The organism is Haemophilus sp. SZY H53, from assembly GCF_054332375.1.
Genome location: NZ_JBTGNV010000009.1, coordinates 1 through 115,343, shown reverse-complemented (window position 1 = coordinate 115,343; position 115,343 = coordinate 1). Strand labels below are relative to the sequence as shown.

The 115,343-nt window shown below is 38.6% G+C and carries 101 protein-coding genes and 1 pseudogene (1 of these 102 running past the window's edge); 59 read left to right on the top strand and 43 right to left on the bottom strand.

Annotated features, from left to right (window positions below):
• On the bottom strand, positions 1-1,510 hold the 5' portion of the coding sequence (gene gyrB / locus ACXVWB_RS09260) for a DNA topoisomerase (ATP-hydrolyzing) subunit B (RefSeq protein ID WP_049375211.1). The gene continues 917 nt to the left of window position 1, outside the view; 1,510 of the gene's 2,427 nt are visible here — the first part of the coding sequence; its start codon is at positions 1,508-1,510; its stop codon lies beyond the left edge, outside the window.
• Between the two features lie 194 nt (positions 1,511-1,704).
• Between gyrB and ACXVWB_RS09255 the strand changes: the two genes are divergently transcribed.
• The 7 genes from ACXVWB_RS09255 to hybE all read left to right on the top strand — a co-directional run bounded on the left by ACXVWB_RS09255 (position 1,705) and on the right by hybE (position 9,625).
• Positions 1,705-3,057, top strand: coding sequence for an MFS transporter (locus ACXVWB_RS09255; RefSeq protein WP_289902389.1), 1,353 nt, complete (start codon positions 1,705-1,707; stop codon positions 3,055-3,057).
• A gap of 391 nt (positions 3,058-3,448) precedes the next feature.
• Positions 3,449-4,597 (top strand): hydrogenase 2 small subunit, encoded by a 1,149-nt coding sequence (hybO, locus tag ACXVWB_RS09250; protein WP_005697985.1) that lies wholly within the window; start codon positions 3,449-3,451, stop codon positions 4,595-4,597.
• A 1-nt stretch (position 4,598) separates the two neighbouring features.
• Positions 4,599-5,639 carry a hydrogenase 2 operon protein HybA gene (gene hybA / locus ACXVWB_RS09245; protein WP_128787941.1) on the top strand — a complete coding sequence of 347 codons (1,041 nt, stop codon included), beginning with the start codon at positions 4,599-4,601 and terminating at the stop codon, positions 5,637-5,639.
• Positions 5,632-6,858, top strand: a complete 1,227-nt coding sequence (hybB, locus tag ACXVWB_RS09240) for a Ni/Fe-hydrogenase cytochrome b subunit (protein WP_128787940.1) — start codon at positions 5,632-5,634, stop codon at positions 6,856-6,858. The genes hybA and hybB overlap by 8 nt, the downstream gene beginning before the upstream one ends.
• Positions 6,858-8,567 (top strand): hydrogenase 2 large subunit, encoded by a 1,710-nt coding sequence (hybC, locus tag ACXVWB_RS09235; RefSeq protein WP_289902388.1) that lies wholly within the window; start codon positions 6,858-6,860, stop codon positions 8,565-8,567. The genes hybB and hybC overlap by 1 nt, the downstream gene beginning before the upstream one ends.
• Complete coding sequence (locus ACXVWB_RS09230) at positions 8,567-9,046, top strand: HyaD/HybD family hydrogenase maturation endopeptidase (RefSeq protein WP_070775115.1); 480 nt, start codon at positions 8,567-8,569, stop codon at positions 9,044-9,046. The genes hybC and ACXVWB_RS09230 overlap by 1 nt, the downstream gene beginning before the upstream one ends.
• Positions 9,047-9,115: 69 nt before the next feature.
• A complete protein-coding gene (gene hybE, locus ACXVWB_RS09225; protein ID WP_289902387.1) occupies positions 9,116-9,625 on the top strand; it encodes a hydrogenase-2 assembly chaperone in 510 nt (169 codons plus the stop codon).
• A 110-nt stretch (positions 9,626-9,735) separates the two neighbouring features.
• Here hybE and serA read toward each other — a convergent pair whose 3' ends face one another.
• The 4 genes from serA to lon form a co-directional block, all read right to left on the bottom strand.
• Positions 9,736-10,968, bottom strand: a complete 1,233-nt coding sequence (serA, locus tag ACXVWB_RS09220) for a phosphoglycerate dehydrogenase (RefSeq protein ID WP_289902386.1) — start codon at positions 10,966-10,968, stop codon at positions 9,736-9,738.
• Positions 10,969-10,987: 19 nt separating this feature from the next.
• Positions 10,988-11,647 (bottom strand): ribose-5-phosphate isomerase RpiA, encoded by a 660-nt coding sequence (gene rpiA, locus ACXVWB_RS09215; RefSeq protein WP_126470083.1) that lies wholly within the window; start codon positions 11,645-11,647, stop codon positions 10,988-10,990.
• A gap of 109 nt (positions 11,648-11,756) precedes the next feature.
• Positions 11,757-12,905 carry a radical SAM family heme chaperone HemW gene (gene hemW, locus ACXVWB_RS09210; RefSeq protein ID WP_126470081.1) on the bottom strand — a complete coding sequence of 383 codons (1,149 nt, stop codon included), beginning with the start codon at positions 12,903-12,905 and terminating at the stop codon, positions 11,757-11,759.
• A gap of 48 nt (positions 12,906-12,953) precedes the next feature.
• Positions 12,954-15,371 (bottom strand): endopeptidase La, encoded by a 2,418-nt coding sequence (gene lon, locus ACXVWB_RS09205; RefSeq protein WP_289902385.1) that lies wholly within the window; start codon positions 15,369-15,371, stop codon positions 12,954-12,956.
• A gap of 234 nt (positions 15,372-15,605) precedes the next feature.
• Between lon and ACXVWB_RS09200 the strand changes: the two genes are divergently transcribed.
• Together ACXVWB_RS09200 and ACXVWB_RS09195 are read left to right on the top strand one after the other, a co-directional pair.
• Positions 15,606-16,484, top strand: a complete 879-nt coding sequence (locus ACXVWB_RS09200; protein WP_126470077.1) for a VirK/YbjX family protein — start codon at positions 15,606-15,608, stop codon at positions 16,482-16,484.
• A gap of 170 nt (positions 16,485-16,654) precedes the next feature.
• Positions 16,655-18,178, top strand: coding sequence for a YfcC family protein (locus ACXVWB_RS09195; RefSeq protein WP_126470075.1), 1,524 nt, complete (start codon positions 16,655-16,657; stop codon positions 18,176-18,178).
• Positions 18,179-18,232: 54 nt separating this feature from the next.
• Here the strand turns inward: ACXVWB_RS09195 and ACXVWB_RS09190 are convergent, their stop codons facing one another.
• The 3 genes from ACXVWB_RS09190 to ansB all read right to left on the bottom strand — a co-directional run bounded on the left by ACXVWB_RS09190 (position 18,233) and on the right by ansB (position 21,512).
• The gene (locus ACXVWB_RS09190; RefSeq protein WP_126470073.1) at positions 18,233-18,868 is read right to left on the bottom strand and encodes a hypothetical protein; all 636 of its coding nucleotides are present in this window, start codon (positions 18,866-18,868) and stop codon (positions 18,233-18,235) included.
• A gap of 116 nt (positions 18,869-18,984) precedes the next feature.
• Entirely contained in the window at positions 18,985-20,307 is a 1,323-nt protein-coding gene (locus tag ACXVWB_RS09185; protein ID WP_049355634.1) for an anaerobic C4-dicarboxylate transporter, read from the bottom strand.
• A 155-nt stretch (positions 20,308-20,462) separates the two neighbouring features.
• Positions 20,463-21,512, bottom strand: coding sequence for an L-asparaginase 2 (ansB, locus tag ACXVWB_RS09180; RefSeq protein ID WP_126470071.1), 1,050 nt, complete (start codon positions 21,510-21,512; stop codon positions 20,463-20,465).
• 248 nt (positions 21,513-21,760) lie between these two features.
• Between ansB and ACXVWB_RS09175 the strand changes: the two genes are divergently transcribed.
• From ACXVWB_RS09175 to ACXVWB_RS09155, 5 genes are read left to right on the top strand one after another with little or no spacing between them, the layout of a single operon-like run.
• Positions 21,761-22,207, top strand: a complete 447-nt coding sequence (locus tag ACXVWB_RS09175; protein ID WP_049355632.1) for a rhodanese-like domain-containing protein — start codon at positions 21,761-21,763, stop codon at positions 22,205-22,207.
• A 9-nt stretch (positions 22,208-22,216) separates the two neighbouring features.
• The gene (gene secB, locus ACXVWB_RS09170) at positions 22,217-22,726 is read left to right on the top strand and encodes a protein-export chaperone SecB (protein WP_049355631.1); all 510 of its coding nucleotides are present in this window, start codon (positions 22,217-22,219) and stop codon (positions 22,724-22,726) included.
• Positions 22,727-22,781: 55 nt separating this feature from the next.
• Positions 22,782-23,789, top strand: coding sequence for an NAD(P)H-dependent glycerol-3-phosphate dehydrogenase (gene gpsA / locus ACXVWB_RS09165; protein ID WP_289902384.1), 1,008 nt, complete (start codon positions 22,782-22,784; stop codon positions 23,787-23,789).
• 9 nt (positions 23,790-23,798) lie between these two features.
• Complete coding sequence (cysE, locus tag ACXVWB_RS09160) at positions 23,799-24,596, top strand: serine O-acetyltransferase (RefSeq protein ID WP_289902383.1); 798 nt, start codon at positions 23,799-23,801, stop codon at positions 24,594-24,596.
• A gap of 10 nt (positions 24,597-24,606) precedes the next feature.
• Positions 24,607-25,422, top strand: coding sequence for a shikimate 5-dehydrogenase (locus ACXVWB_RS09155; RefSeq protein WP_289902382.1), 816 nt, complete (start codon positions 24,607-24,609; stop codon positions 25,420-25,422).
• A 44-nt stretch (positions 25,423-25,466) separates the two neighbouring features.
• Here ACXVWB_RS09155 and ACXVWB_RS09150 read toward each other — a convergent pair whose 3' ends face one another.
• The 3 genes from ACXVWB_RS09150 to ACXVWB_RS09140 all read right to left on the bottom strand — a co-directional run bounded on the left by ACXVWB_RS09150 (position 25,467) and on the right by ACXVWB_RS09140 (position 29,328).
• Positions 25,467-26,822 carry an MFS transporter gene (locus ACXVWB_RS09150; RefSeq protein WP_289902381.1) on the bottom strand — a complete coding sequence of 452 codons (1,356 nt, stop codon included), beginning with the start codon at positions 26,820-26,822 and terminating at the stop codon, positions 25,467-25,469.
• 200 nt (positions 26,823-27,022) lie between these two features.
• Positions 27,023-27,781, bottom strand: coding sequence for a uridine phosphorylase (gene udp, locus ACXVWB_RS09145; protein WP_005759059.1), 759 nt, complete (start codon positions 27,779-27,781; stop codon positions 27,023-27,025).
• A 47-nt stretch (positions 27,782-27,828) separates the two neighbouring features.
• Complete coding sequence (locus ACXVWB_RS09140) at positions 27,829-29,328, bottom strand: helicase HerA-like C-terminal domain-containing protein (protein WP_128787925.1); 1,500 nt, start codon at positions 29,326-29,328, stop codon at positions 27,829-27,831.
• Positions 29,329-29,451: 123 nt separating this feature from the next.
• Here ACXVWB_RS09140 and ACXVWB_RS09135 point away from each other — a divergent pair, with 123 nt between their 5' ends.
• The 8 genes from ACXVWB_RS09135 to ppx all read left to right on the top strand — a co-directional run bounded on the left by ACXVWB_RS09135 (position 29,452) and on the right by ppx (position 40,217).
• The gene (locus ACXVWB_RS09135; RefSeq protein ID WP_289902380.1) at positions 29,452-30,129 is read left to right on the top strand and encodes an MOSC domain-containing protein; all 678 of its coding nucleotides are present in this window, start codon (positions 29,452-29,454) and stop codon (positions 30,127-30,129) included.
• Positions 30,119-30,592, top strand: a complete 474-nt coding sequence (locus tag ACXVWB_RS09130; protein WP_289902379.1) for a YchJ family protein — start codon at positions 30,119-30,121, stop codon at positions 30,590-30,592. The genes ACXVWB_RS09135 and ACXVWB_RS09130 overlap by 11 nt, the downstream gene beginning before the upstream one ends.
• Positions 30,592-31,416, top strand: a complete 825-nt coding sequence (locus tag ACXVWB_RS09125; protein WP_289902378.1) for a virulence factor BrkB family protein — start codon at positions 30,592-30,594, stop codon at positions 31,414-31,416. Before ACXVWB_RS09130 ends, ACXVWB_RS09125 begins: the two co-directional genes overlap by 1 nt.
• Positions 31,413-31,847: a D-aminoacyl-tRNA deacylase gene (dtd, locus tag ACXVWB_RS09120; RefSeq protein ID WP_289902377.1), complete on the top strand. Its 435-nt coding sequence runs from the start codon at positions 31,413-31,415 to the stop codon at positions 31,845-31,847. The genes ACXVWB_RS09125 and dtd overlap by 4 nt, the downstream gene beginning before the upstream one ends.
• Positions 31,844-32,899: a [citrate (pro-3S)-lyase] ligase gene (citC, locus tag ACXVWB_RS09115; RefSeq protein ID WP_297568684.1), complete on the top strand. Its 1,056-nt coding sequence runs from the start codon at positions 31,844-31,846 to the stop codon at positions 32,897-32,899. Before dtd ends, citC begins: the two co-directional genes overlap by 4 nt.
• Before the next feature lie 131 nt (positions 32,900-33,030).
• Entirely contained in the window at positions 33,031-34,767 is a 1,737-nt protein-coding gene (gene tamA, locus ACXVWB_RS09110) for an autotransporter assembly complex protein TamA (RefSeq protein WP_458485330.1), read from the top strand.
• Between the two features lie 3 nt (positions 34,768-34,770).
• A complete protein-coding gene (gene tamB / locus ACXVWB_RS09105; protein WP_458472815.1) occupies positions 34,771-38,664 on the top strand; it encodes an autotransporter assembly complex protein TamB in 3,894 nt (1,297 codons plus the stop codon).
• A gap of 8 nt (positions 38,665-38,672) precedes the next feature.
• Entirely contained in the window at positions 38,673-40,217 is a 1,545-nt protein-coding gene (ppx, locus tag ACXVWB_RS09100; protein ID WP_458472816.1) for an exopolyphosphatase, read from the top strand.
• A 22-nt stretch (positions 40,218-40,239) separates the two neighbouring features.
• Here the strand turns inward: ppx and ACXVWB_RS09095 are convergent, their stop codons facing one another.
• Positions 40,240-40,605: a hypothetical protein gene (locus tag ACXVWB_RS09095; RefSeq protein ID WP_049355616.1), complete on the bottom strand. Its 366-nt coding sequence runs from the start codon at positions 40,603-40,605 to the stop codon at positions 40,240-40,242.
• A gap of 110 nt (positions 40,606-40,715) precedes the next feature.
• On the opposite strand from ACXVWB_RS09095, the gene ACXVWB_RS09090 reads away from it, so the two are divergent.
• From ACXVWB_RS09090 to purT, 4 genes are all read left to right on the top strand, one after another.
• A complete protein-coding gene (locus tag ACXVWB_RS09090) occupies positions 40,716-41,315 on the top strand; it encodes a beta-phosphoglucomutase family hydrolase (protein WP_049355615.1) in 600 nt (199 codons plus the stop codon).
• A complete protein-coding gene (locus ACXVWB_RS09085; protein ID WP_128787916.1) occupies positions 41,315-41,794 on the top strand; it encodes a YqaA family protein in 480 nt (159 codons plus the stop codon). Before ACXVWB_RS09090 ends, ACXVWB_RS09085 begins: the two co-directional genes overlap by 1 nt.
• A gap of 234 nt (positions 41,795-42,028) precedes the next feature.
• Positions 42,029-42,532 (top strand): S-ribosylhomocysteine lyase, encoded by a 504-nt coding sequence (gene luxS / locus ACXVWB_RS09080; protein ID WP_049355613.1) that lies wholly within the window; start codon positions 42,029-42,031, stop codon positions 42,530-42,532.
• A 9-nt stretch (positions 42,533-42,541) separates the two neighbouring features.
• Positions 42,542-43,723 carry a formate-dependent phosphoribosylglycinamide formyltransferase gene (gene purT / locus ACXVWB_RS09075; protein WP_289902373.1) on the top strand — a complete coding sequence of 394 codons (1,182 nt, stop codon included), beginning with the start codon at positions 42,542-42,544 and terminating at the stop codon, positions 43,721-43,723.
• Between the two features lie 138 nt (positions 43,724-43,861).
• Here purT and ACXVWB_RS09070 read toward each other — a convergent pair whose 3' ends face one another.
• The 3 genes from ACXVWB_RS09070 to ACXVWB_RS09060 all read right to left on the bottom strand — a co-directional run bounded on the left by ACXVWB_RS09070 (position 43,862) and on the right by ACXVWB_RS09060 (position 48,760).
• Complete coding sequence (locus tag ACXVWB_RS09070) at positions 43,862-45,346, bottom strand: aldehyde dehydrogenase family protein (protein ID WP_458485329.1); 1,485 nt, start codon at positions 45,344-45,346, stop codon at positions 43,862-43,864.
• A 291-nt stretch (positions 45,347-45,637) separates the two neighbouring features.
• Positions 45,638-47,059 (bottom strand): porin family protein, encoded by a 1,422-nt coding sequence (locus tag ACXVWB_RS09065; protein ID WP_289902371.1) that lies wholly within the window; start codon positions 47,057-47,059, stop codon positions 45,638-45,640.
• A 66-nt stretch (positions 47,060-47,125) separates the two neighbouring features.
• On the bottom strand, positions 47,126-48,760 hold the full coding sequence (locus ACXVWB_RS09060) for a factor H binding protein domain-containing protein (protein WP_289902370.1): 1,635 nt from the start codon (positions 48,758-48,760) through the stop codon (positions 47,126-47,128).
• A gap of 132 nt (positions 48,761-48,892) precedes the next feature.
• Here ACXVWB_RS09060 and ACXVWB_RS09055 point away from each other — a divergent pair, with 132 nt between their 5' ends.
• On the top strand, positions 48,893-49,309 hold the full coding sequence (locus ACXVWB_RS09055; RefSeq protein ID WP_126470039.1) for a helix-turn-helix domain-containing protein: 417 nt from the start codon (positions 48,893-48,895) through the stop codon (positions 49,307-49,309).
• Positions 49,310-49,398: 89 nt separating this feature from the next.
• Here ACXVWB_RS09055 and torA read toward each other — a convergent pair whose 3' ends face one another.
• The 6 genes from torA to rimO form a co-directional block, all read right to left on the bottom strand.
• On the bottom strand, positions 49,399-51,876 hold the full coding sequence (gene torA, locus ACXVWB_RS09050) for a trimethylamine-N-oxide reductase TorA (RefSeq protein WP_289902369.1): 2,478 nt from the start codon (positions 51,874-51,876) through the stop codon (positions 49,399-49,401).
• Between the two features lie 27 nt (positions 51,877-51,903).
• On the bottom strand, positions 51,904-53,004 hold the full coding sequence (locus ACXVWB_RS09045) for a NapC/NirT family cytochrome c (protein ID WP_458485328.1): 1,101 nt from the start codon (positions 53,002-53,004) through the stop codon (positions 51,904-51,906).
• Positions 53,005-53,186: 182 nt separating this feature from the next.
• Positions 53,187-54,122 (bottom strand): alpha/beta fold hydrolase, encoded by a 936-nt coding sequence (locus ACXVWB_RS09040; RefSeq protein ID WP_289902367.1) that lies wholly within the window; start codon positions 54,120-54,122, stop codon positions 53,187-53,189.
• Between the two features lie 54 nt (positions 54,123-54,176).
• Positions 54,177-55,292 carry an aspartate-semialdehyde dehydrogenase gene (gene asd, locus ACXVWB_RS09035; protein WP_289902366.1) on the bottom strand — a complete coding sequence of 372 codons (1,116 nt, stop codon included), beginning with the start codon at positions 55,290-55,292 and terminating at the stop codon, positions 54,177-54,179.
• Between the two features lie 139 nt (positions 55,293-55,431).
• Complete coding sequence (locus ACXVWB_RS09030) at positions 55,432-57,450, bottom strand: UDP-glucose:protein N-beta-glucosyltransferase (protein ID WP_458485327.1); 2,019 nt, start codon at positions 57,448-57,450, stop codon at positions 55,432-55,434.
• A gap of 39 nt (positions 57,451-57,489) precedes the next feature.
• On the bottom strand, positions 57,490-58,827 hold the full coding sequence (gene rimO / locus ACXVWB_RS09025) for a 30S ribosomal protein S12 methylthiotransferase RimO (RefSeq protein WP_197563080.1): 1,338 nt from the start codon (positions 58,825-58,827) through the stop codon (positions 57,490-57,492).
• Positions 58,828-58,992: 165 nt separating this feature from the next.
• On the opposite strand from rimO, the gene ACXVWB_RS09020 reads away from it, so the two are divergent.
• The gene (locus ACXVWB_RS09020) at positions 58,993-59,709 is read left to right on the top strand and encodes an MgtC/SapB family protein (RefSeq protein ID WP_014064479.1); all 717 of its coding nucleotides are present in this window, start codon (positions 58,993-58,995) and stop codon (positions 59,707-59,709) included.
• A gap of 8 nt (positions 59,710-59,717) precedes the next feature.
• On the opposite strand, the gene ACXVWB_RS09015 is transcribed toward ACXVWB_RS09020, so the two are convergent.
• Genes ACXVWB_RS09015 through ACXVWB_RS08985 form a run of 7 tightly spaced genes read right to left on the bottom strand, consistent with a single transcriptional unit; the run spans position 59,718 to position 67,799 of the window.
• On the bottom strand, positions 59,718-60,593 hold the full coding sequence (locus ACXVWB_RS09015) for a DMT family transporter (protein WP_178162402.1): 876 nt from the start codon (positions 60,591-60,593) through the stop codon (positions 59,718-59,720).
• Between the two features lie 55 nt (positions 60,594-60,648).
• A complete protein-coding gene (locus tag ACXVWB_RS09010; protein WP_178162574.1) occupies positions 60,649-61,584 on the bottom strand; it encodes a hypothetical protein in 936 nt (311 codons plus the stop codon).
• A 27-nt stretch (positions 61,585-61,611) separates the two neighbouring features.
• Positions 61,612-62,796 carry a mannonate dehydratase gene (gene uxuA, locus ACXVWB_RS09005; RefSeq protein WP_178162404.1) on the bottom strand — a complete coding sequence of 395 codons (1,185 nt, stop codon included), beginning with the start codon at positions 62,794-62,796 and terminating at the stop codon, positions 61,612-61,614.
• Positions 62,797-62,815: 19 nt separating this feature from the next.
• Positions 62,816-63,571: an FCD domain-containing protein gene (locus ACXVWB_RS09000; RefSeq protein WP_178162406.1), complete on the bottom strand. Its 756-nt coding sequence runs from the start codon at positions 63,569-63,571 to the stop codon at positions 62,816-62,818.
• Between the two features lie 13 nt (positions 63,572-63,584).
• Positions 63,585-65,963: a glycoside hydrolase family 31 protein gene (locus ACXVWB_RS08995; protein ID WP_178162408.1), complete on the bottom strand. Its 2,379-nt coding sequence runs from the start codon at positions 65,961-65,963 to the stop codon at positions 63,585-63,587.
• A 17-nt stretch (positions 65,964-65,980) separates the two neighbouring features.
• Complete coding sequence (locus ACXVWB_RS08990; RefSeq protein ID WP_178162410.1) at positions 65,981-67,282, bottom strand: TRAP transporter large permease; 1,302 nt, start codon at positions 67,280-67,282, stop codon at positions 65,981-65,983.
• 1 nt (position 67,283) lies between these two features.
• Positions 67,284-67,799 carry a TRAP transporter small permease gene (locus tag ACXVWB_RS08985; RefSeq protein ID WP_178162412.1) on the bottom strand — a complete coding sequence of 172 codons (516 nt, stop codon included), beginning with the start codon at positions 67,797-67,799 and terminating at the stop codon, positions 67,284-67,286.
• Positions 67,800-68,028: 229 nt separating this feature from the next.
• Between ACXVWB_RS08985 and ACXVWB_RS08980 the strand changes: the two genes are divergently transcribed.
• The 6 genes from ACXVWB_RS08980 to mutS all read left to right on the top strand — a co-directional run bounded on the left by ACXVWB_RS08980 (position 68,029) and on the right by mutS (position 75,653).
• A complete protein-coding gene (locus tag ACXVWB_RS08980) occupies positions 68,029-69,021 on the top strand; it encodes a TRAP transporter substrate-binding protein (protein ID WP_458485326.1) in 993 nt (330 codons plus the stop codon).
• Positions 69,022-69,076: 55 nt separating this feature from the next.
• Positions 69,077-70,021, top strand: a complete 945-nt coding sequence (locus ACXVWB_RS08975) for a sugar kinase (RefSeq protein WP_178162415.1) — start codon at positions 69,077-69,079, stop codon at positions 70,019-70,021.
• 14 nt (positions 70,022-70,035) lie between these two features.
• On the top strand, positions 70,036-70,881 hold the full coding sequence (locus ACXVWB_RS08970; RefSeq protein ID WP_178162417.1) for an SDR family oxidoreductase: 846 nt from the start codon (positions 70,036-70,038) through the stop codon (positions 70,879-70,881).
• Between the two features lie 11 nt (positions 70,882-70,892).
• A complete protein-coding gene (uxaC, locus tag ACXVWB_RS08965) occupies positions 70,893-72,296 on the top strand; it encodes a glucuronate isomerase (protein ID WP_178162419.1) in 1,404 nt (467 codons plus the stop codon).
• A 9-nt stretch (positions 72,297-72,305) separates the two neighbouring features.
• A complete protein-coding gene (locus ACXVWB_RS08960; protein WP_289902363.1) occupies positions 72,306-72,944 on the top strand; it encodes a bifunctional 4-hydroxy-2-oxoglutarate aldolase/2-dehydro-3-deoxy-phosphogluconate aldolase in 639 nt (212 codons plus the stop codon).
• A 126-nt stretch (positions 72,945-73,070) separates the two neighbouring features.
• The gene (gene mutS, locus ACXVWB_RS08955; RefSeq protein WP_289902362.1) at positions 73,071-75,653 is read left to right on the top strand and encodes a DNA mismatch repair protein MutS; all 2,583 of its coding nucleotides are present in this window, start codon (positions 73,071-73,073) and stop codon (positions 75,651-75,653) included.
• Positions 75,654-75,712: 59 nt separating this feature from the next.
• Here the strand turns inward: mutS and glpX are convergent, their stop codons facing one another.
• A complete protein-coding gene (gene glpX / locus ACXVWB_RS08950) occupies positions 75,713-76,726 on the bottom strand; it encodes a class II fructose-bisphosphatase (RefSeq protein ID WP_289902361.1) in 1,014 nt (337 codons plus the stop codon).
• Between the two features lie 143 nt (positions 76,727-76,869).
• On the opposite strand from glpX, the gene ACXVWB_RS08945 reads away from it, so the two are divergent.
• From ACXVWB_RS08945 to ACXVWB_RS08885, 13 genes are all read left to right on the top strand, one after another.
• Positions 76,870-77,088, top strand: coding sequence for a cell division protein ZapB (locus ACXVWB_RS08945; RefSeq protein WP_014064476.1), 219 nt, complete (start codon positions 76,870-76,872; stop codon positions 77,086-77,088).
• 48 nt (positions 77,089-77,136) lie between these two features.
• Positions 77,137-77,574 carry an FMN-binding protein MioC gene (mioC, locus tag ACXVWB_RS08940; protein ID WP_049355606.1) on the top strand — a complete coding sequence of 146 codons (438 nt, stop codon included), beginning with the start codon at positions 77,137-77,139 and terminating at the stop codon, positions 77,572-77,574.
• Between the two features lie 429 nt (positions 77,575-78,003).
• Entirely contained in the window at positions 78,004-79,893 is a 1,890-nt protein-coding gene (gene mnmG / locus ACXVWB_RS08935) for a tRNA uridine-5-carboxymethylaminomethyl(34) synthesis enzyme MnmG (protein WP_458485325.1), read from the top strand.
• A 170-nt stretch (positions 79,894-80,063) separates the two neighbouring features.
• A complete protein-coding gene (gene rsmG, locus ACXVWB_RS08930; protein ID WP_297568727.1) occupies positions 80,064-80,675 on the top strand; it encodes a 16S rRNA (guanine(527)-N(7))-methyltransferase RsmG in 612 nt (203 codons plus the stop codon).
• A 140-nt stretch (positions 80,676-80,815) separates the two neighbouring features.
• The gene (locus ACXVWB_RS08925; protein ID WP_049355603.1) at positions 80,816-81,190 is read left to right on the top strand and encodes an ATP synthase subunit I; all 375 of its coding nucleotides are present in this window, start codon (positions 80,816-80,818) and stop codon (positions 81,188-81,190) included.
• A 22-nt stretch (positions 81,191-81,212) separates the two neighbouring features.
• Entirely contained in the window at positions 81,213-82,010 is a 798-nt protein-coding gene (gene atpB, locus ACXVWB_RS08920) for a F0F1 ATP synthase subunit A (RefSeq protein WP_049355602.1), read from the top strand.
• Positions 82,011-82,058: 48 nt separating this feature from the next.
• Complete coding sequence (gene atpE / locus ACXVWB_RS08915) at positions 82,059-82,313, top strand: F0F1 ATP synthase subunit C (protein ID WP_005632219.1); 255 nt, start codon at positions 82,059-82,061, stop codon at positions 82,311-82,313.
• Between the two features lie 38 nt (positions 82,314-82,351).
• Positions 82,352-82,822 (top strand): F0F1 ATP synthase subunit B, encoded by a 471-nt coding sequence (gene atpF / locus ACXVWB_RS08910; protein ID WP_049355601.1) that lies wholly within the window; start codon positions 82,352-82,354, stop codon positions 82,820-82,822.
• A 12-nt stretch (positions 82,823-82,834) separates the two neighbouring features.
• Positions 82,835-83,368, top strand: coding sequence for a F0F1 ATP synthase subunit delta (gene atpH, locus ACXVWB_RS08905; protein WP_049355600.1), 534 nt, complete (start codon positions 82,835-82,837; stop codon positions 83,366-83,368).
• 12 nt (positions 83,369-83,380) lie between these two features.
• Complete coding sequence (gene atpA / locus ACXVWB_RS08900) at positions 83,381-84,922, top strand: F0F1 ATP synthase subunit alpha (RefSeq protein ID WP_289902358.1); 1,542 nt, start codon at positions 83,381-83,383, stop codon at positions 84,920-84,922.
• 18 nt (positions 84,923-84,940) lie between these two features.
• Positions 84,941-85,810: a F0F1 ATP synthase subunit gamma gene (gene atpG, locus ACXVWB_RS08895; protein WP_289902357.1), complete on the top strand. Its 870-nt coding sequence runs from the start codon at positions 84,941-84,943 to the stop codon at positions 85,808-85,810.
• Between the two features lie 17 nt (positions 85,811-85,827).
• A complete protein-coding gene (gene atpD, locus ACXVWB_RS08890) occupies positions 85,828-87,201 on the top strand; it encodes a F0F1 ATP synthase subunit beta (RefSeq protein WP_049355597.1) in 1,374 nt (457 codons plus the stop codon).
• Between the two features lie 29 nt (positions 87,202-87,230).
• Entirely contained in the window at positions 87,231-87,659 is a 429-nt protein-coding gene (locus ACXVWB_RS08885) for a F0F1 ATP synthase subunit epsilon (RefSeq protein ID WP_289902356.1), read from the top strand.
• Between the two features lie 49 nt (positions 87,660-87,708).
• On the opposite strand, the gene ilvA is transcribed toward ACXVWB_RS08885, so the two are convergent.
• The 6 genes from ilvA to ACXVWB_RS08855 all read right to left on the bottom strand — a co-directional run bounded on the left by ilvA (position 87,709) and on the right by ACXVWB_RS08855 (position 94,785).
• Positions 87,709-89,250: a threonine ammonia-lyase, biosynthetic gene (gene ilvA / locus ACXVWB_RS08880; protein WP_289902355.1), complete on the bottom strand. Its 1,542-nt coding sequence runs from the start codon at positions 89,248-89,250 to the stop codon at positions 87,709-87,711.
• 86 nt (positions 89,251-89,336) lie between these two features.
• A complete protein-coding gene (gene ilvD, locus ACXVWB_RS08875) occupies positions 89,337-91,175 on the bottom strand; it encodes a dihydroxy-acid dehydratase (protein ID WP_289902354.1) in 1,839 nt (612 codons plus the stop codon).
• Positions 91,176-91,452: 277 nt separating this feature from the next.
• A complete protein-coding gene (locus tag ACXVWB_RS08870; protein ID WP_289902353.1) occupies positions 91,453-92,085 on the bottom strand; it encodes a hypothetical protein in 633 nt (210 codons plus the stop codon).
• Positions 92,085-92,303: an acetolactate synthase 2 small subunit gene (ilvM, locus tag ACXVWB_RS08865; protein ID WP_054420086.1), complete on the bottom strand. Its 219-nt coding sequence runs from the start codon at positions 92,301-92,303 to the stop codon at positions 92,085-92,087. Before ilvM ends, ACXVWB_RS08870 begins: the two co-directional genes overlap by 1 nt.
• A gap of 1 nt (position 92,304) precedes the next feature.
• On the bottom strand, positions 92,305-93,960 hold the full coding sequence (ilvG, locus tag ACXVWB_RS08860; protein WP_289902352.1) for an acetolactate synthase 2 catalytic subunit: 1,656 nt from the start codon (positions 93,958-93,960) through the stop codon (positions 92,305-92,307).
• 186 nt (positions 93,961-94,146) lie between these two features.
• On the bottom strand, positions 94,147-94,785 hold the full coding sequence (locus ACXVWB_RS08855; protein ID WP_289902351.1) for a tellurite resistance TerB family protein: 639 nt from the start codon (positions 94,783-94,785) through the stop codon (positions 94,147-94,149).
• 164 nt (positions 94,786-94,949) lie between these two features.
• Here ACXVWB_RS08855 and ACXVWB_RS08850 point away from each other — a divergent pair, with 164 nt between their 5' ends.
• Entirely contained in the window at positions 94,950-96,464 is a 1,515-nt protein-coding gene (locus ACXVWB_RS08850) for a sodium-dependent transporter (protein WP_289902350.1), read from the top strand.
• A gap of 2 nt (positions 96,465-96,466) precedes the next feature.
• Positions 96,467-96,565 (top strand): methionine/alanine import family NSS transporter small subunit, encoded by a 99-nt coding sequence (locus tag ACXVWB_RS08845; protein ID WP_049355588.1) that lies wholly within the window; start codon positions 96,467-96,469, stop codon positions 96,563-96,565.
• Between the two features lie 57 nt (positions 96,566-96,622).
• Here the strand turns inward: ACXVWB_RS08845 and cpdB are convergent, their stop codons facing one another.
• Positions 96,623-98,596, bottom strand: coding sequence for a 2',3'-cyclic-nucleotide 2'-phosphodiesterase (gene cpdB, locus ACXVWB_RS08840; protein ID WP_289902349.1), 1,974 nt, complete (start codon positions 98,594-98,596; stop codon positions 96,623-96,625).
• A 229-nt stretch (positions 98,597-98,825) separates the two neighbouring features.
• On the opposite strand from cpdB, the gene ACXVWB_RS08835 reads away from it, so the two are divergent.
• The 4 genes from ACXVWB_RS08835 (at position 98,826) to potE (ending at position 104,072) form a co-directional block, all read left to right on the top strand.
• Positions 98,826-99,830 carry an ornithine carbamoyltransferase gene (locus tag ACXVWB_RS08835; protein ID WP_289902348.1) on the top strand — a complete coding sequence of 335 codons (1,005 nt, stop codon included), beginning with the start codon at positions 98,826-98,828 and terminating at the stop codon, positions 99,828-99,830.
• Between the two features lie 210 nt (positions 99,831-100,040).
• Entirely contained in the window at positions 100,041-100,235 is a 195-nt protein-coding gene (speFL, locus tag ACXVWB_RS08830; protein WP_289902347.1) for a leader peptide SpeFL, read from the top strand.
• A 250-nt stretch (positions 100,236-100,485) separates the two neighbouring features.
• Entirely contained in the window at positions 100,486-102,648 is a 2,163-nt protein-coding gene (speF, locus tag ACXVWB_RS08825; RefSeq protein WP_126469984.1) for an ornithine decarboxylase SpeF, read from the top strand.
• A 104-nt stretch (positions 102,649-102,752) separates the two neighbouring features.
• The gene (gene potE / locus ACXVWB_RS08820) at positions 102,753-104,072 is read left to right on the top strand and encodes a putrescine-ornithine antiporter (protein WP_112122537.1); all 1,320 of its coding nucleotides are present in this window, start codon (positions 102,753-102,755) and stop codon (positions 104,070-104,072) included.
• 101 nt (positions 104,073-104,173) lie between these two features.
• Here potE and ACXVWB_RS08815 read toward each other — a convergent pair.
• Positions 104,174-104,320, bottom strand: a pseudogene (locus ACXVWB_RS08815) (SoxR reducing system RseC family protein); the annotation flags it as partial.
• Between the two features lie 176 nt (positions 104,321-104,496).
• On the opposite strand from ACXVWB_RS08815, the gene pepE reads away from it, so the two are divergent.
• The 3 genes from pepE to ACXVWB_RS08800 all read left to right on the top strand — a co-directional run bounded on the left by pepE (position 104,497) and on the right by ACXVWB_RS08800 (position 107,856).
• A complete protein-coding gene (gene pepE / locus ACXVWB_RS08810) occupies positions 104,497-105,201 on the top strand; it encodes a dipeptidase PepE (RefSeq protein WP_289902346.1) in 705 nt (234 codons plus the stop codon).
• 17 nt (positions 105,202-105,218) lie between these two features.
• Complete coding sequence (dcuC, locus tag ACXVWB_RS08805; protein ID WP_289902345.1) at positions 105,219-106,514, top strand: C4-dicarboxylate transporter DcuC; 1,296 nt, start codon at positions 105,219-105,221, stop codon at positions 106,512-106,514.
• Between the two features lie 70 nt (positions 106,515-106,584).
• A complete protein-coding gene (locus ACXVWB_RS08800) occupies positions 106,585-107,856 on the top strand; it encodes a M20 family metallo-hydrolase (RefSeq protein ID WP_289902344.1) in 1,272 nt (423 codons plus the stop codon).
• A gap of 99 nt (positions 107,857-107,955) precedes the next feature.
• Here ACXVWB_RS08800 and ACXVWB_RS08795 read toward each other — a convergent pair whose 3' ends face one another.
• From ACXVWB_RS08795 to ACXVWB_RS08770, 6 genes are all read right to left on the bottom strand, one after another.
• On the bottom strand, positions 107,956-108,396 hold the full coding sequence (locus ACXVWB_RS08795; RefSeq protein ID WP_289902343.1) for a SoxR reducing system RseC family protein: 441 nt from the start codon (positions 108,394-108,396) through the stop codon (positions 107,956-107,958).
• The gene (locus ACXVWB_RS08790; RefSeq protein ID WP_289902342.1) at positions 108,390-109,157 is read right to left on the bottom strand and encodes a class I SAM-dependent methyltransferase; all 768 of its coding nucleotides are present in this window, start codon (positions 109,155-109,157) and stop codon (positions 108,390-108,392) included. Before ACXVWB_RS08790 ends, ACXVWB_RS08795 begins: the two co-directional genes overlap by 7 nt.
• Positions 109,139-110,230 (bottom strand): tRNA (uridine(54)-C5)-methyltransferase TrmA, encoded by a 1,092-nt coding sequence (trmA, locus tag ACXVWB_RS08785; protein WP_289902341.1) that lies wholly within the window; start codon positions 110,228-110,230, stop codon positions 109,139-109,141. Before trmA ends, ACXVWB_RS08790 begins: the two co-directional genes overlap by 19 nt.
• 100 nt (positions 110,231-110,330) lie before the next feature.
• Entirely contained in the window at positions 110,331-110,666 is a 336-nt protein-coding gene (locus ACXVWB_RS08780) for a MaoP family protein (protein WP_289902340.1), read from the bottom strand.
• Between the two features lie 55 nt (positions 110,667-110,721).
• Positions 110,722-111,327, bottom strand: a complete 606-nt coding sequence (gene dsbA / locus ACXVWB_RS08775) for a thiol:disulfide interchange protein DsbA (protein ID WP_289902339.1) — start codon at positions 111,325-111,327, stop codon at positions 110,722-110,724.
• Positions 111,328-111,336: 9 nt separating this feature from the next.
• Positions 111,337-111,603, bottom strand: a complete 267-nt coding sequence (locus ACXVWB_RS08770; protein ID WP_289902338.1) for a YihD family protein — start codon at positions 111,601-111,603, stop codon at positions 111,337-111,339.
• A gap of 66 nt (positions 111,604-111,669) precedes the next feature.
• Between ACXVWB_RS08770 and mobA the strand changes: the two genes are divergently transcribed.
• The 3 genes from mobA to ACXVWB_RS08755 all read left to right on the top strand — a co-directional run.
• The gene (gene mobA, locus ACXVWB_RS08765; RefSeq protein ID WP_458485324.1) at positions 111,670-112,236 is read left to right on the top strand and encodes a molybdenum cofactor guanylyltransferase MobA; all 567 of its coding nucleotides are present in this window, start codon (positions 111,670-111,672) and stop codon (positions 112,234-112,236) included.
• A 78-nt stretch (positions 112,237-112,314) separates the two neighbouring features.
• A complete protein-coding gene (gene htpX, locus ACXVWB_RS08760; RefSeq protein WP_289902391.1) occupies positions 112,315-113,166 on the top strand; it encodes a protease HtpX in 852 nt (283 codons plus the stop codon).
• A gap of 252 nt (positions 113,167-113,418) precedes the next feature.
• The coding region (locus tag ACXVWB_RS08755) for an ESPR domain-containing protein (protein ID WP_458485323.1) at positions 113,419-115,343 on the top strand (1,925 nt) is incomplete at its 3' end.

Below are 115,343 nucleotides of genomic sequence, written 5' to 3'. Positions count from 1 at the left end.
CATCGGTCATGATAATGATGTGGTGGTAACGTAATTTATCCGGGTTATATTCATCGCGGCCAATACCACAGCCAAGCGCTGTAATTAATGTACCCACTTCTTGAGAAGAAAGCATTTTGTCAAAACGTGCTTTTTCAACGTTAAGAATCTTTCCTTTTAACGGTAAAATTGCTTGGGTTTTACGATCACGACCCGATTTTGCAGAACCGCCTGCAGAATCCCCCTCCACGAGGTAAAGTTCTGACAGTGCGGGATCTTTTTCTTGGCAGTCCGCTAATTTACCCGGAAGGCCTGCAATATCTAATGCACCTTTACGACGAGTCATTTCACGCGCTTTACGTGCTGCTTCACGTGCACGTGCAGCCGTAATGATTTGATTTACAATGATTTTCGCATCGGCTGGATTTTCTAATAAATATTCCTGCATACGCTCATTCATAGCAGATTCAACCGCACTTTTCACTTCAGAAGACACTAATTTGTCTTTTGTTTGTGAAGAGAATTTAGGATCGGGCACTTTCACCGAAATAATCGCCACCAAACCTTCACGCGCATCGTCACCTGAAGTGCTCACTTTCTCTTTTTTCAGTAACCCTTCGCTTTCCATATAGTTATTTAAGCTACGGGTTAATGCACCACGGAAACCGGCTAAGTGAGTACCACCATCACGTTGTGGAATGTTATTGGTAAAGCAATAAACGTTTTCGTTTACGCCATCATTCCATTGCAATGCAACTTCCACCCCAATGCCGTCTTTTTCAGCTGAAAAATAGAATGGTTTTGGGTGAATTGGGTTTTTATTTTTATTTAAATATTCAACGAACGCTTGAATACCACCTTCATAATGGAAGTGATCTTCCGTGCCATCCCGTTTATCAATTAAACGAATGGATACACCAGAATTTAAAAATGAAAGCTCACGTAAGCGTTTTGCTAAAATTTTGTAATCGAAAGTTGTAATTGCAAAGATTTCTGGACTTGGCCAGAAACGCACCGTTGTACCTGTTACTTGCGTTTCACCAATAACAGTTAAAGGCGCTTGAGGCTCGCCTAAGTGATAGAATTGCTCATACACGTGACCTTGACGACGAATGGTTAATTGCAATTTATCAGAAAGTGCATTTACCACCGAAACACCCACGCCGTGTAAACCACCTGATACTTTATAGGAGTTATCATCAAATTTACCGCCCGCGTGAAGTACTGTCATGATGACTTCTGCTGCAGAAACACCTTCTTCTGGATGGATATCTACCGGAATACCACGGCCGTCATCTTGTACGGAAACAGAATTATCATCATGAATGGTCACGATAATATCGGAACAATGACCCGCAAGGGCTTCATCGATCGCATTATCCACCACCTCAAACACCATATGGTGTAAACCTGTTCCATCATCAGTATCCCCAATATACATGCCCGGACGTTTCCGAACCGCATCAAGCCCTTTTAAGACTTTAATACTTGATGCACCATAAGCATTTTCCGTAACAGGTGTTTCTGACATAGTTTTTCTCTATTTTGTAATGAAAATTGTGCGGAATTATAGCAAAAAACTGACTATTTTGCGAAATAAAAGTGCGGTCAAAGTTTGTGTTATTTTTTTATTTGACATCTCGATTTTTCTCCTTATATTACGACGCTACCTCATTTTTTGTATAGAAATGAGTTTTGTTGTACTAAAAATTAAAGGATTATCACATGATTTCATTCCTAAAGTCTAATCCAGGTACACCTGTTCCTGATACTGAAATTAGAGAGCGTTATAATCGCTTAAGATGGCATGCATTATTTGGCATCTTTATCGGTTATGCAGCATTCTATATTTTACGTAATAACTTCCTTCTTTCTTCTCCTGAATTAATTAGCGATTTTGGTTTCACCAAAAAAGATATCGGTTTTATTTCCGGTACCATGTTAATTGTTTATGGTTTAAGTAAAGGTTTCATGTCTGCAATCGCAGATAAATCAAATCCGAAACACTTTATGATTTTCGGCTTAATGATGTCGGCAGCAGTAAACTTAATGATGGGCTTCAGTGCATCATTTTGGGCATTCTTATTCCTTTGTGTACTTAATGGTATCTTCCAAGGGATGGGTGCTGGTCCAGCGTACATCGTACTAGCAAGCTGGTTCCCACGTAAATCTCGTGGTGTAACAACCGCTATATTCAATATCTCTCACAACGTAGGTGGTGGTTTAGTCGCCCCAATTGCGGGTGCAAGTATCGCTTGGTTGGGTCAAGAGCATTGGCAAGCCGCACACTTTGTTGTACCTGTAGCAATTGCTACTATTGTTGCGATTATTTTCTACATCTTTGGTGCGGGTCGTACTTACAATGAAGGCTTACCACCAGTTGGAAAAATTCTTGAAAGTGAAAATGAAGAATTAGTTGTCACAAAAGAAGAAAACGTCAACTTAACCACATGGGAAATCTTCCGTGATTACATTATGAAAGACATTAATGTGTGGTTTGTTTCTTTTATCGACGTATTCACTTATATGATCCGTTTTGGTGTATTAACCTGGCTACCACTTTATTTGTTAGAAACTAAAGGTTTCACTAAAGCTCAAATGGGGACAGCATTTGCTATCTTTGAATGGGCAGCAATTCCTTCTACGCTATTAGCAGGTTGGTTAACTGATACTTATTTCAAAGGTCGCCGTATGCCACTTGCTATCATCACCTTATTCGGTGTGGGCGCAGCAATGTTTGTTTACTGGGGCGGTAGTGACTTATTAACCGTCACCATCGGGGCAGGTATTATTGGATGCTTAATTTATGTGCCAATGTTCTTATCTTCACTTCAAACTATCGAGCTAGTTCCTTCTTTTGCAGCAGGTTCTGCAACAGGCTTACGTGGTTTATTAAGTTATATCTTAGGTAGTTTCTCTGGTACTGCATTATTTGGTATTTTAGCTGATAAATTCGGTTGGGACGCTGGTTTCTATCTACTACTATTCGCTGTAGCTGGCTGTATTTTCTGCTGCTATATGACACATTTAGGTGTATTACGTTTAGAGCGTAAAAAAGCACAAATAGCTAATAACTAATCTATAAAAATGGGCAAAATCGAATAATCTTTGTTGCCCATTTTTCTCACTTCAACAAGATTAATTGTGGTCAATGTTTAAAAAGATTTTTTAATCCAAAGTTTGAATATAAACGATAAAGCATATCTTCACACCGGGTTATTTCTCTTTTAGGGTAACAAAAGCATTTCTTTTGATTGAAAAATATAACGTGCAATAACATATGCTTCAAGTGAAGAAAGCCACAACAAATAACAATCATTCTCAATAATTAAATAAAAACAATCACTTACCCTCTTATTTTGTAAGGAAAATAAGGGTGTTTTTGATTCTGATCAAATAAAGTTCCTCCATCAAGGCATATCATAGCTAGATTAACCATACAAGTAACGTGCCAATTTGGAGTGATCATATGCAACGAAGTGATGGATTATTTTCTGCTTTAGCAGAAGTTTCCCGTCGGGATTTTATGAAATTATGTACCGCACTTGCGGCGACCATGGGGTTAAGTTCAAAAGCGGGTGCAGAAATGACCGCTGCTTTAACCGAACCTAAACGTCCACCAGTATTATGGATCGGTGCGCAAGAATGTACGGGTTGTACTGAATCCTTGCTACGCGCGACCCACCCAACAGTCGAAAACTTGGTATTGGAAATGATTTCCTTAGAATACCACGAAACGCTTTCTGCAGCCTTTGGGGAACAAGCTGAAGATAACAAACACAATGCAATTAAACAGTATTATGGAAAATATGTTTTAGTCGTAGATGGATCTATTCCGGTGAAAGACGGCGGCGTCTATTGTATGGTAGCAGGTAAACCGATTGTAGAACACATCCAAGAAGCCGCTAAAGGGGCTGCCGCAATTATTGCGATCGGTTCTTGTGCAGCATGGGGTGGCGTACCTTCCAGCGGTGGTAACCCAACTGGCGCAAGCAGCTTATCTGAAGTATTACCAAAAGGCACTCCGGTGATTAATATTCCAGGTTGTCCACCAAATCCACACAACTTCCTTGCAACTGTCGCTTATATTCTTACTTATAAGAAACTACCCGCAATGGACAAATTAAATCGTCCATTATTCGCTTACGATCGCTTAATTCATGAAAACTGCTATCGTCGCCCGCACTTTGATGCCGGTCGCTTTGCTAAAGAATACGGCGATTATGGTCACCGCAACGGTTGGTGTCTGTATCATCTCGGTTGTAAAGGACCAGAAACTTACGGTAACTGTTCTACTTTAGAATTCTGTGATGTCGGCGGTAATAACTGGCCGGTTGGTATCGGGCACCCTTGCTATGGTTGTAACGAAAAAGGTGTGGGCTTTACCAAAGGTATTTTCCAATTAGCGGGCGTAGAAAACCCAACACCGCGTGTTGAAAAACCAGATGTGAATAATACCGAAGGTTCAGGTGCAACCATGACCGCCATTGGCTTATTAGGTGGTGCAGCTGCAATCCTAGCAGGCGTGAGTGTTGTGACCTTACGCGAATTAAGCGCTCAACATAAAGCCCGTTCCGAAGCTAAAGCCGCAGAGAAAGAACAACATACAGGTAAATAAGATGGATAGACGAAAATTTCTAAAAGCTGGTATGCTTGGCGGAATCGCTTCCTCCTTGCCTGTGTCGAGTGTGCAGGCAACGGAAACGGTTGAGCCCATTCCTGGCGCACTAGGAATGCTTTACGACTCTACCCTTTGCGTAGGTTGTCAAGCATGTGTAGCTGAATGTCAAAACGTAAACCACACACCTGTGAATCCAAAAGGTGATCAAACTTGGTCAAATAACGACAAACTCACTCCATTTACTCGTAACGTGATTCAAGTATGGAGTGATGGTGACGGCACAAATAAAGATAAAACAGAAAACGGCTATGCTTACGTGAAAAAACAATGTATGCATTGCGTTGATCCTAACTGTGTTGCGGTTTGCCCGGTTCAAGCCCTTACCAAAGATCCAAAAACCGGTATCGTAAAATATGATCCCGATATCTGTACTGGTTGCCGTTATTGCATGGTCGGCTGTCCTTTTGATGTGCCAAAATACGACTATGACAATCCATTCGGTGAAATCAGCAAATGTGAACTCTGTAACCAAAAAGGTGTTGAACGCTTAGATAAAGGCGAATTACCTGGTTGTTGTCATGTTTGCCCAACTGGTGCCATTATTTTTGGTACACGTGAAGAATTATTGGCTGAAGCTAAACGTCGTTTAAGCTTATTACGTGGTACTGAATATGATTACCCACGTCAACACGTCAATAGTACAGATAAATACCGTGCTACCGTACCGGCATATCAATATCACATCTACGGTGAAAAAGAAGGTGGTGGTACACAGGTGCTCGCCTTAAGTGGTGTACCTTTTGCTAATCTTGGTTTACCAGACTTAGATGAAGTTGCAACGGGTTCTCGTGCCGCGCATTTACAACACTTCTTGTATCGCGGTTTAGCCTTACCGTTAGTGGCACTTGCGGGTCTAACCTTTATGACTTACAAAAATATGCACGGCGATAAAATTGCTGAGCGTATTGCAGCACAAAAAGAAGCTATGCGTCAGGCACGCAAGGAAATGGAAGAAGCGGAGGATGAGCATCATGAGTAATCCACGTCCAGTGGGCGGTCGCCTTGTTTCTACCGCAATTCTCTTTTTTGCACCACTTGCCGTGCTTTGCGTTTTATTGATTTTAAAACGTTTAGTGTTTGGTATCGGTTCTGTAACCGCACTTAACGGCGGTTATCCTTGGGGTTTATGGATTGCCTTTGACTTACTTGTTGGTACAGGATTTGCCTGTGGCGGTTGGGCACTCGCTTGGACAGTGTATATTTTCAATAAAGGGAAATATCACGCTCTTGTTCGCCCAGCATTGCTTGCAAGTTTATTCGGCTATTCCCTTGGTGGTTTATCTATCACCATTGATATGGGACGTTATTGGCATTTGCCATATTTCTACATTCCAGGTCAGTTCAACACGAATTCCGTTCTATTTGAAACGGCATTTTGTATGACGGTGTATATTATCGTGGTGACCCTAGAATTTGCCCCTGTATGGCTTGGTTTCTTCGGCTTGAAAAAATGGTTTAATAAACTGAATAAAATCATGTTTTTCATTATTGCCTTGGGTGCCTTGTTACCAATGATGCACCAATCTTCAATGGGTTCCTTGATGATTGTGGCTGGTCATAAAGTACATCCAGTATGGCAAAGCTATGAAGTTTTACCGATACTCTCCTTACTGACTGCATTCATTATGGGCTTCTCTATCGTGATCTTTGAAGGCTCCTTAGTTAAAGCGGGTCTTGCAGGAAAAACGCCAGATGAACGTCATTTATTCACTCAACTTGCACGCGTTACCGCAGGATTAATTTTCTGTTTCTTAGCGGTGCGTTTTGGTGAGTTGATTTATCACGACAAACTGCAAATGGTTGTAGGTTTCGATAAATTAACTCAATTTGAAGCATGGATGTTCTGGATGGAAGTCTGGTTGATGGTATTACCATTACTAACCCTCTTCCTTGGGGAGAAAAAATCAGATTCCCGTTGGTTATTTATTTCGGCATTAAGCATGTTACTCGGTGCAGCATTATGGCGTATGAACTACTCGCTTATCATGTATAACCCGGGCAATGGTTATCAATATTTCCCATCAGCGGAAGAATTGCTTATTTCAATTGGCTTCGTTTCTATTGAAGTATGTGCCTATATTTTAATCATTCGTTTATTCCCTGTATTGCCGGTATTTAAAGAAAAACATACCGAAGACTCAGAAAAAATTATTGTCGAAAAAGCGGCATTCAGCAAAAAAGTTAGCGGAGCAGAATAATGTCAGAAAAAAAACGTATCTCAATTGACCCAATTACCCGTATTGAGGGTCATTTACGTATTGATTGCGAAATTGAAAATGGTGTCGTCACCAATGCTTGGTCCTCAGGAACCATGTGGCGTGGTATGGAAAATATCGTAAAAGGTGCCGACCCACGTGATGCATGGATGATTATGCAACGTATCTGTGGCGTATGTACCACAGTACACGCGATTATCAGCGTACGTGCCGTAGAAGATGCTATTGGTGCAAAAGTTCCCGTCAATGCACAGTACATTCGTAACATGATTCTTGCTGCACATAGTATCCATGACCATATCGTGCACTTCTATCAACTCTCTGCGATGGACTGGGTGGATATCACCGCTGCGCTACAAGCTGATCCTGAAAAAGCAGCAGATATGCTAAAAGGTGTCTCTACATGGTCATTAAACAGTGCTAACGAATTCCGCAATGTACAGAAAAAAATTCAAGCATTAGTGGATAGTGGACAACTTGGTATTTTCGCTAACGGTTACTTCGGTCACGCTGCAATGAAACTTCCACCAGAAGTCAACCTCATTGCCGTCGCGCACTATTTGCAAGCCCTTGAATGTCAACGTGATGCTAACCGTGTAGTCGCATTACTCGGTAGTAAAACACCACACATTCAAAACTTGGCGATTGGTGGTGTAGCAAACCCAATTAACTTAGATTCCCAAGCGGTACTAAACCAAGAACGTCTCATGTTCGTGAAAGCTTGTATCGATCGCTTAACTGACTTCATTAACCAAGTGTATAAAGTAGATGCAGCAGTATTTGCGGCTTACTATCCTGAATGGTTAAGCTTAGGCAAAACATCTGGCAACTACTTATCTGTACCAGAATACCCAATTGATGCAGATAACTCTAAATTCATGTTAAAAGGTGGTTATATCGAAAACGGCGATTTATCCACTTTCCGTCCTATCGACCAACAAAAAGATGAGTTCGTTGTAAAAGGAATCAAAGAGAGCGGTAAACACGCTTGGTACGAAGATGATGAACCATTAGAACCGTGGGCTGGTTTAACTCGTCCTAAATACACTGGATGGCAGGATGACGGTAAATATTCTTGGGTAAAAGCCCCAACCTTCTACGGAAAAATCGTTGAGGTAGGTCCTCTCGCCTATTTAATTTGCGGCTTGGCAGCGAATGACAAACCAACCGTTACCCATTTCAACGAATTAAAAGGCATTTATGAAAAATTAACCGGTAATACTCTAACCACCGATCAATTACATTCTACCCTTGGACGTATTATCGGCCGTACCGTGCATTGCTGTGCGATCAACGATATTTTAAGTGCTCAATGGCAAATGCTCATTGATAATATCGCTAAAGGTGATATGACGGCTTATATTAAAACGGATATTCCAGCAAACGGTGAATTCCGTGGTGTTGGTTTCGGTGAGGTACCGCGCGGTATGCTTTCTCACTGGGTGGTGATCAAAGACGGTCGCATTGAAAACTATCAAGCCGTTGTACCATCTACATGGAATGCAGGTCCACGTAACGAACAAGACCAAATGGGTCCTTATGAACTTTCCATTATTGGTACACCGGTGGCAGATCCAACTAAACCATTGGAAGTGGTCAGAACCATTCACTCTTTCGACCCTTGTATGTCTTGTGCCGTGCACGTAGTTAATACCGAAAATGGTGAAGTGACTGAAGTGAAGGTGTTGTAATGAAGCCGTTAATTCTAGGCGTCGGCAATATTTTGTTAAGTGATGAAGGTGTCGGTGTACGCGTTGTGCAGGAGCTTGAAAAACGTCCTGAAATTCAACCGCACTTTGACATCATCGATGGTGGTACTTGTGGCATGGAATTACTGGATGCGATGGCAAATCGCGAGCATTTGATTATTGTCGATGCCGTGCTTGCTAACAAACAACCAGGTGAAATTATCGTGTTACATGATGAGCAGGTGCCTACCTTTTTCTCTCGCAAAATTTCACCACATCAACTCGGCATTTGTGATGTACTTTCTGCAATGAAATTAACGGATGAATTCCCAAAACACCTTTGCCTCATCGGCATCCAACCAGAATCGCTAGAATCTGGAATTGGTTTGACGGAAACAATACAAAACGTGTTGCCAAAGGTTTTTGAAACGTTAAATCAAGTCATTAAGGAATACGGTTTGAATCTAGATTCCCCTCTTTAGAAAAGAGGGGGACTTTCTTTAAGATTTCACCTGCTATGCTTTAATCTTATTAATATTGAAAAATAAACCATGTATCGACACGAAAAAACACCTGAAAATTCTACCGCACTTTTAACCTCTGTCACCGGCTTTGAAGAAAACCCAACAGATATTTTCCTTACCGAAATGAAAAACATTGTGCCTGAAATGCAAGATCTCCCTTTCTATCACAAAGGCATTGAATGTTTTTGCCCTAAATTTGTTTTATTTGAAGACCAATGGATTGGTACAGTATTAACCCCGTGGCTGATGAGTGTGGTGATTCTGCCAGGTCCTCAACAACAATGGGAACCGCGTGAATTAGGTGATAAACTCACTGTTCAACTGCCGTACAAAGCGCTAACCTTCACCGTTAGTAGTCTTGAAAATGTACCGCAATATTTAAGCTGTTCCTTACATTCACCACTCGACCCGAATCTGACTAACGAACAAGCGGCTCAACTCACACAGGATTGTTTGCGTACGGTTTTATCCATACCAACCGCACAACCGACATTTAATTCTGATCGCCGCAATCTATTTAAAGCCATGATCAAATAAATGTAAGCCGCAAACAGTTAATAAAAATAGGCAAAGTAAGATAACCTTCTTTGCCCATTTTGCGTTCTATCCCACACAAAGTGCGGTCAGTTTTCGCTTAATTTTTGACATTAAAACAATACACGTGCTTTAATTGTACCTTCAATTTCACGAAGTTTAGCTAATAACGGGGATGCGTCATCTGTTTCGATATCCACGACGACATAACCAATTTTCGGATCGGTTTGTAAAAATTGCGCCGCAATATTGAGATTGGCTTCAACAAAAATTTGATTTAATTTGTTTAATACACCCGGACGGTTTTCGTGAATATGAAGTAAACGTTTTGTACCAATGTGTTCTGGTAAAGATACTTCTGGGAAATTCACGGAAGAAAGAGTTGAACCATTATCAGAATATTTCACAAATTTACCCGCAACTTCAAAACCAATGTTTTCTTGGGCTTCTGCGGTTGAACCACCGATATGCGGGGTCAAAATCACATTATCAAATTTACGTAATGGTGAAACAAACTCTTCATTGATTGAAGCGGGTTCAACAGGGAATACGTCAACCGCTGCACCACGAACTTTACCTTGCTCAAGCGCAGCTGCTAAAGCATCAATATCCACTACCATACCACGTGCCGCATTAATCAAAATTGAATCTTGTTTTAACTGTGCAATACGTTCAGCACTCATTAAATTTCGGGTTGAAGGTAAATCAGGTACATGAAGCGAAATCACATCACAAGAACCCAATAACTCTTCAAGTGTGTGCAATTGTTTAGCATTACCCAATGGTAATTTATTTTCGATATCGTAGAAATACACCTCCATCCCTAAAGATTCCGCAATAATACTTAATTGCGAACCGATATGGCCATAGCCCACAATACCGAGTTTTTTACCACGTACTTCATGAGAACCCACGGCAGATTTATTCCATAAACCACGATGTACATCTGCATTCGCTTGAGGAATATTGCGCATTAAGAGTAAAATCTCACCCAACACTAATTCAGCCACAGAACGTGTATTGGAGAACGGGGCATTAAATACTGGAATCCCGCGCATTTTTGCCGCATCAAGATCCACTTGGTTGATACCGATACAGAAACAGCCAATGGCAATAAGTTTCGGCGCAGCTTCAATCATTTCCTTAGTCAAATTAGTACGAGAACGTAAGCCGATAAAATGCGCATCTTTAATGGCTTCTTTTAGCTCATCACCATCTAAGGCTTTTTTGTAAAAGTCGATATTGGTGTAGCCTGCGGCATGCAAGGTATCTAATGCACTTTGGTGCACGCCCTCTAATAGCACAAATTTAATTTTTGATTTGTCGAGTGACACTTTGTTTGTCATGTTTGCTTCCTTATTTTTATTAATCGATGACTTTTGCGCCTTCTGGTGTACCAACAATCACAATATCCGCACTGCGTAAGGCAAAAATACCATTTGTTACCACACCAGCTACGTTATTCAATTCTTTTTCCATTTCCACTGGATTTAAAATGGCGAAGTTATGTACATCTAAAATCACGTTACCGTTATCCGTTACTACACCTTCACGATATTCAGGCGCGCCGCCAAGAGAAACTAATTTACGACCGACTTGTGAACGTGCCATTGGAATGACTTCTACTGGTAATGGGAAGGTCGTACCCAAAACATCCACTTGTTTACTGGAATCCACGATACAAATAAATTTTTTCGCTAAAGCGGCCACAATTTTTTCGCGAGTCAATGCCGCACCGCCGCCTTTGATCATCATTTTTTGTGGATTGATTTCATCTGCGCCATCTACATAAATATCTAAACTGGATACATCGTTAGCACTAAACACTTCAATGCCCTGTTTACGCAATAATTCTTCTGAGGCTTTAGATGCGGCTACCGCACCTTGAATTTGATCTTTTAATTCACCTAAAGCTTCAATAAAACAATTCACTGTTGAGCCACTTCCTACACCAACAATCGTATCGGGTTTAACATATTTTAACGCTGCGCGTGCTGCTAATTTTTTCATTTCTAGTTGATCCATTTCTCTGTCCCTTTTAAATTTTGAATAATAACGTAAACGTTTGCTTTACTTTAATATGACCCTATTAAATAAACAAGTGTAAAAATTTATTCGTGATGATGAAAAAATTTTATTCATCTAAGAAAAGCGCTAATAGTTCGTTTAAAAATAATTTCCCATGTTCGGTGATCTGCCAATAATCAGGTGTTTCCACAATATAATTCTGCTGGATCGCAAAATCAATTTGATTTTTGACCGCACTTTGCGAAAGCCCTGTGTAATATTCAAACTCTTGTTTTGGCACGGCTTCCAATAAACGAAAACGATTCATAAAGAACTCAAAAGCGCGGTCATTTTTTTCCACGTATTTTTCTTCATAAAGATATTCACCACGCAAATAGCCTTTTGGATGCTTCGTTTTAGAAAAACGTAAAATATCGCCATCAGGAAAAGTCAGTTTTCCATGTGCACCACAACCTATCGCCAAATAATCCCCGAATCGCCAATAATTCAGATTGTGCTGACATTGAAAGCCCGGCTTTGCATAAGCGGATGTTTCATATTGTTGATAACCCGCTTCGGTTAAAAGCTGATGGCCTTGCTCAAAAATATCCCAAAGCTCATCATCATCCGGCAATGTAGGCGGGCGATAAGCAAACATGGTATTCGGTTCAATGGTGAGCTGATACCAAGAAAGGTGTGGTGGAGCAAGCTCAATGGCTTGTCGCAAATCATCTAGCGCTTCCTCAAGTGCTTGATTTGGCAAGCCGTGCATTAAATCTAGATTGAAACTTTTTAACCCAGAAACTTTCGCTAAACTGACCGCACTTTTAGCTTCCTCCGCATTATGAATACGTCCTAAACGTTGTAATTTATCGTCATTAAAACTTTGGATGCCCATGGAAATACGTGTTACACCAGCATCCACATAGCCTTTAAAACGCTCCGCCTCCACTGTGCCTGGATTAGCTTCCATAGTTATTTCAATATTCTCTGAAAAAGGAATACGACGTTGAATTTCTGCCAATAACAACTTGATACTTTCCGCTGAAAATAAACTCGGCGTGCCACCACCAATAAAAATTGAATGGAGTGGACGATTTTGAATACTAGCCTGATATTTCTCTAAGTCTGCCTCAAGATCGGCGATCAGATGTTGCACATATTCTTGTTCAGGAATTGCGCCTTTCTGTGCATGCGAATTGAAATCACAATAAGGGCATTTCTGCACACACCAGGGAATATGCACATAAAGGGAAAGAGGGGGAAATTTTTGCATAATTAAAAGTCAAAAGGGCTTGTTTTCACAAGCCCTAAAAATGAGTCATTAATTGACCGCTCTTGCTGTTTTAGTCGCAGCTTTACGGCGTGGTGCTTTCGCTTTCGTTTCCACTTTCACGAACTCAATGCCTTCTGGTGGATTTTCTAACGCTAAGCCTAACACTTCATCAATGGTTTCTACCGCATGAATCGCAAGATTTTCTTTTACGTTACCAGGAATTTCTTCCAAATCTTTCACGTTATCTTTTGGAATCAATACGGTTTTAATGCCACCACGATGTGCCGCAAGTAATTTTTCTTTCAATCCGCCAATTGGTAATACTTTACCGCGTAGGCTGATTTCACCAGTCATCGCGACATCGGCACGCACTGGGTTACCCGTTAAGCAAGAAACCAATGCCGTACACATTGCAATACCTGCACTTGGGCCATCTTTCGGTGTTGCGCCATCTGGTACGTGAATGTGAATATCACGTTTTTCATGGAATTCAGAATTGATACCCAATTTTTCAGCACGTGCACGGACTACGGTCATGGCTGCTTGGATAGATTCTTTCATCACATCGCCTAATGAACCGGTGAAGGTTAATTTGCCTTTACCTACTACTGAAGCAGTTTCAATGGTTAGTAAGTCACCACCCACTTCTGTCCACGCAAGGCCTGTTACTTCGCCCACACGGTTTTGGGTATCCGCTTTACCAAATTCAAAACGTTTCACACCAAGATAGTCATGCAAGTTGTCTGAATTAACGGTAATCGATTTCACTTTTGGATTGACCAATAAATTCTTCACTGCTTTACGACAGATTTTAGAAATCTCACGCTCTAATCCACGCACACCAGCTTCACGGGTGTAATAACGGATAATATCTAAAATCGCGTTTTCTTCGATGGTTAATTCGCCTTTTTTCAATCCATTACGTTCAATTTGTTTTTGTAACAAATGTTGCATCGCAATATTCAGTTTTTCATCTTCGGTATAACCAGAAAGACGAATCACTTCCATACGATCTAACAATGGACCTGGAATATTCATGGAATTTGAGGTTGCCACAAACATCACATCAGACAAATCGTAGTCCACTTCAAGATAGTGATCGTTGAAGGTGGTATTTTGTTCTGGATCAAGCACTTCTAACAAGGCTGATGCGGGATCACCACGCATATCCGAAGACATTTTATCAATTTCATCAAGCAAGAAGAGTGGGTTTTTCACACCAACTTTTGCCATTTTTTGAATCAATTTACCCGGCAATGCACCAATATAGGTTTTACGGTGACCGCGGATTTCTGCTTCATCGCGTACCCCACCTAATGCCATGCGTACATATTTACGACCTGTTGCATTCGCAATAGATTGACCCAGTGAGGTTTTACCTACCCCTGGCGGCCCCACTAAGCAAAGGATTGGTCCTTTGATTTTGTTTAAACGCGCTTGCACCGCAAGGTATTCTAAAATACGTTCTTTCACTCGTTCTAAACCATAGTGATCCGCATCTAAAACCTGTTGAGCTTTTGCGATATCTTTCTTCACTTTGGTACGTTTATGCCATGGCACTTGAAGCATCCATTCAATATAGCTACGCACCACTGTCGCTTCAGCCGACATTGCTGACATCATTTTGAGTTTTTGTAACTCGCTTTCTACTTTATCACGCACATCTGCTGGCATACCTGCCGCTTCGACCTTTTGACGAAGTTGCTCAACTTCATCAATAGTATCTTCGCTTTCGCCTTCGTCCATTTCTTTGCGAATCGCTTTAATTTGTTCGCTAAGATAATAGTTACGCTGACTTTTCTCCATTTGTTTTTTCACACGGCCGCGGATGCGTTTTTCAACTTGAAGAATATCTGCTTCAGATTCCATCATGCCGAGCAAGTATTCTAAACGCTCTTGCACATCTGCCAGTTCTAACACGCTTTGTTTATGGCGAACGGTCACTGGAATATGCGCAGCCATGGTATCTGCTAAACGATCAGCATCATCAATGCGTTGAAGCGCACCTAAAACATCTGCAGGGATTTTTTTATTAAGTTGCAGATAACTTTCAAATTCATTTAAAACGGCTGCCTTCACCACATCTAATTCTTTTTCATCGCCAAACGTGGTTTCAATCGGTGTGACTTCCGCAGAAAAATGGTCTTCACCATCATTTAATTGATTGATTTTCGCGCGCTGTTGCCCTTCCACCAACACTTTCACTGTGCCGTCTGGCAATTTTAATAATTGAATAATATTGGCAATCGTCCCGACATCGAATACATCATCAACGGTAGGTTCTTCTAAATCAGCCTGCTTTTGTGACACCAATAATAATTGTTTGCACTCATTCATGGCTTCATCAAGGGCGCTAATCGATTTTGCGCGCCCAACAAAAAGTGGCATCACCATATAAGGGAAAACGACAACATCCCGTAATGGCAATACAGGAAGTGTACGTTGTTGAGTTCTTTTGGCGTTCATAGTTATCTCTCTTACATCAATTCTATAATTTCATTGAATATGGGGATGAGTTGCATAAATTCAAGGTAGGATTTGGCATATTAAGGAGAAATCGAAAAATAGGCAAGTAAAGAACCACCTTTATTGATGGTTAATTGGAAAAACCATGGAATACAGGTACAATAAGTGCGGTTAAAAATCAGCATGATTTTACCTAATAAAAACGTTTGAAAAAATAACCGCACTTTACCCATTATGACAGCAAAACAAACTATTACTTTCGCGACCTTTCAAGAATTACTGCCCGATTCTTGTAATCATCCATTAAAAAAACAATTAAGGGATAAAGCCCGTTATTATGGACGCAAATTTTTATTTAAAAAACAATGTGATGCATTGGTTAATTTCTTAAATACAAACCAAACTTGGATTCCGCTTTTTCAACAAAATCCATATCGTTTTAATGCATTGCTCGCAACCTATTGTGACAAACGTTTTTCTGCAACAGAGCGACTCAATGCCATTACCAATAGTCTGTTAATGCTTGAAGAAAAAATGGGCGTAGAATTTTGTAAAAAATTGCTACAAGAAAAATCCCTTTTATTGGCACAATTAACAGATCAGCTTGGTATCTATTTCAATATCAACCAGATTGATCCTTTTGAAGGTTATTTTTCCATTAACTTAAAAGATAATGATGGGCGTAGCATTTATGATGCTTCTTTCACCTTCTTAAAGCCAAATAAATTACTTATCGCCTCAATTCAAGGCCCTTCTTATGAAGAGGCGCAAGAAGCGGTAAAACAAACCACAAAAGAATTACACGGTGTTCGTCCAATGTTTATGTTGATGAATGTTTTCCGCTTACTAGCTGAAAAATGGCAATATGAATTAATCGGTATTCCTCACACTTCACAAGGTAAATACCGTTTATCTGCACGCAGTAAAATTCTATTCAATTACGATGAATTCTGGCAAGAAAACCAAGGGCAATTAAAAGGTCAATATTGGCAATTACCGCTTGAAAGCACCCGCAAACCACTGGAAGAAATCGCCAGCAAAAAACGTTCTATGTATCGAAAACGTTATGAAATGTTGGATGATTTGAGTGAAAAAATTACTCAATTTTCCTAAATAAAATAGACTTAAGCCAGGTTTAATGACAACCGAGCCTGGCCTAGGTAAACGATTGCTCACCCTGATATTATTGTTTTTATAAAAAACCACTCTTTGCTTTGAGGTTCTTTTTATGTAGAATACGCGCTCGGCTTATCCACTAATCCGAACACTAGGAGTTCTCCATAATGGAAACATCAAAGAAAAAGATGAAGTTCCCTTCTGCATTTAGCATTCTCTTTATTATTCTTCTTATTGCTATTGGTCTTACTTGGCTTATTCCCTCAGGGTCCTACTCTAAACTTTCCTACGACAACACCGAACATCATTTTATTGTCAAAACCCACGGAATTCCCGATCAAAGCTATCCAGCAACAGAACAAACGCTTAATCAACTCAATATCAAAATTCAACTTTCTCATTTCACCAACGGCATTATCAAAAAGCCGATTGCTATCCCCGATACCTATCAACGCATTGAACAACACGAAAAAGGCATTACAGATATGATTCACGCCATGGTGGATGGCACCATTGAAGTCGCGGATATTATGATTTTTATCTTCATACTCGGTGGAATGATTGGTGTGATAAACAAAACAGGAGCATTCAATGCCGGATTAATGTCTCTCACCAAAAAAACGAAAGGAAATGAATTCTCCGTTGTCTTTGCTGTCTGTGTGTTAATGCTGTTAGGCGGTACGGCTTGTGGCATTGAGGAAGAAGCAGTAGCCTTCTACCCAATTCTTGTTCCTGTCTTTTTAGCCTTAGGCTATGATTCCATTGTCTGTGTTGGTGCCATATTCCTCGCCGCCTCAATGGGAACGGCATTCTCTACAATCAATCCCTTCTCCGTTGTCATTGCCTCAAATGCTGCGGGTATTCCATTCACGGAAGGAATGGGATTTCGTACATTGGGACTTATTCTTGGTGGTGCGTGTGTGATTGCTTACATGTATTGGTATTGTAAAAAACTGCGTGCCAATCCTGAATTTTCTTATACGTATGACGATCGCCAAGCCTTCTATGATCTCTATATGAAAGATATCGATCCCAATGCAACCGTTGAATTTACCTTTAGAAGAAAACTGATTCTGATTCTATTTAGTGGCGCCTTTCCTCTCATGGTATGGGGTGTTATGTTTGGGGGCTGGTGGTTTCCTCAAATGGCGGCTTCCTTCCTAGCCATAACCATTATTATTATGTTCATCAGCGGATTGCCTGAAAAAGATGTCGTAAATGGGTTTACTCATGGCGCCTCTGAATTAGTCGGCGTCGCATTGATTATCGGACTCGCTCGAGCAGTCAATATCATTCTGGAACAAGGAATGATTTCAGACACGATTCTCGATTATATGACACATCTTGTCGGTGGAATGAATGGTGGCGTCTTTATTATTGGTCAGCTCTTGGTCTTCATTTTCTTAGGGTTAGTTGTACCTTCATCTTCAGGTCTTGCCGTACTCGCCATGCCAATTATGGCTCCGCTGGCTGATACCGTTGGCATCCCGAGAGACATTGTTGTATCGGCTTACAACTGGGGACAATATATTATGTTGTTCCTCGCACCGACAGGATTAGTCCTTGTCACGCTACAAATGCTTGGTATTCCATTCAACAAATGGTTGAAATTTGTCATGCCGATCGTAGGCTGTCAGTTTGTTATCTCATCGATACTTCTTCTCGTTCAAGTATTTATGTATGCACAATAAGCTATAAAATAAAAAGCCACGCAATCTTTCGTGGCTTCTTTTTCTCATCTGATGTTATTTAACAAACTCATCAAACTCTAACTCATAATCATCACCATCTCTGGTGTATTTGATATAACGTGGAAATTGTTCACCTGAGAATTTCTTCACCATAATATCCTTATTACCTGTTTTAAATGAATAAGTGATTTCCGTGACAGTTTGCTTATTATATTGGATCTGTTTTTCTACTTTCTTCACATTCACATTTTCCATTGGGTAAAGTTTTTTACCATTTGTAATTTGGAAGCTGGTTGGCAATTTATCGTAATAACTCAACTGAAATGCCATGGTGAATAAATCAAAAGTTGGTAATTTTAACGGCTCGGTTTCTAATCCATTTTTCACTTTACCGTATTCAATTATTGTTGGCGAAATTTTAGAAATAGCATAAGACTTACCATTACGTACATCTTGATAATTCACCATTTTAAATTGGCTCGAAGTTTGTGAACCACGAGAAGTAAACACAATGTTGTACAACGGAATATTAATTTTCGCATTGACTGAATATTGTGAACCATCAGCCTTAAAATGCACATAAGCGGGCATTAAATAATTTGAGCTGTATTTAATATTGTAATCCGCCGCAGACCATGCTGTTGGCACATAAGCAATTAATGCAGCAAAAAGGATTTTAAATAATTTCATTGGTTTTCCTTATAAAAATAGAATACTTATTAGAACAAAATCTGATTAATAAGTTTCATAAAAAAATAAAAAACGGTGCATAAAACAATATGCACCGTTTTAGCTAGCTATAAATTTTATAATAAAACATTTGCAAGTAATAAACCAATAACTAGACTAAAGACCATACTTAATAGCCCTGGTAACATAAAACTATGATTGAAAATATATTTACCAATTTTAGTTGTACCCGTTGTATCAAAATCAATTGACGCAATAATAGGACCATAATTAGGCACAAAGAAGTAACCATTTACTGCAACAAATACCCCAATTAAGACAGGCGCAGGAATACCTAATGCAATACCAAGTGGGAATAATGTTGCTACTGTTGCGCCTTGGCTATTAACTAAAACAGATAACACGAATAGCGCTAAAGCAAATGTCCATGGTGCAGTTTCCACTAAGCCTTTCACCATTTCTTTTACTTCTACCATATGTGCCTGCATCAACGTATCACCTAACCAAGCAATACCAAAAATGGCTATAACGGCACGCATGCCCGCATGGAATACGGAACCTTTAGTTATTTCTGTGCCATCCGGTTTACAAGTAAAGATAATTAATGCCCCAATAGATAGCATAATGATTTCAATCGTATGAGCCATCCCCATCGGTTTACCATCAAATACTGGACGTAAAGAAGGCACTGCACCCATTAACACAACGAGTAAAGCACCACATAAGAATAAGGAAAGAGAGATTTTAGCTGTTTTACTCACTTCAAATTCGTTTGTATCGGTTGTTGAATTGAATGCATCAGCATATTTCGGATCTTTTAAGCGACGTTGATATTCTGGATCATCTTTAAGTTCTTTCCCTATTTTGTTAACAAAGATACAAGCTAAGAAAAGACCTAAAATAGTCGCTGGAATAGTAATCATCAACACATCACCAAGATGAATACCTTGAGGTTCAAGATAAGCAACGACTGCCACCACTGCTGCAGCAATAGGACTTGCAACAATTGCAAACTGAGAAGCAATCACAGCCATTGAAAGTGGACGTTCAGGACGGATGCCATTTTGACGGCTGACTTCCGCAATAACCGGTAAAACAGAATAAGCAACATGACCAGTACCCGCCAAAAATGTAAATAACCACGTCACGGCTGGCGCAATAAAAGTAATATGTTTAGGATTACGACGTAAAATTTTAGTCGCAATTTTAATCATATAATTTAAACCACCCGCAGCTTGCATTGCAGCTGCCGCTGAAACTACAGCCATAATCATAAACATCACATCAATTGGTAAGCCTGCGGGTTTTAAACCAAAACCGAACGAGAGAATGGCCAGTCCTAAACCACCAAATACTCCTAAACCAATACCTCCGACGCGAGCGCCCACTAAAATACACAATAGCACAATGGCAAATTGCAATAAAAACATTGCAGACATACTGACCCCCTAAGTCAATAAAAAATCGTTATCATATAATAAAACGTACGTAAATATAACAATAAATAGGTACGCATTCCATAATTTAGATCAAAAAATTTCAATATCTTGCATAGAAATGTGCAATTATTTTCCACACATTTTATGTTGCTAAATTAGAAATCTTCAAAATATTGCTGAATCACTTTTGGATCTTTAGTCTTCGTTAAAGCAAGTTGCAACAACACCCTCGCTTTTTGCGGATTTAACGTACCAGCAGCAACAAAACCATATTTAGAATCATCTACTTCAGCATCACGTGTTGTATAACCGGTGGGCACACGGGAAGAACGTACCACTGCAACACCATCTTTCGCCGCTTTTTCTAAACGTTTTAAGTGTGCGGCATTCACGTTACCATTACCTACACCCGCTGAAACAATACCTTGATAGCCTGCATCCAATAATGAATTTAACGGTTCAATTGGTGCATTAGAATAAGCATAAACAATGCCAACTTGCGGTAAACTGTCTAATTTATCTATGTTAAACGGTGTGTTTACGGTATGTTTACTTTCAGGCGAACGCTCGTAATCCACTTTGCTATTGTGAATATAGCCTAGCGTGCCATAGTTTGGTGAATGAAACGTCTGTACAGCAGTGGTGCTCATTTTAGTTACATCTCGCGCCCCTAATACTTCATCATTCATCGCTACTAATACGCCGCGGCCAGCTGATTTTTTATCAGATGCCACCACGACAGCATTATAAAGATTTAATGGACCATCCGCACTTTTTTCTGTTGCTGGACGCATCGCACCGACCAACACGATCGGTTTTTCACATTTCGCAGTCAGATCAAGAAAATAAGCGGTTTCTTCCATCGTATCTGTACCATGAGTAATCACAAAACCATCGGTGTCTTTACATTGTGTATTAATCGCTTTAGCTAATTTCAACCACACCTCATCACTCATATCCTGTGAACCAATTTTTACAATTTGCTCACCTTTTACATTGGCTAGCTGCTTAATTTCAGGCACTGCATCAATTAATGCCTCAATATTGAGTTGTCCTGCTTTATAAGTAGAAGAAACTGCAGTTTCACCACTTCCGGCAATGGTGCCGCCTGTCGCTAAAATTGTAATATTGGGTAATTCTGCTGCTTGTGCTACAGAAAAACCTAATCCAACCATCATAAGTGCGGTTAATTTTTTGAATTTCATTTTATTCCCCTTGAACTAACTCATTAAAGTATCGGCATTCTCTACCTAATTAGGTAGAGAATAAATACCAAGATAACCTATTTATGATCCCGATCACATTTTTAGCCATATGATTGTATAAGCTTTCGCCACCCCTGCGTTTACTTGAGAATTTTTTTGAAAGATAACCAAAGTACGGTTATACTTAAATCTTTATTTCATCTGAAGATAAACTCTTATTCATTATCAAAAATTAAGTTGAGAACAACATGCAAGAATTTATGCCTCAAGCAATTGAATTTGCTCAAAAACACACTTTTTTAACAATCGCATGGTTTGCTGTCCTTTTTATGACACTTTTCACCTTTTTTAAAAGTGCAACACAAAAATATCGCGTCATCACTAATCCAGAAGCCGTTCGCTTAATAAACGACGAAGAGGCGGTTGTGATTGACTTACGTCCTATCGATGAATTCCGAGGTGGTCATATTATTAACAGTGTAAACTTGCTTCCGACAGAAATTAAAAATCAAAATGTAGGAAAAATTGAACATTACAAAGGAAAGCCCGTTATCATTGTGGATATCAACGGTGTTTCTTCTTCCACATCTGCAGAGCTTTTAACCAAACAAGGCTTTGAAAAAGTCTATGTATTAAAAGACGGTTTAACGGCTTGGTCTGGTGCAAATTTACCATTAGTAAAAAAACATAAGTAAGGATCCTCTATGTCTGAACAAAATCAACAACCTGAAGTAGCCTCTGAAGAACAACAAGAAGCCGTACTTCAAATTCAACGTATTTATGTAAAAGATGTTTCTTTTGAAGCACCAAATCTTCCTCATATTTTCCACCAAGAATGGAAACCAAAACTTGGCTTTGATTTAAGCACTGAAGCCGTTCAAGTGGGCGAAGATTTATACGAAGTAACGTTAAACATCAACGTAGAAACGACCATGGAAGATTCTGGTGATGTAGCGTTTATTTGTGAAGTGAAACAATCTGGTGTATTTACAATCAGCGGTTTAGAAGATGTTCAAATGGCGCACTGCTTAACATCTCAATGCCCAAATATGCTTTTCCCTTATGCGCGCGAACTAATTTCTAACTTAGTCAACCGCGGAACATTCCCAGCATTAAACCTTTCTCCGGTAAACTTCGATGCGTTATTCATTGAATACATGAATAAGCAGCAAGCTGCAGCCGAAGTAGAAGAAAATCCAGAAACCCAACATTAATTTTGATAAGGGCAGGCGATATGGTCTGCCCTTTTATTTTTTTAAGGTGATTGAAATGAATACATCCCAATCTCCAATTACTATTCTTGGTTGCGGTTCTTATGGAACAGCACTCGCTATCTCATTTTCTCGTAATGGTTCGCCAACCTATCTTTGGGGGCACAATCCCGATCATATTCATCAAATGCAACAGGAACGTCAAAATCGTCGCTTTCTGCCTGATATTAAATTTCCTGAAAGTTTGTATTTAGAATTAGATTTGAAAACTGCCCTTGAGCAATCGAAAGACATTTTAATTGTGGTACCAAGTCACGCTTTCGGCGAAATTCTCTTAAAAATTCGACCGCACTTAAAACCTGATCATCGTTTAATTTGGGCTACCAAAGGATTAGAACGCAACACCGGCCGATTACTACAAGAAGTAGTGGAAGAAACCTTAGGTAAAGCAATTCCGACAGCGGTGCTTTCAGGTCCTACTTTTGCGAAAGAATTGGCTCAAGGTTTGCCAACGGCGATTACCCTTGCCTCTCGTCATGAAAAGTTTGCCTTAGAATTACAAGCGCGAATTCATTGCAGTCAGCATTTTCGGGTATATGTAAATCAAGATATAATCGGCGTTCAATTAGGTGGTGCCATTAAAAACGTGATTGCGATAGGGGCGGGTATTTCGGATGGTATGGGATTTGGTGCCAATGCGAGAACCGCATTGATTACCCGTGGTATTGCGGAAATTACTCGCTTGGGCGTAGCAATGGGCGCAAATGCACAAACCTTTATGGGTATGTCTGGTTTAGGAGATTTAGTGCTCACTTGTACCGATAACCAATCCCGTAACCGTCGATTTGGTTTAATGCTTGGTAAAGGTACCGATAGCCAACAAGCTATGGATGAAATTGGTCAAGTCGTGGAAGGGTTTTATAACACCAAAGAAACTTATTTATTAGCACAACGACAAGGCGTAGAAATGCCAATTACAGAGCAAATTTACCAAATGCTCTTTTGTGGTAAAAGTGCACAAGACGTCGCATTAAGCTTATTGGGTCGTGCACGAAAAGGCGAATAAGGAGAAAAAATGACACTAGAAGTATGGCAACACATTCGCCAAGAGGTAAAAGAACTAGCAGAATGCGAGCCTATGCTCGCAAGCTTTTTCCATTCCACCATTTTAAAGCATCAAAATCTCGGCAGCGCTTTGAGTTATTTGCTTGCGAATAAACTGGCTAACCCTATCATGCCAGCAATTTCGCTGCGTGAAATTATTGAAGAAGCCTATCAAGCCGAGCCTAATATCATTGATTGTGCTGCTTGTGATATTAAAGCTGTGCGCCACCGCGATCCCGCTGTGGAATTGTGGTCTACCCCATTGCTTTATCTAAAAGGTTTTCACGCCATTCAAAGCTATCGTATTACCCATTATTTGTGGAATCAAAATCGAAAAGCACTCGCACTTTATTTACAAAATCAGATTTCCGTAGCTTTCGATGTGGATATTCACCCTGCGGCTAAAATTGGGCACGGCATTATGTTTGACCACGCTACCGGTATTGTCGTCGGCGAAACTTCAGTGATTGAAAATGATGTGTCTATCTTGCAAGGTGTCACACTTGGCGGTACAGGTAAAGAATCAGGCGATCGCCATCCAAAAGTACGAGAAGGCGTAATGATTGGGGCGGGGGCGAAAATTCTCGGTAATATCGAAGTGGGCAAATATGCCAAAATAGGCGCCAACTCTGTCGTACTTCAACCCGTGCCTGAATGTGCTACTGCTGCGGGTGTACCCGCACGAATTATCGGTAAAGATAAAGATGCTAAACCTGCTTTTGAAATGAATCAATATTTTACTGCTGATGATATGAATTTAAATATCTAAGGATATCCGAATGATAAATAAAGACACCCTGCTTTGCATGTCTCTTTCTGGCAGACCAGGTAATTTTGGTACCACATTTCATAATTATCTCTATCAAAAACTAGGACTTAATTTTATCTACAAAGCCTTTACCACTACAGATATTGAAAATGCGATCAAAGGCATTCGTGCACTTGGTATTCGAGGTTGTGCGGTTTCAATGCCTTTTAAAGAAAGCTGCATGCCATTTTTAGATGAAATATCCCCTTCTGCACAAGCCATTCAGTCTGTGAATACTATTGTGAATGAGCAAGGCTTTCTTCGTGCTTACAATACCGATTATATTGCGATTGTTAAACTTATCCAAGAATATCAATTAGATAAAAATAGTCGCGTGATTGTACGAGGCAGTGGTGGCATGGCAAAAGCGGTCGTCGCCGCCTTTAAAAACAGTGGATTTGAGCATCTGAAGATTTTTGCTCGAAATGAAAAAACAGGTAAAAATTTAGCCGCACTTTATGGCTATGAATATATCTCATCTTTAGATAATCAATCGGCAGATATTTTAGTCAATGTCACGCCAATTGGGATGAAAGGTGGAAAAGAAGAATTTGATCTCGCCTTTCCTGAAAATCTTATTCAACAAGCTCAAACCGCTTTTGATGTGGTAGCGATTCCTGCTGAAACACCGTTTATCCAATTTGCTCAACAGCAAGGTAAACAAACCATTTCTGGTGCAGAAGTCATTGTGCTACAAGCTGTCGAACAATTTGAGCTCTACACTGGGATTCGACCTGATGAGCAATTAGTCGCCGGAGCGGCTGATTTTGCAAGGGCAAATAGTTAAGACTCGATAAGAAAGGCGTTTTCAATTAAAACGCCTTTTTTTATTTATTGCATATTAAGAATTTTTTGTAATCCACGGTGAGATAGATAACAGAAAATAAAACACATCACCGCACCACACATGATAGTATAGAATCCACTACTCCAACCAAATTTATCTACAACAAAACCAAACAATGTTGTACCAAATGTAGAACCAACAATATAACTCATAAATCCACGTAACCCTACTGCTGAGCCTAATGCAAAACTAGGAATAACTTCCATTGCTTGTACTGCAACCATAGATTGAGGAATATAGACCAAACACCCAACTATTGCAGAGAATAAAATAATGGCAAAAATGGATTCTGAGTTCATGTAACCGAATACACAGAAGAAAACAATTGTCATACAAATCATTGGTAAATACATAATTTTTCCACGAAAAAATTTATCAATTAACCACCCAGCAATGAGCGTTGATGGAATAGCTGCCCATTCAAAAATCATAAATGCAGCCCCCATATCTGTTTTAGTAAGACCTTTTTCTTTAAGAAGATAAAGTGGAATCCAAGTTAACATACCAAAGCGAACCATATAGGTGAAAATATCAACACCAACGAGATACCAAGAATTAGGATTTTTAACGACAAATTGATAAAAAATTTGGAATGCAGTCATATTTTCTGGTTTTTCAGATAAATGACCTTTTAATTTTGTATTAACCGTTTCTTCGTTATACATTTCCTCAACAGTCGGTAGTCCTTCCTCAGCTGGACGGCGTTTCACAAAAAATAACACAAGAAAAACACCAATTAAGGCAATGATACTCGGTACAACATAAGTCGAGATTTCCCATTGTTCAGAACCGAAATAAGCAAGACTAGCACCTACAATAGGCGCAACAATACCACCACCTAAATTATGTGATACATTCCAAGTTGTACTTGCTCGCCCACGCTGACTACGTGGATACCAATACCCAACGGTAATAATTGAAGGACCAACCCCCATTCCTTGGAATACCCCTAATAAAATGACTAATCCTACGAATAAATAGAAGCTTGTTGAGAACCCCATCATAATATTAATAAGAATACAAAGAAGAAGTCCTAAAGCCATAAAGTAGCGAGGGTTCGCTTTATCTGCCAAGATACTCATTGCACCTTTGCTACACCCGTACGTAATAAGTAAAGATGAGGTGAGCAAACCAATTTGCGTCTTAGAAAGTTCTAGTTTTTCTGCTAAATAGGGGGTGGATAATACGAAGTTATTACGGACTATGTAGTAACACATATAACCAATAAAAACACCGATCAGAGAATGAAGCTGATATTTTAAATATTTACTTTTAATTTCGGTTGAATAATGACTATTCATACCATTCATTCTTGATGAAAGATTTGTTGTACTGCCCATAATGAATCCTTTCTAGTAAACATACGGTTTTGAATTTTAATGAAAAAGGAGAGTAGATTTTGTGATGTACATCACACTTTTGTAGCATTTTGAGAAAAAATTGAATATTGAGATAAAATTTTTTTCAGAATCAAGCAGAATTCACTTGTTTTTATATGATGAAAAAATAAAGGCGTTTTTATTAAAACGCCTTTTACATATTACGCTAACAATTTTCTTGCTGCTTCCACCACGACAGATACTGCTTTGTCTTCCGTATCTTTCATGGTCGCTTCATTTGGAATTTCTTGTTGTGTACGATTCACAATCACACCTGCCACCATACCTGCTCGTAAGCCAAGGGCATTACACATCGTAAATAATGTGGCTGACTCCATCTCATAGTTCATCACATTGAGATCTTGCCATTGTTTTAACAAGCCTTGGTAATCACGATATACTTTACCACTGTAGGTATCATAACGTTCTTGACCTGGATAGAAAGTATCTGAAGAGGCTGTAATTCCTACAAATGGCTCAATACCTTTTTCTTTAGCCGCATTGAAAAGTGCCGTGGTACATTCAAAATTTGCCACTGCTGGATATTCAATTGGCGCAAAGTGACAGCTTGCACCATCAAGGCGGACTGCACCCGTTGTAACAAGAACATCACCTACATTAATATGTGGTTGAATTGCACCTGTTGTACCAATACGTAAGAATGTACGCACGCCAAGCTGAGCTAGCTCTTCCACACAGATAGATGTAGAAGGGCCACCAATACCGGTTGAACATACGACTACCGGTTGACCATTTAGATAGCCTAACCAAGACGTGTATTCACGTGTACTTGCAAGAAACTCAGGATTATCAAGTTTTTTAGCAATACGTTCACTACGTGCAGGATCGCCCGGTACAATAGCTAATGTAGCGCCTTTCAACTGTGCTTTAGTCAGGTTTAAGTGAAATACATCAGACATAATCATCTCCTTTATTATTCTTGCCGCAAAGTGCGGCCAACTTATCGTTATTTTTTCAATGCCCCTAAGATACCACGCATAATTTGTTTAGTCACTTCATTACGAATATTGCGACCAACTGATTTTGCCACGCTATTCACCATTTGTTCTGTCGGAGAAAGTTTATCCCCGCGTTTTTGTGTTCCAAAAATCATACGACTTAGTCTACCCAATAAACCGCTTTCTTCCTCTTGCTGCGCTTGCTCGGCTTGTTTTTGTTGTACTGCCGCTAAATCCGCTTGCGCATTTAATACTTCGAAAGCGGATTCGTTATCCACGTAATCTTTGTAGAAGGCATAAAGCTCATCGTCTTTCACCCACGCCGCTCGCTCTTCTTCAGTAATCGGTGCAAGTTGGCTTTTCGGTGGGTAAACATACGCCACTTCAACTGGCGTTGGCATGCCTTTTTCATCTAAGAATGAAATTAATGCTTGACCCACTCCTAAAGTGGAAATGGTTTCCACCACATTAACAGCTGGATTTGAACGGAACGTTTCTGCTGCAGATTTCACTGCTTTTTGATCACGTGGTGTAAAAGCACGTAATGCGTGTTGTACACGGTTACCTAATTGGCCTAACACGGTATCCGGTAAATCTAATGGATTTTGGGTTACAAAATAAATCCCTACTCCTTTAGAACGGATCAACCGAACCACTTGTTCCACTTTGTCCACCAACACACTCGGTGCGCCATCAAAGAGTAAATGCGCTTCATCGAAGAACATCACAAATTTTGGTTTCTCTGGATCGCCAACTTCCGGTAATTGTTCAAATAATTCAGACATCAACCAAAGTAAGAATGCACTATACATTCTTGGGGAATTAATTAATTTTTCAGAATTTAAAACATTGATCACGCCACGGCCATAACGGGTTTGTAACCAATCTTCGAGATTTAATGCCGGCTCACCAAAAAGATTGGTCGCCCCTTCATTTTCAAGGGTCAGTAAAGCACGTTGAATCGCGCCCACACTCGCAGCTGATACGTTGCCATATTCTACTTGGAACGATTTGGCGTTCTCTGCCACGAATTTAAGCATTGCACGCAAGTCTTTCAGATCGATGAGTAGCAAGCCTTTATCATCTGCCACACGGAATACGAGGTTTAATAAGCCTTCTTGGGTTGCGTTTAAATTCAATAAACGGGAAAGCAGTAATGGTCCCATTTCAGAAATCGTGGTACGAAGTGGGATGCCTGTTTCACCGAATACATCCCAAAATGACACAGGATAGCCATTTAAATAACTCTCACCACCTAAATTAAATTGTTCAATACGCTCTGCCACTTTGCCACTGAATGTGCCCGCTTTTACTAAACCAGACAAATCGCCTTTTACATCGACTAAAAAAACCGGTACGCCATCATCACTGAACGCTTCTGCCATTTTACGTAATGTCACGGTTTTCCCCGTCCCTGTCGCCCCAGCGATCAAGCCATGGCGGTTTGCCATTTTTGCAGTAATACCAAAGGTTTGACCTTGTTCGGTACGTGCGAGAGAATATTGCATAAAGATTCCTTTGTTTTGTTGGTTTTATTTAGGAGGAATGATAAGTAAAAAACGAAGTGTGGTCAAAATTTAAGTGATTTTACGGTATAATTCCTCAAAACTAACTCAAAGCAGGAAAAATAGATGGCAAACGCAAAAATTCTTATTATTAAAACAGGATTAATAGAAACCTTAACGTTCCCTGATGGTAGCTCATATGAAAGTGCCATCCGTAAAAAACCGGTATCGATGGTAAAAGTGCACACACTGGGTGCAGAAGGTAACGATGTGGGTTTAAAGGCGCATCACGGTGGTGTTGATAAAGCCTTGTTTTTTATGTCTGATGTCTCTTTCCCTACTTTAAACGAGCTACTTGGTGAAAAGTTTGATTTTCACGGTAGTGCGATTTACGGTGAAAACTTTGTGGTATCAGACTTACATGAAGATAATGTTTGTGTAGGCGATCGTTACAAAATTGGCTCCACGCTGTTAGAAGTGTCTCAACCACGTAAACCTTGCGAACGTTTATCTCATAATACCAAAAATGAGAATACAAGAGAGGTTATCCGTCAGTCAGGCTGGACAGGTTGGTATGTTCGCGTGATCGAAGAAGGGGAAATTCATCAAGGCGATGAACTTATTTTGCAACATCGTCCTTATCCCGAATGGACAATTCGTCGTTTAAACACGCTACTTTCTGCCCCTTCAAGTGTGGCAGAGTTTGAAGAGGCCTTAGCTATTGAGGAATTAGCACCAGCGTTTAAACGTTCTGTTAACTCACAATTACGTAATTTACAGCAGGCGGCCGAAAATGTCGGCTAAAACGACCGCACTTTGCCCGTGCCAATCTTCGCTTTCTTATGAAAATTGCTGCGGACGCTTTCATTCAGGCAATATGTTTCCAGAAACAGCGGAACAACTCATGCGTTCCCGCTATTCAGCGTTTGTGCTCAAAAACATTCCTTATATTGTGCAAACTACTGTGCCAAGCCAACAACCGTTATTAGATGAAAAAGCCCTGCAAGATTGGGCTGATGAAACACAATGGCTCGGTTTAGATATTGTCAAAACAGAAACCTTAACCAAAACCCAAAGTGCGGTTGAATTTAAGGCTCATTTTCAAGGTAGCGAACAGCCGCAAGTACATCACGAACATTCTCTTTTTGTAAAAATCGAGGGCCGTTGGTATTTTATTGATCCGACAGTTCCACTTCCGAGTAATAAACAGCCTTGTATCTGTGGCTCGGGAAAGAAATTTAAACATTGTTGCGGAGATTTACTCTAATGACACTCACATCTTTTCTCACCCTATTTTGGCAACGTTCTCAAGAAAACAAATTAACGCAAGCTGCCGGTTCACTCACCTACAGCACCATGCTCGCCATCGTGCCATTAATTATGGTGGTGTTTTCGATTTTCTCCGCCTTTCCCGTCTTTAATGAGGTAACGGGGGCATTGAAAGAATTTATCTTCACCAATTTTGCCCCTTCCGCAAGTGATGTTGTTGGGCAATATATTGATGAATTCGTCTATAACTCCAAGCGAATGAGCGCCGTGGGGATTGTGAGTTTGATTTTAGTGGCATTAATGCTGATTAACTCTATCGACCGCACACTTAATGGCATTTGGCAAGATACCAGTAATCGCCCAATTTTTACTTCATTTGCTATTTATTGGCTCATTTTAACGCTCGGTCCACTTTTAATCGGTACCAGCATTGCCGCAAGTTCCTACGTCAAAGCCATGTTTGAGCAATCCGAATCGCTTTCTTTTGGCTTAAAACTCCTCAGCTTTGTGCCATTTCTTTCTACTTGGTTTATTTTCACACTCATTTATATGGTCGTGCCAAATAAGAAAGTGAGCATCAAACACTCCGCAGCAGGCGCATTAATTGCCGCGGTTTTCTTTACCTTAGGGAAACAAGCTTTTACTTGGTACATCACCACTTTCCCCTCCTATCAATTAATTTATGGCGCCATGGCAACACTACCAATTATGTTATTGTGGATTCAAATCAGCTGGACAGTGGTGTTATTCGGCGCACAATTAGCTGCAGTACTTGCTGAAGAGCGGTCAATGAATCAAACAAATTTAGAGGAAGTAAAATGATTGCATTAATTCAGCGTGTTACCCAGGCTAAAGTGGAAGTTGAAGGTCAAATTGTGGGGCAAATCGGCAAAGGATTATTGGTTTTATTGGGCGTAGAAAAAGAAGATGACCAAGCCAAAGCGGATAAACTCGCTGAGAAAGTCTTAAATTACCGTATTTTCAGCGATGAAAATGACAAAATGAATTTAAACGTGCAGCAAATCGGTGGCGAAGTGCTTGTAGTATCACAATTTACTTTAGCTGCAGACACGCAAAAAGGCTTACGACCAAGTTTCTCAAAAGGCGCATCACCTGCGTTAGCTAACGAATTGTATGGCTATTTTTCGCAAAAATGTGCAGAAAAAATCACTGTTGCCAACGGACAATTTGCCGCTGATATGCAAGTAAGCCTCACCAATGATGGTCCCGTTACTTTTTGGTTAAACATATGAACTATAGTATTGGAAAAATCTTGCCAACGGATACCGCAAGCCTTTCGGCCATTGATCAGCTATTAATTGATGAAGGTATTCGTCGAGATAGACACTTAGATTATACTTGTGCCATGTTTGATGATGAAATGAACATTATCGCCACTGGCAGCTGCTATAACAATACTCTCCGCTGCCTTACTGTTTCTCATGAGCATCAAGGTGAAGGGTTGATGAACCAAATCGTAACCCACTTAATCAATATACAAATGGAACAAGGTAATAATCACCTTTTCCTTTATACCAAATATTGTTCGGCAAAGTTTTTTTCTAGTCTTGGATTTCAAGAGATTGTGCGCATCCCAAATCAAATTGTTTTTATGGAAAATAAGCGGAATGGTTTTCAACATTATCTCACCAAACTACAAAGTGCCGTAAAAAAAACACAAAGTTTATCGCCTAAAATAGCAGCACTTGTCATGAACTGTAATCCTTTTACTTTAGGACATCAATATCTTATTGAAAAAGCAGCGGCTGAAAATGATTTAGTCCACCTCTTTATGCTAAGCGAAGATTGCAGTTTTTTTCCTTACGAGGTACGCAAAAAATTAATTCAAGCGGGAATAGCTCATTTATCGAATGTCGTTTTACATGACAGTGATTCCTATATTATAAGTCAAGCTACTTTCCCAAGCTATTTTCAAAAGGATGAAGATGCGGTTATTCAAAGCCACGTTGCTATTGATTTACAAATCTTCACTCGCATTGCCGCAACACTTGGCATTCAACGTCGCTACGTGGGAGATGAACCTTTTAGCCATGTCACACAAATTTATAACCAAGCCATGCAGCAAAAACTGCCTGAGCATGGCATAGAATGTATTATTGTTAATCGCAAAACAATAGATGGGCGAGCAATTAGTGCCTCTAATGTACGTCAAGCTATTCAACAAAAAAATTGGAGTCTCATTAAATCCCTCGTGCCACAAAGCACATTTGATTTTTTAATGAGCGACAAAGCAACGCCCATCATTAAGAAAATTCAACAATCCAAAGAAGTTACACATTATTGAATCTTAATACTGTAAATAGTATCACGCCTAAAATTCTTTTATCGTTCACAATTGCATTGGTAATCCTGTTATTTTATCGGTAAACTAAGGCATCTATTTAAAATTTTATTAATAGTTTAGCTGCCAGTAGAATGAAAAAAATATCATTAAAAATCACCGTACTTTTGTTTGGATGGATAAGCTTTTCAGCATTCGCCGAACAAACCGTGGATATTGAGATCCGCGGAATCAAGGGTGAACGTGCCATTCGTAATACGGATATGAATGTCAAACTCATTGATAAAGATGAAATGGATGGCTCAGATCGTTATAAACAATTAGTTTCAGATGCTGTCGATAAAGGGCTTCGAGTCTTTGGTTATTATGGTTCTTCCGTGACCTTTGAATTGAAAAAACGCAAAGGTCAGCGAGATCTGCTCATTGCTAATATCACTCCAGGTGAGCCAAGCAAAATTGCTGGAACAGACGTTGAAATTACAGGTGAAGCCGCAGAAGACGAAAACTTCACAGCACTCCGTAAAAACTTACCCAAAAAAGGCGAATTAGTTGAGCATCAAAAATACAATGCTTATAAAAGCAGCATATCAAACCTTGCCCTTGCTCGCGGTTATCTTGATGGAAAATTCCAAATTTCTCGCTTAGAAATTAGCCCTGAAACCCATGAAGCATGGTGGCGTATGCTATTTGATAGTGGTGTACGTTATCATTACGGCAACATCACATTCAACCATTCCCAAATTCGCGAAGACTATTTGCAAAATATGCTCAACATTAAATCGGGCGATCCTTATTTAGTCAGCGATTTATCTGAATTAACTAACGATTTTTCTTCTACCAACTGGTTTAGCTCAGTGCTTTTACAGCCTCATGTCCGCGAAGAAGAAAAATTAGTGGATATCGAACTTTTACTTTATCCACGCAAGAAAAATGCGGTGGAATTGGGTGTAGGTTTTGCCACGGATACAGGTCCTCACGTCCAAGTCGGTTGGACAAAACCTTGGATGAATAGCCGAGGTCATAGTTTACGAACAAATCTGTACGTCTCTGCACCAAAGCAAAACTTTGAAGCCACTTATAAAATACCATTGTTGAAAAATCCATTACACCATTACTATGAGTTTTCAACAGGTTATGAAAGAGAAAATAAAAACGATACAGATACGAAAGCATTTACCTTAGCGGCACTACGTTACTGGAATAACCGTAAAAACTGGCAATATTTTGCGGGTCTTCGTGTCCGTTACGACAGCTTTACACAAGCAGACTTTACTGATAAAACCTTTTTGTTTTATCCAACGGGAGGCTTTAGTCGCACCCGTTTAAAAGGTGGGCAATTTCCAACTTGGGGTGATTCCCAAAAAATTACGGTGGATTTAGGTAATCGAGCATGGATGTCTGATATTAATTTCTTTAAAGTGCAAGCCTCTACAGCATGGATTAGAACCTACGCAGATAATCATCGCTTCATTACACGTGCCGAGATCGGCTATTTAAATACAGCAGATATTCGTCAAATTCCACCAGCATTACGCTTCTTTGCGGGGGGAGATCGTAGCGTGCGAGGCTATGGTTATAAGAAAATTTCACCTAGAAATCACGATGGAAAATTAGTGGGAGGATCACATCTGTTAGCGGGTAGCCTTGAATATCAATATCAGGTTTACCCTAATTGGTGGAGTGCGGTATTTGCCGATTCTGGCTTAGCAGCTAACTCTTATAAAGCAACCGAATTACGCCACGGTGCAGGTGTTGGTGTACGTTGGGCATCGCCAGTAGGAGCGATTAAGTTTGATATCGCCACACCAATTCGAGATAAAGATAACAGCAAAAATATTCAATTTTATATCGGCTTAGGGGCTGAAATTTAGGGTATGACTATGTCTGAACAAGAAAAACAACCAGATAACCAAACGACACAACCCATTAAAAAGAAAAAGACCTGCCGTAAAATTTTATGTGTCGGAAGTGCGGTCATTTTTGTCCCGGTTTTAGGCTTGGTCACAGCACTTTCTTTTGATAGTGGACAACGTGCACTTATTCAGCTTGCGGATAAAATGCTCGATAGCTTATCTATTGAACAAGTCAGTGGTGGGTTACAAAATGGTTTGGTCTTAGAGAATTTACGTTTTCAAACAACCGGCGTAGATGTGTCTCTCCCTAAAGCGCGCTTACAACTGAATTTAGCTCGTTTACTGTCGGGAGATATTATTGTTGATGATCTCAGCTTAACGCAGCCGAAAATTGCCATTGATACCAGTGTTATGCCGCCTTCCGAAGAGAAAGAAACAGAAAGTGGTCCAATGGAAAAAATCCATTTACCGGTTTCTGTACAAGTGAAAAATGTGGCGATTACTGACTTTGATATGAAACTCGATCAAAGTAATATTAACTTTTCGTCATTTCAAAGTGCTGTCAGTTTAAACAATGAATCTGGCCTTACCCTTGAGCCTACCACGATTTCAGATGTGCTTTTTTCAACGGTCACCCAAACTCAAGCAAATCCCCCTCAGCCTGAGAAAAAAGAACCGGCTAAACCCGTTGATTGGGCTCAAATTGAGCAAAAACTCACTCCCGCTTTTTTAGGTAATTTAAATGCGGTGAACTTGCCTTTTGATATGCACATTCCAAGTGTTTTGGGTACAAACTGGCAATATCAATCACTCGATGAAAAAGGCGAAGAAACCCAAAAAATCACTGTGCCTAAAGTAGAATTGCAAGCGGATGCCACCGATCATTTAGTGAAATTACAAAAGCTTGAAATTGATAGCTCTCTCGGTACACTTTCTAGCCAAGGGCAACTCCAGCTCAATGAGGATTTTCCAGTTGATCTCACATTAAAATCTGATCTCCAAGCATTTAAATCAAAAGACAAAACCATTCTACCTGCTAGCAAAGTTGATCTCAATGTATCGGGTTCATTGAAAAAAACAACCGCACTTTCATTAACCACACAAGGCGTACTTGATGCGACCTTAACCGGTAATGTGAAACTGGCTGAAGATAAAATGCCATTAAATCTGCAGTTAAAAGCGAAAAAAGGTCAATACGCTTTTGCAGATAGCCTCGCACCGCTCAAAATTAACGATGTTGATATCAACCTTTCCGGTGACTTATTGAATTATCACCTTAAAACGCGTGGAGAAATAGAAGGATTGAATCATATTCCTCCTACAAAAATTGACTTAAATGCAGATGGTAAGCTGTATGAAATCAAAATTAACGAACTAAATTTAAATAATCCTGAAGGTTCGGCTCATTTTTCAGGTTCATCAAACTGGCAAGATCGGGTGCAATGGGATATTTCTGCCAATTTTCAGGAAATGAATCTTAAGCCTTATGTTCCAGATATCCCAGCAGTATTATCAGGGAAAATTCATTCACAAGGTCACATTGGGGTGGCCAATTGGAAAGTAGAAGTACCTACTGTAGATTTAGTTGGTCGTCTTTCTTCTCGACCATTGAGCTTGAAAGGTCGTCTCTTGTTGAGTGATGACGCTTTACTGAATATTCCAAATTTACAATTAAACTATGGTAATAATCACCTCACAGCTAAAGGTATATTGGGTGAAGAATCTGATTTAAACTTGGATATCAATGCACCTGATTTACGTGGTCTATGGCAAGATTTAGCGGGTTCTGTCGTTGGCAAAGCCCAGATTTTAGGTAAGCTTACGGCACCAACCATTAATACCGATTTAACGGCGCAAGGCTTACATTTCCAAGGGTTAGACTTATCCAAAGTCTTAATTAAAGGTCATGTTGTGAGTGAACCGCAAGTGAAAGGTGAACTTAACGTCAAAGCGGAAAACTTCCGCTATGGCGACGGCATTAAATTACATCGTATTGATTTGAATCTCTCGGGAGATGAACAACATCATACCCTTACCTTAAAATCAAAAGGTGAGCCTGTAGCAGCCGATTTACAAATCACCGGCAATTTTGACCGCACTTCTCAGCAATGGAAGGGAAATTTAAGCCAGGTACATTTAAACTCACCCATCGGCGATTTTAAAGTGAATAAAACTATTCCGGTGACCTATGACAACAAAAAAATCCAAGCCACCATTGGTTCACATTGTTGGGTTAACCAAGATTTAGATTTGTGTTTTCCACAACAATTTACGGCAGGGAAAAACGGCGAAGTCCCTTTTGAGCTTAAACGCATTAATTTAGATGTAGTGAATAGATTAATGGGACAAAACATGCTCAAAGGTCAATTACAAAGCCGAGGTAAAGTGGCGTGGTTCAGTGATAAACCGTTACAACTAAATGTAGCAGTAGAAGGTAATAACATTGGTGTGGCGCAAAAATTAGACTACCGCACCTTTAAGCTGGATATTCCTAAATTAAGCATGAATGCCGATATTCAAAATAACAATTTAACCCTGAAATCAAACATTAATATTCAAAATCAAGGTCGAATCGGTACAGACTTAAAAATTAATGATTTAAGTAAAGGTCGACAATTAGGCGGCACCTTTACTATTGAAGGTTTACGTTTATCTTTAGCGAATCAACTTCTCTCTAGCGGTGAAAGCATGGATGGTGAAGTGGTTTCTCGCTTAAGTTTCGGTGGCAATTTAGAAAAACCATTATTAAACGGTAATTTCGATATTCGTCATGTCAAAACAAAACTGAAAAGCCTGCCTTTTGATGTAACTGATGGTCAAGTGGCAATCCGCTTTAATGGTACGTCTTCAACTTTAAATGGCCATGTTCAAACACCAGATAGCAAACTCAATATTAATGGACAAGCTAACTGGGCGCACATGAATAACTGGACGGCAGAAGTCAGAGCGCAAGCGGATAATTTCAAAGTTGATATTCCATCCATGGCGAAATTAAAAGTCAGCCCAAATGTGGTTGTCAAAGCGTCACCAAAACTCTTAGATTTAAGCGGAAACGTGGATATTCCATGGGCAAGAATTGCTATCGAAAGCTTACCGGACAATGCTGAACCGGTGAGTGAAGACGAAGTCATTTTAAATGGCCCAAGAAAAAGTAAAGAAGAACTCATTAATCGCCAATTTGCTTCAGAAACCAAATCCGGTATGCAAATTCAATCTGATTTAAAAATTAAAATCGGTGATGATGTGCATTTAGATGCCTATGGTTTAAAAACGAATTTGGATGGTTTACTTTCGGTGAAACAGGATAAAGGCAAATTAGGATTATTCGGTCAAATTAACCTGAAAAATGGTCGTTATGCTTCTTTTGGACAGGATTTATTAATTCGTAAAGGACAAATCAGCTTCGCCGGTTTACCTTCACAACCGATGTTGAATATTGAAGCGATTCGTAACCCTGAGGCTATGGAAGACAGTAAAGTGACCGCGGGGGTAAAAGTGATTGGTATGGCATCTAGCCCACAAGTCACGATTTTCTCTGATCCGGCTAAATCTCAAGACCAAGCACTTTCATATTTATTAACCGGCCATTCATTAGAAAACAGTGGTGAAGCAGGTGCCAGTGTCGGTGCAGCATTACTTGGCTTAGGTTTAGCGAAAAGTGGTAAAGTAGTCGGCGGTATTGGTGAAGCCTTTGGTATTCAAGACTTAAACTTAGGCACTGCCGGTGTTGGGGATAGCTCCAAAGTACAAGTTAGTGGTAATATTGGTAAACGCTTACAAGTGAAATACGGTGTAGGATTGTTTGATGGTTTAGCCGAAGTGACCTTGCGTTACCGCTTAATGCCACAACTTTATTTCCAATCAATAACCAGCACAAACCAAGTTTTTGATTTATTGTATCAATTTGAATTTTAGGAAAGGACATGCATAACGACAAGCAACTGGCTCAACTCGTAGAACCTCATCACCGAGGTGAGGCCAGGGAGATTGCCGCCATTGATTTAGGCTCAAACAGCTTCCACATGATTGTGGCACGCATTATCAATGGTTCGATTCAGGTGCTTTCTCGTTTAAAACAAAAAGTGAGGCTCGCCGATGGCTTAGACGAGCACAATGTATTAAGCCAAGAAGCCATTGAGCGTGGTGTAAATTGCCTTGCACTTTTTGCTGAACGCTTACAAGGCTTTGCACCAGAAGATGTGAATGTCGTCGGAACTTATACCTTACGAAGAGCGGTCAATAATGATGAATTTTTACGCCAGGCTGCCACTGTCTTTCCCTATCCCATTAATATCATCAGCGGTCAAACTGAAGCTAAAACTATTTATGCGGGTGTTTGCCACACTCAACCCGAAAACGGACGTAAACTGGTCATTGATATTGGTGGTGGCTCGACCGAAATGATCATCGGTGATGATTTCACCCCCTTAGTGGCGGAAAGTCGTCACATGGGCTGTGTGAGCTTTGCCAAAAAATTCTTTCTGAATGGAGAAATTTCAAAAGAAAACTTCGAGCAAGCTCGTCAAAGTGCGGTCAATAAAATTGAAGATTTAAGCTGGGAATACCGCAAACTTGGGTGGCAATCTGTACTCGGCTCATCTGGCACGATCAAAACCGTGTACCAAGTGATTACTGCAACCCTTGATCCAAACGGTATCATCACCGCTGAACGCTTACAAAATTTAATTGAACAAACCTTACAAGCTTCCCATTTTGAAGAGCTCAATATTGCGGGACTAAACTCTGATCGTGTGGATATCTTTGTGCCAGGCTTGGCCATTTTAAGTGCTGTTTTTGACGTTTTTAGCTTAGAAAATATGCGCTACTCTGACGGTGCTTTGCGAGAAGGAGTGATTTACAGCTTAGAAAAAAACTTCCAAGTTTCAGATATCCGTACGCGTACCGCATTAGGACTTGCCGAACAATTTAACTTAGATTTAGCGCAAGCCGATCGCGTAGCAAATAGTGCAAAAACCTTAATTAACCAATACACCCATTGGCAAAAACCGTATCTTGCTGATGAAATGAAAAATCTACTGATTTGGGCAGCACGCTTATTAGAAGTCGGTATTGTCATTAATCATCGCAATGTACAAAAACATTCCGCTTATATTCTGCAAAATATGGAATTACCCGGTTTTGATCGTGAGCAGCAACGCTTATTGGTGAATTTAGTTCGTTATCATACGGGTGCATTTAAAAAGAATGATTTACCAATTTTTGCTCGTTATGCAGATGAAGATGTCCTTGTTTTACTGCTTCTTTTACGTATTTCGGTGATTTTAAATAAATCCCGCCAAGCGACAGATAGCACGGATAAAATTAATCTTAGAATTGACCGCTCTTTACAAACTTGCGAACTGACCTTTGAGAAACATTATCTGGATAACAATCCGTTAGTATGGAATGAATTGCGCTTAGAAAGCAATTTACTCAAAGATTTAGAACTCAGTTTGATTTTTAACTGATAGAATAAGGGCTTTCATGCCCTTATTTTTTATCTTGCTCCAGCAGCAAGCTATAAATATTGGCGAGATAATAGCTCTGTTCGGCTTCAGGGATGTCTTGCGGAATAAAAGAAAGCAAATCGAGGTGAATTTCCAAAACATCAGGGAAAATAACCGCACTTTGCATTTCATCATAAAAGGATTGATGGAGCGGAGAAACGCAACCGCCTCGTTTTAAGCGAGCAAGGCTGTTGGCAATATGCAATAAGAGTGTGATGACTGTCGGAATGGACACATCAATGCGCCAATGATGCTCTAGGCGACTTTGCAAAGTCAGAATAATATCAATAACGTCCTGATCAATCTGACCGCGAATTTTCCAACGGGTTAATTGTTTGAGTAACGACATAACATTCCTTTTTAAGATAGGATAACTTTACCGCTATTTCATAAAATTACCAGTGCACAGATCACAAAATTGAAATAAAGTGAAAAATTTACGAACTAGGAAAGCAATAAATGATAGATAACAGACTTTTTGAAAAATATGATGGCTTGATTTTTGATATGGATGGCACCTTAATCGACACCATGCCAGTGCATGCACGCGCATGGAACCTAGTAGGGGAACAATTCGGTTATCGTTTTAACAGCCAAATTATGTATGATTTAGGTGGCGCAACCGTGAGCACTATCGCCTCAGCCATTATGCAAGATGCCGGTATGTCACAAGAACGTTTAAATGAAGTTATACAAGCAAAACGCAAACTTTCTTATGAATTGATTCCAACAGAATCAAAATTACTCCCAACTTTTGACGTGGTGCGTCATTACTATCAACAAAAACCAATTGCGCTCGGGTCAGGTTCAAACCGCAGACTGATTGATATGTTGATACAAAAATTAGATATCGAACGTTACTTTAACGCCATTGTCAGCGCTGACGATGTGAAAGAGCACAAACCCCACCCTGAAACCTTTTTACGCTGTGCAGAACTGGCAAAAGCTGAACCGTCACGCTGCATCGTCTTTGAAGATGCCGATCTTGGTGTAAAAGCAGGATTAAGTGCAGGCATGGATGTTTTTGACGTCAGAACATGCGAGATTATTAAAGCCTAATGTGGGACATTTTTTCTTTCAGCTTTTTGACTAATTTTTGGCAAACCTATGGACTATGTCTGATGTTTTTCAGTGCATTCTTAAGTGCCACCATACTGCCAGGCAATTCTGAAATTGTTTTTGTTACCCTTGCTGTACCAAAAGTATTGGTTAATTCATTATTAAGTGCAGATATTTTTTGGCTTGTTTTTCTAGCAACCACAGGCAACGCATTAGGTAGCTTTACCACTTACTGGATTGGTCGATGGTTTCCAAAAATTAATAGCAAAAATGACCGCACTTTGTGGATAATAAACAAAATACAACGTTATGGCGCCATCACTTTATTATTAAGTTGGCTGCCTATTATCGGGGATGTGTTTTGTGCGGTAGCCGGTTGGCTTCGTTTAAATTGGCTAAGTTGTTTGATTTTTATGACGATTGGAAAAGCACTGCGTTATATTGCCCTACTCTTTTTCAGTTTACCTTTCGTGTCATAGCCGTGAATAGCCTTTGTACATAACCTGGTTGTGGGCTAGAATAACGACGAATTGATATTCAACAGATAAAAAAACGCCCCTTATCAAGTAAGGGGCAAATAACCTAAGGAACCAATTTTATTAAAACAACTGCAAGTTGCTTGTTTTATAAGACCGACGCTAAAAAGAAAAGTTCAAAGAATTTGTAAAAACATATAAAAAATTTACAAACTAATGATTTAAAAGGAAATAAATATGCCATTACTCGACAGTTTTAAAGTGGATCACACCCGTATGAACGCACCTGCCGTGCGAGTTGCCAAAACGATGCGTACCCCAAAGGGCGATGACATCACTGTTTTCGATCTTCGTTTTTGCATTCCAAACAAAGAAATTCTCCTACCAAAAGGGATTCACACCCTTGAACATTTATTTGCGGGCTTCATGCGAGACCATTTAAACAATGACAATGTAGAAATCATCGATATTTCCCCAATGGGCTGTCGCACAGGTTTTTACATGTCATTAATTGGTACACCAAACGAGCGACAAGTGGCTGATGCATGGTTAGCTTCCATGAAAGATATTTTAACCGTGCAAGATCAAAACCAAATTCCTGAATTAAATGAATACCAATGCGGAACTTACACTGAGCATTCTTTAGAAGAAGCACATGAAATTGCTAAAAATGTGATTTCTCGCGGTGTGGGGATTAATAAAAATGACGATTTAGCACTCGATGAATCTTTCTTAAAATAAGGACACAACATGACAACCCTAGGTACAGCATTAACCCCAAATGCTATTAAAGTGATGATGCTTGGCTCTGGTGAACTAGGCAAAGAGGTGGTAATTGAATTACAACGTTTAGGCGTAGAAGTAATTGCCGTCGATCGTTATGAAAACGCCCCAGCACAACAAGTGGCACATCGTGCTTATACGATTTCCATGCTAGATGGTGCAGCACTCAAAGCCTTAGTGGAAAAAGAGCGCCCAGATTACATTGTGCCGGAAGTAGAAGCCATCGCGACTGATACGCTGATTGAATTAGAAAAAGCGGGTTTTAATGTTGTGCCTACCGCCAAAGCCACCAAGCTGACGATGAATCGCGAAGGCATTCGCCGTTTAGCCGCTGAAGAGCTTAAATTGCCAACCTCTCCTTATCAATTTGTCGATAACTTTGATGACTTCCAAAGTGCGGTTGAAAAAATCGGTATTCCTTGCGTAGTGAAACCGATTATGTCCTCTTCTGGCCACGGTCAAAGTATTTTAAAATCCAAAGACGACTTACAAAAAGCGTGGGATTACGCTCAACAAGGTGGTCGAGCAGGTGCAGGACGCGTGATTGTAGAAGGGTTTGTTAAATTTGATTATGAAATCACTTTACTCACCGTTCGCCACATCAACGGCACCAGCTTCTTAGCACCAATCGGCCATCACCAAGAAGATGGCGACTATCGAGAATCTTGGCAACCACAAGTCATGTCTGATGCAGCCTTGAAAAAAGCACAAGACGTAGCAGAGAAAATTACCACCGCATTAGGTGGTCGTGGCATTTTCGGCGTGGAAATGTTTGTGTGTGGTGATGAGGTTATCTTCAATGAAGTCTCCCCTCGCCCACATGATACCGGTATGGTCACGCTAATTTCTCAAGAATTATCCGAGTTCGCCTTACATGCCCGTGCGATTTTAGGCTTACCTATTCCAGAAATCACTCTTATTAGCCCATCGGCTTCAAAAGCCATTGTGGTGGAAGGTCAATCGAAAAACGTACAATTTGGCAATATCACCGAAGTATTAGCTGAACCAAACACCAATATTCGTATTTTTGGCAAAGGCGAAGTCAATGGCCATCGCCGTTTAGGTGTATTACTCGCTCGTGATATTTTCGTAGAAAAAGCATTAGAAAAAGTAGAACGAGCTTACGCGAAGTTGGATGTGAAATTATAAGGTTTACTTAGCATAAGTATCTTTGAAAATACAAAAGTGCGGTTAATTTTTGAGAGGCTTTAAAACTCTTTAATAATTGACCGCACTTTTGAGATACAAATCAAAGTGCGGTCGTTTTTTAGGTTAGAAAGTGAATGATTAATACATACCTTCACGCTCTTCACGTGTGCTGATGAAGATATTTTTCACCTGTGTATAAGCGTCAAGCATCATTTTATGGGTTTCACGACCTATACCAGAGGTTTTATAACCACCGAAAGGAGCTCCAGCTGGTAAACGGTTATAACAGTTCACCCAAACACGACCGGTTTCAAGTGCTCGTGCAACTCGTAGCGCACGGTTAATGTTATATGTCCACACCGCACCACCTAGGCCATAATCACTGTCATTTGCCATTTTAATTACATCTGCTTCATCCTTGAATTTGATTACTACCGCAACCGGACCAAAAATTTCTTCTTGTGCCACGCGTTTTTTGTTATCAGGCGCTAAAATTAAGGTTGGTTGGAAAAATTCGCCTCGAGCCAATGCCGGGTCGATTGATTTACCTCCACCAACGACGATTTGACACCCTTCTTCTTTAGCAATATCAACATACTTGCTAATAACCTTAACTTGATTTCCGTTTACTTGCGCCCCCATTTGCGTGTCATCTTCCCAAGGTAAGCCGACTTTAACTTTCTTAAATTCTTCTTTTAGTGCCGCGATAAATTTATCGTAAACGCTTTCTTGTACGAAAATACGTGAACCGGCACAACACACTTGCCCTTGGTTGAAGAGAATTCCTTTTTGTGCGCCCTCCAATGCTTTATCAAATGGCATATCGTCAAAGAAAATATTGGCTGATTTACCACCCAATTCCAAGGTGGATGGAATCAACATTTCAGCAGCAGCCACACCAATTTTTCTACCGATTTCGGTGGAACCGGTGAATGCCAGTTTGTTAAATCCAGTATGGTGCAACATGTATTCGCCAGATTTAGAACCCTTACCAGTGATAACATTGAAGACACCTTTCGGTAATAAATGATTAATTTTTTGAGCTAAGGAAAGTAAGCTCAATGAAGTAGTGGAAGATGGGTGAATCACGACAGTACAACCTGCTGCCAATGCCGGTGCTATTTTCCATGCAGCCATTAAGAACGGAAAGTTCCATGGAATAATTTGACCAACAACGCCAATAGGCTCGCGTAAAATCAACGACAAATCTTCGCTATCCAGTTGGTTTGCGACACCTTCTTCGGCGCGAATAACACTGGCAAAATAACGGAAATGATCTGATGCCAACGGAATATCTGCTGCGCGTGTTTCGCGAATCGGTTTACCGTTATCCAACGTTTCTTGTAAAGCGAATAATTCGGTATTTTCGTCAATAATATCTGCAATTTTATTCAAAATTGTAGCTCGTTCCGTTGCGCTGGTATTTTTCCAGGTTTTAAAGGCCTCTTTCGCAGCATTCACTGCAGCATCGACATCTGCATCCGTAGCGTCAATAAAGGTGGCTAAGGCTTCACCATTTGCAGGGTTATATGCTGTTAAGGTATTACCCTCAGAGCCATTTGTCCATTCGCCATTGATCAATAAACCATAGTGTTTATCAAAGACATTAAGATCTTTTGTCATCTGTTTTCTCCTTTTTCTACATGATGAATCAAAGTGATACCTTCTCTTTTTACATCGTCAGGTCTCTACTATTTCGTCCCAAAAAAAGGACAGTGGTTCAATTTGAGCACAAGACAAGACTTAAAACTGTGAGATAGATCACATTTTAGCGGTGATGAGGAAAGGTAGAAAAAATTGATTTGATAGATAGACAAAGCGAAGTGAAGAGAAAATACCTTGAAAAGAGACCGCACTTTGAAGGCGAAAATCAAAGTGCGGCTATGTTTTATATTTTATTTTGGGTAACTTCCTTTAGAAATTACGTTCGACAGACACAAACCACTCGCCACTTGTGCGCGAATAAAATTCCGGGATATTACTGTCAATTTTACGGTAACGATAATTTAATTTAGGTATAAAACCTTTCCATTGCAGTTTGTTATGCCATAGCGAAATGTTAAAACCGTATTCTTTATCTTGTCGTTTTTTCATTGGGAAATAGAAATTTTCTGCACGAAAATAACGTTTCACATAGCGCAGGCTTAAACGGGTAGCAAAATCCTTAATTTGCCAGACGGTGCCGATATTGACACCTCGACGAAGTGAGGACTCTGCTTTGTCTTTGCTGCGATCCATACTGCCTTCAATCCCGCCGAAAAGTAACCAATTCGGTTTCGCTTGATAACTTAATGCGAATGTTGCGCCGTTAATATAGCCGTTATGACGGCGTGCAACATTGACATCCGCATAGCGTTTTTGCGTGTGGGAAAGCGTGCCGGAGAACGACCAAAGTGCGGTCAATTCACGGCGTAAATCTGCGGTAATGCCATAATTTTGACTATAACGTGGTGCGCCTAACCAATTTTGCTCAAAAAACGGCGTCAATCCTAAAGATTGTAAGGCGGAACGATGACGATAGCCCAATGCGGCGTAAAGTGATTTTTCGCTATAATCTTGATTATCCCAGTAATGCACGCCGCCAAAACGGCTGTTTAATGTCACAAAATGATTGCCGGCGACATTGATTTCACGGCTTAACCCAAGTCCGTAACGAAAACCATGCGCTTTTTGTGGCAAAGATTCTTTGTCTTTTTTAAAGCGCAATTTACCTAACAAAATATCTTGTTGAGATGACGCGTTATTTACGTTGTCGGTTTGGGTATATTGCCATTCTATGTCGGCTTTCCAGTCTTGGCGTTCTTTCATTGCCTCTAAATAACGTTTGGCGAATTGTTGCATAGGTGGAGATAAATCCGGTTTAGCTCGCTCAAGTACTGCCTTGGCTTGGCGGTATTGTTTATTTTCAAACAACATTACGCCTAAATCGAAACGCGGATAGGCAAGTTCCGGTTTTTCATCAACAATTTGCCGATAAAGACGAATTGCTTGCTTATGGTTGCGCTCCGCACGCAACATCGCCCCTAGGGCATAACGATATAGCGTGACATCGTGCTGAGGTTGCGATTGATAAAGCGGCAACGTTTGTTTCAATATCCCCCATTGTTGTTTTACCACACTATAATTGATCAGTTTTTCCAGTTTAGTTTGGGTATTGTCATTGGATTCAAATGTCATCGGTCTTGAAAGTGCGGTAGATTTTTCCGGCGTTTTTATCTGCGGATCTTCCGTTTTTGGCACGATATTCTTTTCAAAGAAAATAGGCTGTGGTGCTTGGAAGGTTTCAGCTTGAGTAGCTAAGGGAAATAGAATGATAAAATAGGGAAGTTTTTTCATAGTCGATTAGAAAGTAATGCCGTTTAAACCGAGGTTCAAACGGCATTTTTATATTAAAGGAAAAGTTTATTTTTGGATCTCTCCACGTGTACCGCCGAAGCCGATAGCGATATTATCGCTACTAGAATAATGGAGATTACGTTCACCGTTTCTAGGCACAACTTTAAATAATTCTTTTACCTCTTGATCATCATAAGAGACATTTTCTTTACCAAATTCGGCTACACCTGCAATTTCTTCAGCATTTTTTCCGTAAAATAGCAGTAAATATTCCCCTTTCATGTTTGTCCATTTATCAGAAGTCATATCAGAAGATATGCCTTTACCCCAATCTTTGCCGTAGATTTCGGCTAAATTACCTTCATGTAAAGTTAGATTACCTAAACCGTCTAAACCGGTAATATTTCCCTCACCTTTTTTATTGGCAAAATCTACATTATATGTAAGCATTCCTTCTCTATCTTTAGTGAAAGCAGTCCCGATATAAGTCGCTTTACCTTCATTAGGTATATCTTTGGTATTCACTCCATTTAGATAATTGCGTTGTATAGAAACGCTATATGTTTCTCTATTGTACATCGGATCATTAAGGTTTTTATAGTCTTCATATTTACCAACAACAATAGAATATTTTTGATTATAAACATCTATATATGATGTTTGTTTGGATGATTCTTCTCCTCGAACGTTTGAAGATGTAGTTTCTTGTGGGTCATATTTTCGAGTAAATCCTTCAGGTGTTTTATACGCCTCTCTAATGATATTGCGTTTTGCATCTAAAATTGCTGATTGCTCTTTTTCTATTAATAAATTATCTAAATTTTCCAATGCTTTAGTTCGCTCATTTTCAATATTACTATTAGCAAAATTCTGCGCTTCCCAATCATCTAACCCTTTTTCTTTCGCAAGATTAATTAATTCATCGATTTTGGTTTTACGTTTATCTTTCTCAGCAATGTAATTATTGAGATCTTGGACCGCACTTTCTTTATCTGTATAGTTTTTACCGTAGGCAAAATTACGTGCTTCCCACTCCTCTAAACCTTTTTGCTTTGCAAGGGCGGTTAATTCATTGATTAAATTTTCTCTTTCTGTACGTTTATCATTAAGTAATGTTCTTGCTTCATTTAATGTTTTGTCTTTATTTGCGTTTACAAAATTGCGAACTTCATCTTCGGATAAGCTATAGCTTCTTGCTAAACGTTTAAGCGCTATAATTTTGTGAACTTCAACGAGCTGTTCAGTTACAAATGATTTGCTGTTATTTTTGAAATTATCTGCAAATTCGCTAGAATCAACAGTATTTAAACCGTTATGTAATGCAAATTGAAATACTTCATCACGAGTAAGCATTTTTTCTAAGGAGAGTTTTTCATCTAATGCTTTTTGTGCTGCTGCAAGTTCTTCTTGTGCTTTTTGTAAACCTGCTTTTGCTTTATTTAAATCTTGCGCAGAAAGCTGCTCGGCTTGTTTAAGTTTATCTTCTGCCGTTTGCTTTTCATTTTGCGCTTGAGAAAGTTGCGTTTTTAAACGATCGAGTTCAGCCTGTTGCGTGTTAGCTTGATTTTGTGTTGTTTGGTTGTTTTGAATTTCGTTATTGGGCGTAGTTGGGGGGTTATCGCTGTTTCCGCCACCGCTGCTGCCACAGCCGGTTAACGCCAGTAAAAGTGCGGTTGCAATTGAAAGATTTTTGAGTTTCATACGGGATTCCTTAAATTATTTAGGGATTAAAAAGCAAAAGAATTATAATTTTTCGCTAATTTGTGTACAATTAACCAACAATTACAGAAGGTTACCGAGTTGCGGTAGCTATTTGCACTGCGAGAGTAGAATATGAAAATTAATGAAAAAATTCGTCAATTACGTGAACAACACCAATTATCTCAAGAAAATATGGCGGATAAATTAGGCATGTCGGTGACCGGTTATGCCAAAATTGAACGAGGTGAAGTGCGTTCAAATCTGCCACGTTTGGAGCAAATTTCTGAAGTGTTTGATATGGATATTTGCGAACTGCTTTCTTATGGGGAAACTGAAAAAGTTTATTTTAATAATTCAGTCACAGAATCAACAAATTCAAATAATTCAAATAATTTCTTATTCGCTGTTGGTAATGATAATTTAGAAAAAGCCATTCAACAATTGCAATTAATTATTTCTCATAAAGACGAGCTATTGGCACAAAAAGATAAAATTATTCTAGGCTTAGAGCGGGAAATTGCTTTGCTGAGAAATATGCACAAAGCATAGTAACGAGCTGACAATAACAAGAAAAAACAACTAAAAAGAAGACCGCACTTTGATCCTATCAATCAAAGTACGGTCGTTTTTTATTGGTTTTACACAGCCTGTTTAGGTTGTTTGAATACCGTCACTTCAGGTGCTTTACCGGTAAATTTTTCAACCTGAACAATACAGGTATTGGGTGAGTTACCTTGTGCAAGTTTTGATGTGCCTTCATCGCGTGTTAATACATTCGGGCAACCATTTTTACACAAAGGTTTTTCACTTTCACCTAAATCCATTGGGTCATACCATGCACCTTCATGAAGAGCGACAGTACCTTTGATGATATTTTCTGTCACAACCGCACCTGCAAGCACTTGGCCGCGTTTGCTGTGAATGCGTACGATGTCACCGTCTTTAATACCGCGAGCAGCCGCATCTTCAGGATGAATCATTACCGGTTCCCGATCATTGACCGCATATTTTTGGCGTAATGAGGTATGCGCCAATTGGCTGTGTAAACGGTAGTATGGGTGTGGCGTCACTAAGGCGAGCGGATAATCTTGCGTCACGTTGCCGGCAAATTCTTCCGGTTCCATCCAGCTTGCATGCCCTTTACAGTCGTCATAGTTCATTTTGGCGATGACATCAGAATAAATTTCGATTTTACCTGATGGTGTACCAAGCGGATTGAGCAACGGATCTTCACGGAATTCACCATAACGTACCCATTTCTTCGCGGCTTCTCCCGCTTCAAAGCTTAACGGTTTATTTTCTGCCCAGAATTTATCAAAACGAGGCATTGCAACACGGTTTGCACGTGCGGCAGTAAAGGCTGCATTGTAGAATTCTTCCAGCCATTCCATTTCAGTTTTACCTTCGGTGTATTGTTCTTCCACACCTGCTCGTTTTGCGAGTTCAACGAAAATATCATAGTCATTTTTCGCTTCAAATTGTGGCGGAACCACTTGTTTCATCGGGTAAATGCTCATCATGGAGTAGTCGCCTGCCATGGTTAAGTCATTACGTTCATAACTGGTAGTTGCCGGCAAGACAATATCTGCCATGCGCGCAGTTGGCGTCCAGTTTACCTCATTCACAATCACCACATCTGGTTGTTGGAAGGCCTTCACTAAGGTATTGGTATCTTGATGGTGAACAAATGGGTTACCGCCTGCCCAATACACCGCTTTGATATCAGGGTAAGTAATTTCAGTACCGTTATAGTGAATTTTTTTGCCAGGATTGAGCAACACATCTGAAATACGCGCCAATGGGAAAGCAGATTTAGAGGTATCATCCAACCATGTTTTTGCACCCGCTTTGCCTGCTGGACTTGCGGTAATAGAGCCGATAATACCCCCTGTCGCCGTTGGCACCCCACCATTTGAATAGTGATAACTCAAACCAAATCCACCACCTGGCAAGCCAATTTGTCCTAACATAGACGCTAGAGTGACTAACATCCAGTGGGTTTGTTCACCATGGCGTTGGCGTTGCATACCCCAACCACCCATTAACATGGTACGTTTACTAGAAAAATCTGCTGCAAGCTGTTTAATCGTTTCTGCCGGTACACCACAAATTTTTGACGCCCATTCTGCTGTTTTTGGTTGGCCATCAGTTTTACCTAATAAATATTCCTCGAATTTAGCATAACCCGACGTGTATTTTTTCAAGAAATCTTTATCATGCTTACCTTGTTCAACTAAAGTATGCGCAATACCAAGCATTAACGGCACATCCGTTGCTGTATTCACCGGAATCCATTCTGCGTTCAGCATTTGGCAAGTTTCGCTTTTTTGTGGGTCGATACAAATAATGCGTTTTCCACTCGCTTGGAATTTTTTGAAATATTCAATCCCTTTTTGGTCGGTAGACATCCAAGCAATACGCATGGTTGTGAGTGGGTTTGCAGACCAAAGCACAATAATATCGCTGTTTTCTAACACAGATTCCCAGCTGGTTTGTTGTTCATAGACCTCAATAGTACCAAGCACATGCGGCATGATGACTTGCGCAGCACCCGTAGAGTAGTCCCCTTTATGCCCCACAAAACCACCGGTAGCATTCATGTAGCGCTGTAATAACGTACGAGAAGCATGTAATGAACCACAACTAAACCAACCATAAGAACCGGCAAAAATACCTGTTGGCCCATGTTCGTCACGAACACGTTTAAGTTGATTGTGTACTAAATCTAACGCTTCATCCCAAGAAACTCGCACCCATTCATCACGACCACGCATTGCGGTATCACTTTTTCCTGGGTTAGCTAAAAAGCCTTTACGCACCATTGGATATTTCACGCGAGTTTCGCTGTATAGCTGATCAGCAACAACTGTTTGTAATTCGTTTGGTACAGCAGGTTCAATGGCAGGGCCAGATTTCACAACTTTACCATCTTCCACAACCACACCAAGCGGTCCCCAGTGAGCCGCAGTAACTACTGTTTTTATTTCAGCTTCTTTTGCGACCGCACTTTTTGATACAACGCCCACCATACCACCAGAAAGGGCACTACCTGCCACGCCTAAAGATGTTTTTTTCAGAAAATCACGACGTTGTTCATTTACGTTATTCTTTTTCATTTCAGCCTCGTTTTAGATAGTTGGTTATTATTGTTTTGCCATATCTTTGGCATTGCGTTGCAGATAAATAGTTAATGCTCGTACTTCATCTTTGTTCATTGATGTACGGTCTTTCATAGAATTCACCACACCAATCCATTGGTTAGCGGTGTAATGATCTGCACCAATTGCCGCGTGACAACCACTACATTGAGTTTGATTTAACTGATTGCCATATTGATTAAGTGCGGTCAGATCTGATGACATTTTTTCTTTTGCGACATTCACCGCAACATTGATTTCTTTCCACTCAGAATCTGTTACTGCATCATGTATTGTTTTTACGACTTGAACATGGTTACGTGCATCTTCATCCAGTAAAGCAAGCGTGATACGTTTGCCTAACTCTTGATAAACAACCGCTTCAGCTCCCACTTGTTGCCAACCATGTAAGGTGCCTTGAACTTGATCACCATTTACTTTCCATTGTATTAATTCTGCATAAGGCATGAGGCGAACCTCATTTCCTTTATCATTGGTCGCTTTCACCATTTCAGTGGCAAAAATAGCTGAGCCATCAGAGAGAATGCTACCTTGTACGGCAGAGGATTTTTGCGCATTTTGATCGCCATGCACTTCAGGAAGGAAGTGAACAATGCCTTTATGGCAATCAATACAGGTTTGGCCGTTTGTTTGAGCATCTGTATGGGTTTGTTTTGCTAATTTAGTTTGTTGTGAAAGCTCCATTGCATCAAAACTGTGGCAGCTACGACAGGTTTCTGAATCGTTGGCTTTCATATCATTCCATACCATTTGAGCAAGCTCTGCACGATGGGCTTCATATTTTTCTTTATTCTCAATCTTACCTTGTGCTTCATACCACAAGTCTTTTAAAGCAATAAATTTAGCTTTGACATAATGCCAGCCTTCTTTTGGAATATGGCAGTCTGAACATTGTGCTCGCACACCTTTTGCATTAGCAAAGTGGCTCGAGCCTTCCCATTCTTCTTTTGGATAGCTCATTGAATGACAACTGACACAAAACTCTGGTGAACTTGTTTTATGCATAACCCACTGCGTTCCCCACAATACCACAGCGCCGACACCAGCCAAGCAAAGTGCGGTGACGATTTTCTTCATTTTTGACATAGACACTCCAACTATACAAACAACAAAAACATAACTACAAATAAGTATTATGGATTGTAGGCATATAGTGAGAAAGAAACTATGATCTTGCTCAATAAAAGGCTAAACACTCATGAGATAAAAATAAAAAAACATTAATAAATCAATATATAATGTTTTGTATTTAATCTAATTAGGAAAATTTAAGAATGAAGAAATTGATTAACGCGTTCAAGCACGGCTTTTCTCACGTTATCCTTTTCAAAAAGGATTTCATGTTTTGCTTGAGGTACAAGCATGGATTCTGCATGCGGAAAAAGTGCGGTCAATTTTTCAAGATTTTTGTTATCCACTATCTTTTCCTTTTCCGCTTGTAGGATAAGCACGGGTATTTCCACTCTTGGAATGATTTTAGGGAGCGCTTTGATTGCATTTAAACACAAATGTACCCAACGGAATGTCGGGCCACCTAAGTGAATAGCTGCGCGTTTTCGATTAACTCGGTTCATCCATTTCATTCGCGTTTTAGAATGACTAAGTTCATTAAGGTTTAAATCTGCCGGTTTGTAATGTCCTTTGCCAAAAACATAACGATGACCTTGACCAAATGCCATCATCGTTGCAATGATGATTTCATCTCGTAACGGATGTTTCATGGGAACGCCAAAGAAAGGCGAAGAAAGCACAGCCTTTTTAATATGATGATCGTAATTGGCTAGATAATAGGTAGAAATCAAAGCGCCGAGGGAGTGTGCAAGAATATATTGCGCTTGATAAGAATAAAGTGCGGTCGTTTTTTCAATGATTTTTGCCATATCATCAATATAAAAACGAAACTCATCTAAATGCCCTTTTTGAGGAATAATACGCTGTGAATAGCCTTGTCCTCGGTGATCGAAAAGCAAAACATCATAACCTTGTTGATAAAAGTCATAAGCCAACTCAGTCCATTTCAGCATATTTTCTGCTCGACCATTAACCAAAATCATCAATTTTCTGACCGCGCTTTCAGGCTGAACCAAATGACGATAAGCTAATTTGATATTTCGTTCACCAGAAAGATATTGCGTCGGAAATTGCTCAAAAAAAGGCAATAACTCTGCAAGAGCAAATTGATGAAAATGAGGTTCTCTGATCATAATTTTTTAATGAAAAGGGCGTAGTAAATACGCCCTTTGTAGTGAAAGTAAAACTTATGCCACCAATTGTTTTAAGATACGGCGAACTGGCTCTGCAGCGCCCCATAATAATTGGTCACCTACAGTGAATGCCGCTAAGTATTCCGGACCCATTGCCAATTTACGTAAACGACCAACCGGTACGCTTAATGTACCTGTTATTTTCGCTGGAGTTAATTCACGTAATGTGGTTTCTTTGTCGTTTGGAATCACTTTCACCCATTCATTGTGAGACGCTAAAATTTGTTCGATTTCTTCTAACGGTAAGTCTTTTTTCAGTTTGATAGTGAATGCTTGGCTGTGGCAGCGTAATGCACCGATACGCACACATAAACCATCAACAGGAATTGGATTGTCACTTAAACCTAAGATTTTGTTGGTTTCTGCATAGCCTTTCCATTCTTCTTTCGTTTGTCCTGTTTCAGGGAGAAGTTTGTCAATCCAAGGGATTAAGCTTCCCCCTAATGCTGCACCGAAGTTATCCGTTGGGAAGCTACCAGAACGCATTTCTGCCGTCACTTTACGTTCAATATCTAAAATTGACGAAGCAGGATCTTTTAATTCACTTGAAACCGATTGTTCTAATAAGCCCATTTGTGAAATCAATTCACGCATATTTTTTGCGCCCGCACCTGAAGCCGCTTGGTAAGTTGCAACAGATACCCATTCCACTAAATCTTTTTCAAACAAACCACCGATAGCCATTAACATTAAGCTCACGGTACAGTTACCGCCTACAAAAGTTTTGATGCCTTTTTTCAAGCCTTCAGAAATTACGTGTTGGTTTACCGGATCAAGCACGATAATTGCATCATCTTTCATGCGTAGTGCAGACGCCGCATCAACCCAATAACCATCCCAACCTGTTGCTTTTAATTTTGGATAAACTTCATTGGTATAGTCGCCACCTTGGCAGGTCACGATAATGTCTAATTTTTTAAGTTCTTCAATGTCGAATGCATTTTTAAGTTCACCCGCCTCTTTTCCTGCAAATACAGGTGCTTTTTGACCTGCTTGAGAAGTGGTGAAGAAAACTGGATTAATATTGGCAAAATCTTGCTCTTGCACCATACGATCCATTAATACGGAACCGACCATTCCGCGCCAACCGATAAAACCGACGTTTTTCATGAATTTTTCCTTATTTTATGTTGTGTTGAATGGGTCTATTAATTACAGGCTTTACGCTACAAAATCAAGCTTTTTTAGAAAAAATGAGGCTTTGTTTAATTTTTCTCAATAAAAAAATCCCCTTTCGGGGATTTATTGATTATTTATCTGCTTTTTTCGTGGTTTTCTTTACCGTTTTTTTCGGCTCAGATTTACTTTCAGATTTGACCTCACTTTTCTTTGTCGGGGTAGACTTGGTGGTCTTCTCTTTTGTGGTTGCAGATTTAGTTGTTTTTTTCTTTGGCTTTTCAGCTAAATTTGCCGCTTTCCATTCCTCAAATTTTTCAAGTAATACTTTACCCATTGGGCTTGGATCGCCTGTAAATAAGGTTTGGAGGCCATTATTCTCAATGATATGACGGCGAAGTGCTAAACGTTCTTGATGATTTTCTGCTAAACGAACTGCACGCTCAACATATTCATCTACCGTATTTGCAATTAACCATTCCGGTAAACCTAAACGTTTGAATAACCCTTCATCAATATGTTCATGCACTTCTGCACCAGTTTTACATACGCCCACTAAACCTAACGTCACCATATCAATAATGCCGTTGGTGTTACCGAATGGGAATGGGTTTACCATCATATCGCAGTTATGCAAAATACGAAGATATTGATCATAAGGTGCATGTGGGTGAGCTGTCGCATCATTGCCTAAATAAGATTTAATAAAACGCTCAACATAAGGATGCGTCACACCACTAGATTGACCTAATGCAAAGTGGAAATGCACTTTCACATTAGCACGATCACGAATAGCCTTTAATGCTGCCAAGAAATAGGGGTTAAGCTTCATTGTGGTAGAGGCAATACCAATATTCACCACTTCAGGGTTTTCACGTAAGCGATATTCTACGTGTTGTGGTGCAAGTGCTGAAGGCACATAAGGTAAGGCATCTTTCGGTAAACGCAATAATTGCTCACTGAAACATTTTTCAGAACCTACATAATCATCTTCTACAATCACATATTCAATAAAATCAGAATGTGTCGTAGCTGGGTGACCTAAAGCAATCACTTGAACTGGTGCAAGGCGTGTATTGCTTGCAAAAATAGTGGTTAAATCCATCCCAATACTTGGCATATAAAGAACGGCTGCACCATTTTTTTCACAAATCTCTTTTAATTCATTCAATTTACCAAAAATATTATCACCTTTTAATAAATGGAATTCATCAAACACCGCTTGACCCGCTGCATCTACAGCTTCATTACCCACACCAATTAAATGAAAACGCTCACGCGCAGCAATCATTGAGGTGGAATGCGTACGGTAAATTGAATGAGATGAATGGAAATGCTCCAATAATACGACCATGACAGGTTTACCATCACGTTCACCTAATTTCGTGACATCGCGATCTGTCCATCCACCTTGCAATAAATGACGACGAATAACTTGGTTTAATGCTTTTTTCACCCAGTGTTTATTTTCAGCAATATCGTAGCTGCAATGCATATACACATCGTGTGAAATTGCACTCGGCACATTATTTAAATTTTCAATTGTCGCTAATTTTTCAGGGAACCATTGTAAAAGCGTACCACGCTTAGAAAATGATTGTTCTGTACCAATAAAACGTGGTGATTGCAATGCAAAACAAAGGGATGCGCATAACTCTGGATCTAAATTCCATAAAGCATCAAGATTAACATTCACATTAGATTCTGGCAGATAGAAAATACAGAATTTAATTAATGATGATCTCGTATTGTCTAAATGGAAATCGGATAAATTGGTTTTATCTGGATTGCGGTTATAAGCTTGTAAAACATGATCCGCATTCACAAATGGCGATGATGCAAAAATCATATTAATCCAACGTTGTAAGGTAAAGAAACGTTGTGCTCCGCCTTCAGAAATATCTAATTTAGGATCAGAAAATAGCTCGCTCATTGCTACCGCTACACGGGTACAAAAATGCTTAATTTTATCTTGTACTAATTCATCATTTAATTGGCTAGGATAATCAATTTCAATGCCTTCAATGCCACCAAAATTAGTATCAATTTTGCTTAAAATATCGAGCAATTCTACGCAAGCTGCTTCATAATTTTTTGCCGCAACTTCTTGTTCAAAACGGATAACACTTGGTTGTTTTTGTGCTTCTGCCATTTCTAAATTCCTTTGGTAAAAAATAAATAAAATTAATAATTAACAGGTTCCCCACAGATCATATTCATCTGAATGGGTAATGGTTACTTTAATAAATTCGCCTACTTTCACTGGCGCGCCACTTAGATTTTCAATATAAACTAAGCCATCAACTTCTGGTGCATCAGCTTTAGTACGGCCAATGATACCTTCGTCATCAATTTCATCCACAATTACATCAAGCGTTTGGCCAATTTTTTGTTTTAATCGTTCAGCCGAAATTTCTTGTTGTAACTGCATAAAGCGGTGGAAACGTTCTTCTTTTACATCTTCAGGCACTTGATCGGCCATTTCAGTTGCAGGAGCGCCTTCTACTGGGCTAAATTTGAAACAGCCCACGCGATCAAGTTGTGCTTCTTTTAAGAAATCCAATAACATTTGGAAGTCTTCTTCTGTTTCACCCGGGAAACCTACAATAAAAGTTGAACGCAAAGTTAAATCTGGACAAATCTCACGCCATTGCTTGATACGTTCTAAAGTGCGGTCAATTTTTCCTGGTCTTTTCATTGCTTTTAAAATTTTAGGACTCGCATGTTGTAATGGAATATCCAAATAAGGCAACAATAGACCTTCCGCCATTAATGGAATTAAATCATCCACATGAGGATAGGGATAAACGTAATGTAAACGTACCCAAATACCTAATTTACCAAGCTGTTTACACAAGGTCATTAAGTCATTTTTAATTGGCATACCATTCCAGAAAGCCGTTTTCACGCCACCTTCTTTGCGTTGTGTATCCATTGCATAAGCAGAAGTATCTTGTGAAACAACCAATAACTCTTTCACGCCTGCATCAGCAAGACGTTTTGCTTCATCCAATACTTGCGTGATAGAGCGGCTTTCTAAATCCCCACGTAATGAAGGGATTATACAGAATGTACAACGATGATCACAGCCTTCTGAGATTTTCAAATAAGCATAGTGTTTTGGTGTTAATTTCACCCCTTGTTTTGGTACAAGGCTGGTATATGGATTATGCTCAGGTTTAGGAACGTACTTGTGTACTTGTGCCATTACCGTTTCATAACTGTGCGGACCGCTCACTTCCAATACTTTCGGGTGAACTTGACGAATTTGATCTTCTTTTGCACCTAAACAGCCGGTCACAATCACGCGTCCGTTTTCTTCCAACGCCTCTCCAATGGCTTCAAGGGATTCCTGTACAGCACTATCAATAAAACCGCAAGTATTCACAATAACCAAGTCCACATTTTCATAACTTGGCACAATGTTATACCCATCAGTACGTAATTCAGTCAGAATACGTTCGGAATCCACTAAATTTTTAGGACAACCTAAACTTACAAAGCCAATATTCGGCGTTGATTTTTGCATAAATTTATTCTCAGCTATCATCATCTTTCAAAACTTTAGATTTTACTCAATTTCAAGCCGAAAGGCGATAAATTAAAGGTAAATTGATTGTAAATTTGCCCATTAAAGTCCTTTTTTCAGGTAGAATAATGCCCGTTTTTTTATTTACTCATATTCATTATTAACATGGAAAATTCTTTTCTTTTTTCGACCGCTCTTGAACAGACGGCTTATTTACTTATCCTAGGGAAAATGCTACTCGCACTTGTACTTGGCGGGATTATTGGCTTAGAACGTGAACTTAAACACAAACCGGTTGGGGTCAAAACCTGTGCCATTATTGCGGTGACGACTTGTGTACTGACGATTGTATCTATTCAAGCCGCAGAACATTATGCGCAAGTTTCAGATAACATTCGAACTGACCCTATGCGACTTGCCGCACAAGTAATCAGTGGTATCGGTTTCTTAGGTGCAGGGGTTATTTTGCACAAGAAAAATGATGCTATTTCAGGTTTAACCACTGCAGCAATCATCTGGGCTGCGGCAGCTATTGGTGTGGCAACAGGTGCTGGTTTTATTTTTGATGCGATTATTGCCACTTTAATGATTTTAATCGCCATCCGTATCAGCCCGATTGTGCAACGTTATGTTCGCCGTAAAACCTATAAAAAGCGTACTCGATTGGCTATTCAGCTAAGTTCTGCGAACGGTATTAGTAAAGTCACAGATTTATTACTCAAACATGACTATCGTATTGAAAATATCTCGGTAAAAGACCAAGCTAGCGGCGAAGTTCGCTTGCAAGTACGATGCTACAACATCGATAATGAAATGCTAAAAGATGTCTATACGCTGTTAAAAACAGAAGATGAAGTACTGAGTGTGGATGTAGAAAATTAAAACTCTACTTATTCAAGTGATACTCTAGTTAATTTAGGTAAGCGATAAATAATCAAAGAAATTAAAATTAAACTACAACCTAATATTTTTATGAACGAAAATATTTCACCTAAAAAAAATATGCTTAAAACCAGAGTCCATATAGGTTCTAATAACATTATAACTGCTGCATTATTAATACTGCACTTATTTTGAGCAATAGTTTGTAAAAAAACCCTTAAATTGGTAGCAATAAGGATACTACCTGCAAACCAAAATAAGGTATTCATAGAGATGGGGAATAGCCATTTTTCTACCAATAAAGAATATAATCCAGCCAAAACTCCAACAACTCCGATCTGAATTGTTGTCAAAGCCAATGGTGGAATATTCTTAGCAAATTGATTATTTAACACAAAATATAATGCAGCAGAAATAGAGGCTAGTAAGAAAATAATATTACTCAAGGAAAAATGGAACATGCTGCTTTTTTGTCCCAATAAACAATAGAGCCCTAATACAGCAATAGGTAGTGAAATCCAAAAAATTTTTTGAGGTTTATGCTTAAATAATCCCCAAGATATTAAAGGAGCGATCAGCATTGATAGACTATATAAGAAAGCTCCTTCCCCTAAGTATTCGCTTAATATTAATCCAGAAATCCATAATACCATCGTTAGTATATAAGCTAAACCAACACTCACAGCTTTCATTATTTGAAAAAATTCTAACTTACAAATTGTAGAATAGGAAAAGGGCAAAAATATAAGAAATGCAATGGTGAAACGAAGGCCAATAAACCCCATCTGTGGCATTCCCTCTAAAGAATATTTAGAAAAAAACCAACCTGAAGCAGCAATAAAAGTTACAAAAAATAAAATAAGTTCGCCAGAATACTTACGCATAAATTAATAATATAAAAAAACCTGTACTTATTTAACGTAAGTACAGGTAGATAGCCTATTTAGATTTATAGATCAAAATTGCTCTATCATCAAAGGTATAATTACCTTTTACGACTCCTTTTGTTGATGGGTTTTCAATGCGCAATGGGTCGTTTTTTAGTTCTTCTTTCAATTGATTTTCATAACTATCAACAGTTGCTTCTTTCGGATAAGTTTCATATCCATCTGAAGATAATTCAATCACTTTAGGAGTTTTATCAAACTTCCAAGTTTTTAATTCCGATTCAGGGATATTAAAACCATCAATTGCCCAATATTGGAAAGCTTTTGGAGCGTTTGGGTTGTTTTGAAATTCAGATTGTCTTTTCAGCAAAGGAAGAATATAAAAACGACCTAAATCATTTTCTTCTATTTGCTCAGGTGTTAATTTCAAATCTTTTAGAATTTTTACTCTCAAAGCACTATTTAATACATCAACATATTTAGCTTCATCATTGTAATTAACCCCATCAATTCTTGCCTTTGAGTCACCAATTGCAACAAGCTCATTGGTATCCAAGTTATACCAAATTAATGTTGCTGTTGGTCTAAACAATGGATTCTTTTCAAAATCCATGTCTGGATTCTTAGCATAAAATTCTTTGAATTTCTCATTAATTTTCTGCAAAATCGCTAATTTATCTGTATTAGGAGGAAGCGATTGGAAAACATCTTGAATGATATCTCTGCTAACTCGACCTCCTTTTTTGCCGTCATATTTCTTACCAGATTTATCAGTCGCTCCATCAAAAACGGCAAGATAGTGATCATTGAAAAATAATCCATCTTCACAAATTTGATTATTTTTCTCACCGGCCCCTCCTTTGCCTTGAATAAAGTAATCAATAGAACCACTTTTCACTGATGTCTGCACAAGCTTATCATAAGTCAGATCATCCTGAGCAAACACACCCAATGAAATAAAAGGTAATACTAATAATGCTTTTTTCATCATTTCCTCCTTAGTAAGGAATTCCTGTTATTTATTGAAATATACTTTTTTTAATGCCATCTCTAAACCTCGAAATTCAGCCAGACCTTTTAAACGTCCAATAGCGGAATACCCAGGATTTGTTTTCTTATGCAAATCATCCAACATCTGATGTCCATGATCTGGTCTCATAGGAATCAATCTAGTCTCACCATTATTTAAACGACGATACTCTTCAGTTAATAATGCTTTTACTACATTAAACATATCCACATCTCCTTGTAAATGAGAAGCCTCATGGAACGTTAATGGATTATCTTCTCTTTCTGTTGAGCGTAGATGAGCAAAGTAAATACGATCGGCAAATTGTTCTGTCATTTTAACTAAATCATTATCTGAACGAACACCATAAGACCCAGTACACATAGTAAAACCATTTGCTGGAAGCGGTTCTACTTCAACAAACCATTGCATATCCTCTATAGTAGATACGATACGAGGTAACCCTAATATTGGACGAGGAGGATCATCAGGATGAATAGCCAGTTTAACACCAACCTCTTGTGCAACCGGCACAATTTGATTTAAAAAATAGGCAAGATGAGAGCGGAATTTTTCTGGTGAAATATCTTTATAACGATCTAATTGTCCTTGGAACTCTTCCAAAGTATACCCTTCTTCTGCACCAGGAAGACCAGCAATAATATTATTAGTTAATTGCTTAATATCTGCTTCCGTCATCTTTTCATAATAACGTTTAGCTGCTTCCTGTTCTTCCTCTGTATAACTTAACTCTGCATTAGGACGTTTCAGAATATGCAATTCAAAGGCAGAAAAAGCTATATGATCAAAACGTAGAGCCTTAGAACCATCAGGCAATTCATAAGCTAAATCTGTACGTGTCCAATCTAAAACAGGCATAAAGTTATAACAAACTGTATCAATACCACATTTAGCTAAATTACGAAGAGTTTGTTTATAATTATCAATCCAAATCTGATAATTGCCAGTTTGTGTTTTTATTTCCTCATGTACTGGCACACTCTCAACTACAGACCAAACTAGCCCTGCTGTTTCAACTTCTGCTTTTCGTTTTTCAATTTCCTCAATACTCCAAACCTGCCCATTTGGAATATGATGCAATGCTGTTACAATACCTGTCGCACCTGCTTGTCTAATATCCGATAGAGATACCGGATCTTTGGGTCCATACCAACGCCATGCTTGTTCCATTTGAACCTCCTTCTTAATTTTAACGATCTACAACAATTGGACTCATATTAAATAGATAACCATCAAAATCAGGATCATCTACATCAGATAACTCAAAAAGTTTTTGTTTTACATTTTCTAAGTGTTGCCACATAGCTTTCTTTGCCATTGCGGGATCTTTACGTTGCAATGCCGTTATAATATTTTCATGATCTTGTAACCAAAGATGCCGATAACTCTGATTTGGAATATGTAAATGTAATCCTTGCCACATTTTGCTATTTATACGTAGCTCCCAGAGCGCCTTTTGCATATGTACAATTACTTCATTTTGCGTAATTTCAGCAATTGTTTGATGAAAATCTTCATCAGCCACATAATCTTCATCACCTTGATCTAAATTGGAACGTTCTCTAGCCAGAATTTCTTTTAAACGAACAATATCTGAACGAGTTGCTTGTAATGCAGCAAATTCAGCAATACTACTTTCCAATAATTGACGAGCTTGTAATAATTCAAAAGGTCCAACATCAACTTTATCAAGCACATCATCATTGCTTGCCTGTCTTTGAGGCAAAGCAATAACATATACGCCTGAGCCTTTTCTTACCTCAACTAGATTTTCTAATTCCAACATAATGATAGCTTCACGAATAACCGTTCTACTAACATCAAAATACTCTGCTAAATCTCGCTCTGCAGGTAATTTTTCACCAACTTTATATTGATTATTATTAAGTTGTTCTTTTAATTCATTTCCAATCTTTTTATAGGATCTTAATTCATCAAAGTTCATTACTCTTCTCTAATTAAATATTATTTAAATTTAGTTTAAAGCCATTATTCACCATGTTTCCATTAATAACAAAATCTCTTTCTTCTGAAATTGGAATCCTAAATTTAATCTCATTATATTTAGGCAAATAACCACCTGATTTAGTAATAGTTAATTCAATAGTACTATTGGTACATTTAAGGTCAATATTTAAAATTAGGCATTTACCTTTTTGATAATCAAATGTTTCACCATCATCATCAAAAATTGTAATACTTCTTTGACCATGGTTGATAAAAGGCATGATAAGCAACTCACGATAATCATCTATTAAAGTATTTTTATATCCCTTTTTAGTTAGAGGGATAATACTACCAGCTCTTACAAATAGAGGTATCCTTTCCAATGGAGCATCAGCTATTATCGTTTCGCCGCTATTAAACCATTGGTGAGAATAAAAGTCATACCAACCTGTTAAATTTTGTGGCAAATAAACTTCTCGTTTACGTTGATTTTCTTCAACCACAGAAGCCACCAATAAATCTTCACCAAACAAATAATCATCATTTTCAGCAAACGTATTAGGATCATTCTCGTGATCTAAGAAAGTTGGGCGTAACATAGGCTCATTTTCATTATGAGATTTCCAAAATGCATTATAAATATAAGGCATTAAACAATAACGTAATTGAATAGCATCACGAATAATATTCGTTACTTGAGGATACATCCAGGGTTCATTAACCGTTTTATCATCATTCCAAGAATGGATAGTAAATCGAGGATGCATTACACCATTTTGAACCCAACGAACAAAGAGTTCTGCATCAGGTTTATTACCCGAAAAGCCACCAACATCATGCCCTACATTGTGGAGAGCAGAAAGACTCATCCCTAATCCCATTTTGATATTATATTTTAGAGTATTCCAACTTGTTCGATTATCTCCAGACCAAGTTTGAACATAACGATTCATTCCTGGAGAACCCGAACGGGATATTAAATAAGGGCGTTTATTTGGAGCATGTTCTAGTTGTGCTTCATAGGAAGATTTCATCATTAACAATGGTTGCAATGGTCTCAACAATTTAATTGGCATTCCCCTACCAAAATAATGACATTTTGCATAGTTATCCCATACTTCAAATTCATTATTATCATTCCATGTAGAATCAATACCATTATCTAATAATTGTTTTTTTATATTTGACTTCCACCAATCGACAGTATCCATATTGGTAAAATCCAAATGTGATCCCTCATCATCCCAAAACATTGATCGTTCTGGCGCATTAGATTCAGAATCTTTGATAAATAAACCTAATTCTTCCACTTCTTCATAGCGTGGATGATCTTGTAATAAACAAGGTTTAATGTTGGCTGCTAATTTCATTCCTGCATCATGAAAATGCTTAGCCATTTCTAATGGTTGAGGAATTTTTTCTTTGTTCCAATTGAAAACATAGCGTTTTCCATTAATTGAAGTATAGCCTGATGAAAGTTGGAAAGAATCACATGGAATATCGTGCTTATCGCATAAATCCACAAATTTTTTTAACTGTTCTTGCGCATCTGGAGCATCGGTATAACTCATAGTCGATCCGCTATAACCTAAACTCCATTTTGGACCAAAAGCTGTACCCCCAGTTAATTGACAATATTTTTTGGTTACATCAATAATTTTTGGTCCAAGAATAACGTAATAGTCAAGATCTCCATCTTCTGCTTTATAAGAACGATAATAAGCATGGTAGTTATCAATTTCACTACCCAAGACAAACCAGCAAGGTGACAAATTATCATAATAAAGCCCATAACTGACATCTGAAGTATGAGTAATATAGAATGGAATATGTTTATATAGTGGATCTGTATACTCTGCGTTGTAGCCCATTGCATCTATATTACGCATTTCAAAACGACGACCATGTCTATTAAGGTTACCTGTTTTTTCACCTAAACCATAGTAATAGTGATCAACAGATCGGTTTATAAAATGAGAAATATCAGAATTAGATATACCCATTAAATATGCGCCTGTTTTTCTATCCATCATCAATGGCTTCCATTTTTCACCTTGTTTGAATTCCCATTCAAGATAAAGTGGCTGATGGACTGTTAAACGTAAAAGTGCGGTTGAAATTTCAAGTGTTTTTTCTGTTTGAATAAGCTGATAATTAGGCAAAGAGAACCCATCTAATGACCATTTATCTCGACCTTTCCATTCAACATCTTTTTTGTTTGGAGTTATAGCCCAAGTATGAGGAAGTTTAAATTCATTATTTCGTGTAAAGGCCACACGAATAATGTCATTTTCCAAAACAAAAATATGCAATATAAATCCATGATCACATGCCAAATCAATACGATTTTTTTCGTTTTTAATAAACTGCCATTGTTTTAATGTTTTCATCTTTGCCTTTCTCCGAATTAATAGCCTAACAGCATTTGTGGTAAAGCTAAGCTAAGTGATGGAATATAGGTTACTAATAATAAGGTTAAAATAAGAACAATATAAAATGGTAAAAGAGGCTTAATTACTTGATTAATTCTTACTCCACCAACAGAGCAACCGATAAATAATGCGCTACCAACAGGAGGGGTACAAATACCAATAGATAAGTTAAATGCCATCAAAATACCAAAATGAACAGGATCCATACCTAATTCAGTCACTATTGGTAAGAAAATTGGGGTAAAAATTAAAAGTGCTGGCGTCATATCCATAAACACACCAACAATTAATAAAATAATGTTGATAATTAAAAGTATGACTATAGGGTTATCTGAAATATCCAACAGAGCATCACTGATAGTGTAAGGAATATCCGCATTAGCCATTGCCCAAGACATCCCCATGGAAGTGCCTATTAAAAGTAAGACGATAGAAGTTGTTAATACAGATTCAAGAATAATTCCTGGTAACTCTTTAATTTTCACTTCACGGTAGAAGATTACAGCTAATACCAAGGTATACACTACTGCAAACGCTGAAGCTTCAGTTGCTGTAAATATACCACCAATAATCCCTCCCATAATCACAATAACCAAACCTAAACTTGGTAATGCATCTAAGGTTTTTTTAACGACTTCGGATTTTGTTGGCTTAGGAGATACTGGATAGTTTCTTTTTTTCGCAATAAACCCAATAATTACCATTATGGAAAGTCCCATTAAAATTCCTGGAATGTATCCAGCTAAGAATAATGCACCAATAGACGTTCCACCTGAAATTAAAGAATACACAATAAAAGTATTACTTGGTGGAATAAGTAGACCTGTAGGACAAGATGCAATATTTACTGCTGCAGAGAAAGCTGGATCATACCCTTCTTTTTTTTGAAGAGGTGACATTATTCCACCCATTGCAGCTCCCGCTGCAACTGCAGATCCCGAAATAGAGCCAAACATCATATTAGCTAACACGTTAACGTGAGCGAGTGAGCCTGGTAAACGACCTCCAAGTACTTTAGCAAATTCAATAAGTCGAATAGCAATACCTCCACGATTCATAATATTCCCTGCCAAAATAAAGAATGGAATAGCTAATAATGAGAAACTATCTAAACCTGATGCCATCTTTTGAGAAATTACTGCAATAGCAGAATCAAAAGGAATGGAAAGAGAAATCGTTAATAATGATGCCAATCCAATAGAAAATGAAATTGGTACACCAATAAATAGTAAAATAAAGAAACTAGAACATAGAACAATAACACTTGACCAATCCATTTTATTCACCTTTAACCATAATTTGAGATTGATTACTTGTGATGGTCTTGAGATTTTCATAAACATCACGTATTAAATAAATCAGCATAAAAAAGCCACTTAAAGGAATTGCAAAATAGATCAGCCCCATTTGGATACCAAGAACAGGCGAAAGCTGGCCATTGCTAAAAGTATCAAGTACTAAATTTATTCCACCATAGCACATAATAATTGCAGAGAAAGCAATACTAATAAGATTAATCACGAGAAATAAACGACTTTGATTAATTGGTGAGTTTTCTAATTTAATAGCGAGAAGATCGATAGCTAAATGCTTCTTTTTACCTAAAGCATAGGCTGCACCAACAAGACCAACCCAAATAAATAAAAATCGGGCAATTTCATCAGTATAAGTACTTGGTGCATTAAGAATATAGCGAGACATAACTTGCCATACAACACAACATACTAGGAATGAACTTAATACAACACATAATGTAGAAAGTATTTTGTCCATTATTAAGATGAATCTATTCATCGTACTAGCCTCCTATAGAGTTTTTATTATAAAATGGTTTACCAATTATCTTTAACTTTTCTTTTTTTGCAAATTTTTTTTATTAAATTCGTGATCTGGATCACCAATTTAAAAAAATTGGATTGACCACTTTTAAAATATTTGCAATATTACAAAATAACGACATCAAATGCTGTTGGTCGCTAACATTATTATTTATAAAATTCTTAATATATGTATGGAGATTTTTATGCGTACTAAGAAAAACCTACTTGCTTTTGCTTTAACTATTGCTCTTTCTGCAGGTGTATCGCTTTCAGCATCAGCGAAAACAACATTGAAATTAAGTCACAATAATGACAAAACCCACCCTGTTCATATTTCGATGCAATATATGGCTGATGAAGTTAAAAAATTAACAAATGGTGAAGTAATAATCCGCATTTATCCTAATAGTCAATTAGGAACCCAGCGAGAATCAATGGAATTACTCAAAGCTGGATCCTTAGATATGGCTAAATCAAATGCTAGTGAATTAGAAGCATTTGAACCATCCTACGGTGCATTCAATATTCCATATTTATTCCACGATGTAGATCATTATTACAAAGTATTAACAGACAAAGACATCGGACAAAAAATTCTTGATGCCTCTAAAGATAAAGGTTTTATCGGTTTAACTTACTATGATGGCGGCGCTCGTAGTTTTTATGCGGCTAAACCAATTAAATCTCCTGAAGATTTAAAAGGTATGAAAATTCGTGTTCAGCCAAGTCCAACGGCTGTTGAAATGATTAAATTAATGGGAGCATCTCCAACTCCTTTAGCTTATGGAGAACTCTACACTGCCTTACAACAGAAAGTAGTAGATGGGGCTGAAAATAATCAAACAGCACTAACTCTAGCTCGTCATGGTGAAGTGGCTAAATTCTATAGTGAAGATGAACACACTATGATTCCAGATGTATTAGTTATCGGTCAAAAATCTTGGGATAAACTTACTCCAGAACAGCAAAAAGCACTAAAAAAAGCCGCTGACGATTCAATGATGTATCATAAAGATTTATGGCAAAAAATGATTGCTGAAACCACACAAGAGGCAAAAGATAAACTAGGTGTTGAATTTGTGAAAGTAGATAAAACTCCGTTTATTGAAGCAACAAAGTCAATGCATGATGTAGCGAAACAAAATCCTGTTCTTAAAGACTATATTGAAAAAATTGATTCATTAGCAACAAAATAATATTAGCGGAAAAGGATACGGAATTCCGTATCCTTTTTCTATTTAAGAGGGTTTTATGAAAAAAATTGCACTCATTGGTGAATGCATGATTGAACTAAATGGTAAACCATTTGGGAATATGTGGCAAAGCTATGGTGGGGATACTTTAAATACAGCGACATACTTATCTCGTATAAGTAAAAAAGAAGACGTTTCTATTCATTATGTTTCAGCTTTAGGTACTGACAAATTAAGCTATGAAATGTTAACCCATTGGCAAAATGATGGAATAAATACAGATTGTGTTTTACTTGATTCAAAACATCAACCAGGCTTGTATTTGATTCAACTTGATGAAAAGGGGGAAAGAACATTCCTATATTGGAGAAATGATTCTGCTGCTCGGTATCTTCTCTCAAATTCTAATTTTTCTGATATTGTTAATCAATTAAAAAAAATGGATATGATCTACTTAAGTGGTATTTCTCTTGCTATTTTACCTAAAAATGACCGCACTTTATTGATTAAAATTTTAGAAAACCTACACCAAAAAGGAATTGAAATTGTCTTTGATAGTAACTTTCGTCCTAAACTTTGGGAAAATTTACAAGAAGCACAAGAATATTATAGACAACTATTACCTTTAGTTGATTTAGCTCTAGTTACATTAGATGATGAAAAAGCTCTATGGAATGACACAAACGAAGAAGAAACATTACACCGTTTAAAACAAATTGGCATTCCAAAAGTGATTTTAAAGTGCGGTCAAAATGGAGCTATTTTTTATGATAAAGATCAAAGAAAAACAGCTCAAGTTGCAACTCAAATTATTAATAATGTAATAGATACAACTTCTGCTGGCGACTCGTTTAATGCAGGTTTTTTACAAGGCTATTTAACAGGTAAATCATTAGAAATTTGTTGCCAACAAGGTAATAAACTTGCCGGAATAGTGATTCAACATAAAGGGGCAATTATTGATAAAACAGCCACTTCTTATCTTAAATCTGAATTTAATTAATGGAGGAATTTGTTATGAATATTGCAGCAAAACATAACTTAGAAAACAAACTTATTGTTATTACTGGTGCTGGTGGTGTACTTTGTGCATTCCTGGCAAAACAACTTGCAAAAACTAAAGCAAAAATAGCTTTATTAGATATAAATCTTGATGCAGCAAATATTGTTGCAGAAGAAATTAATCAGTCTGGCGGTATAGCAAAAGCCTATAAAGCTAACGTGTTAGAATTAGAAAATATTCAATCTGTTAGAAATCAAATATCTAAAGATTTTGGTACTTGTGATATTTTAATTAATGGTGCAGGTGGGAATAATCCAAAAGCAACAACTGATAATGAATTCCATCAATTTGACTTAAATGAAACAACCAAAACTTTCTTTGATTTAGATAAATCAGGTATTGAATTTGTTTTCAACCTTAACTATTTAGGTACCTTATTACCAACACAGGTCTTTGCTAAAGATATGCTTGGAAAACCAGGTGCAAATATCGTTAATATTTCTAGCATGAATGCTTTCACTCCATTAACAAAAATACCTGCTTATTCTGGTGCAAAAGCAGCTATCAGTAACTTTACGCAATGGCTGGCTGTTTACTTTTCTAAAGTTGGAATTCGATGTAATGCTATTGCTCCAGGTTTTTTGGTAAGTAATCAAAATCGTACATTACTTTTTGATGCTCAAGGTAATCCTACAGCTCGTGCTAATAAAATTTTAACTAATACACCTATGGGCCGTTTTGGTGAACCAGAAGAGCTATTAGGTGCATTACTTTTCTTAATAGATGAAGAGTATGCTAGCTTTGTGAATGGGGTGATTTTACCTGTTGATGGTGGTTTTTCTGCATACAGTGGAGTATAAGGAGACTTAATATGAAACTATTTATGGATGAAGATTTTTTGCTTTCAACTGATACAGCGAGAACACTCTATCATGACTATGCAAAAGCACAGCCTATTTTTGATTATCACTGTCATTTAAATCCAAAAGAAATAGCAGAAAACCGTCAATTTAAAGATTTAGCAGAAATTTGGTTAGAAGGTGATCATTATAAATGGCGAGCCTTACGTACGGCTGGTGTATCTGAAGATCTTATTACAGGTAAAACTGATAATTATCAAAAATATCTAGCTTGGGCAAAAACTGTTCCACTTTGTATTGGTAACCCTATTTATCACTGGACACATTTAGAATTACGTCGCCCATTTGGTATTAAAGATACATTATTTAATCCACAAAATGCGGAAAAAATTTGGAACAGATGCAATGAATTATTGCAGCAACCCGAATTTTCAGCACGTGGAATTATGCAACAAATGAATGTTAAATTAGTCGGAACAACAGACGATCCTATTGATGATTTACGCTATCATAAATCAATTCAAGCAGACAATTCATTTGATATTGATGTTGTCCCTAGTTGGCGACCTGATAAAGTATTAAAAATTGAATTACCTCAATTTAACGATTATATAAAACAACTAAGTGAAGTTTCTGATGTAGAAATTTATACATTTTCAGACTTACAAAAAGCATTATCAAAACGTCTTGAGTATTTTGACTTACATGGTTGTAAATCATCTGACCATGGGATGGAAATTGTTCGTTTTGCACCTATACCCGATGAAACTACATTAACTCAAATTTTGCAAAAACGTCTTCAAAATAAACAAATATTAGAACATGAAATAGCTCAATTTAGCACTGCAATTTTAGTTTGGTTGGCAGGTGAATATTGTAAACGTAAATGGGTGATGCAAATGCATATTGGTGCTATCCGTAATAATAACAGCAGAATGTTTTCTTTATTAGGTGCTGATAGTGGATTTGATTCTATTGGTGACCGAACTTATGCAGAACAGTTATCTCACTTGCTAGATGAAATGGATAAAACTAATCAACTTCCAAAAACCATTTTATATTGCTTAAATCCTCGTGATAATGAAATGATTGCTAGCATGATTGGTAATTTCCAAACAGGTGGCATTTCAGGAAAAATTCAATTTGGATCAGGTTGGTGGTTTAATGATCAAAAAGATGGTATGCAACGTCAGCTGCAACAACTATCTCAATTAAGTTTATTAAGTCAATTTGTTGGAATGCTTACTGATTCCCGTAGTTTTCTATCTTACACTCGTCATGAGTATTTTCGTAGAATTCTCTGTGAAATGATTGGTGAATGGGTAGAAAAAGGTGAAGTTCCAAATGACCTTAATTTATTAGGAAAAATGATTGAGAATATCTGCTTTAATAATGCAAAACATTACTTTAAATAGGAAAGTATCATGTCATTAACATTAAATGAAATTGAATCAAAACTTCGTAAGTTTAAGATTGTACCAGTTATAGCTCTAGATAACGAAAAAGACATTTTACCACTTGCAGACACATTAGCTGAAAATGGTTTACCTATAGCTGAAATTACTTTCAGATCCTCTTTTGCTGCAGAAGCTATTAAATTATTACGTCAAGAACGTCCAGATTTTCTCATTGCAGCTGGTACAGTTTTAACATCAGAACAAGTTTTTCAAGCAAAAAATGCAGGTGCTGATTTTGTTGTAACTCCAGGATTTAATAAAAAAATTGTAAAATTGTGCCAAGATTTAAATTTACCAATCACTCCTGGTATAAATAATCCAATGTCTATTGAAGCAGCTTTAGAACTAGGTATTGATACTGTAAAATTTTTCCCAGCTGAAGCTTCTGGTGGTATAAAAATGATCAAAGCATTATTAGGACCTTACAGCCAGCTAAAAATAATGCCTACAGGAGGAATTGATTTACAAAATATTAAAGATTATCTTGCAATTCCAAATGTATTGGCTTGTGGAGGTTCTTGGTTTGTTGATAAAAAACTAATTAATACAAAAAATTGGCAAGAAATAGGACGTTTAACAGAAGAAGTTATAAAACTGATCAAATAGAACAAAAACTTTTGTTATTTTTTGCTATCAGTGGCTTTTTGTTCCAACAATTCATACAATAACCAGTTAAAATTAGAATATTAAACTTCTAATAATTTATATCTATATTTATTCCTGGATAACGTGATGAATTTACAAGATAATTTCGAGCAGCATACGCCGATGATGCAGCAATATCTCAAGTTAAAAGCAGAAAATCCTGACATTTTGTTATTTTATCGAATGGGGGATTTTTATGAGCTTTTTTATGATGATGCAAAAAAAGCGGCGGCGTTGTTAGATATTTCTTTAACTAAACGTGGACAATCAGCAGGTAATCCCATTCCCATGGCTGGCGTGCCTTATCATGCGGTAGAAGGCTATTTAGCAAAATTAGTGCAATTAGGTGAACCTGTAGCCATTTGTGAGCAAGTGGGTGATCCCGCCACATCAAAAGGGCCGGTTGAACGAAAAATTGTACGAATTGTGACACCAGGTACGGTAAGTGATGAAGCGCTTTTACCAGAACGCCAAGATAACTTAATTGTGGCGGTTTATCAGGAAAAAGAAAAATTCGGTCTAGCCACATTAGACATGACATCTGGACGCTTCCAGCTTTGTGAACCTCATTCAAAAGAAGCCTTGCAAGCTGAATTACAGCGTATTAATCCTGTAGAATTACTTTATTGTGAAGATTTTGCTGAAATGGCCATTATCGAACCTTATAAAGGCCTACGCCGTCGTCCAATTTGGGAATTTGAACTTAGTACCGCGATTTCAGAACTTAATCGTCAATTTGGTACGAAAGATTTACGTGCATTTGGTGTAGAAAAATCACCTCTTGGCTTGGCAGCAGCAGGCTGTTTATTGCAATATGCAAAAGAAACACAACGTGCTTCTCTTCCACATATTCAAAGCATTAGTGTTATTCAAAATAACGATAATATTCAATTAGATGCTGCAACACGCCGAAATTTAGAACTCACTCAAAATCTTGCGGGTGGCACAGAAAACACGCTGGCTTCGGTATTAGATAAATGTGTTACACCAATGGGTAGTCGTTTGTTAAAACGTTGGATTCATCAACCTATCCGTCAAACAGACATTCTATTAAAACGCCAAAAAACTATTGGTGAAATTATTGAGCAAGATTTGTATCACGAATTGCAGCCTTATTTGCAACAAGTGGGGGATATGGAACGTATTCTTGCTCGTATAGCACTGCGTTCCGCACGTCCTAGAGATCTCACGCGTTTACGTACTGCATTAGAACAAATTGAACCGATAAAATCTCTGATTCATACAAAAACATCGTCAAATTTGACCGCACTTTCTGTACAAATTGATGATTTTTCAGCGCAAATCGAGCTACTTCAAAAAGCAATTATTGAAACCCCTCCGTTATTAATTCGCGATGGTGGCGTTATTGCTGAAGGCTATAATGCCGAATTAGATGAATGGCGAACCCTTTCCGCTGGCGCAACGCAATATTTAGAAAATTTAGAACAACGCGAACGAGAAAGCACAGGCATTGATACCTTAAAAATTGGCTTTAATGCGGTGCATGGTTATTACATTCAAATCAGCCAAGGGCAAGCTCATAAAGCACCGATTCATTATGTTCGTCGTCAAACCTTAAAAAATGCCGAACGCTACATTATTCCTGAATTAAAAGAATATGAAGACAAGGTTTTAAAATCAAAAGGCGCGGCGCTTGCTTTAGAAAAGCAACTTTATGATGAATTATTTGATTTATTGTTGCCACATTTAGGTCAATTACAGTTAGCCAGCTTAGCATTGTCTGAATTAGATGTGTTAGTTAACCTCGCAGAACGAGCAGAAACCTTAAATTATGTTGCTCCACAATTTAGTGATGAAATTGGTGTAAAGATTGAAAATGGTCGTCATCCTGTAGTGGAACAAGTCTTAAAAGACCCCTTTATTGCTAACCCTGTGAATCTCAATCAGCAACGTCATTTGCTGATTATTACTGGCCCAAATATGGGTGGTAAAAGTACCTATATGCGCCAAACAGCTTTAATTACGTTAATGGCCTATATAGGCAGTTTTGTGCCGGCTGATAGTGCGGTTATTGGGCAAATTGATCGTATTTTTACTCGAATTGGAGCCTCTGATGATTTAGCATCCGGTCGTTCTACATTTATGGTAGAAATGACCGAAATGGCGAACATTCTCCATCAAGCCACTTCACAAAGTTTGGTTCTGATTGATGAAATTGGACGAGGGACGTCTACTTATGATGGGCTTTCTTTAGCTTGGGCTTGTGCCGAATGGTTAGCGAAGAAAACCCGTTCTCTTACGTTATTTGCGACCCATTATTTTGAACTCACGGCACTACCAGAAAAAATTGAAGGTATTGCGAATATTCATTTAGATGCATTAGAACATAACAATACCATCGCCTTTATGCATGCGGTTCAAGACGGTGCAGCAAGTAAAAGTTATGGTCTTGCTGTTGCAGCGCTGGCTGGTGTGCCTCAATCTGTGATTAAACTGGCGAAGCAAAAATTACATCAGTTAGAAAAATTGTCAGCACAAAATGGTGATCAACAAATTCAACATTTGAGAGCATTAAATCAATATCAAGGTGAATTGGCTTTTGAAGCAGAGTCAGATGCTTTACGTGAAGCCATTGAGCAGCTTGATCCAGATGAATTAAGTCCAAAACAAGCCTTAGCTTATCTGTATCAATTGAAGAAAATGCTGTAAGAAATAAAAAAGAGCGGTCAAAAAATTCATTGTTTTTTATGACCGCTCTTTTATTTTTACTAATTTCTTAAAATCTCATAGATTTCAGAATCTTTTCTATCAAGATAATGGATGGATTGGATTTTACGAATGGTGCGTGATTTACCACGGATTAATAAGGTTTCTGTAGTTGCTAAGTTACCACGACGAGAAATTCCTTTGAGTAATTCACCGTGCGTAATTCCCGTTGCAGCAAAAACAAGATTATCATCACGTACTAAATCTTCTAATTTTAAGATTTCATTGACCTTCACACCTAAGGCTTCACAACGTTGAACTTCTTCAGCGGCAATTTTATGGTTTTCTTCTGTATCGCCTTTCACTTCATTACGTGGAATAAGGCGAGCTTGCATATCTCCACCTAATGCACGAATTGCAGCGGCAGCTGCCACACCTTCAGGTGCACCGCCAATGCCATAAACCATATCCACTTCAGCATCCGGTAAACAACATAAAACCGAAGCAGCAACATCACCATCTGGAATGGCCATCACGCGAATACCTAGATTATGCATTTGCTTAATCACTTCATCATGGCGTGGTTTAGCGAGTACCATCACCGTTAAATCCGATAAGGATTTACCTAAACGAGAAGCTACACGGCGCAGGTTTTGCTCAATCGGTAAACTTAAATCAATCATGCCTTTTACTTCAGGACCGACAACCAATTTTTCCATATACATATCAGGCGCTTTTAAAAAAGTACGTTTACCACCAGCCGCCAATACCGAAATCGCATTTGATTGTCCCATTGCTGTCATTCGTGTGCCATCAATCGGATCAACCGCAATAGAAACGAGTTCACCATTACCTGATCCCACTTTTTCGCCAATATAAAGCATTGGGGCTTCATCAATTTCCCCTTCACCAATCACAATTTCACCGTCCATATGGATTAAATTCAGCATATAACGCATGGCTTTGACTGCCGCCTCATCTGCCGCATTTTTATTACCACGTCCAAGCCAAGTATAAGCCGCTAATGCAGCTGCTTCGGTTACTCTTGAAAATTCAATAGCTAATGCACGATTCATTTTTCTCTCCCAATGCAAAAAGTCTCGCTATTTTATCACTAAGCAAACGTTTGCCTAATAATTTTTGATAAGAAGCTTTTAAAAATAAGATTAAGTGGGTAAAATGAAGTCATTTCGGACTTATTTTAAAAAAGGAAATCACTATGTCTTTAGAAATTTTAGATCAGCTTGAAGAAAAAATTAGACAAGCAGTAGAAACCATTCAATTACTTCAACTTGAAGTAGAAGAATTAAAAGAACAAAAAAATCAATCTCAACAAGCGGTAGAAGCATTGCAACATGAAAACGAGCAACTTAGAAATGAACACCGCAACTGGCAAGAACACATTCGTTCATTGTTGGGTAAATTCGACAACGTATAATGACTATAAAGGCTTAGAAAATCTAAGCCTTTTTTATTAGGAAAGAATATGCATATTTGTTTGATTTCAGGCAGTACATTAGGCAGCGCTGAATATGTGGCGGAGCATTTAGAAGATGTATTAAAAACACAAGATTTTTCTACCGCACTTTTCCACGGACCAGAACTTGATGAGGTGATTGATGAAAATATTTGGTTGATCGTCACTTCAACACATGGTGCAGGTGAATTACCTGATAATTTAAAACCACTTTTTGAACAAATTGCGGCATCAGATAAAGATTTCTCTTCTCTCCGCTTTGCCGTTGTAGGCTTAGGTAATTCAGATTACGATACATTCTGTCATGCCGTGAATAAAGTCGAAACACAATTAAGTGAAAAAAGTGCGGTCAAAATCTGCGAGAGTTTAAAAATCGATGTCTTGTATGTTGATGATCAAGAACAATTTGCGGAAGATTGGTTACCACAATTTATTCATGCACTTTAGTCATAATAAAGCGATAATTTGAGTTATCGCTTTTTCTTTATCTATTATCCAAAAAAATTATCTGTGGGTAACTTTAATAAAACCTGTCAAAAACTTGTTCTTTTCCACTGAGTAAATATGATGATTGTTTTAACTGTGGATAAAATTGAAGGTTATCCACAAGAAAAAGCCTCCAAACTGATGACATTTCAACAAAGTCTAAAATGATCTAACTTCTTCATTTAAAAAAGGAAAAGGATCTTATTCACAAGGTAAAAGGATCATAATAGTAACAATAATAAGATCTTTATATATAAATAGATCTTATCTTTATTACCTTTCGATCTTCTCTTATCACAGATTGAATTCTTGCTTTCAAGCACACGTAATTTTCAGTAGAATAGCGCCTATTTTTAGATCGAAGATCAAATTAAAGACAAAGAGAGAGATATGTTTTACACCGAAAATTATGATGTGATCGTTGTTGGTGGCGGTCATGCTGGTACAGAAGCGGCATTAGCACCAGCACGTATGGGATTAAAAACTCTGTTATTGACACATAATGTCGATACCCTAGGACAAATGTCATGTAATCCAGCCATTGGTGGCATTGGTAAAGGCCATTTAGTGAAAGAAATTGATGCGATGGGTGGCCTTATGGCTCATGCAGCGGATAAAGCCGGTATTCAATTTCGTACTTTAAACAGCAGTAAAGGATCTGCTGTACGTGCAACTCGTGCTCAAGCTGACCGGGAGTTATATCGTCAAGCGGTACGCATCGCACTGGAGAATCAACCAAATTTAGATATTTTCCAGCAAGAAGTGACCGATATTTTAATTGAGCAAGATCGCGTTTGTGGTGTGGAAACCAAAATGGGGCTTAAATTCCGTGCTAAATCGGTTATTTTAACTGCCGGTACTTTCTTAGCGGGTAAGATCCATATAGGTTTAGAACATTATGAAGGAGGCCGTGCAGGTGATCCGGCATCCGTTACACTTTCTCATCGTTTACGTGATTTGAATTTACGTGTAGATCGTTTGAAAACGGGTACACCACCGCGTATTGATGCACGCACGATCAATTTCGATATATTGGCTAAACAACATGGTGATGCCGTATTACCGGTATTCTCTTTTATGGGATCAGTGGATGATCACCCTCAACAAATTCCTTGTTATATCACCCATACCAATGAACAAACCCATGAAGTGATCCGTAATAACTTGGATCGCAGTCCAATGTATACCGGAGTGATTGAAGGGATCGGTCCACGTTATTGCCCATCCATTGAAGATAAAGTAATGCGTTTTGCTGATCGTAATTCACATCAAATTTATTTGGAACCAGAAGGCTTAACCAGTAACGAAGTGTATCCAAACGGGATCTCTACCAGTTTGCCGTTTGATGTGCAAATGGGCATTGTGAATTCTATGAAAGGTTTGGAAAAAGCGCGCATCATTAAACCAGGTTATGCCATTGAATATGATTATTTTGATCCACGAGATTTAAAACCAACATTAGAAACTAAAGCTATTTCTGGTTTATTTTTTGCGGGTCAAATTAACGGTACAACAGGTTATGAAGAGGCGGCGGCACAAGGCTTATTGGCCGGGATTAATGCAGGTCTTTATGTACAAGAAAAAGAGGCATGGTATCCACGTCGCGATCAATCTTATACAGGCGTATTGGTGGATGACCTTTGTACGCTAGGTACCAAAGAACCGTATCGCGTATTCACTTCTCGTGCAGAATACCGTTTGTTATTACGTGAAGACAATGCGGATATTCGTTTAACACCAATTGCCCATGAATTAGGTTTGATTGATGAGGCTCGCTGGGCTCGCTTTAATCAAAAAATGGAAAATATCGAACAGGAACGCCAACGCTTACGCAGCATTTGGTTGCATCCGCGTTCTGAATATTTAGAAGAAGCCAATAAAGTGCTTGGCAGCCCACTTGTGCGTGAAGCCAACGGTGAAGATTTATTACGCCGTCCAGAAATGACCTACGATATTTTGACTTCTTTAACGCCATACAAACCAGCAATGGAAGATAGAGAAGCTGTAGAACAAGTGGAAATTGCTATTAAGTATCAAGGCTATATTGAGCATCAACAAGAAGAAATTGAAAAACAAAAACGCCACGAAAATACGGCTATCCCGGCTAACTTTGATTACAGCAAAGTGTCTGGTTTATCTAATGAAGTACGTGCGAAGTTAGAACAGCATCGTCCGGTTTCCATTGGCCAAGCGAGCCGAATTTCAGGCATTACTCCTGCAGCAATTTCAATTATTCTGGTGAATTTGAAAAAACAAGGCATGCTAAAACGTGGGGAGTAAACTTCTCAGGTATTGAAAGCAAAAGTGCGGTGAATTTTCATCGCACTTTTTTATATTACAAATTAAAAAGATGTAATTAGTAGGCTAAATTTTTACTGAAATAAAAACACTAAGGATTTTAACCGCACTTTCAAGTAGAATGGCGACAAACAGACAAGATAGATAGAAAAATGAAAGCAAAACTCGAAAATTTACTGGCTCAAGCAGAAATTCAATCAACCGATCTACAAAAAGATCAGCTGATTCAGTTGGTACAATTACTCAATAAATGGAACAAGGCTTATAATTTAACCTCTGTACGTGATCCGCAAGAGATGTTAGTAAAACATATCTTGGATAGTATTGTTGTTAGTCCTTATTTACAAGGGGATCGTTTTATAGATGTAGGAACAGGTCCAGGCTTGCCAGGACTGCCTTTGGCCATTATTAATCCTACCAAGCAATTTGTCTTGTTAGATAGTTTAGGTAAGCGTATTAGCTTCATTCGAAATGCAGTACGTGAGTTAGGACTAACAAATGTAGAACCTGTTCTTAGCCGTGTTGAGGAATACCAACCTGAACAAAAATTTGACGGAGTATTAAGTCGTGCATTTGCTTCGTTAAAAGATATGACAGATTGGTGTCATCATTTGCCAAAAGAAAATGGGTATTTTTATGCTTTGAAAGGCATTTATCACGAAGATGAAGTTCAAGAATTAGACAAAAAATTCGAAGTAAAAGACGTGATAACTTTGCATGTACCAGAGCTTATAGGTGAGCGACATTTAATCGTTTTACGATAAAACACACTTTTTTTACGGCTATTTTGTTAATTATTTTTTAAAAGTGTGATTTGTTTAACATTTTTTAGTGGTTTAAAAGTTGAAACTCTTTGTAGCACGGGTATAATTAGGTAGTTTTTGTATTTTAAAAAAATAAGATAATGTCTAAGGTTTTAACGCAGGCCAAAAATCGATATCAAAAGGCGATAATCATTGAATCAGTCTGTCTTGTTGTTTTTGGTTTGTTAGTTGCGCTTTGGCAAGGTGAAAGTGCGGTAGATTTTAGTTTAGGATTTATTAGTGCTTTTGTACCATTTTGTGCTTTTGCTTATATTGTTTTTTTTCGTAAACAAGATTTTTCAACAAAATTAACGGCATTTTATCGTGGTGAAGCGTTAAAGTTTATGTTAATGATTGTGCTTGTGGGGGTGTCCTTTAAATGGCTTGTTATCTCACATTTTATTTTGTTTTTTGTTGGTTTTTTTACAGCATTAGCGTTGAATAATTTTATTCCGTTTTTGTTAAATAGATCTTAATTTTTTCTACAAAGGATCGATTATGTCTGGACAAACTTCAATTGAATATATCCAACACCATTTAACTTATCTTACAGCAGGTGAAGGTTTTTGGACGTTTAATCTTGATACGTTTTTCTTCTCTGTGTTGTGTGGTTTCCTTTTCTTAGCTATTTTTCGTAAAGTGGCTAAAAAAGCAACAGCAGGTGTACCGAGTAAACTACAATGTGCTGTTGAAATGGCTGTAGAATGGATTGATGGTGTGGTAAAAGAAAATTATCACGGCAAACGAGATGTGATAGCGCCGTTGGCTTTAACCATTTTCGTATGGGTGATGATTATGAATACTATTGATTTGCTACCTGTGGATTATATTCCCCAGTTGTTTGCTATTATTACAGGTGATCATCATATTCCTGTACGAGCTGTGCCGACTACGGATATGAATATGACATTTGCAATGTCGATTTCAGTATTTGTATTGATCCTTTTTTATACGATTAAATCTAAGGGTATTAAAGGTCTTGCAAAAGAATACACTTTACATCCTTTCAATCATTGGGCATTTATCCCTGTTAATCTTCTTCTTGAATCCGTGACGTTGATCTCAAAGCCTGTTTCATTAGCACTTCGTTTATTCGGAAATATGTATGCTGGTGAGCTGATCTTTATTTTGATTGCCGTGATGTATTCAGCCAATGCATTTGTGGCTGCACTGGGTGTGCCATTGCAGTTGGTGTGGGCGATTTTCCATATTTTGGTCATCGCATTACAAGCCTTCGTCTTTATGATGCTTACTGTGGTTTACCTGAGTATTGCATATAATAAAGCGGAACATTAATTTTTATTTTTTATTTAACAACTCAACTCTCAACAACGGAGAAAATTTATGGAAACTGTAATTAGTGCAACAATCATTGCTTCTGCGATTATGCTTGCTTTTGCTGCGTTAGGTACTGCGATTGGCTTTGGTCTTCTTGGCGGTAAATATCTTGAGTCTGCCGCTCGTCAGCCTGAATTAGCTAATTCACTACTTACTAAGATGTTTATTGTTGCAGGTCTTCTTGATGCGATTGCGATGATCGCGGTAGGTATCGGTTTATATTTCGCATTCGCAAATCCATTTGCTGCATTATTAGGTTAATAAACAACAAATTTCCTAATTAACGAAGGAGGTATGTTGTGAATATTAATGCAACATTAATTGGTCAAACCATCGCCTTTATTATTTTTGTATGGTTTTGTGTGAAATTTGTTTGGCCACCAATTATTAATGCGATTGAAACTCGTCAAAGTCAAATTGCGAACGCTTTAGCGTCAGCTGAAGCAGCTAAAAAAGAGCAAGCAGATACGAAAAATCTTGTTGAACAAGAACTTTCAGCTGCAAAAGTACAAGCTCAAGAAATTTTAGATGCAGCGAATAAACGTCGTAATGAAGTGTTAGACGAAGTGAAGGCTGAAGCCGAAGAACTGAAAGCAAAAATTATTGCACAAGGTTATGCTGAAGTAGAAGCTGAACGTAAACGTGTTCAAGAAGAATTACGTGTTAAAGTAGCTTCATTAGCAGTGGCTGGTGCTGAGAAAATTGTGGGTCGTTCTATTGATGAAGCGGCAAACAATGACATTATTGATAAATTAGTTGCAGAGTTATAAGAGGCTTAGCTTATGTCAGAATTAACTACAATAGCTCGCCCTTATGCAAAAGCTGCATTTGACTTTGCCATTGAACAAAGTGCGGTCGAAAAATGGACTGAAATGTTAGGTTTCGCTGCCGCCGTAGCTGAAGATGAGACGGTAAAAGCTTACTTAAGTAGTTCTCTTTCTGCACAGAAATTAGCTAATACAGTAATTTCTATTTGTGGCGAACAATTGGATCAATATGGGCAAAATCTTATTCGGTTAATGGCTGAAAATAAGCGTTTGAGTGCGATTCCTACCGTGTTTGAAGAATTTAAACATTATGTGGAAGAACATCAAGCTATTGCAGAAGTTGAAGTAACGTCTGCACAACCATTGAATGCAACACAAATCGAAAAAATTGCAGCTGCAATGGAAAAAAGATTAGCTCGCAAAGTGAAATTAAATTGCAATGTAGATAGCTCACTGATTGCTGGTGTAGTGATTCGTACAGAAGATTTTGTGATTGACGGAAGTAGCCGTGGGCAACTTACTCGTCTCGCAAACGAGTTGCAATTATAAGAGGAATACAAGATGCAACTAAATTCAACAGAAATTAGTGAATTGATTAAAAAACGCATCGCTCAATTCGACGTGGTGAGCGAAGCCCGTAATACAGGGACAATTGTTTCTGTAAGTGATGGGATTATTCGTGTTCACGGTTTAAGCGATGTGATGCAAGGCGAAATGATCGCCTTACCAGGTAACCGTTACGCAATGGCACTTAACCTTGAACGTGATTCTGTTGGTGCGGTAGTAATGGGTCCTTACGCAGATTTAGCGGAAGGTATGGAAGTACAATGTACTGGCCGTATCCTTGAAGTACCAGTTGGTCGTGGTTTATTAGGTCGTGTGGTAAACACACTTGGTCAACCAATTGATGGCAAAGGCGAAATTGAAAACGATGGTTTCTCTCCTGTTGAAGTGATTGCACCAGGTGTTATCGATCGTAAATCTGTTGATCAGCCTGTACAAACCGGTTATAAAGCGGTTGACTCCATGGTGCCAATCGGTCGTGGTCAACGTGAGTTAATCATCGGTGACCGTCAAACGGGTAAAACAGCATTAGCAATCGACGCTATCATTAACCAACGTGATTCAGGTATTAAATGTATCTATGTCGCGATCGGTCAAAAAGCGTCGACTATTGCAAACGTAGTGCGTAAATTAGAAGAGCACGGTGCACTTGAAAATACTATCGTTGTTGCGGCATCTGCATCTGAATCAGCTGCTTTACAATATTTAGCACCTTATGCTGGTTGTGCAATGGGTGAATATTTCCGTGATCGCGGTGAAGATGCGTTAATTGTTTACGATGATTTATCAAAACAAGCCGTTGCTTATCGTCAAATTTCATTATTATTACGTCGTCCACCAGGTCGTGAAGCCTATCCAGGTGACGTATTCTATCTACACTCACGTTTACTTGAACGTGCAGCACGTGTAAATGAAGAATACGTAGAAAAATTTACTCAAGGTGCAGTAAAAGGAAAAACTGGTTCTTTAACCGCTCTTCCTATTATTGAAACTCAAGCGGGTGACGTTTCTGCATTCGTTCCAACCAACGTAATTTCGATTACCGATGGTCAGATTTTCTTAGAATCTAACTTGTTTAACTCTGGTATTCGTCCAGCGGTAAACCCTGGTATTTCGGTATCTCGTGTGGGTGGTTCTGCACAAACTAAAGTAGTGAAAAAATTAGCTGGTGGTATCCGTACTGCATTAGCTCAATATCGTGAATTAGCTGCGTTTGCTCAGTTTGCATCTGATTTGGATGATGCGACACGTAAACAATTAACGCACGGTGAAAAAGTTACTGAATTGTTAAAACAAAGACAATATGCACCCCTCAGTGTGGCTGAACAAGCCATTGTACTTTTTGCTGTTGAGTTTGGTTATTTAGAAGATGTGGAATTGCAAAAAATTGCAAGTTTTGAGACCGCACTTTTAGATTATGCATACCGTACTCATGGCGATTTTATGGCTGAATTAACCAAAACTGGTAATTACAATGATGAGATTAAAAACACATTGAAAACAATTTTGGATAATTTTAAAGCCAATAGCGCATGGTAAAAGTAACGGAGAAATAAAATGGCAGGTGCAAAAGAGATAAAAACCAAAATTGCCAGCGTACAAAGTACACAAAAAATTACTAAGGCAATGGAAATGGTGGCGACTTCGAAAATGCGTAAAACGCAAGATCGTATGGCAGCGTCTCGTCCGTATTCTGAAACAATACGAAATGTTATCAGCCATGTCTCTAAAGCGAATGTTGGTTACAAACATCCATTTCTAGCAGAAAGAGATGTGAAGAATGTCGGCATTTTAGTCGTTTCTACAGATAGAGGAATGTGTGGCGGTTTAAATATAAATTTATTTAAAACGGTGGTAACAGAAATCAAACAATGGAAAACGAAAGGTGTTAATGTTCAATTAGGATTAATTGGTTCAAAAGGCATTAATTTCTTTCGTTCACTAGGATTGCCTGTTAATGAACAGCTCTCAGGTCTCGGTGATAATCCGGCAATGGAAGCATTGCTTGGTGTTGCAAATGGGATGTTTGAGGCCTATCGTAAAGGTGAAATTGATGCGATTTATATTGCTTATAACAAGTTTATCAATACGATGTCTCAATCCCCTATTTATCAACAATTAGTACCATTACCAGAATTAGAAACGGATAATTTAGAGCAAAGACAACACACTTGGGATTATCTTTATGAGCCAGATCCTAAAGCGTTATTAAATAGCTTATTAACTCGTTATTTAGAATCACAAGTGTATCAATCTGTGGTGGATAACCTTGCTTCCGAGCAAGCTGCTCGTATGGTTGCAATGAAAGCGGCAACAGATAATGCGGGTAACTTAATTAATGACTTGCAGTTAGTTTATAACAAAGCTCGTCAAGCGAGTATTACAAATGAATTAAATGAAATTGTCGCCGGTGCGGCTGCAATTTAACGAAAAGAGGAACGGTAATGGCAACAGGTAAAATTGTTCAAATCATCGGTGCGGTGATTGACGTTGAATTCCCACAAGATGCAGTACCAAAAGTTTATGATGCATTAAAAGTTGAATCAGGTTTAACCCTTGAAGTTCAACAACAATTAGGTGGCGGCGTAGTTCGTTGTATCGCATTAGGTACATCTGATGGTTTAAAACGTGGCTTAAAAGTGGACAACACGGGTAACCCAATTCAAGTGCCTGTAGGTACAAAAACCCTTGGTCGTATTATGAACGTATTGGGTGAACCTATTGATGAACGGGGTGAAATTGGTGCAGAAGAAAGTTGGTCTATCCATCGTGCAGCGCCAAGCTATGAAGAACAATCTAACAGTACAGAATTATTAGAAACAGGGATTAAAGTTATCGACTTAATTTGTCCATTCGCAAAAGGTGGTAAAGTAGGTCTATTCGGTGGTGCGGGTGTGGGTAAAACCGTAAATATGATGGAGTTAATCCGTAACATTGCGATTGAGCATTCTGGTTATTCTGTATTTGCGGGAGTTGGTGAGCGTACTCGTGAAGGTAATGACTTTTATCATGAAATGACCGAATCTAACGTATTAGATAAAGTATCCTTGGTTTATGGTCAAATGAATGAGCCGCCAGGTAACCGTCTTCGTGTTGCATTAACTGGTTTAACTATGGCTGAAAAATTCCGTGATGAAGGCCGTGATGTATTATTCTTTGTTGATAATATCTATCGTTATACCCTTGCAGGTACCGAAGTATCGGCACTTTTAGGTCGTATGCCATCTGCGGTAGGTTATCAACCAACATTAGCGGAAGAAATGGGTGTGTTACAAGAACGAATTACTTCAACCAAAACAGGTTCTATTACTTCTGTTCAAGCGGTATATGTGCCTGCGGATGACTTGACTGACCCATCGCCAGCAACAACATTCGCACACTTAGATTCAACCGTTGTATTAAGTCGTCAAATTGCATCTTTAGGTATTTATCCAGCAGTTGACCCGTTGGATTCGACTTCTCGCCAATTAGATCCGTTAGTCGTGGGTCAAGAACATTATGATGTTGCTCGTGGCGTACAAGGTATCCTACAACGTTATAAAGAATTAAAAGATATCATCGCTATTCTTGGTATGGACGAATTATCAGAAGAAGACAAATTAGTAGTGGCACGTGCTCGTAAAATTGAACGTTTCTTATCACAGCCATTCTTCGTTGCTGAAGTATTTACCGGTTCTCCAGGTAAATATGTATCATTAAAAGATACTATTCGTGGTTTCAAAGGTATTTTAGACGGTGAATACGATCATATTCCAGAACAAGCGTTCTATATGGTAGGTTCGATCGAAGAAGTGCTAGAAAAAGCCAAAAATATGTAATCGCTTCAAGTTATTGAAGGAGAACTAAAATGGCAACATTAAAACTCATTATCGTGAGTGCCGAAGATAAAATCTTTGAAGGTGATGTAACACAACTTAGAGCAACAGGTATTGAAGGAGAGCTTGGTATTTTACCTGGTCATACTCCCTTACTTACTGCGATTAAGCCTGGCATTATCAAATTTACGCTTAAAAATGAAACTGAAGAAGTTATTTATGTTTCAGGTGGTTTTTTAGAAATACAACCTACAGTTGTAACAGTACTCGCTGATGTAGCAATTCGTGGAGAAGAGTTGGATGCTGAACGCATCTTGAATGCAAAACGCCAAGCAGAAGAAAATATTGTGGCTCATATTTCTGATGTAGATCATGACCTACTTGTAGCGAAACTTTCTAGAGAGTTAGCGAAACTTCGTGCTTACGAGCTTACTGAAAAACTCGTTAAATCAAAACGATAAATTTATGGTAATAAAAAAAGAGTGGTCATTTTGACCGCTCTTTTTGTTTCTATCTTAAGAAATATCGATAAGCTTTACTTTCGCTTACATCTTCATAAACATAACCGAGTTGTGTTAAAGCTTGCTCAAATTCTGTGTTATCTTTTTCTTCTAATTGAAATGCTGCAAGGATATTACCGTAATCGGCACCATGCGCACGATAGTGGAACAATGAAATATTCCAGCGTTTACCTAATATTTCTAAGAATTTCAGTAAAGCTCCTTTTTGTTCTGGGAATTCAAAGCTATAAAGTCGCTCATTACGGTTTGAAACTCGTCCACCCATCAAGTAACGAATGTGTGTTTTAGCAATGTCGTCATTAGACATATCTTCAACATCAAAGCCATTTTTCGTTAAATCAGCAATAATGTCTGCTTTTTCTGCTTCATTAGTCGTTCGCACACCAACAAAAATGCAAGCTTTTTGGTTATCTGCATAACGATAACTAAATTCTGTTACTGCTCGATTACCGATGACATGGGCAAATTTTAAGAAACTACCAGGTTGCTCAGGCATGGTTACCGCCAATAAAGCTTCACGGTTTTCACCAATTTCGCAACGTTCTGAAACATAACGTAAAGTATGGAAGTTAAGGTTGGCACCGGATAAAATCGCTGCCATGTTTTTATCTTCTAGATTGTTTTGTTTTACGTATTTTTTCAAACCAGCTAGACCTAGAGCACCAGATGGTTCGGCGATCGCGCGCACATTTTCGAATAAATCTTTCATTGCGGCACAAACTTCATCGCTATCCACCAACACCATACCATCCAAATATTTCTGGCATAAGCGGAATGTTTCATCACCAATACGTTTTACTGCTACACCATCAGCAAACAGGGCAACGTGTGCTAAATCTGTAGGTTCACCTTTTTCTAAAGCAGCATTCAAACAGGCTGAATCTTTGGACTCGACACCGATCACTTTAATTTCCGGCATAAATTGTTTGAGTAAAATGGCTACGCCAGCGGCGAGACCACCGCCTCCAACTTGAACAAAGACATAATCCAAATCAGCCACTTGTTGCAGCATTTCCATCGCTAACGTACCTTGACCCGCTATCACCAATGGATGATCAAACGGTGGAATAAATGTCATATGTTTAGATTTTGAAAGCTCAATCGCTTTAGCTTTAGCTTCATCAAAATTGGCTCCGTGCAGCAACACCTCACCATCAAAACCACGGACTGCATCCACTTTAATGCTTGGCGTGCTCTGTGGCATAACAATTAATGCTTTTAGCCCAAGTTGTTTCGCTGATAAGGCTACGCCTTGCGCATGATTACCTGCAGAAGCAGCAATGACACCCGCCTGTTTTTGTTCATTGGAAAGGCTGGAAATCATTGCATAGGCACCACGCAGCTTAAAGCTATTTACTGGCTGGCGGTCTTCACGTTTAATCCAAATATTATTATGTAGGCGCTCGGATAATTTCCCCATTTTTTGTAGCGGGGTTACAGTAGCGGCTTCATATACTCTGGAGCCAAGTTTAACAATCGCGTTAACATAATCCGATTGAGAGGGTTGAGAATTGGTAAGTAGATTTTTCATGATACTTAATTTGTTATGATGAAGTGCGGTTAATTTTTCTTTATTTTTATCCTCCTCTCTTTTGTGAGAGGAGGAGTGATTAGAAATTATTTTAAAAGTGTTTTATCACGCACTGCACCTTTATCTGCAGAAGTAGCGAAGTGACCAAATACTTTTAAGGCGAATGATACTTCACGTTCACGGTGAGCTGGTTGCCAGCCTTTGGCATCTTGCTCAGTACGACGTGTTGCTAATTCTTCATCGCTAATTTTTAGATTAATCGAACGATTTGGAATATCGATTTCGATAATATCGTCATCATGTACTAAGCCAATTGCACCGCCGGAAGCTGCTTCAGGCGAGGCGTGACCAATAGATAAACCGGATGTACCACCAGAGAAACGACCATCTGTTAATAAAGCACATTTTTTACCTAAGCCCATCGATTTTAAGTAGCTGGTTGGATAAAGCATTTCTTGCATACCTGGGCCACCTTTTGGACCCTCGTAGCGGATGACTACTACATGGCCTTCTTTAACTTTACCACCTAAAATACCGGCTACAGCGTCTTCTTGGCTTTCAAATACGATAGCACGGCCTGTGAATTTCCAGATAGACTCATCCACACCCGCCGTTTTTACGATACAACCGTCTTTTGCGATATTACCGAATAATACGGCTAAGCCACCTTCTTGAGAAATTGCATTTTCTTTGTTACGGATACATCCACTTACACGGTCATCATCTATGCTATCCCAACGACAATCTTGCGAGAAGGCTTGTGTGGTGCGAATACCAGCAGGGCCGGCACGGAAGAATTTGTGTAATTCTTCGTCTTTGTTACGAATAATATCGTATTGATTTAATTGTTCTTCTAGTGTTGTTCCTAACACGGTTTTGGTGTTGCGATGGATTAGCCCCGCACGATCTAATTCACCTAATAAGCCCATAATACCACCTGCACGGTGTACGTCTTCCATATGGTATTTATTAGTATTTGGTGCAATTTTGCTTAAGCAAGGCACAACGCGTGATAAGCGGTCAATATCTTCCATTTTGAAATCTACGCCTGCTTCTTGAGCAGCCGCTAATAAGTGTAAAACGGTATTACTTGAACCACCCATCGCAATATCTAAACTCATGGCATTTTCAAAGGCTTCAAAGGTGCCAATTGAACGTGGCAATACACTTTCATCGTCTTGCTTGTAATAGCGTTTACAAAGCTCAACAATTTGACGACCAGCTTTTAAGAATAATTCTTTGCGGTCAGCATGGGTAGCCAACATTGATCCATTGCCTGGTAAAGATAAACCTAAAGCTTCGGTTAAGCAGTTCATTGAGTTAGCGGTGAACATGCCTGAGCAAGAACCACAAGTTGGGCAAGCGCTGCGCTCAATCGCATCAATACGCTCATCACTTACATTCGGATCTGCCGCTTCAATCATCGCATCCACTAAATCTAAGCGAATAAGCTTATCAGATAATTTCGTTTTACCCGCTTCCATTGGGCCACCTGAAACGAAGATAGTTGGAATGTTCAAACGCATTGCCGCCATTAACATTCCCGGGGTGATTTTGTCACAGTTGGAAATACACACCATCGCATCAGCACAGTGAGCATTAACCATATATTCCACGCTATCTGCGATTAAATCACGGCTTGGTAAGGAATAAAGCATCCCACCGTGACCCATAGCGATACCGTCATCCACTGCAATAGTATTGAATTCTTTTGCTACGCCGCCGGCTTTTTCAATTTCAGCTGCAACCAGTTGTCCCATATCTTTTAAATGAACATGCCCAGGTACGAATTGGGTGAAAGAGTTCACCACCGCAATAATCGGTTTACCAAAGTCATTTTCTTTCATTCCTGTTGCACGCCATAAGGCACGTGCACCCGCCATATTACGACCCTGAGTACTGGTCGCTGAACGTAGTTTTGGCATAAATAATCTCTCCAAGTAAATTTTTGTTAAAGTTCGTTTATTTAATTTCTTCGTTAATGAATACCGCCAAATCTCCCCTACCCCTCTTTGCTAAAGAGGGGGAAATCTTTAGTTAATGAACAACAATTTCTCACTTTCATTTTAGTTAGCTAAATCATAAACGCTAAGATCTAATTTTATCTCATTTCAATCCCCTCTTTAGCAAAGAGGGGTAGGGGAGATTTGGCAGAAGATAATACGAAGAAATTATTCGATAAAATTAAGTTTATAAATACAATTATTTAGATAAAGAATCTACAGCTTGAAATGGTAATGTAATAATTGCTAATGGAATCATTACAATAGCACCAATAGTAAAAGCAGCTAATAATTCAGGAGATGGTGCATCAGGCCCTTTATCAAAGCCTCTTGTATTCTTATACTCAATAAAATTTGTTTTTAATGGTTTAGAGAGCCTTCCTTTAATTAAGATCTCATCTTTATTCTGAAGTTTTACAAGCTCACCATGACTTATTCCAAAAAGTAAGTCAGGATTTCCCTGAGATGATTTGTAAACATCACGTTTATTAAATAAACTTTCTATCTCTTTTTTAGCTAATTTTTTGCTATCAAGTTCAATAAATATGAATGCTTTAATTTTGTTATCTTCACTATTTTTTTCAATACGATCTATGCGTGCTTCTTTAAAAGCTTTCATATCTTTAGAGTTTAAAAAATTAATGAAATGTTGCACATCTTCAGATTTAGAAGAAGAGAACTGATAGCTATTTAAATTACCTACAGCATAAATATTATTGTTTGCAATAAAAAAGGCTTGAATCACCTCTGTTTGATTTGATATTTCTTTTTTATTTGTCGTACATCCAAATACAAATGTCATAGAAATGACAAGTAAAAAAAACTTTTTCATTATTTGATTCCTAATACATCCGGCAATTTCGCCAACTGATTCACCAACAAATCAAAAGTGCGGTCAGATTTTACGGTGATTTTTAACTGCACTTGTGTTTCTACCAATGTCATATCCATATTAGTTACAGTGAAGCCACGTAAACGAATAACGCGTAATACACGTTCTAAAACCTCTGGGCGATGTTGAGCGATTAAGTCAAAAGTATATTGGTTCATCTTAAATTTCCTCCAGCATATCCGTGTTGCATGCACCCGGCGGCACTAATGGCCATACACATTCTTCAGGGGGAATGCATACTTGCAATAAATAGGCGGTTTCACTATTTAATAAGCGATTAAGTGCCGCATCTACATCATCAGCGCGCTCAATACGTTCAGCTGGAATATCAAAGGCTTTCGCTAACATCACGAAATCAGGGTTATCTTCTAAAATAGTTTCAGAGCGGCGTTTGTTCCAGAAAAGGTCTTGCCATTGACGCACCATACCAAGACGTTGGTTATCTAACAGTAAAATTTTCACGGGTAATTTGCCGCGTTTGATTGAACCTAATTCTTGAATGTTCATCATCAATGAACCATCACCCGTGACTAAAATCACTTCATCATGAGGACGTGCTTTTTTCGCGCCCACCGCTGCAGGTAAACCAAATCCCATGGTGCCGAAGCCCGCAGAGGTAATATAGTTTTCTGGTGCGAAATGACGCATATGTTGTGCTGACCACATTTGGTGTTGACCAACATCGGTACAAATCACCGCATTTTGAGGTTTACGCTGTGAAAGAGTGTTGAGCAATGCCCAAGGGTCAATCGGTCGATTACCTGCATTGTTGATATAAGTAAAATCGAGTTTGGCTTTCAGCGCTTGAATATGTGTACGCCAATCATCAATCGCAAGCGGGATACTTAAAGCCTCTAAAGCTTGAATTAAATCACCTTGAAGGGCAACATTGGCCACACGAAGTTTATTGATTTCAGCCGCATCAATATCACAATGAATGACTTTAGCTTGTGGCGCAAAACTGTCTAATTTGCCTGTCACGCGGTCGTCAAAACGTGCACCGCACACTAACAATAAATCACATTCGTGTACGGCAATATTGGCAGGTCTTGTGCCGTGCATACCAATCATGCCCATATAAACGGGATCGGTCGGGTCAATTGAGCCTAAACCTTTTAATGTTGAAACAGATGGCATTTTGGTAATTTGTAGGAATTTTTTGACCGCTTGTGTAGCTTTCGCCATGCCTACACCACCACCGACATAAAGCACCGGTTTTTTCGCTTGTGCCAATAATGTTTTTGCTTCAGCTAATTTTAATTCTGAAAGTGCGGTTGGTTTTACGGTTGGTTTGACAATAGGTTTGATATGTTCTGGTACATCGCCAACTTGGATGTTACGAGGGACATCGATGAGAACAGGGCCTGGTCTGCCGCTTTGTGCAATTTGGAAAGCAGAAGCAATAATTTCAGGAAGTTCTTCAACAGATTGAACAATATAGCTGTGTTTGGTACACGCAAGGGATAAACCTAAAACATCAGCTTCTTGGAAAGCATCTGTACCGATAAGTGGTGCTGCTACTTGACCAGTAAATGCCACGATAGGTACAGAATCAGCAAAGGCATCGCCTAAACCTGTTACTAAGTTGGTTGCACCTGGACCTGATGTTGCGACACATACGCCAACTTTGCCCGTAGAGCGAGCATAACCAATTGCGGCTATTGCTGCACCTTGTTCGTTACGGCAAAGAAGATGGTCAAGAGCTGAGTCATAAATTGCATCATAGGTTGGCATGATTGCCCCGCCTGGGTAGCCGAAAAGATCGGTTACGCCATGCGCTTTTAGACATTGAATGATGAGTTGTGCACCTGTCATATTGCTTCCTATTTTATGATTATTGATATAGTTTATTAAAAGCTTAAGTTCAGCATTGTAGCTGAATTTTTCTATTTTTAGACAGGTTTTTACAAAAATACAAGCGAAAAAAACACGATAAAAAATATTATCGTGTTTTTTGATGAAAAGAGACATTAGAAAATGTGATATTTTCTGTGTCTAAAATTAGAAACCAGCTTGTTTTTCTAATTGTTCAACAAGTGCATCATCTAAGCCTAATGCTTTTGCTAAATCTGCTAAGAAAATGATTTCTTTGCGAGATAAATCTTTGCTTACTAAACGAGCAGCTAAATATACATTGCTTGCAAGTGCAGTATCGTTGCCTACAAGACGTGCAATTTCATTGATAGAAATTGGATTTTGGATTTCTTGTGCAATCCATTGTGCTAATTCAGGGTTGTTACCTGCTTCGTTTGCAATAGTTTGTTTTTCATCTTCAGTAATTTCACCATCTGCTGCCGCTGCGGCGATCATTGTGCGTAAAATTAATTCACCTGTATCGATATAAGTTGATGAATTTAATACATCAAACGCATTTTCTGAGATGTTTGGTTGGCTGCTTTGTTGGGATTTTTGATAGTTTTGGTAAGCTTGATAAGCAAGGTTACCTAATACAGCAAGTGAGCCTAATTTTGCTAAACTTGCACCACCACTACGGCCTAAAATCATTGATAAAATACCGCCTAATGCAGCACCGCCACCTACTTTAGTGATAGAGTCAATAGTTTGGTTGCCGGTTTCAAGTTTGCTTGCAGAGTTTTTAGCGACATCTAAAACTTGATTTAAAATGCTGTTGAGATCCATAAATGTTTCCTTTTCAGTTTGGTGTAAATAAAAATTTAATTGTGTGATTAGACAGTTAAATTTGAAAAAAATTCACTGAATTTAATCTCTCTTTAAATCGAGTTCTTGACTCGGTTTTAGAATTCATTATATTGAAATCTTTCTTCATTCAAAAGGAACTTAATATGGCGCAGTCAAACGCAAAGCGTGAGACCTTCTCCGGTCGGAAAGCATTTATTATGGCGGCAATTGGATCCGCTGTTGGCTTAGGAAACATCTGGCGTTTCCCTTATACCACTTATGAAAACGGAGGCGGTGCATTTATTATCCCTTACCTCATTGCTCTTTTAACCGCTGGTATTCCATTGCTTTTCTTAGATTACGCAATTGGTCATCGCCATCGTGGAGGTGCGCCACTTTCTTATCGTCGCTTTAACCCACATTTTGAAGTGTTTGGTTGGTGGCAGGTGATGGTCAATGTCATTATCGGGCTTTACTATGCAGTAGTATTAGGTTGGGCGGCAAGCTATACCTACTTCTCACTTAATTCTGCTTGGGGCGATCAACCAATTGATTTCTTCTTACATGAATTCTTAAAAATGGGGGAGATCAGTAATGGAGTGAGCTTTGAGTTTGTCGGCATGATAACTGGTCCATTAATCGCGGTATGGTTAGTAGCATTAGGCGTACTTTCTTTAGGTATTAAAAAAGGGATTTCTAAATCTGCAGATATCTTAATGCCTGTTTTAGTGGTGATGTTTGTGGCGTTGGTTGTTTATTCTTTATTCTTACCAGGTGCAGAAAAAGGCTTGAATGCGTTATTTACCCCAGACTGGTCTAAATTGTCTAACCCAAGTGTGTGGATTGCGGCTTACGGTCAAATCTTCTTCTCTCTTTCTATTTGTTTCGGGATTATGATCACTTATGCGTCTTACCTGAAAAAAGATTCTGATTTAACAGGAAGTGGTTTAGTTGTTGGCTTTGCGAACTCAAGCTTTGAAGTACTTGCAGGTATCGGTGTATTTGCGGCATTAGGCTTTATTGCAGCTGCACAAGGTGTGGAAGTGAGTGAGGTGGCAAAAGGCGGTATTGGTTTAGCCTTCTTTGCATTCCCAACCATCATTAATAAAGCACCATTTGGTGAAGTGTTAGGGGTATTGTTCTTCGGTTCATTAACTTTCGCAGCATTAACTTCATTTATCTCTGTTATTGAAGTAATTATTTCTGCGGTACAGGATAAACTTCGCATTCGTCGTTCAAAAGTGACCTTTATCGTCGGTTTACCAATGATGGTGGTATCAGTAATTTTATTCGGTACCACAACCGGCTTACCAATGCTTGATGTGTTCGATAAATTTGTGAACTACTTTGGTATTGTAGCGGTCGCATTTGTTTCATTAATTGTGATTGTAGCAAATGAAAAACTAGGTTTATTAGGCAACCACTTAAATCAAAGCTCTTCATTTAAAGTCGGTTTTTTATGGCGTTTATGCATTGTCATCACCACGGGTATTCTTGCCTTTATGTTATTTAGTGAAGGTGCGAAGGTATTTACAGAAGGTTATGAAGGTTATCCAAGTTGGTTCGTAAATACCTTTGGTTGGGGTATGGCAATTTTGCTTGTAGTCGTTTCGTTCATTCTTTCTCGCTTAAAATGGAAAAATGAAGAGAACTTTAATCTTGAAGAAAAAGGAGAATAAAGATGACAAGTATTGCAATTGCAATGATGATTGTGGCGCTTCTTGTGATTTGGGGAGGCTTGATCTTTGCTTTAATTAGACTTCCAAAAGAAGAGAAATAAAGTCAAAATTGACCGCACTTTGAAATAAGTAGGGCGTGCTGAGCACGCCCTTTTTTGTTATTTAGATAAATCGATTTGATATACCGCAAAGCCCACTTCATCAGTGCCGACTTTCTTCATTGGATATTGTGCATTATCTTGAATAAATTTCGCTGCCTGTTCGCTTGGCGAGGTTTCAAAACGCACATCTAATTTATCGTTACCTTTAATCGGTGCAAAACGCCAGTTTTTATCCGCACTTGGGTTTACATGGCCATGCTTTTCACTTTCTGCTTTGATGTAATCCGCAAGAATTTGGCGGTTTTCATCAGGAGAAGCGTAAACAATGTGTGCATCGCCTGTGCCTGGGAATTTATTACCGTAAGCTCGATAGTTATTAGTCGCAATTAAGAATTCTGCTTTTGGATCAACCGGTTTACCTTGGTAAGTTAAATTCACTACACGGTGTGAATTCGGGTTAATCAATTTGCATTCGCCATCATAACGCGCTGGTTGAGTGAGGTCGAATTCATAATTTACACCGTCAATCACATCATAGTTATAAGTACGGAAGCCTTCCCAATCAAGTAAAGATTGTGGTTTGTCACTTGTAGGATCGATTTGTTTGAACATACCTGCGCTACATTCCAACCATTCTTTCAATTCTTCACCCGTTGCTTTCACCACAATTAAGGTATTTGGATAGAGATATAAATCTGCCGCATTACGGAAGGTTAATTCACCTTTGTTCACCTCTGTATAGCCAGTAGGGTCATTTTTACGTCCACCTGCTTTAAATGGTGCGCCTGCACTTAAAATTGGTAAGCCTGCCATTGCTGCAACACTTGGTGCTACTTTTTCAACATAAGCTTTTTGTGCTTGGTTCACAATTTGAATAGTTGGGTCATCTTGCACTAAGGCTAAGTAGCTATACATGTTATCGGTGGCTTTACCGATTGGTTGCGCCACGAATTCACGGGTGGCTTCATGCACAGGTTTTAAAAGTGCGGTCAATTCTGCGTCACTTTCTGTGGTCGCTTTTTTGTTTTCAGCGTCGTAAATTGGGCGAAGAGCCGCTTTACCATCAGCCACTAACCATTTGCCATTGTGTTGAGCAAGGGTTAAGTCGATTACACTGATGTTATTTGCCCAGTAACCTGCCATACTTTCAGGCACGCCTTTCACAGTACCTTTAGCAATATCTGCATTTGGTGATTTTGCAAACTCTTTATTTGGGAATAAACGGTGAGAGTGACCGAAAACAATCGCATCAATGTGCGGTATATCAGCAAGATAGAATGCTGAGTTTTCTGCACCTTCTTGATATGGCTCGTCAGATGGGCCTGTGTGCGCAAGTGCCACAATAATATCTGCACCTTTTTGTTTCATTTCTGGCACATATTTTTGTGCGGTTTTCACGATATCGCGGGTTTCTACTTTGCCTTGTAAGTTCGCTTTATCCCACACCATAATTTGTGGTGGCACAAAACCGATATAACCAATGTTTAGTTTATGCGTTTCACCTTGGCTATCCACCACTTCTTTTGTTTGGATTACATAAGGCGTGAAATAGGGCTCTTCGGTACCGACTTTCACTACGTTAGCATTGATGATAGGGAATTTCGCTTGTTTAATCGCATCCGCTAAATAATCTAAGCCATAGTTAAACTCGTGGTTACCTAATGTCCCTACTTCATAGTGCATCGCATTTAAGCAATCCACGGCTGGGTTTGATTTGCCTTCTTTATAACCTTTAGCTGCTTGATAGTCAGCAATTGGGTTACCTTGAATTAGGTCACCGTTATCAACTAAAACGCTGTTTTTCACTTCTTGACGAGCTTGACGAATCAAGCTTGCTGCACGGGTAAAACCGAATTTCTCAGTCGGTGCATCTTTGTAGTAATCGAAGTCAGTTAAAAAACTGTGAATATCGGTCGTTGCCACAATACGTAAATCGACTTGTGTGTCGCTTTTCGCAAAAGCAAAACGGCTTGCACTTAACGCTAAAATGCTGCTTGCGCCAAGTTGGATGAAATCTCTTCTGTTGATCATATGAGCTCCTGTTGTATAAAAATCGGCAAGATTTTAAATCTCTTTTATATATAAAGAAAGCGCAATATAAAGTTCTGAAATGAAGTGTGATATGCATCACAAAATAAGGGATTTAATTTGATTGCAAAACTTCACGTTTGGGACAAAAATAGGGTATTAAATCCGCTAAAAATTACTTCATTCACAGTAAGGTAGCCATTTATTGATGGCATCCGATAAGGAGATCGCTATGGCTTTTAATCTTAAAAATAGACACCTATTGAGTCTTGTTCATCACACAGAACGTGAAATTAAATATCTCTTAGATCTCTCCCGAGATTTGAAACGAGCCAAATATGCAGGCACAGAACAACAAAAATTAAAAGGCAAAAATATAGCGCTCATCTTTGAAAAAACCTCCACCCGCACACGCTGTGCATTCGAAGTCGCTGCTTATGACCAAGGCGCACAAGTCACCTACATCGACCCGAACTCCTCTCAAATTGGCCACAAAGAAAGTATGAAAGATACCGCCCGCGTATTAGGCAGAATGTATGATGGCATTGAATATCGTGGCTTTAAACAAAGTACCGTGCAAGAACTTGCTGATTATGCTAGTGTGCCGGTATTCAATGGTTTAACCGATGAATTCCACCCAACACAAATGCTTGCCGACGTACTTACCATGATTGAACATTGCGATAAACCATTAAGCGAAATTAGCTATGTATATATTGGGGATGCTCGCAATAACATGGGTAATTCACTTTTATTAATTGGTGCAAAATTAGGTATGGATGTTCGTATTTGTGGACCTAAAGCATTATTACCAGAAGCAAGTCTTGTGGAAATGTGCGAAAAATTTGCGAAAGAAAGTGGCGCTCGTATTACTGTAACTGAAGATATCGACAAAGCTGTGAAAGGTGTAGATTTTGTCCATACTGATGTGTGGGTTTCAATGGGTGAACCATTAGAAACTTGGGGCGAACGCATTAAATTATTACTTCCTTATCAAGTCACACCTGAATTAATGAAACGCACTGGTAATCCAAAAGTGAAATTTATGCACTGCTTACCTGCCTTCCATAACAGTGAAACCAAAGTGGGTCGTCAAATTGCTGAAAAATATCCTGAATTAGCGAATGGTATTGAAGTAACTGAAGATGTATTTGAATCGCCAATGAACATTGCATTTGAACAAGCAGAAAACCGTATGCACACAATTAAAGCAGTCATGGTTGCGAGTTTAGCTTAGGAAGGATCTAGATAAATTGGTATATTTATTTATCATCTAATTTTAAGGATAAAATATTTCCATACTTTTGTAGTTTTATTTTTATGTAAAATTTAAATTTATTTTTTGATAATGATCACGTTTTTTGAAAAATATTATTGACATAATATTTACACAAGCAGAGAATGTACCCAACAAAGGTTAGTTTAGATAGAAAGAGGGATTTTTTCTATGCTATTTCGTACATATATACACAGATATGTCCATACAAAGGCATTAAGACTTTTACGGTTTAATCCGATAAAAGGTCGTTCTTTAATGGCTCATATTCGTCGCATTCGTCATATTATGATGCCATCTTATCGTTCTTGTTTCTCATACTCTTTATTTGCTTCTCAAAACAAACCATCCAACACGGCTCTCTAAACAGAGTTGTTCTCTCTGTTTAGAGAGTCTCCACAGATTAATTTCTGGATATTTTTGTATTGCCTAGAACAGGTAAGAAATATCTTTAGGAATTAACTTAATCTTATTTAATTTAAAATAAATATATTCTTACTTTAGTTTTTATAATAAAAAACTAGATAGGGTTATTTTATTCTAAATAAATCTATTGCATTATTAAAATTAATAATGCTGGGTAACTTTACGTCAAAAATAAATGAAGGAGTTCATTATGCCAAACTTAAAAATTGCATATAGCCCAAAAGTTGAACAATATTTCTCTACAAATAGAGAATTAGTTGAGATTGCTAAAACAGACTTTACAGATGTTGCAGCCATCGTATTAAGTTCAAGTGATGTAGGTGAATACCTCGATAGAATTCAAGCAACAAAATTCGGCGTTCCTGTATTCGTTGTTCAAACAGAAGAACAACAAGTGGATCCAAAATTCTATGATTCTATTTACCATATTCAAGATTTAAACGGTTATGACATCAAACTTTATAGCCGTCAAATCGAAACTGCATCGAAACTTTATGAAGAAAAAATGTTACCTCCATTCTTCAAAATGTTAAGTGAATATGTAGAAATGGGTAATATTGCTTTTGACTGCCCGGGACATCAAGGTGGTCAATACTATCGTAAACATCCAGCAGGTCGTTTCCTTTATGACTTCTACGGTGAAAACATTTTCCGTTCGGATATTTGTAATGCGGACGTGAAATTAGGTGACTTGTTAATTCACGAAGGGGCAGCTTGTGATGCACAAAAATATGCGGCTCAAGTATTCAATGCAGATAAAACTTACTTCGTATTGAATGGTACATCTTCTTCAAACAAAGTTGCGTTAAATGCTGTACTTGCTCCAGGCGATTTAGTGTTATTTGACCGTAATAACCATAAATCAAACCACCATGGTGCATTAATTCAAGCGGGTGCAACCCCAATTTACTTAGAAACTGCTCGTAACCCATTTGGTTTCATTGGTGGTATCGATAGTCACTGCTTCGAAGAAGATTATTTGAAATCATTAATTAAAGAAGTGGCGCCTGAAAAATTAAACCAAAAACGTCCATTCCGTTTAGCTGTTATTCAATTAGGTACTTATGACGGTACAATTTATAACGCACGTCAAGTGGTAGATAAAATTGGTCATCTTTGTGACTACATCTTATTCGACTCTGCATGGGTAGGTTATGAACAATTCATTCCAATGATGAAAGACTGCTCGCCATTATTGCTTGAATTAAATGAAAATGACCCAGGTATTTTAGTGACACAATCTGTTCATAAACAACAAGCAGGTTTCTCACAAACTTCACAAATTCACAAAAAAGATAAACACATTAAAGGTCAAGATCGTTATGTAAACCACAAACGTTTCAATAATGCCTTTATGCTACATGCGTCAACTAGTCCGTTCTATCCGTTATTTGCTACGTTAGATGTGAATGCGAAAATTCAAGGTAGTGAAGCTGGTCGTCGATTATGGCATGAATGTGTGAAAGTCGGTATCGAAGCACGTAAATTAGTATTAAATCACTGTGAATTAATTCGTCCATTTATTCCAACCACAATTAAAGGTAAAAAATGGCAAGATTATGACACAGAAGAAATCGCAACTAATCTCGAGTTCTTCAAATTCCACCCAACAGATACATGGCATAAATTTGAAGGTTATGCTGATGAACAATACTTCGTTGACCCATGTAAATTCTTGCTTACCACACCGGGTATTAGCTTAGAAACAGGTGAATATGAAGAATTTGGTGTACCAGCAACCATTCTTGCTAACTACTTACGTGAAAACGGTATTATTCCGGAAAAATGTGACTTGAACTCAATCTTATTCTTGCTCACTCCGGCAGAAACTCTCACCAAAATGCAAACTTTAGTTGCTCAAATCGCCTTGTTTGAAAAACACATTAAACAAGACTCTTTATTAAAAGATGTCTTACCAACTGTGTATAAAAACAATGAAGATCGTTACAAAGGTTACACCATTCGTCAATTATGCCAAGAAATGCATGATCTTTATGTAAGCCGCAATGTAAAACAACTTCAAAAAGATTTGTTCCGCAAAGCGACATTACCAGAATATGTATTAAATCCACATGATGCAAATATTGAGTTAGTACGTAACAAAGTTGAACTCGTTCCGTTGACTGATATTGTTGGTCGTGTGGCTGCGGAAGGTGCGTTACCTTATCCTCCAGGTGTGTTATGTGTAGTGCCAGGAGAAAAATGGAGCACTACAGCACAACAATATTTCCTTGCATTAGAAGAAGGTATCAACACATTACCTGGCTTCGCACCTGAAATCCAAGGGGTTTACTTACAAAAAGACCCTGATGGACGTACTCGTGCATATGGCTATGTTTTAACTGACTATTAATAAAGTGAGGTTGTGAGGATCTTCTTCATAACTCTCTCAGCACAAACAAAAAAGTGCGGTTAAAAACATCTGATTTTTTGACCGCACTTGTAGGAGTATAAATTATGAGTGCTAAAAGTAATAAAATTGGTGTGGTACAACTCACCATTCTTACCATGGTTAATATGATGGGTTCTGGTATCATTATGTTACCGACTAAATTAGCCGAAATTGGAACCATTTCAATAGTATCTTGGCTGGTCACAGCGGTTGGCTCAACTGCATTAGCATATGCATTTGCCCAATGTGGAATGTTTAGCAAAAAATCTGGTGGTATGGGCGGTTATGCGGAATACTCTTTCGGTAAAGCCGGTAACTTCATGGCAAACTACACTTACGGTGTATCATTAGTTATTGCCAATACAGCAATCGCAATTTCTGCGGTGGGTTATGGTTCAGAGCTTTTCGGCGCAATCCTTTCACCACTTTCTATCGCATTATGGACTATCTTCACTCTTTGGCTTGCAACCGTTCTTAACTTTGGTGGTGCAAGAATCACCGGTAATATCAGTTCATTTACCATTTGGGGCGTAATTATTCCTGTGGTAGGTATTTCTATCATTGGTTGGAAATGGTTTGATGGTTCAATGTATGTAAACTCTTGGAATCCACACAATGTACCAACTTTTGAAGCGATCGGTGTATCTATTTCAATGACATTATGGGCGTTCTTAGGGTTAGAATCAGCTTGTGCTAACGCAGATGCCGTTGAAAATCCAGAGAAAAACGTACCAATTGCAGTACTTGGTGGTACCTTAGGAGCAGCAGTAATTTATATCGTTTCAACTAACGTGATTGCAGGTATTGTACCTAACCTTGAACTTGCTAATTCAACAGCGCCATTCGGTTTAGCCTTTGCTCATATGTTTGATGAAACTGTCGGTAAAGTTATCATGGGCTTAATGGTGATGTCTTGCTTTGGTTCATTATTAGGCTGGCAGTTCACTATTGCTCAAGTATTCAAATCTTCAGCAGAAGAAGGTTATTTCCCAGCATTTTTCAAAAAAGTTACCAGTAAAGATGCACCTGTTGTTGGTATGATTACCATTACTGCGTTACAAACTTTACTCTCTTTAATGACAATCAGCCCATCATTAAATAAACAATTTAACGTGTTGGTGGACTTAGCAGTGGTTACAAACGTCATCCCATACTTACTCTCAATGGCTGCTCTCGCAGTGTTATTGAAAGCGGAAAATGTTGCGCCACAAAAATATAAAACAACCGTTTTTGTTGCCTTTATTGGTTCACTCTATAGTATCTATGCACTTTATGCAGCCGGTGAACAAGCGATGTTATATGGTTCAATTGTGACCTTTATTGGTTGGACATTGTATGGTTTTGTTTCTTACAAATTTGATCTTAAAAAATCACAAGCTAATTAAAAAAGAAACGCCCACATCTTAATGTAGGCTCTTTCGAGTAGTAATAAGCTAAGTACAAAAGAGCGGTTGAAAATTTAATTGTTTTCAACCGTTCTTTTTATTTAGGACAATACTCTTAACAACACAAGCTGAAATTCTGTTTGTTGGCCGAGTTTTCGGGTGTAACGTTTAACTATGACAAAGGAAAGTGCGGTCAACATAAAGATTAAAATCGCACGGATGGTCTCATTTTCACTGATATAACATGAAATAAAAGCCAGTTTTTCAATTAAATTTTGAACACGATTAAGATTAATTGACATAGTTTTCTCCTGATACGGTTTATTTTTTGATATTCGTCAAACAATAATAATTTTTCGTTGAAAATTAACCTTTTCTAAGCGTAATATCGGTATTGCTAAATGCCTCTAAAAAGGAGTGGAAAATGAAAAACATGTTACTGCTCAGTAGCTCAAAATACAAGAACACAGGTTATCTTGAACACACCATACCTTGGTTACAAAATTTCTTGGCTGATTATCATGGTAAAACAATTGCTTTTGTGCCTTATGCTGGGGTACGCCGCACTTTTGATGAATATGAAAAAACTGTGCAAAATGCACTCCCTGATTTAGGGATGAATATTGTTTCCGTTCATCATGGTGAGCTGCATCGAGATATCATTGAACAATCAGATGTCATCGCTATTGGCGGCGGGAATACATTTTGTTTGTTAAAACAACTTTATGAACACAATTTGATTGATATCATTCGTGAAAAAGTAAATAACGGTACGCCTTATTTTGGTTGGAGTGCTGGGGCCAATGTAGCTGGTGCATCCATTATGACAACTAATGATATGCCGATTACTTATCCTCCTTCATTTCAAGCATTACAACTTTTTCCTCATCAAATTAATCCGCACTTTATTTCAGGTAAAATGCAAGGCCACAATGGAGAAAGCCGAGAAGAACGTTTGGCAGAATTTTTACTCGTTAATCCAACTGCATTTGTATATGCATTACCTGAAGGTTCTGCGCTTCATATACAAAATGAAATGGCAACTGTGTTGGGCGAAAATCCTATTTTGTGCTTCAGTGAAAATATGGAATGTGGCACATTTGACATCAATACAACTTTTTCTTATTAACTTAAAAGGAACATATAATGGAATTATTTAAATCCATCGTTGCAGTGATTGGCATTATTGCCACAATTTATTTTCTGATTAAAAAAGCCGAAACCCGAACCGTTTTGATTGGTGTCGGTTTAATAATGTCTATTCTGACGATTAATCCAATGGGCGCATTAGATGCTTTTGCCAAAAGCATGACATCGGGCGGATTAATTATGGCTATCTGTTCTAGTATGGGTTTTGCTTATGTAATGAAATACACTCAATGTGATACTCATCTGGTGCATTTACTTACCAAACCATTAAGCGGATTAAAATTCTTCTTAATTCCGATTGCAACAGTCATCACCTTTTTCATCAATATTGCTATTCCTTCTGCTGCTGGTTGTGCTGCTGCGGTTGGCGCAACATTAATTCCCGTTTTAAAAAGTGCGGGTGTTCGACCAGCTACTGCTGGGGCAGCTATTTTAGCAGGGACTTTTGGCTCAATGATGAGCCCAGGTTCTTCTCACTCAGCAATGATTAGTGAAATGTCAGGCTTAACTATCGCTCAAGTAAACCTTTCACATGCGCCATATAACATGATTGCGGGAGCAATAGGTGCGGTTGTTTTAACAATTCTTGCGCTTGTTTTTAAAGATTATGGTGAACAACATCGCCAAGCTTATCTCGCAGAACAAAAAGAAAGTGAAATTAAAGTTGTTGAAGGCGTCAATGTACTTTATGCCCTTGCACCATTAATACCATTAGTTATTTTAGTGATTGGTGGAACGTCATTACAACAAGTACAGGGTCTTGAATGGACTAAAATGGGTGTGCCTCAAGCGATGTTGATTGGTGCAATTTATGGCATTATAGTCACTCGTATTTCTCCAGTGAAAATCACTGAAGAATTTTTCAATGGTATGGGAAATTCTTATGCAAACGTACTTGGTATCATCATTGCAGCCAGTGTATTTGTAGCAGGTTTAAAATCTACGGGCGCAGTTGATGCTGCAATTTCTTTCTTAAAAGAATCCAACGAATTTGTACGTTGGGGTGCAACAATTGGACCATTCTTAATGGGCTTAATTACAGGTTCTGGCGATGCTGCAGCGATTGCCTTTAACAGTGCCGTCACACCACATGCTGTAGAACTCGGATACACTCATGTAAATCTAGGTATGGCAGCAGCCATTGCGGGTGCAATTGGTCGTACAGCTTCACCAATTGCAGGTGTAACCATTGTTTGTGCAGGCCTTGCGATGGTAAGCCCAGTAGAAATGGTAAAACGTACCGCACCAGGCATGATACTTGCTGTTTTATTCTTAGCATTATTTATGTTGTAGAAATAATAAAAAATTGACCGCACTTAAATAAAGTGCGGTCAATTTTTATAGACTTTTAAAGGAGAAAAAAATGAACTTAGATTTAAATCAACTTGTTAAATGGCGTCGTGAATTTCATCGTTTTCCAGAAATTGGTTGGAGTGAATTTTGGACAACTTCTCGCATTGCAGATTACTTGGAAGACTTAGGTTGTTTTGAAATTTTTCTTGGTAAACAGATTATAAATCCTGACTTTGTTCGTGGACGAAAACAAGCCGTAGTAGATAAAGGCTTAACTAATGCAAAAGCCTATGGAGCCAATGAAAAATGGCTCGAAAAAATGGAAGGATATACTGGTTGTGTGGCATTATTTGATTCAGGTAAACCAGGAAAAACTATTGCATTACGTTTTGATATAGACTGTGTGAATGTAACGGAAACTCGTTCACCCGAGCATATTCCAAATAAAGAAGGTTTTGCCTCAATTAACGATGGTTTTATGCATGCTTGTGGACATGATTCACACATTACAATAGGTTTAGGCATTGCATTATGGATCGCTCAGAACAAAGATAAACTCACTGGAAAAGTAAAAATTGTATTCCAACCAGCAGAAGAAGGTGTTCGAGGTGCAGCAGCCATTGCACAAAGTGGCATAATTGATGATGCAGATTATTTTGCTTCTTCACACATTAGTTTTTGCGCAAATACAGGCACTGTTATTGCTAATCCAAGAAATTTTCTTTCCACTACAAAAATTGATATTCGCTATAAAGGTAAACCAGCCCACGCAGGTGCTGCCCCCCATTTAGGTCGTAATGCTTTATTAGCTGCAGCGCATACAGCCACTCAACTTCATGGTATTGCACGCCATGGTGAAGGCATGACAAGAATTAATGTGGGTGTGCTAAAAGCGGGTGAAGGACGAAATGTCATTCCATCCTCTGCTGAATTACAATTAGAAGTGCGGGGAGAAAATAAAGCAATTAATGAATATATGACTGAACAAGTCATGCAAATAGCCAAAGGTATCTCCATAAGTTTTGATGTAGTGTATGAAACTGAAATTGTAGGTGAAGCCGTGGATATGAATAATGATGTTGAACTTATAAAACTCATCGAAGAAATATCTCTTGAACAACCACAAATAAATAACGTAAATTCAGATTATGCTTTCAATGCAAGTGAAGATGCGACTATTTTAGGTAGACGTGTACAAGAACACGGAGGCAAAGCTATTTACTTCATTCTTGGTGCAGATCGAACAGCAGGTCATCATGAAGCTGAATTTGATTTTGATGAAAATCAATTGTTTACTGGGGTTAATATTTATATTTCTTTAGTACAAAGATTATTATCTTAATAGAAAAGCCTACATCTTCATGTAGGCTCTTTCGAGTAGTAATAAGCTAAGTATAAAAGAGCGGTTGAAAATTTAATTGTTTTCAGCTGTTCTTTTTATTTAGGACAACACTCTCAACAAAACAGGCTGAAATTCTGTTTGTTGGCCGAGTTTGTGGGTGTAACGTTTAACCATCACAAAGGAAAGTGCGGTCAAAATAAAGATTAAAATCGCACGGATGAGCTCATTTTCACTGATATAGTTAGAAAGTAATGTTGCAAACAATAGAGTGAAAAGCGGCACGATATACATTAATAATGCAGAAAATAACATGGATTTTTCTTCTAGACCGATTTCTACCATTTGGCCTGCACGGAGTGGCGTGATGGTTTCTACCGTGAAGATATGTTCACCTCGTTTTCCGTTAAGCTCAGAAAGGGAAGCTGTTCCACAGGCTTCTCTAGCCGAACAAGCTCCACAGGCACTTTGTGATTGACATTTCACTTTAGCAAGGCCTGTTTTCGCATCATAGCTCATTACAACTGCACTTTCTTTTAGCATTGTGCTTCTCCCATATAAATATCAAAGCGGTGATTTTTGGTTTCACGACTAACATGGGGCGCTTTTTGCGCTAAGAATTCCGCATAATCAGGACGTTTTACCACCACGCGTTTACGGGCTAATTGTAGCGCAGGTGTCAAGAGCTCATCGGCATCCAAATCTGCACCAACCAAATGTTGGAATACCCGCATTTCTTTTTTAACTAGGGCGGATTTTTGCTTGTGTGGATACATTGGATCCAAATACACTACATCGGCACTCTCGGTTTGTGGATTAAGTTCGGCAATATGATGAACATCTAGTAATTGCATATTTTGTTGCATCATTTCACCTATTTCTGCATCCTGATAGGCGCGGTTGAGTCCATCCTGCAATAGCAAATATACTACTGGATGACGTTCTACTAAGCGCACTTGGCAACCGATAGAAGCTAAAACAAAGGCATCTCGACCAAGCCCTGCTGTGGCATCAATCACGGAAGGCAATTCTGAGCCCTTAATGCCTACAGCTTTGGCAACTGCCTCACCACGACCTCCACCGAATTTACGACGATGAGCCATCGCACCGGCTACGAAATCTACAAAGACATCGCCCAACTTAGGTTCATCCAGTTTACGTAGGGCAAGGTGGGTTTCGGTTCGCACCAATGCAAGCGGGCTTTCAGTACAATGCTCAATACCAAAAGGGGAACAAAGTGCGGTCAATTCCGACGATGTTCCCGCTTCAGCAAGCAGTTGAATTTTTATTTTCTCACCAGCCATACGCCGCTTTCCATATGATCTGTATAAGGGAATTGATCAAACAGCGCCGCTTTTTCAATGCGGTGGGTTTGGCTTAGGGTTTGCAAATTCTCACAAAGGGTATGTGGATTGCAGGAAATATACAAAATACGATCGTAATTCTGCACCAGTTTTACCGTGTCAGGGTCAAGCCCTGCTCGTGGTGGATCCACAAAAATCGTATTGCATTGATAGGCTTTTAAATCAATGCCTTTTAAGCGATTAAACTCACGTACGCCATTCATGGCTTGGGTAAATTCTTCTGCCGACATACGGATAATTTGCAGATTATCTATGCCATTTTTCGCAATATTAAATTGTGCAGCCGCAACAGATGGCTTGGCGATTTCGGTAGCAAGTACTTTGCGGAAGTTTTGTGCAAGGGCGATGGAGAAATTACCGTTACCACAATACAGTTCCAATAAATCCCTTTGCGAACCTTGGGTACAATCAATCGCCCATTCCAACATCTTGCAATTTACCGCTGCATTAGGCTGGGTAAAGCTGTTTTCCACTTGGCGATAAACATAATTACGCCCTTTCACCGGTAACACTTCATCAACAAAATCCTGCTCTAAACAGATTTTTTGTTTACTCGCACGACCAATCAACTGCACATCAAAACCAAGTTGTTGTAATGCTTCTTTTAAGCGTGTAGCAGCGTTTTGCCATTCTTCTGTGAGTTGCTTGTGGTAAAGCAGGCTGACAATAATCTTATTGCTGAGCGTGCTCAAATAATCAATTTGGAACAGTTTTTTATGTAATACTTCCTGAGTTTTTAACAATGGCAGTAAGGTTTTCATCATGCGATTGATCAGTTCGCTGGCAATTGGGAACTCATCCACTCGATAACGCTGTAAGGTGCTTTGGTCAAACATGATGTGATAAAAATCGCCTTTATCATGCCAAATACGAAATTCTGCACGCATCCGATAATGGCTAGTTGGCGAATCAAACACGGCGATTTCTGGGGCGTTAAAGGGCTGCAAAAGTGCGGTCAGCTTTTCGGTCTTTTTTTGCAGGAGTTCGGTATATTGGGAAATGGGTAGTTGCATTGATGTTTACGTTTGAATGATAAATATCCCACAGCCCTTGGCAAGCATGGGGATTGGTAAAAAAGCAAAAGGCAAGCTTCTGCCTGCCTTTTAAAATGTATTATTCGCCAGAATAATCTTCGCCACCAGAAGTCGCTTCGCTCACATCACCCGATAAGGTGTAAACACGTTTTGTGGTGTTGATGCGAGTACGATATTTATTCCACGTTTTTTCGAAGAAAGTTTCCGGCGCACGTTCACCACGGCAAAATGCAACAAATTCTTTTTCTTCTTGTGTCGCTGGATTGCGTTCACCTAAATCTAATGCTTTAAACGCTTGGCCATATTGCTCTAATACTTGGGATTCTTTGATTGTATAATCACCGTGACGGGAAAATCCGCGTGGGTAGTTTTTGTCGTCAAAAAAACGACGAGTAACACTGAAACTAGCAGCCATAAAATCATCTCTCTTCTTTATATTTAAAAACGGCAGGCATTAAACCAATTTTTTTTTATTTTTGCAATAAACCTTTCACGGTTTCTACATAATCTTTGACGAAATCGTCGTAATTTAAGCCTTCAGGGTTTACACGGTATTTGCCATTGACATAGAAATCAGGTACGCCACGTACTTGGAACTGTTCCGCTGCATTTACTTGTTTATTCACTAAACCGTTTACAGCAAAGCTGTTGATGTTGTTATCAAATTGCTCAGCTGTAACGCCGTTATCAATGAAGATTTTGCGAATATCGTTCATTGAGCTTAATTTATCTTGTTGTGCCGCTTCGAATAAAGGCGCTTTCACTTTGTTTTCAGCACCAAGTGCCATCGCTAATGCCCATGCACGAGTGAGGTTTTCAGATTGACGACCTAAGAAATTAACGTGATATTGTTTAAATTCAGTACCTTTTGGTAAGCTTTCTGCAACTTGTTTTGGAATGTGGTATTCCATTTCAAAGGCATAGCAATGTGGGCAGTAGAAAGAGAAGAATTCAATGACTTCTGGTTGTACGGAAGCGGTTTGGCCCACTTGAATGTATTGTTTCCCTTCTTCTAGATTAGCTGCGAATGCATTAAATGAAAATAAAGCACCGAGTAAAAATAAAATGTTTTTCATTTGTTTTCCTTATTTAATAATTCCGCGCGCTTTTAACAATGCGGTTTTAAAATCTTCTTCATAATCTTTTTTGATGCCTGGAATTGGCTCAAATTTATCTGTGCCGTGCATTTTTAAATGATAAATAATAATTTCATCAGATAATTCTGCTACCGATTTATCAAATCCCGCTTCATCAGCAATTTTTTGCAGAATTTGTAGCAAGCTCAGATCTGGGTCTTTAGACCAATAAGGTTGTAAAAGTTCCAATACTTCATTTAAACGCTTACATTTCATTGCTATTTCCTTTTAAATGGAGAAAAATAAGGCTAGATCATACTTCAAATAAGGCAATAAGAAAATATGAAATACATAATAAGTGCGGTTATTTTGGCGGGAGGAAAAGCACGGAGGATGAATGGGGCGGATAAAGGCTTACAACTTTTAAAAAACAAACCATTAATTAGCCATGTGATTGAGCGCTTACAGCCTCAAGTGGTTGATATTTCAATTAATGCTAATCGTCACCATGCGGAATATGCACAATGGGGGTTTCCTGTATTTTCAGATGAGTTGCCTGATTTTCAGGGACCATTGAGCGGTATGTTAACAGCACTCGAACAAGCTAAAACGGATTTCGTGCTTTTTGTGCCTTGTGATAGCCCGTATTTTCCGCAAAACTTATTAGAAAAACTAAAAAGTGCGGTTAAAAATGACCGCACTTTGATGGCTTATGCAAAAGATAAAGCGCGTGAACACCCGACATTTTGTTTGATGTCAGTTCAGCTTAAAGAGAAGTTACGCGCTTATTTAAACCAAGGCGAACGTCGTTTATTACAATTTATGAACAAAAATGGCGCGGTTGCTGTCCAATTTGACGAACAAGAAGGACGATTTGTAAATTTTAATACCTTAGAAGATTTACAATAAATTATTTGTTTAACCTTGAATTTTGTAAAAAATTCTCCATTATTGCCGTGTTTACTTTCTAGTTTATTGAGGAACTTTATTATGATGCGAATCCTTTTATTTTTAGCCACTAACTTTGCTGTGATGCTTGTGTTAGGGATTATTTTAAATGTGACCGGTATTGCAGGAAATAGTACAGGTGGCATTTTAATTATGGCGATGCTTTTTGGTTTTGCCGGATCATTGATTTCATTATTTTTATCAAAAACTATGGCATTACGTTCTGTGGGTGCAGAGGTGATCACCGAACCACGTAATCAAGCTGAACGTTGGTTGGTTGAAACGGTACGTCGTCAAGCGCAACAAGCAGGCATCCCAATACCGGATGTCGCGATTTACCATTCTAATGATGCGAATGCTTTTGCGACGGGTGCAACTAAAAACAATTCTTTAGTGGCAATTAGTACGGGTTTATTAAACGCCATGACGGAAGAAGAAGCTGAAGCGGTATTGGCTCACGAGGTCTCACACATCGCAAACGGTGATATGGTGACTATGACCTTATTACAAGGCGTATTGAATACCTTCGTGATTTTCTTATCTCGCGTGATTGCTAATGTGGTAGCAAGTTCTCGTAATGGTGATGAAGAAAGCCGTAGCTCAGGTATTTACTTCTTGGTTTCAATGGTGTTAGAAATCTTGTTTGGTATTTTAGCGAGCATCATCGCAATGTGGTTCTCTCGTTATCGCGAATACCGCGCAGATGCAGGTTCTGCACAACTTGTCGGTAAAGAAAAAATGATTGCGGCATTGCAACGTTTACAGCAAATTCATGAGCCGCAAGAGATGGAAGGTTCACTTAATGCCTTTATGATTAACGGTAAACGTAGTGAACTCTTTATGAGCCATCCTCCGCTAGAAAAACGAATCGAAGCATTGCGTATATTATAAAAAAAACCTATACACACTTGGTGTATAGGTTTTTTTATTACCTTGAAGATCACGGTCGGTCTGCCTTCTCATTATTGTATTTTTTCTGTTCTTGTTTGATTCATTAATTTGTCATAGAATTGATAGGCTCATCTGTTTGTAGGCTTTTTAGCCTTATTGAGCGAAAATGACATTTCTATGTGTATATTTGCAGTATGTATTTTTGTATTGTAAATAAATTTATTTTTAATCATTATTTAGGATAATCGAAAAGTGAATAAAGTATTCAAGATTATTTGGAATAAAACCACGCAATCATTAGTGGTGACTTCCGAATTAGCAAAAGGGGAAGCAAAAGCCTCATCCTCGAGTTCATCAAAAAATTCCACAACGGGAAAGTTTTTTAAACTATCCGTTTTAGCCTTATTTTTTTCTCAAATCTGTGATGTCGCTTATGCTGCAGTAACAGCAGGAAATCGAGATACAGCAGTTAGAACTGACGACAGAGGTGCTATCGCCATTGCAGGAGGGACAGCAGGTGACCCAAAGAGTACAAGTCTTGACCAAGGTAATGGGCCTATCGCCATCGGTTGGGGAGTAAAAGCCGTCAAAAATGGTGATATTGCGATTGGTGGTAAAGACAATTTAGCGACAAGCGTTAATGGTGGGAATGCCATCGGTTTTGGGGTTAAAACCCTTGTAACAGCCTCTAAAGGCGTGGCGATAGGTTCCGATGCACAGGTGCTTGCAAATAGTGGTTTAGCCCTTGGTGAAGGCGCTGTCGTTACGGCTGGTAATGATCAAGCTCATAGCATTGCTTTAGGTTCAGGCTCTTATAGTTTGTCAACATCGACAAGTAACCTAGATATTACTTATAAAAATAAAGATGGGCAAGATGTTACTGCGGTGTCAGCAGGTAAAAACAATATTGGCACACTCTCTATAGGTAATGCTGGCTCAGGTGGTAAAACCCCATTTACTCGCCAGATTGTTAATGTTGGTGCGGGTGAAATAGCGGAGTCCAGTACAGACGCTGTAAATGGTAGCCAACTTTATCACGTATTAACAAAAAGTGGCTTTAATGTTAAACAAGCAGGGACGGATACATCGCGCATTACAAACAACAAAAACGTTAATTTTGTAAATGGTGCTTATACCACCGCAAGTGTGGCATCAACTGCGTCAGGCGCAGACGTTACGTTTAATGTGAAGACACAAGATATCACAGTGAGCAAGGGGCGAGCATCAGAAGCAATCGATGATGATGTTGTGGCAAGAGCAAAAAATGTTGCTAAAGCAATTAATACGGTAGCGGATTCAAAAGCGGATAAAGAGACCGAGTATCAGTTTCGTGTTGGAGGAGAAGTAAAGAAAACGTGGAATCTTGGTACAGGAAATAGAATTAATTTTGCCGTTGAGAATACAGGCGATCTTGAGGTTAAATATATCGATGATGCGAATGGTACGGTGCAATATGGTTTATCTCAAAAAACCAAAAATAATATATCGAATGCTTTAACTACAGCGCAACAGGCAAGTACATCGGCCTCTTCAGCAACAACAGTTGCCAATAATGCATTAAATGTATCGCAAACAGCGAGTACAGTGGCCTCATCTGCTCAGAATACGGCTAATTTAGGTTTAACAACAGCTCGCACTGCAAGCAATTCAGCTTCAGCGGCTTATCAAGTGGCGACTGGCGCCCGCGATACGGCAAATGCAGCAAGTAGTGCAATCAGTGCGCTACATCAGCGACAGTACAAGTTTAATATTGCGAATAACGCTAATAAATTAAAGAATGATAAAGGTGAAGCTGTTGGTTGGGATCTTAAGAACAATGGCGGTGTAACATTTGGTGCTACTGATGATCTTGAAGTTTCCACTGATAAGATGGGTAATATTGTCTACGGTTGGTCGCAAACTTCAAAAAATACGATTAGTTCAGCGGTTTCAAATGCAGTAGGTGCAGCAAACTCTGCAAAATCTTCAGCTTCAGCGGCAAGCAACAGTGCAAGTTCTGCGCAATCTTCCGCATCCGTGGCAAGTAATAGCGCAAGCTCAGCAGACAGTTCAGCGTCAGCGGCAAGCAATAGTGCAAGCGCAGCGGACAGTTCAGCTTCGGCAGCATCTAACAGTGCATCTGCAGCGGACAGCTCAGCATCAGCGGCAAGCAACAGCGCAAGTGCAGCAGACTCTTC

Bases quoted from the DNA above. Each gene is read 5' to 3' on its own strand.
- ACXVWB_RS09255 (WP_289902389.1), top strand. From the start codon at position 1,705: ATGATTTCATTCCTAAAGTCTAATCCAGGTACACCTGTTCCTGATACT.
- hybO (WP_005697985.1), top strand. From the start codon at position 3,449: ATGCAACGAAGTGATGGATTATTTTCTGCTTTAGCAGAAGTTTCCCGT.
- hybA (WP_128787941.1), top strand. From the start codon at position 4,599: ATGGATAGACGAAAATTTCTAAAAGCTGGTATGCTTGGCGGAATCGCT.
- hybB (WP_128787940.1), top strand. From the start codon at position 5,632: ATGAGTAATCCACGTCCAGTGGGCGGTCGCCTTGTTTCTACCGCAATT.
- hybC (WP_289902388.1), top strand. From the start codon at position 6,858: ATGTCAGAAAAAAAACGTATCTCAATTGACCCAATTACCCGTATTGAG.
- ACXVWB_RS09230 (WP_070775115.1), top strand. From the start codon at position 8,567: ATGAAGCCGTTAATTCTAGGCGTCGGCAATATTTTGTTAAGTGATGAA.
- hybE (WP_289902387.1), top strand. From the start codon at position 9,116: ATGTATCGACACGAAAAAACACCTGAAAATTCTACCGCACTTTTAACC.
- serA (WP_289902386.1), bottom strand. From the start codon at position 10,968: ATGACAAACAAAGTGTCACTCGACAAATCAAAAATTAAATTTGTGCTA.
- rpiA (WP_126470083.1), bottom strand. From the start codon at position 11,647: ATGGATCAACTAGAAATGAAAAAATTAGCAGCACGCGCAGCGTTAAAA.
- hemW (WP_126470081.1), bottom strand. From the start codon at position 12,905: ATGCAAAAATTTCCCCCTCTTTCCCTTTATGTGCATATTCCCTGGTGT.
- lon (WP_289902385.1), bottom strand. From the start codon at position 15,371: ATGAACGCCAAAAGAACTCAACAACGTACACTTCCTGTATTGCCATTA.
- ACXVWB_RS09200 (WP_126470077.1), top strand. From the start codon at position 15,606: ATGACAGCAAAACAAACTATTACTTTCGCGACCTTTCAAGAATTACTG.
- ACXVWB_RS09195 (WP_126470075.1), top strand. From the start codon at position 16,655: ATGGAAACATCAAAGAAAAAGATGAAGTTCCCTTCTGCATTTAGCATT.
- ACXVWB_RS09190 (WP_126470073.1), bottom strand. From the start codon at position 18,868: ATGAAATTATTTAAAATCCTTTTTGCTGCATTAATTGCTTATGTGCCA.
- ACXVWB_RS09185 (WP_049355634.1), bottom strand. From the start codon at position 20,307: ATGTCTGCAATGTTTTTATTGCAATTTGCCATTGTGCTATTGTGTATT.
- ansB (WP_126470071.1), bottom strand. From the start codon at position 21,512: ATGAAATTCAAAAAATTAACCGCACTTATGATGGTTGGATTAGGTTTT.
- ACXVWB_RS09175 (WP_049355632.1), top strand. From the start codon at position 21,761: ATGCAAGAATTTATGCCTCAAGCAATTGAATTTGCTCAAAAACACACT.
- secB (WP_049355631.1), top strand. From the start codon at position 22,217: ATGTCTGAACAAAATCAACAACCTGAAGTAGCCTCTGAAGAACAACAA.
- gpsA (WP_289902384.1), top strand. From the start codon at position 22,782: ATGAATACATCCCAATCTCCAATTACTATTCTTGGTTGCGGTTCTTAT.
- cysE (WP_289902383.1), top strand. From the start codon at position 23,799: ATGACACTAGAAGTATGGCAACACATTCGCCAAGAGGTAAAAGAACTA.
- ACXVWB_RS09155 (WP_289902382.1), top strand. From the start codon at position 24,607: ATGATAAATAAAGACACCCTGCTTTGCATGTCTCTTTCTGGCAGACCA.
- ACXVWB_RS09150 (WP_289902381.1), bottom strand. From the start codon at position 26,822: ATGGGCAGTACAACAAATCTTTCATCAAGAATGAATGGTATGAATAGT.
- udp (WP_005759059.1), bottom strand. From the start codon at position 27,781: ATGTCTGATGTATTTCACTTAAACCTGACTAAAGCACAGTTGAAAGGC.
- ACXVWB_RS09140 (WP_128787925.1), bottom strand. From the start codon at position 29,328: ATGCAATATTCTCTCGCACGTACCGAACAAGGTCAAACCTTTGGTATT.
- ACXVWB_RS09135 (WP_289902380.1), top strand. From the start codon at position 29,452: ATGGCAAACGCAAAAATTCTTATTATTAAAACAGGATTAATAGAAACC.
- ACXVWB_RS09130 (WP_289902379.1), top strand. From the start codon at position 30,119: ATGTCGGCTAAAACGACCGCACTTTGCCCGTGCCAATCTTCGCTTTCT.
- ACXVWB_RS09125 (WP_289902378.1), top strand. From the start codon at position 30,592: ATGACACTCACATCTTTTCTCACCCTATTTTGGCAACGTTCTCAAGAA.
- dtd (WP_289902377.1), top strand. From the start codon at position 31,413: ATGATTGCATTAATTCAGCGTGTTACCCAGGCTAAAGTGGAAGTTGAA.
- citC (WP_297568684.1), top strand. From the start codon at position 31,844: ATGAACTATAGTATTGGAAAAATCTTGCCAACGGATACCGCAAGCCTT.
- tamA (WP_458485330.1), top strand. From the start codon at position 33,031: ATGAAAAAAATATCATTAAAAATCACCGTACTTTTGTTTGGATGGATA.
- tamB (WP_458472815.1), top strand. From the start codon at position 34,771: ATGACTATGTCTGAACAAGAAAAACAACCAGATAACCAAACGACACAA.
- ppx (WP_458472816.1), top strand. From the start codon at position 38,673: ATGCATAACGACAAGCAACTGGCTCAACTCGTAGAACCTCATCACCGA.
- ACXVWB_RS09095 (WP_049355616.1), bottom strand. From the start codon at position 40,605: ATGTCGTTACTCAAACAATTAACCCGTTGGAAAATTCGCGGTCAGATT.
- ACXVWB_RS09090 (WP_049355615.1), top strand. From the start codon at position 40,716: ATGATAGATAACAGACTTTTTGAAAAATATGATGGCTTGATTTTTGAT.
- ACXVWB_RS09085 (WP_128787916.1), top strand. From the start codon at position 41,315: ATGTGGGACATTTTTTCTTTCAGCTTTTTGACTAATTTTTGGCAAACC.
- luxS (WP_049355613.1), top strand. From the start codon at position 42,029: ATGCCATTACTCGACAGTTTTAAAGTGGATCACACCCGTATGAACGCA.
- purT (WP_289902373.1), top strand. From the start codon at position 42,542: ATGACAACCCTAGGTACAGCATTAACCCCAAATGCTATTAAAGTGATG.
- ACXVWB_RS09070 (WP_458485329.1), bottom strand. From the start codon at position 45,346: ATGACAAAAGATCTTAATGTCTTTGATAAACACTATGGTTTATTGATC.
- ACXVWB_RS09065 (WP_289902371.1), bottom strand. From the start codon at position 47,059: ATGAAAAAACTTCCCTATTTTATCATTCTATTTCCCTTAGCTACTCAA.
- ACXVWB_RS09060 (WP_289902370.1), bottom strand. From the start codon at position 48,760: ATGAAACTCAAAAATCTTTCAATTGCAACCGCACTTTTACTGGCGTTA.
- ACXVWB_RS09055 (WP_126470039.1), top strand. From the start codon at position 48,893: ATGAAAATTAATGAAAAAATTCGTCAATTACGTGAACAACACCAATTA.
- torA (WP_289902369.1), bottom strand. From the start codon at position 51,876: ATGAAAAAGAATAACGTAAATGAACAACGTCGTGATTTTCTGAAAAAA.
- ACXVWB_RS09045 (WP_458485328.1), bottom strand. From the start codon at position 53,004: ATGTCAAAAATGAAGAAAATCGTCACCGCACTTTGCTTGGCTGGTGTC.
- ACXVWB_RS09040 (WP_289902367.1), bottom strand. From the start codon at position 54,122: ATGATCAGAGAACCTCATTTTCATCAATTTGCTCTTGCAGAGTTATTG.
- asd (WP_289902366.1), bottom strand. From the start codon at position 55,292: ATGAAAAACGTCGGTTTTATCGGTTGGCGCGGAATGGTCGGTTCCGTA.
- ACXVWB_RS09030 (WP_458485327.1), bottom strand. From the start codon at position 57,450: ATGGCAGAAGCACAAAAACAACCAAGTGTTATCCGTTTTGAACAAGAA.
- rimO (WP_197563080.1), bottom strand. From the start codon at position 58,827: ATGCAAAAATCAACGCCGAATATTGGCTTTGTAAGTTTAGGTTGTCCT.
- ACXVWB_RS09020 (WP_014064479.1), top strand. From the start codon at position 58,993: ATGGAAAATTCTTTTCTTTTTTCGACCGCTCTTGAACAGACGGCTTAT.
- ACXVWB_RS09015 (WP_178162402.1), bottom strand. From the start codon at position 60,593: ATGCGTAAGTATTCTGGCGAACTTATTTTATTTTTTGTAACTTTTATT.
- ACXVWB_RS09010 (WP_178162574.1), bottom strand. From the start codon at position 61,584: ATGAAAAAAGCATTATTAGTATTACCTTTTATTTCATTGGGTGTGTTT.
- uxuA (WP_178162404.1), bottom strand. From the start codon at position 62,796: ATGGAACAAGCATGGCGTTGGTATGGACCCAAAGATCCGGTATCTCTA.
- ACXVWB_RS09000 (WP_178162406.1), bottom strand. From the start codon at position 63,571: ATGAACTTTGATGAATTAAGATCCTATAAAAAGATTGGAAATGAATTA.
- ACXVWB_RS08995 (WP_178162408.1), bottom strand. From the start codon at position 65,963: ATGAAAACATTAAAACAATGGCAGTTTATTAAAAACGAAAAAAATCGT.
- ACXVWB_RS08990 (WP_178162410.1), bottom strand. From the start codon at position 67,282: ATGGATTGGTCAAGTGTTATTGTTCTATGTTCTAGTTTCTTTATTTTA.
- ACXVWB_RS08985 (WP_178162412.1), bottom strand. From the start codon at position 67,799: ATGAATAGATTCATCTTAATAATGGACAAAATACTTTCTACATTATGT.
- ACXVWB_RS08980 (WP_458485326.1), top strand. From the start codon at position 68,029: ATGCGTACTAAGAAAAACCTACTTGCTTTTGCTTTAACTATTGCTCTT.
- ACXVWB_RS08975 (WP_178162415.1), top strand. From the start codon at position 69,077: ATGAAAAAAATTGCACTCATTGGTGAATGCATGATTGAACTAAATGGT.
- ACXVWB_RS08970 (WP_178162417.1), top strand. From the start codon at position 70,036: ATGAATATTGCAGCAAAACATAACTTAGAAAACAAACTTATTGTTATT.
- uxaC (WP_178162419.1), top strand. From the start codon at position 70,893: ATGAAACTATTTATGGATGAAGATTTTTTGCTTTCAACTGATACAGCG.
- ACXVWB_RS08960 (WP_289902363.1), top strand. From the start codon at position 72,306: ATGTCATTAACATTAAATGAAATTGAATCAAAACTTCGTAAGTTTAAG.
- mutS (WP_289902362.1), top strand. From the start codon at position 73,071: ATGAATTTACAAGATAATTTCGAGCAGCATACGCCGATGATGCAGCAA.
- glpX (WP_289902361.1), bottom strand. From the start codon at position 76,726: ATGAATCGTGCATTAGCTATTGAATTTTCAAGAGTAACCGAAGCAGCT.
- ACXVWB_RS08945 (WP_014064476.1), top strand. From the start codon at position 76,870: ATGTCTTTAGAAATTTTAGATCAGCTTGAAGAAAAAATTAGACAAGCA.
- mioC (WP_049355606.1), top strand. From the start codon at position 77,137: ATGCATATTTGTTTGATTTCAGGCAGTACATTAGGCAGCGCTGAATAT.
- mnmG (WP_458485325.1), top strand. From the start codon at position 78,004: ATGTTTTACACCGAAAATTATGATGTGATCGTTGTTGGTGGCGGTCAT.
- rsmG (WP_297568727.1), top strand. From the start codon at position 80,064: ATGAAAGCAAAACTCGAAAATTTACTGGCTCAAGCAGAAATTCAATCA.
- ACXVWB_RS08925 (WP_049355603.1), top strand. From the start codon at position 80,816: ATGTCTAAGGTTTTAACGCAGGCCAAAAATCGATATCAAAAGGCGATA.
- atpB (WP_049355602.1), top strand. From the start codon at position 81,213: ATGTCTGGACAAACTTCAATTGAATATATCCAACACCATTTAACTTAT.
- atpE (WP_005632219.1), top strand. From the start codon at position 82,059: ATGGAAACTGTAATTAGTGCAACAATCATTGCTTCTGCGATTATGCTT.
- atpH (WP_049355600.1), top strand. From the start codon at position 82,835: ATGTCAGAATTAACTACAATAGCTCGCCCTTATGCAAAAGCTGCATTT.
- atpA (WP_289902358.1), top strand. From the start codon at position 83,381: ATGCAACTAAATTCAACAGAAATTAGTGAATTGATTAAAAAACGCATC.
- atpG (WP_289902357.1), top strand. From the start codon at position 84,941: ATGGCAGGTGCAAAAGAGATAAAAACCAAAATTGCCAGCGTACAAAGT.
- atpD (WP_049355597.1), top strand. From the start codon at position 85,828: ATGGCAACAGGTAAAATTGTTCAAATCATCGGTGCGGTGATTGACGTT.
- ACXVWB_RS08885 (WP_289902356.1), top strand. From the start codon at position 87,231: ATGGCAACATTAAAACTCATTATCGTGAGTGCCGAAGATAAAATCTTT.
- ilvA (WP_289902355.1), bottom strand. From the start codon at position 89,250: ATGAAAAATCTACTTACCAATTCTCAACCCTCTCAATCGGATTATGTT.
- ilvD (WP_289902354.1), bottom strand. From the start codon at position 91,175: ATGCCAAAACTACGTTCAGCGACCAGTACTCAGGGTCGTAATATGGCG.
- ACXVWB_RS08870 (WP_289902353.1), bottom strand. From the start codon at position 92,085: ATGAAAAAGTTTTTTTTACTTGTCATTTCTATGACATTTGTATTTGGA.
- ilvM (WP_054420086.1), bottom strand. From the start codon at position 92,303: ATGAACCAATATACTTTTGACTTAATCGCTCAACATCGCCCAGAGGTT.
- ilvG (WP_289902352.1), bottom strand. From the start codon at position 93,960: ATGACAGGTGCACAACTCATCATTCAATGTCTAAAAGCGCATGGCGTA.
- ACXVWB_RS08855 (WP_289902351.1), bottom strand. From the start codon at position 94,785: ATGGATCTCAACAGCATTTTAAATCAAGTTTTAGATGTCGCTAAAAAC.
- ACXVWB_RS08850 (WP_289902350.1), top strand. From the start codon at position 94,950: ATGGCGCAGTCAAACGCAAAGCGTGAGACCTTCTCCGGTCGGAAAGCA.
- ACXVWB_RS08845 (WP_049355588.1), top strand. From the start codon at position 96,467: ATGACAAGTATTGCAATTGCAATGATGATTGTGGCGCTTCTTGTGATT.
- cpdB (WP_289902349.1), bottom strand. From the start codon at position 98,596: ATGATCAACAGAAGAGATTTCATCCAACTTGGCGCAAGCAGCATTTTA.
- ACXVWB_RS08835 (WP_289902348.1), top strand. From the start codon at position 98,826: ATGGCTTTTAATCTTAAAAATAGACACCTATTGAGTCTTGTTCATCAC.
- speFL (WP_289902347.1), top strand. From the start codon at position 100,041: ATGCTATTTCGTACATATATACACAGATATGTCCATACAAAGGCATTA.
- speF (WP_126469984.1), top strand. From the start codon at position 100,486: ATGCCAAACTTAAAAATTGCATATAGCCCAAAAGTTGAACAATATTTC.
- potE (WP_112122537.1), top strand. From the start codon at position 102,753: ATGAGTGCTAAAAGTAATAAAATTGGTGTGGTACAACTCACCATTCTT.
- pepE (WP_289902346.1), top strand. From the start codon at position 104,497: ATGAAAAACATGTTACTGCTCAGTAGCTCAAAATACAAGAACACAGGT.
- dcuC (WP_289902345.1), top strand. From the start codon at position 105,219: ATGGAATTATTTAAATCCATCGTTGCAGTGATTGGCATTATTGCCACA.
- ACXVWB_RS08800 (WP_289902344.1), top strand. From the start codon at position 106,585: ATGAACTTAGATTTAAATCAACTTGTTAAATGGCGTCGTGAATTTCAT.
- ACXVWB_RS08795 (WP_289902343.1), bottom strand. From the start codon at position 108,396: ATGCTAAAAGAAAGTGCAGTTGTAATGAGCTATGATGCGAAAACAGGC.
- ACXVWB_RS08790 (WP_289902342.1), bottom strand. From the start codon at position 109,157: ATGGCTGGTGAGAAAATAAAAATTCAACTGCTTGCTGAAGCGGGAACA.
- trmA (WP_289902341.1), bottom strand. From the start codon at position 110,230: ATGCAACTACCCATTTCCCAATATACCGAACTCCTGCAAAAAAAGACC.
- ACXVWB_RS08780 (WP_289902340.1), bottom strand. From the start codon at position 110,666: ATGGCTGCTAGTTTCAGTGTTACTCGTCGTTTTTTTGACGACAAAAAC.
- dsbA (WP_289902339.1), bottom strand. From the start codon at position 111,327: ATGAAAAACATTTTATTTTTACTCGGTGCTTTATTTTCATTTAATGCA.
- ACXVWB_RS08770 (WP_289902338.1), bottom strand. From the start codon at position 111,603: ATGAAATGTAAGCGTTTAAATGAAGTATTGGAACTTTTACAACCTTAT.
- mobA (WP_458485324.1), top strand. From the start codon at position 111,670: ATGAAATACATAATAAGTGCGGTTATTTTGGCGGGAGGAAAAGCACGG.